The 115,343-nt window shown below is 60.3% G+C and carries 100 protein-coding genes (2 of these 100 cut by a window edge); 50 read left to right on the forward strand and 50 right to left on the reverse strand.

Annotated elements, in window-relative coordinates:
• The 8 genes from C8N43_RS16915 to C8N43_RS16945 form a co-directional block, all read left to right on the forward strand.
• On the forward strand, positions 1–121 hold the 3' end of the coding sequence (locus C8N43_RS16915; RefSeq protein ID WP_425437085.1) for a TorD/DmsD family molecular chaperone. It extends 491 nt beyond the left edge of the window; 121 of the gene's 612 nt are visible here — the last part of the coding sequence; the start codon falls outside the window, past its left edge; its stop codon occupies positions 119–121.
• Between the two features lie 56 nt (positions 122–177).
• Entirely contained in the window at positions 178–369 is a 192-nt protein-coding gene (locus tag C8N43_RS16920) for a twin-arginine translocation pathway signal protein (protein WP_107846918.1), read from the forward strand.
• Between the two features lie 107 nt (positions 370–476).
• Positions 477–3,371 carry a formate dehydrogenase subunit alpha gene (locus C8N43_RS16925; RefSeq protein ID WP_107846919.1) on the forward strand — a complete coding sequence of 965 codons (2,895 nt, stop codon included), beginning with the start codon at positions 477–479 and terminating at the stop codon, positions 3,369–3,371.
• Positions 3,372–3,383: 12 nt separating this feature from the next.
• Positions 3,384–3,977: a formate dehydrogenase FDH3 subunit beta gene (fdh3B, locus tag C8N43_RS16930; RefSeq protein WP_107846920.1), complete on the forward strand. Its 594-nt coding sequence runs from the start codon at positions 3,384–3,386 to the stop codon at positions 3,975–3,977.
• 100 nt (positions 3,978–4,077) lie between these two features.
• Positions 4,078–5,295 carry a formate dehydrogenase subunit gamma gene (locus tag C8N43_RS16935; RefSeq protein ID WP_107846921.1) on the forward strand — a complete coding sequence of 406 codons (1,218 nt, stop codon included), beginning with the start codon at positions 4,078–4,080 and terminating at the stop codon, positions 5,293–5,295.
• The gene (locus C8N43_RS16940; RefSeq protein ID WP_107846922.1) at positions 5,296–6,576 is read left to right on the forward strand and encodes a c-type cytochrome; all 1,281 of its coding nucleotides are present in this window, start codon (positions 5,296–5,298) and stop codon (positions 6,574–6,576) included.
• A 1-nt stretch (position 6,577) separates the two neighbouring features.
• Positions 6,578–6,706, forward strand: a complete 129-nt coding sequence (locus C8N43_RS19915; RefSeq protein ID WP_281257890.1) for a hypothetical protein — start codon at positions 6,578–6,580, stop codon at positions 6,704–6,706.
• Positions 6,707–6,708: 2 nt separating this feature from the next.
• Complete coding sequence (locus C8N43_RS16945) at positions 6,709–8,076, forward strand: sigma-54-dependent transcriptional regulator (protein ID WP_107846923.1); 1,368 nt, start codon at positions 6,709–6,711, stop codon at positions 8,074–8,076.
• A 118-nt stretch (positions 8,077–8,194) separates the two neighbouring features.
• On the opposite strand, the gene C8N43_RS16950 is transcribed toward C8N43_RS16945, so the two are convergent.
• The 7 genes from C8N43_RS16950 to katG all read right to left on the reverse strand — a co-directional run bounded on the left by C8N43_RS16950 (position 8,195) and on the right by katG (position 17,421).
• Positions 8,195–10,135, reverse strand: a complete 1,941-nt coding sequence (locus C8N43_RS16950) for a sensor histidine kinase (protein ID WP_107846924.1) — start codon at positions 10,133–10,135, stop codon at positions 8,195–8,197.
• Complete coding sequence (locus C8N43_RS16955; RefSeq protein ID WP_245913067.1) at positions 10,136–10,837, reverse strand: aspartate/glutamate racemase family protein; 702 nt, start codon at positions 10,835–10,837, stop codon at positions 10,136–10,138.
• Positions 10,801–12,111: a TRAP transporter large permease gene (locus C8N43_RS16960; RefSeq protein WP_107846926.1), complete on the reverse strand. Its 1,311-nt coding sequence runs from the start codon at positions 12,109–12,111 to the stop codon at positions 10,801–10,803. The genes C8N43_RS16955 and C8N43_RS16960 overlap by 37 nt, the downstream gene beginning before the upstream one ends.
• The gene (locus tag C8N43_RS16965; protein WP_107846927.1) at positions 12,108–12,821 is read right to left on the reverse strand and encodes a TRAP transporter small permease; all 714 of its coding nucleotides are present in this window, start codon (positions 12,819–12,821) and stop codon (positions 12,108–12,110) included. The genes C8N43_RS16960 and C8N43_RS16965 overlap by 4 nt, the downstream gene beginning before the upstream one ends.
• Positions 12,822–12,879: 58 nt before the next feature.
• Positions 12,880–13,854, reverse strand: coding sequence for a TRAP transporter substrate-binding protein (locus C8N43_RS16970; protein WP_107846928.1), 975 nt, complete (start codon positions 13,852–13,854; stop codon positions 12,880–12,882).
• Positions 13,855–13,875: 21 nt separating this feature from the next.
• Positions 13,876–15,126 carry an NAD(P)/FAD-dependent oxidoreductase gene (locus C8N43_RS16975; RefSeq protein ID WP_107846929.1) on the reverse strand — a complete coding sequence of 417 codons (1,251 nt, stop codon included), beginning with the start codon at positions 15,124–15,126 and terminating at the stop codon, positions 13,876–13,878.
• Positions 15,127–15,240: 114 nt separating this feature from the next.
• Positions 15,241–17,421, reverse strand: a complete 2,181-nt coding sequence (gene katG / locus C8N43_RS16980) for a catalase/peroxidase HPI (protein ID WP_107846930.1) — start codon at positions 17,419–17,421, stop codon at positions 15,241–15,243.
• Between the two features lie 110 nt (positions 17,422–17,531).
• Here katG and C8N43_RS16985 point away from each other — a divergent pair, with 110 nt between their 5' ends.
• Positions 17,532–18,422, forward strand: a complete 891-nt coding sequence (locus C8N43_RS16985) for a hydrogen peroxide-inducible genes activator (protein ID WP_107846931.1) — start codon at positions 17,532–17,534, stop codon at positions 18,420–18,422.
• Here the strand turns inward: C8N43_RS16985 and C8N43_RS16990 are convergent.
• Positions 18,415–19,734, reverse strand: a complete 1,320-nt coding sequence (locus C8N43_RS16990) for an aspartate aminotransferase family protein (protein ID WP_107847339.1) — start codon at positions 19,732–19,734, stop codon at positions 18,415–18,417. The two genes, C8N43_RS16985 and C8N43_RS16990, sit on opposite strands and share 8 nt — an antisense overlap.
• A 276-nt stretch (positions 19,735–20,010) precedes the next feature.
• Here C8N43_RS16990 and C8N43_RS16995 point away from each other — a divergent pair, with 276 nt between their 5' ends.
• From C8N43_RS16995 to C8N43_RS17005, 3 genes are all read left to right on the forward strand, one after another.
• Complete coding sequence (locus C8N43_RS16995) at positions 20,011–20,979, forward strand: TAXI family TRAP transporter solute-binding subunit (protein WP_107846932.1); 969 nt, start codon at positions 20,011–20,013, stop codon at positions 20,977–20,979.
• A gap of 94 nt (positions 20,980–21,073) precedes the next feature.
• Positions 21,074–23,686, forward strand: a complete 2,613-nt coding sequence (locus C8N43_RS17000) for a TRAP transporter permease (protein WP_107846933.1) — start codon at positions 21,074–21,076, stop codon at positions 23,684–23,686.
• Positions 23,683–24,126, forward strand: coding sequence for a universal stress protein (locus C8N43_RS17005; RefSeq protein WP_107846934.1), 444 nt, complete (start codon positions 23,683–23,685; stop codon positions 24,124–24,126). The genes C8N43_RS17000 and C8N43_RS17005 overlap by 4 nt, the downstream gene beginning before the upstream one ends.
• A gap of 234 nt (positions 24,127–24,360) precedes the next feature.
• On the opposite strand, the gene cysG is transcribed toward C8N43_RS17005, so the two are convergent.
• The 12 genes from cysG to C8N43_RS17065 form a co-directional block, all read right to left on the reverse strand.
• Entirely contained in the window at positions 24,361–25,758 is a 1,398-nt protein-coding gene (cysG, locus tag C8N43_RS17010; RefSeq protein ID WP_107846935.1) for a siroheme synthase CysG, read from the reverse strand.
• On the reverse strand, positions 25,755–26,690 hold the full coding sequence (locus C8N43_RS17015) for a glycosyl transferase family protein (protein ID WP_107846936.1): 936 nt from the start codon (positions 26,688–26,690) through the stop codon (positions 25,755–25,757). Before C8N43_RS17015 ends, cysG begins: the two co-directional genes overlap by 4 nt.
• The gene (locus C8N43_RS17020) at positions 26,687–29,263 is read right to left on the reverse strand and encodes a nitrate reductase (RefSeq protein ID WP_107846937.1); all 2,577 of its coding nucleotides are present in this window, start codon (positions 29,261–29,263) and stop codon (positions 26,687–26,689) included. The genes C8N43_RS17015 and C8N43_RS17020 overlap by 4 nt, the downstream gene beginning before the upstream one ends.
• Positions 29,260–29,595, reverse strand: coding sequence for a nitrite reductase small subunit NirD (gene nirD, locus C8N43_RS17025; protein ID WP_107846938.1), 336 nt, complete (start codon positions 29,593–29,595; stop codon positions 29,260–29,262). The genes C8N43_RS17020 and nirD overlap by 4 nt, the downstream gene beginning before the upstream one ends.
• On the reverse strand, positions 29,592–32,018 hold the full coding sequence (gene nirB, locus C8N43_RS17030; protein WP_107846939.1) for a nitrite reductase large subunit NirB: 2,427 nt from the start codon (positions 32,016–32,018) through the stop codon (positions 29,592–29,594). Before nirB ends, nirD begins: the two co-directional genes overlap by 4 nt.
• A 5-nt stretch (positions 32,019–32,023) precedes the next feature.
• Entirely contained in the window at positions 32,024–33,682 is a 1,659-nt protein-coding gene (locus tag C8N43_RS17035) for an ABC transporter ATP-binding protein (protein WP_211308619.1), read from the reverse strand.
• 5 nt (positions 33,683–33,687) lie between these two features.
• Positions 33,688–34,761: an ABC transporter permease gene (locus tag C8N43_RS17040; protein WP_107846941.1), complete on the reverse strand. Its 1,074-nt coding sequence runs from the start codon at positions 34,759–34,761 to the stop codon at positions 33,688–33,690.
• A 74-nt stretch (positions 34,762–34,835) separates the two neighbouring features.
• On the reverse strand, positions 34,836–36,206 hold the full coding sequence (locus C8N43_RS17045) for a CmpA/NrtA family ABC transporter substrate-binding protein (RefSeq protein ID WP_107846942.1): 1,371 nt from the start codon (positions 36,204–36,206) through the stop codon (positions 34,836–34,838).
• A gap of 263 nt (positions 36,207–36,469) precedes the next feature.
• On the reverse strand, positions 36,470–37,606 hold the full coding sequence (locus C8N43_RS17050; RefSeq protein WP_107846943.1) for a CmpA/NrtA family ABC transporter substrate-binding protein: 1,137 nt from the start codon (positions 37,604–37,606) through the stop codon (positions 36,470–36,472).
• Entirely contained in the window at positions 37,603–38,187 is a 585-nt protein-coding gene (locus C8N43_RS17055) for an ANTAR domain-containing response regulator (protein ID WP_107847341.1), read from the reverse strand. Before C8N43_RS17055 ends, C8N43_RS17050 begins: the two co-directional genes overlap by 4 nt.
• A gap of 414 nt (positions 38,188–38,601) precedes the next feature.
• A complete protein-coding gene (locus tag C8N43_RS17060) occupies positions 38,602–40,881 on the reverse strand; it encodes a TRAP transporter fused permease subunit (RefSeq protein ID WP_107846944.1) in 2,280 nt (759 codons plus the stop codon).
• A gap of 28 nt (positions 40,882–40,909) precedes the next feature.
• Entirely contained in the window at positions 40,910–41,965 is a 1,056-nt protein-coding gene (locus C8N43_RS17065) for a TAXI family TRAP transporter solute-binding subunit (protein ID WP_107846945.1), read from the reverse strand.
• On the opposite strand from C8N43_RS17065, the gene C8N43_RS17070 reads away from it, so the two are divergent.
• The gene (locus C8N43_RS17070; RefSeq protein WP_146174245.1) at positions 41,928–42,611 is read left to right on the forward strand and encodes a MarR family winged helix-turn-helix transcriptional regulator; all 684 of its coding nucleotides are present in this window, start codon (positions 41,928–41,930) and stop codon (positions 42,609–42,611) included. The genes C8N43_RS17065 and C8N43_RS17070 overlap by 38 nt on opposite strands.
• Positions 42,608–44,254, forward strand: coding sequence for a sulfatase-like hydrolase/transferase (locus C8N43_RS17075; protein ID WP_107846947.1), 1,647 nt, complete (start codon positions 42,608–42,610; stop codon positions 44,252–44,254). The genes C8N43_RS17070 and C8N43_RS17075 overlap by 4 nt, the downstream gene beginning before the upstream one ends.
• Positions 44,255–44,608: 354 nt before the next feature.
• Here C8N43_RS17075 and C8N43_RS17080 read toward each other — a convergent pair whose 3' ends face one another.
• Positions 44,609–45,574, reverse strand: a complete 966-nt coding sequence (locus C8N43_RS17080; RefSeq protein ID WP_245913068.1) for a VPLPA-CTERM sorting domain-containing protein — start codon at positions 45,572–45,574, stop codon at positions 44,609–44,611.
• 107 nt (positions 45,575–45,681) lie between these two features.
• Between C8N43_RS17080 and C8N43_RS17085 the strand changes: the two genes are divergently transcribed.
• The 3 genes from C8N43_RS17085 to C8N43_RS17095 all read left to right on the forward strand — a co-directional run bounded on the left by C8N43_RS17085 (position 45,682) and on the right by C8N43_RS17095 (position 48,540).
• Entirely contained in the window at positions 45,682–47,346 is a 1,665-nt protein-coding gene (locus C8N43_RS17085; protein WP_158270003.1) for a bifunctional helix-turn-helix transcriptional regulator/alpha/beta hydrolase, read from the forward strand.
• A gap of 475 nt (positions 47,347–47,821) precedes the next feature.
• Positions 47,822–48,067: a hypothetical protein gene (locus tag C8N43_RS17090; RefSeq protein WP_107846950.1), complete on the forward strand. Its 246-nt coding sequence runs from the start codon at positions 47,822–47,824 to the stop codon at positions 48,065–48,067.
• Positions 48,064–48,540: a hypothetical protein gene (locus C8N43_RS17095; RefSeq protein WP_107846951.1), complete on the forward strand. Its 477-nt coding sequence runs from the start codon at positions 48,064–48,066 to the stop codon at positions 48,538–48,540. The genes C8N43_RS17090 and C8N43_RS17095 overlap by 4 nt, the downstream gene beginning before the upstream one ends.
• Before the next feature lie 35 nt (positions 48,541–48,575).
• Here C8N43_RS17095 and C8N43_RS17100 read toward each other — a convergent pair whose 3' ends face one another.
• From C8N43_RS17100 to C8N43_RS17155, 12 genes are all read right to left on the reverse strand, one after another.
• Complete coding sequence (locus C8N43_RS17100; RefSeq protein WP_158270004.1) at positions 48,576–49,745, reverse strand: helix-turn-helix transcriptional regulator; 1,170 nt, start codon at positions 49,743–49,745, stop codon at positions 48,576–48,578.
• 69 nt (positions 49,746–49,814) lie between these two features.
• A complete protein-coding gene (locus C8N43_RS17105) occupies positions 49,815–51,053 on the reverse strand; it encodes a helix-turn-helix transcriptional regulator (RefSeq protein ID WP_107846953.1) in 1,239 nt (412 codons plus the stop codon).
• Positions 51,054–51,126: 73 nt separating this feature from the next.
• A complete protein-coding gene (locus C8N43_RS17110) occupies positions 51,127–52,824 on the reverse strand; it encodes an AMP-binding protein (RefSeq protein ID WP_107846954.1) in 1,698 nt (565 codons plus the stop codon).
• A 647-nt stretch (positions 52,825–53,471) separates the two neighbouring features.
• Entirely contained in the window at positions 53,472–54,452 is a 981-nt protein-coding gene (locus C8N43_RS17115; protein WP_107846955.1) for a type II secretion system F family protein, read from the reverse strand.
• A gap of 9 nt (positions 54,453–54,461) precedes the next feature.
• Positions 54,462–55,430 carry a type II secretion system F family protein gene (locus C8N43_RS17120; RefSeq protein WP_158270005.1) on the reverse strand — a complete coding sequence of 323 codons (969 nt, stop codon included), beginning with the start codon at positions 55,428–55,430 and terminating at the stop codon, positions 54,462–54,464.
• Entirely contained in the window at positions 55,427–56,842 is a 1,416-nt protein-coding gene (locus C8N43_RS17125) for a TadA family conjugal transfer-associated ATPase (protein ID WP_211308620.1), read from the reverse strand. The genes C8N43_RS17120 and C8N43_RS17125 overlap by 4 nt, the downstream gene beginning before the upstream one ends.
• 11 nt (positions 56,843–56,853) lie before the next feature.
• Complete coding sequence (locus C8N43_RS17130; RefSeq protein WP_107846957.1) at positions 56,854–58,158, reverse strand: CpaE/TadZ family protein; 1,305 nt, start codon at positions 58,156–58,158, stop codon at positions 56,854–56,856.
• Positions 58,159–58,172: 14 nt separating this feature from the next.
• Entirely contained in the window at positions 58,173–58,802 is a 630-nt protein-coding gene (locus C8N43_RS17135; protein WP_107846958.1) for a TadE/TadG family type IV pilus assembly protein, read from the reverse strand.
• Positions 58,799–59,296, reverse strand: a complete 498-nt coding sequence (locus C8N43_RS17140) for a TadE/TadG family type IV pilus assembly protein (protein ID WP_107846959.1) — start codon at positions 59,294–59,296, stop codon at positions 58,799–58,801. The genes C8N43_RS17135 and C8N43_RS17140 overlap by 4 nt, the downstream gene beginning before the upstream one ends.
• Entirely contained in the window at positions 59,293–60,750 is a 1,458-nt protein-coding gene (locus tag C8N43_RS17145; RefSeq protein ID WP_107846960.1) for a pilus assembly protein TadG-related protein, read from the reverse strand. The genes C8N43_RS17140 and C8N43_RS17145 overlap by 4 nt, the downstream gene beginning before the upstream one ends.
• The gene (gene cpaB / locus C8N43_RS17150; RefSeq protein ID WP_107846961.1) at positions 60,747–61,562 is read right to left on the reverse strand and encodes a Flp pilus assembly protein CpaB; all 816 of its coding nucleotides are present in this window, start codon (positions 61,560–61,562) and stop codon (positions 60,747–60,749) included. Before cpaB ends, C8N43_RS17145 begins: the two co-directional genes overlap by 4 nt.
• Before the next feature lie 117 nt (positions 61,563–61,679).
• Positions 61,680–61,946, reverse strand: a complete 267-nt coding sequence (locus C8N43_RS17155; RefSeq protein WP_158270007.1) for a Flp family type IVb pilin — start codon at positions 61,944–61,946, stop codon at positions 61,680–61,682.
• Positions 61,947–62,241: 295 nt separating this feature from the next.
• On the opposite strand from C8N43_RS17155, the gene C8N43_RS17160 reads away from it, so the two are divergent.
• The 7 genes from C8N43_RS17160 to C8N43_RS19665 all read left to right on the forward strand — a co-directional run bounded on the left by C8N43_RS17160 (position 62,242) and on the right by C8N43_RS19665 (position 69,809).
• Positions 62,242–62,898 carry a helix-turn-helix transcriptional regulator gene (locus C8N43_RS17160; RefSeq protein WP_107846963.1) on the forward strand — a complete coding sequence of 219 codons (657 nt, stop codon included), beginning with the start codon at positions 62,242–62,244 and terminating at the stop codon, positions 62,896–62,898.
• Positions 62,895–63,359, forward strand: a complete 465-nt coding sequence (locus tag C8N43_RS17165; protein ID WP_107846964.1) for an A24 family peptidase — start codon at positions 62,895–62,897, stop codon at positions 63,357–63,359. Before C8N43_RS17160 ends, C8N43_RS17165 begins: the two co-directional genes overlap by 4 nt.
• A gap of 1,483 nt (positions 63,360–64,842) precedes the next feature.
• Positions 64,843–66,105 (forward strand): tyrosine-type recombinase/integrase, encoded by a 1,263-nt coding sequence (locus tag C8N43_RS17170; RefSeq protein WP_170114438.1) that lies wholly within the window; start codon positions 64,843–64,845, stop codon positions 66,103–66,105.
• Between the two features lie 6 nt (positions 66,106–66,111).
• Positions 66,112–66,792, forward strand: a complete 681-nt coding sequence (locus C8N43_RS17175) for a hypothetical protein (protein ID WP_107846966.1) — start codon at positions 66,112–66,114, stop codon at positions 66,790–66,792.
• A 384-nt stretch (positions 66,793–67,176) separates the two neighbouring features.
• Positions 67,177–67,428: a toprim domain-containing protein gene (locus C8N43_RS17185; protein WP_245913070.1), complete on the forward strand. Its 252-nt coding sequence runs from the start codon at positions 67,177–67,179 to the stop codon at positions 67,426–67,428.
• A complete protein-coding gene (locus tag C8N43_RS17190) occupies positions 67,428–68,921 on the forward strand; it encodes a DUF3987 domain-containing protein (protein ID WP_107846969.1) in 1,494 nt (497 codons plus the stop codon). Before C8N43_RS17185 ends, C8N43_RS17190 begins: the two co-directional genes overlap by 1 nt.
• A gap of 732 nt (positions 68,922–69,653) precedes the next feature.
• Positions 69,654–69,809, forward strand: a complete 156-nt coding sequence (locus C8N43_RS19665) for a hypothetical protein (RefSeq protein WP_158270008.1) — start codon at positions 69,654–69,656, stop codon at positions 69,807–69,809.
• On the opposite strand, the gene C8N43_RS19500 is transcribed toward C8N43_RS19665, so the two are convergent.
• Together C8N43_RS19500 and C8N43_RS17195 are read right to left on the reverse strand one after the other, a co-directional pair.
• Complete coding sequence (locus C8N43_RS19500; RefSeq protein WP_146174248.1) at positions 69,801–69,989, reverse strand: hypothetical protein; 189 nt, start codon at positions 69,987–69,989, stop codon at positions 69,801–69,803. The genes C8N43_RS19665 and C8N43_RS19500 overlap by 9 nt on opposite strands.
• 71 nt (positions 69,990–70,060) lie before the next feature.
• The gene (locus tag C8N43_RS17195; protein ID WP_107846970.1) at positions 70,061–70,828 is read right to left on the reverse strand and encodes an ABC transporter permease; all 768 of its coding nucleotides are present in this window, start codon (positions 70,826–70,828) and stop codon (positions 70,061–70,063) included.
• 105 nt (positions 70,829–70,933) lie between these two features.
• On the opposite strand from C8N43_RS17195, the gene C8N43_RS17200 reads away from it, so the two are divergent.
• Both C8N43_RS17200 and C8N43_RS17205 read left to right on the forward strand, forming a co-directional pair.
• On the forward strand, positions 70,934–73,042 hold the full coding sequence (locus C8N43_RS17200) for a 4Fe-4S binding protein (RefSeq protein WP_107846971.1): 2,109 nt from the start codon (positions 70,934–70,936) through the stop codon (positions 73,040–73,042).
• Positions 73,039–73,914: an FAD:protein FMN transferase gene (locus C8N43_RS17205; protein ID WP_107846972.1), complete on the forward strand. Its 876-nt coding sequence runs from the start codon at positions 73,039–73,041 to the stop codon at positions 73,912–73,914. Before C8N43_RS17200 ends, C8N43_RS17205 begins: the two co-directional genes overlap by 4 nt.
• Positions 73,915–73,976: 62 nt before the next feature.
• Here C8N43_RS17205 and C8N43_RS17210 read toward each other — a convergent pair whose 3' ends face one another.
• From C8N43_RS17210 to pedF, 6 genes are all read right to left on the reverse strand, one after another.
• A complete protein-coding gene (locus tag C8N43_RS17210) occupies positions 73,977–74,756 on the reverse strand; it encodes an FAD binding domain-containing protein (RefSeq protein ID WP_107846973.1) in 780 nt (259 codons plus the stop codon).
• 13 nt (positions 74,757–74,769) lie between these two features.
• Positions 74,770–77,139 (reverse strand): xanthine dehydrogenase family protein molybdopterin-binding subunit, encoded by a 2,370-nt coding sequence (locus tag C8N43_RS17215; protein WP_107846974.1) that lies wholly within the window; start codon positions 77,137–77,139, stop codon positions 74,770–74,772.
• A gap of 50 nt (positions 77,140–77,189) precedes the next feature.
• Complete coding sequence (locus C8N43_RS17220) at positions 77,190–77,675, reverse strand: (2Fe-2S)-binding protein (protein WP_107846975.1); 486 nt, start codon at positions 77,673–77,675, stop codon at positions 77,190–77,192.
• Positions 77,676–77,714: 39 nt separating this feature from the next.
• Positions 77,715–78,239 carry an SRPBCC family protein gene (locus tag C8N43_RS17225; protein ID WP_107846976.1) on the reverse strand — a complete coding sequence of 175 codons (525 nt, stop codon included), beginning with the start codon at positions 78,237–78,239 and terminating at the stop codon, positions 77,715–77,717.
• A gap of 88 nt (positions 78,240–78,327) precedes the next feature.
• Positions 78,328–79,257: a substrate-binding periplasmic protein gene (locus C8N43_RS17230; protein WP_425437086.1), complete on the reverse strand. Its 930-nt coding sequence runs from the start codon at positions 79,255–79,257 to the stop codon at positions 78,328–78,330.
• Entirely contained in the window at positions 79,235–79,933 is a 699-nt protein-coding gene (gene pedF, locus C8N43_RS17235; protein WP_107846977.1) for a cytochrome c-550 PedF, read from the reverse strand. The genes C8N43_RS17230 and pedF overlap by 23 nt, the downstream gene beginning before the upstream one ends.
• A 145-nt stretch (positions 79,934–80,078) precedes the next feature.
• Between pedF and C8N43_RS17240 the strand changes: the two genes are divergently transcribed.
• Genes C8N43_RS17240 through C8N43_RS17265 form a run of 6 tightly spaced genes read left to right on the forward strand, consistent with a single transcriptional unit; the run spans position 80,079 to position 84,701 of the window.
• Positions 80,079–81,254 (forward strand): ABC transporter substrate-binding protein, encoded by a 1,176-nt coding sequence (locus tag C8N43_RS17240; protein WP_107846978.1) that lies wholly within the window; start codon positions 80,079–80,081, stop codon positions 81,252–81,254.
• Positions 81,251–82,213, forward strand: coding sequence for a YVTN family beta-propeller repeat protein (locus tag C8N43_RS17245; protein ID WP_107846979.1), 963 nt, complete (start codon positions 81,251–81,253; stop codon positions 82,211–82,213). The genes C8N43_RS17240 and C8N43_RS17245 overlap by 4 nt, the downstream gene beginning before the upstream one ends.
• Positions 82,214–82,229: 16 nt before the next feature.
• Entirely contained in the window at positions 82,230–82,658 is a 429-nt protein-coding gene (locus C8N43_RS17250) for a hypothetical protein (protein WP_107846980.1), read from the forward strand.
• Positions 82,655–83,371 carry an ABC transporter ATP-binding protein gene (locus C8N43_RS17255; protein ID WP_107846981.1) on the forward strand — a complete coding sequence of 239 codons (717 nt, stop codon included), beginning with the start codon at positions 82,655–82,657 and terminating at the stop codon, positions 83,369–83,371. The genes C8N43_RS17250 and C8N43_RS17255 overlap by 4 nt, the downstream gene beginning before the upstream one ends.
• Positions 83,368–84,159 carry an ABC transporter permease gene (locus C8N43_RS17260; protein ID WP_107846982.1) on the forward strand — a complete coding sequence of 264 codons (792 nt, stop codon included), beginning with the start codon at positions 83,368–83,370 and terminating at the stop codon, positions 84,157–84,159. The genes C8N43_RS17255 and C8N43_RS17260 overlap by 4 nt, the downstream gene beginning before the upstream one ends.
• 5 nt (positions 84,160–84,164) lie before the next feature.
• Positions 84,165–84,701 (forward strand): tetratricopeptide repeat protein, encoded by a 537-nt coding sequence (locus C8N43_RS17265; protein WP_107846983.1) that lies wholly within the window; start codon positions 84,165–84,167, stop codon positions 84,699–84,701.
• Here the strand turns inward: C8N43_RS17265 and C8N43_RS17270 are convergent.
• The 3 genes from C8N43_RS17270 to C8N43_RS17280 form a co-directional block, all read right to left on the reverse strand.
• Entirely contained in the window at positions 84,698–85,297 is a 600-nt protein-coding gene (locus C8N43_RS17270; protein ID WP_107846984.1) for an ABC transporter ATP-binding protein, read from the reverse strand. The two genes, C8N43_RS17265 and C8N43_RS17270, sit on opposite strands and share 4 nt — an antisense overlap.
• Positions 85,298–85,357: 60 nt before the next feature.
• The gene (locus C8N43_RS17275; RefSeq protein ID WP_245913094.1) at positions 85,358–86,320 is read right to left on the reverse strand and encodes an ABC transporter substrate-binding protein; all 963 of its coding nucleotides are present in this window, start codon (positions 86,318–86,320) and stop codon (positions 85,358–85,360) included.
• A gap of 73 nt (positions 86,321–86,393) precedes the next feature.
• Positions 86,394–86,894 (reverse strand): hypothetical protein, encoded by a 501-nt coding sequence (locus C8N43_RS17280; RefSeq protein WP_107846986.1) that lies wholly within the window; start codon positions 86,892–86,894, stop codon positions 86,394–86,396.
• A 234-nt stretch (positions 86,895–87,128) separates the two neighbouring features.
• Between C8N43_RS17280 and C8N43_RS17285 the strand changes: the two genes are divergently transcribed.
• The 18 genes from C8N43_RS17285 (at position 87,129) to hemN (ending at position 111,113) form a co-directional block, all read left to right on the forward strand.
• Complete coding sequence (locus C8N43_RS17285) at positions 87,129–88,901, forward strand: PQQ-dependent methanol/ethanol family dehydrogenase (RefSeq protein ID WP_107846987.1); 1,773 nt, start codon at positions 87,129–87,131, stop codon at positions 88,899–88,901.
• Positions 88,902–89,021: 120 nt separating this feature from the next.
• Positions 89,022–89,723 carry a response regulator gene (locus C8N43_RS17290; protein WP_107846988.1) on the forward strand — a complete coding sequence of 234 codons (702 nt, stop codon included), beginning with the start codon at positions 89,022–89,024 and terminating at the stop codon, positions 89,721–89,723.
• A 34-nt stretch (positions 89,724–89,757) separates the two neighbouring features.
• A complete protein-coding gene (locus C8N43_RS17295) occupies positions 89,758–90,936 on the forward strand; it encodes an FIST N-terminal domain-containing protein (RefSeq protein ID WP_107846989.1) in 1,179 nt (392 codons plus the stop codon).
• 6 nt (positions 90,937–90,942) lie between these two features.
• Positions 90,943–93,165 (forward strand): hybrid sensor histidine kinase/response regulator, encoded by a 2,223-nt coding sequence (locus C8N43_RS17300; RefSeq protein ID WP_107846990.1) that lies wholly within the window; start codon positions 90,943–90,945, stop codon positions 93,163–93,165.
• Entirely contained in the window at positions 93,158–93,895 is a 738-nt protein-coding gene (locus C8N43_RS17305) for a vWA domain-containing protein (RefSeq protein ID WP_245913072.1), read from the forward strand. The genes C8N43_RS17300 and C8N43_RS17305 overlap by 8 nt, the downstream gene beginning before the upstream one ends.
• 1,182 nt (positions 93,896–95,077) lie before the next feature.
• Entirely contained in the window at positions 95,078–95,875 is a 798-nt protein-coding gene (locus C8N43_RS17310) for a helix-turn-helix domain-containing protein (RefSeq protein WP_245913073.1), read from the forward strand.
• A gap of 115 nt (positions 95,876–95,990) precedes the next feature.
• A complete protein-coding gene (locus C8N43_RS17315; protein WP_107846992.1) occupies positions 95,991–98,975 on the forward strand; it encodes a xanthine dehydrogenase family protein molybdopterin-binding subunit in 2,985 nt (994 codons plus the stop codon).
• Positions 98,972–99,799: an FAD binding domain-containing protein gene (locus tag C8N43_RS17320; RefSeq protein ID WP_107846993.1), complete on the forward strand. Its 828-nt coding sequence runs from the start codon at positions 98,972–98,974 to the stop codon at positions 99,797–99,799. Before C8N43_RS17315 ends, C8N43_RS17320 begins: the two co-directional genes overlap by 4 nt.
• On the forward strand, positions 99,787–100,293 hold the full coding sequence (locus tag C8N43_RS17325; RefSeq protein WP_107846994.1) for a (2Fe-2S)-binding protein: 507 nt from the start codon (positions 99,787–99,789) through the stop codon (positions 100,291–100,293). The genes C8N43_RS17320 and C8N43_RS17325 overlap by 13 nt, the downstream gene beginning before the upstream one ends.
• Positions 100,286–101,815, forward strand: coding sequence for an AMP-binding protein (locus C8N43_RS17330; RefSeq protein ID WP_107846995.1), 1,530 nt, complete (start codon positions 100,286–100,288; stop codon positions 101,813–101,815). Before C8N43_RS17325 ends, C8N43_RS17330 begins: the two co-directional genes overlap by 8 nt.
• 20 nt (positions 101,816–101,835) lie before the next feature.
• Positions 101,836–102,657, forward strand: coding sequence for an enoyl-CoA hydratase/isomerase family protein (locus C8N43_RS17335; protein ID WP_245913074.1), 822 nt, complete (start codon positions 101,836–101,838; stop codon positions 102,655–102,657).
• 37 nt (positions 102,658–102,694) lie between these two features.
• On the forward strand, positions 102,695–103,954 hold the full coding sequence (locus C8N43_RS17340; protein WP_107846996.1) for a benzoate/H(+) symporter BenE family transporter: 1,260 nt from the start codon (positions 102,695–102,697) through the stop codon (positions 103,952–103,954).
• Between the two features lie 893 nt (positions 103,955–104,847).
• Complete coding sequence (locus C8N43_RS19670; RefSeq protein ID WP_158270009.1) at positions 104,848–105,102, forward strand: hypothetical protein; 255 nt, start codon at positions 104,848–104,850, stop codon at positions 105,100–105,102.
• 593 nt (positions 105,103–105,695) lie between these two features.
• Positions 105,696–106,631: a LysR family transcriptional regulator gene (locus C8N43_RS17345; RefSeq protein WP_107846997.1), complete on the forward strand. Its 936-nt coding sequence runs from the start codon at positions 105,696–105,698 to the stop codon at positions 106,629–106,631.
• Positions 106,632–106,770: 139 nt separating this feature from the next.
• Complete coding sequence (locus tag C8N43_RS17350; RefSeq protein WP_107846998.1) at positions 106,771–107,625, forward strand: DUF481 domain-containing protein; 855 nt, start codon at positions 106,771–106,773, stop codon at positions 107,623–107,625.
• 600 nt (positions 107,626–108,225) lie between these two features.
• Positions 108,226–108,561: a hypothetical protein gene (locus C8N43_RS19675; RefSeq protein ID WP_158270010.1), complete on the forward strand. Its 336-nt coding sequence runs from the start codon at positions 108,226–108,228 to the stop codon at positions 108,559–108,561.
• Positions 108,562–108,908: 347 nt separating this feature from the next.
• Entirely contained in the window at positions 108,909–109,466 is a 558-nt protein-coding gene (locus C8N43_RS17360) for a chemotaxis protein CheB (RefSeq protein ID WP_107847000.1), read from the forward strand.
• Positions 109,467–109,757: 291 nt separating this feature from the next.
• A complete protein-coding gene (gene hemN / locus C8N43_RS17365) occupies positions 109,758–111,113 on the forward strand; it encodes an oxygen-independent coproporphyrinogen III oxidase (protein WP_107847001.1) in 1,356 nt (451 codons plus the stop codon).
• 32 nt (positions 111,114–111,145) lie between these two features.
• Here the strand turns inward: hemN and C8N43_RS17370 are convergent, their stop codons facing one another.
• The 6 genes in view from C8N43_RS17370 to C8N43_RS17395 are tightly spaced (at most 1 nt apart) and all read right to left on the reverse strand, a layout consistent with a single transcriptional unit that may run on beyond the window.
• Positions 111,146–111,814, reverse strand: a complete 669-nt coding sequence (locus C8N43_RS17370; RefSeq protein WP_107847002.1) for an NnrU family protein — start codon at positions 111,812–111,814, stop codon at positions 111,146–111,148.
• On the reverse strand, positions 111,811–113,004 hold the full coding sequence (locus C8N43_RS17375) for an NnrS family protein (RefSeq protein WP_107847003.1): 1,194 nt from the start codon (positions 113,002–113,004) through the stop codon (positions 111,811–111,813). Before C8N43_RS17375 ends, C8N43_RS17370 begins: the two co-directional genes overlap by 4 nt.
• On the reverse strand, positions 113,004–113,258 hold the full coding sequence (locus C8N43_RS17380) for a DUF6522 family protein (protein WP_107847004.1): 255 nt from the start codon (positions 113,256–113,258) through the stop codon (positions 113,004–113,006). The genes C8N43_RS17375 and C8N43_RS17380 overlap by 1 nt, the downstream gene beginning before the upstream one ends.
• Positions 113,255–113,512 carry an NnrT protein gene (locus tag C8N43_RS17385; RefSeq protein ID WP_245913075.1) on the reverse strand — a complete coding sequence of 86 codons (258 nt, stop codon included), beginning with the start codon at positions 113,510–113,512 and terminating at the stop codon, positions 113,255–113,257. Before C8N43_RS17385 ends, C8N43_RS17380 begins: the two co-directional genes overlap by 4 nt.
• Complete coding sequence (locus C8N43_RS17390) at positions 113,491–113,673, reverse strand: protein NnrT (RefSeq protein WP_107847006.1); 183 nt, start codon at positions 113,671–113,673, stop codon at positions 113,491–113,493. The genes C8N43_RS17385 and C8N43_RS17390 overlap by 22 nt, the downstream gene beginning before the upstream one ends.
• 1 nt (position 113,674) lies before the next feature.
• Positions 113,675–115,343, reverse strand: the 3' portion of a protein-coding gene (locus C8N43_RS17395; protein WP_107847351.1) for a nitric oxide reductase activation protein NorD. Its footprint extends 221 nt past the window's final position; the window shows 1,669 of its 1,890 coding nt (coding positions 222–1,890); its start codon lies off the right edge, out of view; the stop codon is at positions 113,675–113,677.

Below are 115,343 nucleotides of genomic sequence, written 5' to 3' on the forward strand. Positions count from 1 at the left end.
CACGCATTTCTATTCGGATTTGGAAGCCGCGAAAAACTCGGTTCTCTATGCCTCTGTCGGCGCTGTCGGCAAAGCGTTCATGGAGATCGAGAAAGAGGGCTTTCGGATGAGCGCGGGCTAAGCCGCCCGCACCAAACGGCGGGGATGCCCGCCACAACCAAGGAAGGGAGACATCCCATGACCAAGAAGACCGAGGATGGCGCAAGCCGCCGCGATTTTCTGAAACTGGCAGGCACCGCAGCGCCTGCTGCCGTGGCCGCAGTGGCCGCCGGTGGCACCGCCGCTCAGGCCCAGCCGGTCGATCTGACATCGGAGACGATGCAGGACACCGCGCACACGCGCGCATATCTCGACAGCGCCCGCTTCTAGGACGCCGTCACCACCCCTGACGCGACTGGTTGCGTGACGCCCGACTGCCGATGGACCCGAAATCGACCCAGCCACCCTCAAGAGGTGGCGCCAAGGGAGGAACTACAATGCTTAGGAAAAAGACCAACGGGGTTGCGCGACGCCCCCAGCGGACCTCGATCCTGTCCGAAGCGGCCAACGCCGCAGTGGACCGCCGCGCGTTTCTGCGTGGCTCCGGCCTGGCCATCGGTGGCCTTGCCGCAATTGCCGCCACGGGCGGCTCTGTAACACAAGCGACGGCGCAATCCGCCGCGGCGGGTGCCGTTGAGACCGTGAAATCGGTCTGCACCCACTGCTCGGTCGGCTGCACCGTGATTGCCGAGGTGCAAGACGGCGTCTGGACGGGCCAGGAGCCCGGCTGGGACAGCCCCTTCAACCTGGGCGCCCACTGCGCCAAGGGCGCCGCGGTCCGCGAGCACGCCCATGGCGAGCGCCGCCTCAAGTACCCGATGAAGAAAGAGGGTGGTGAGTGGAAGCGCATCAGCTGGGATCAGGCGATCAACGAGATCGGCGACGGCATGATGAAGATCCGCGACGAGAGCGGGCCTGACTCGGTCTACTGGCTCGGCTCCGCCAAGCACAACAACGAGCAGGCCTACCTGTTCCGCAAGTTCGCAGGCTACTGGGGGACGAACAACGTCGACCACCAGGCGCGGATTTGTCACTCCACCACCGTGGCCGGCGTGGCGAACACATGGGGCTACGGCGCCATGACGAACAGCTACAACGATATCCACAACTCCAAGGCGATCTTCATCATCGGCGGCAACCCGGCCGAGGCGCACCCCGTCTCGCTGCTGCACCTGCTGAAGGCCAAGGAGCAGCAAAACGCCCCAGTCATCGTGTGCGACCCGCGCTTCACGCGCACCGCCGCCCACGCCGACGAGTATGTCCGGTTCCGCCCGGGCTCCGACGTGGCGCTGGTCTGGGGCATTCTCTACCACATCTTCGAGAATGGCTGGGAAGACAAAGAGTTCATCCGCACCCGCGTGTGGGGCATGGACCAGATCAAGGACGAGGTCGCCAAGTGGACGCCTGAAGAGGTCGAGCGTGTGACGGAAGTCCCCGGCTCGCAGCTCAAGCGGGTCGCCCGGACGCTGGCCAACAACCGCCCCGGCACCGTGATCTGGTGCATGGGTGGCACCCAGCACACCAACGGCAACAACAACACGCGTGCCTACTGCATCCTGCAGCTGGCCCTTGGCAACATGGGCACCGCTGGCGGCGGCACCAACATCTTCCGCGGCCACGACAACGTGCAAGGCGCCACGGACCTTGGCGTGCTGTCCCACACCCTGCCCGGCTACTACGGCCTGACAGCGGGCTCCTGGGCCCACTGGGCGCGCGTCTGGGGCGAGGACATTGATTGGCTGAAGGGCCAGTTCGCGGTCACCAAAGGCGCCGACGGCAAGGACAAGCCGCTGATGAACGAGACCGGCATCCCGGTGTCGCGCTGGATCGACGGCGTTCTGGAAGACCCGGAGAACATGGACAACCCCAACAAGGTGCGCGCCATGGTGTTCTGGGGCCACGCGCCCAACTCGCAGACCCGCATGAAAGAGATGAAGACCGCGATGGAGCAGCTGGACATGCTGGTCGTCGTCGATCCTTATCCCACCGTGTCGGCTGTGATGCAGGACCGGGAGGACGGCGTCTACCTGCTGCCCGCCTGTACCCAGTTCGAGACCCGCGGCTCCGTCACGGCCTCCAACCGCTCCATCCAGTGGCGCGACAAGGTCGTCGAACCGCTGTTCGAGAGCCTGCCGGACGAGGTCATCATGGCCAAGTTCGCCAACAAGTTCGGCTGGGCCGACCGCTTCTTCCGCAACATCGAGATGGAAGATGCCGAGACCCCGAACGTGGAAAGCATCACCCGGGAGTTCAACTCGGGCATGTGGACCGTGGGCTACACCGGCCAGTCGCCGGAGCGCATCAAGCTGCACATGGCCAACCAGCACACGTTCGACCGGACGACGCTGCAGGCCGTGGGTGGTCCCGCCGATGGCGACTACTACGGGATGCCGTGGCCCTGCTGGGGCACGCCCGAGATGAAGCACCCCGGCACGCCGAACCTCTATGACATGTCCAAGCCCGTCTCCGAGGGCGGCCTGACCTTCCGCGCCCGCTTCGGCGTGGAGCGGGATGGGGACAATCTGCTGGCCGAAGGGGTGTACTCCGCAGGCTCGGAAATTCAGGATGGCTATCCTGAGTTCACCATGCAGATGCTCATGGACCTTGGCTGGGACGGCGATCTCACCGATGACGAGCGCGCAGCGATCGACGCGGTGGCCGGTCCCAAGACCAACTGGAAGACCGACCTTTCGGGCGGCATCCAGCGGGTGGCCATCAAGCATGAGTGTGCGCCGTTTGGCAACGCCAAGGCGCGGGCCGTGGTGTGGACCTTCCCGGATCCGGTGCCGGTGCACCGCGAGCCGCTCTACACCAACCGCCGCGACCTTGTGGCCGACTACCCGACATACGAGGACCGCAAGTTCTACCGCTTGCCGACCATGTATGCCTCCATCCAGAAGAACGACTTCTCCAAGGATTATCCCATGATCCTGACGTCGGGACGCCTGGTGGAATACGAGGGTGGCGGCGACGAGACGCGCTCCAACCCGTGGCTGGCTGAGCTTCAGCAGGACATGTTCGTCGAGATCAACCCGCGGGACGCCAACAACCTTGGCGTACGGGACGGCGCACAGGTCTGGGTCGAAGGCCCGGAGGGCGGCAAGGTCAAGGTTATGGCCATGGTCACCAACCGGGTGGGCGAAGGCGTGGCCTTCATGCCCTTCCACTTCGGCGGCCACTTCGAGGGACGCGACCTGCGGGAGAACTACCCCGACGGCGCCGACCCGTATGTTCTGGGCGAGAGCACCAACACCGCTCAGACCTATGGCTACGATTCAGTAACCCAGATGCAGGAGACGAAAGCCACTCTCTGCAAAATCTGGACAGCGTGAGGAGGAACGATAATGGCAAGAGCAAAGTTCCTGGTCGACGCCGAGCGCTGCATTGAATGCAACGCCTGTGTGACGGCCTGTAAAAACGAGCATGAGGTGCCATGGGGCATCAACCGGCGCAAGGTCGTCACCATCAATGATGGTGACCCGGGCGAGCGGTCGATCTCCGTGGCCTGCATGCACTGCTCCGATGCACCTTGTATGGCGGTCTGCCCAACGGACTGCTTCTACCAGAACGAGGAAGGGGTGGTTCTGCACTCCAAGGACCTCTGCATCGGCTGCGGCTACTGCTTCTACGCGTGCCCGTTCGGCGCGCCGCAGTACCCGCAGGCTGGCAACTTCGGCTCCCGGGGCAAGATGGACAAATGTACCTTCTGCGCCGGCGGCCCGGAGGAGACCCACTCCACCGCCGAGTTCGCCAAGTATGGCCGCAACCGGATCGCTGAGGGCAAGCTGCCCATCTGCGCCGAAATGTGCGCCACCAAGGCCCTGCTGGCCGGTGACGGCGACGTGGTCTCCGGCATCTACCGCGAGCGCGTGGTGGCCCGGGGCTTCGGGTCGGGCGCCTGGGGCTGGGGTTCGGCCTATGGCAACCGCGAAGGCTAAGGCCCTGCCGTGATACGCAATTCGGGAGGGCGGCTCTGCGGGGCCGCCCTCTCGCGCTCAGACCTCGACCAACTCGGCCCGACCTAAAAGGATAGACGCCATGCTGCGCCGGTTTTTGACCCTGATCCTGACCATCCAACTTCTGGCCGTCGCCCCTGCCGCCGTCTCGGCGCAGGAGGCTGACGCCCCCGCACAACCTGTCGACCGCTCCGCCACCGGCGGCGCGCAGACGCTCGAAGACATTCTGGCCCGCCAGCGCGGCGAGGTCGTGGACGACACGTTCCGCCGCGAAGACGATGGCCGAGACGCGACCATGCCCAATGTCGGTGCCCTTGGCACGCTGGGCGGCGCCTCTGACCCCGAACTGTGGCGCGCGCTGCGCTATGACAGCGCCAACATCTCATCCACAGCCCGCGGCCCCGCCGCCACGACCCTGATGCAGGATGGCGGCATGTGGTGGCTGGAGTTCCGCCAAGGCCCGCTGCGCGAATACGGCGCGTATCTGCTGGGCGGCACCTTGCTGCTACTGGCCCTGTTCTACCTGATCCGCGGGCGCATCCGCATCGACGGCGAGAAGACCGGCCGCACGATCACGCGCTTCCAGGCCGTCGAGCGCTTCGGGCATTGGCTGCTGGCGGGCTCGTTCCTACTGCTGGCCGCGACCGGCCTGCTGACGCTGTTTGGCCGCGTGGCGATCATCCCGCTGCTGGGCCACGAGGCCTTCGCGCCGATGGCGGTGGCGTCCAAATGGGTACACAACAACGTCTCCTGGGCCTTCATGGTGGCGCTGGTGATGATCTTCGTGATGTGGGTCGTGCATAATCTGCCCGACCGCACCGACATCAACTGGCTGCTGAAAGGCGGCGGCATCTTCACCAAGGGCCACCCGCCCGCCAAGAAGTTCAACGCGGGCCAGAAGCTGATCTTCTGGTCGGTGATCGTCTTCGGCGCGTCGATCTCGGCCTCGGGCCTGTCGCTGCTGTTCCCGTTCGAGCTGCCGATGTTCGCCCTCACCTTCGAGAAGCTCAACGCCCTTGGCCTGCCGCAGCTGGTGGGGCTCGGCGAGCTGAACACCGTGCTCGCGCCCCACGAAGAGATGCAATACGCGCAGCTGTGGCACTCGATCATGAGCTTCGTGCTGATCGCGATCATCTTCGCCCATATCTATATCGGCTCCATCGGGATGGAGGGCGCATCGGACGCCATGACCTCTGGCGAAGTCGAGGAGCAGTGGGCGCGCGAGCACCACTCGCTCTGGGTCGACGAGGTGAAAGCCAAAGAAACGCAAGCGCCCAAAGGCGCGACCCCCGCCGAGTAGATGCGCGCGCTGCTTGCAGCCTGCGTGTTGGCCATGCCGGGCATGGCCCCGGCGGGCGACTTCTTCACGCTCAAGGGCCATGGCGGCCCGATCATGGATATCGCGGTCTCGCCCACGGGTCAGATCGCGACGGCAAGCTTCGACAATTCCGTCGGGGTCTGGGACGGCAAGACCCCGCGCTGGCTGGAAGGCCACCGCGCGGCGGTCAACGCGGTGCGCTTCATGGGCGGCTTCGCGGTGTCGGCAGGCGACGATTTCGCCTTGGAGCTGTGGGATCTCGCCACCGGAGACGAGACCCGGCTGGAGGGCCACAGGGGCAAGGTCATGGCGCTGGACGTGGCCCCCGATGGCACGATCGCGTCCGCCTCGTGGGACGGGACGGTGGGGCTATGGAAGGATGGCGCGCCGCGCTTTCTGGAAGGCCATGCGCAGGGCGTAAACGATGTGGTGTTCCGCGCGGATGGTCAGACGCTCTATTCCGCCTCCGCCGATGGCACGATCCGCATCTGGGACGTGGCCGAGGGCGCGGAGACGCAGCTGCTTTTGCGCCACGGCTTTGGCGTCAACGAGATGATCCTGACGGAAAGCTGGCTCGCCTATGGCGCGGTGGACGGGGTCACGCGGGTCATTGATCCGGTGACGGGCGACAAGATCGCGGATTTCTCGCTCGACCGGCGGCCCATTCTGGCGATGGCGGTCAGCCCCGACGAGAGCCGCATCGCCGTGGGCGACGGCGAAGGGTTCATCATGGTGATCGACACGACCACGTGGAAGATCGAGCGCGATTTTCGCGCCACCGCCCGCGGGCCGGTCTGGGCGCTGGCCTTCTCGCCCGATGGTGAGAATATCCATGCGGGCGGGCTGGATGATGTGATGTATTCCTGGCCCATCGAGACGATGGACCAGCACGGGCAGATGACCACGGGCGCGCGGACCTTTCTGGAAGACCCCGCGACGCTGCCCAATGGCGAGCGGCAGTTCAAACGCAAATGTTCTGTTTGCCATACGCTGACGCCGTCGAGCGCGCGGCGGGCGGGGCCGACGCTCTATAACCTGTTTGGCCGCCGCGCGGGCACGGTGGAGGATTACCGCTACTCGCCCATCCTGACGGGCTCTGATATCATCTGGGACGAGGACAGCATCGACGCGCTGTTTGACGAGGGCCCGGACCACTACATTCCCGGCTCCAACATGCCGATGCAGCGCATCGTCAAGCGCACGGACCGGGACGACCTTGTGGCCTATCTGAAAAAAGCCACCAAACCCGAAGGGGGAAATTGAGATGAAGGTGATGTTTGCGGCCTTTGCGGCCATCGCGGTGATCGCCGTTGGGGCAAATTTCGCACTGAACAACATGGGCTTCTCGGCGGAAGAAAGCACCACGAGCTCGTCCGTGCGGCTGGGCGACTAGGCATGGGCGAGCGCGCGCTCAGCGCGGTTCCGCCGCCCAGCGAGTTCGGCGAGAGCCTGGCGCAAGCGTCGATCCTGGTGGTCGATGATGAGCCCGGGATGCGCAACTTCCTGGTCAAGACGCTCGCGCCGCGGGTGCGGCGGGTGGAAGAGGCCAGCAACTCCGCCGAGGCCAGCGCGCGGCTGGATGAGGGACATTTCGATCTGGTCGTGCTCGACAACATCATGCCCGACGAGAAGGGGCTGGATTGGCTGCGCGCGCAACGCAAGATCGGGCTGTATGCCGATGCGATCCTGATCACCGCCTATGCCGATCTGGAAACCGCGATCGCCGCGCTACGGGCAGGCGCCACGGATTTCGTGCTGAAGCCGTTTCGCGCCAACCAGATCCTGAACGCCGTGGCCCGGGCGCTGGACCGCAAGAACCTGCGACGCGAGAACTATTTGCTGCGCCACGAGCTGCTGAATGAGGAAACGTCTGCGGCGCGAGGTCGACTGCTTGGCAATTCCGACGGGATCAGCCGCGTCCGCGCGATGATCGACAAGCTGGCGCCCCTGCCGACCACCGTGCTGTTCACCGGCGCGTCTGGCACGGGCAAGGAGATCGCCGCGCGCAATCTGCATGCGCAATCGGACCGGGCGGACAAACCGTTCGTGCCGATCAACTGCGCCGCGATCTCGCCCGACCGGATCGCGGAAGAGTTGTTCGGCACCGTCGAGGCGGGTGCGCCGCGCAAGGATGGGCTTTTGTTCTACGCCGATGGCGGCACGCTGTTTCTGGACGAGGTGGCGCAGCTGCCCGAGCAGGTGCAGGCGATGCTCTTGCGGGTGCTGGAAGACCGCCGGGTGCGCCCGATTGGGTCCGAGCGCGAGGTCCATGTGGACCTGCGCTTCCTATTTGCCACCAATGCGGATCTGGGCGCCGAGGTCGACGCGGGCAAGTTCCGCGCCGATCTGTACCACCGCATCAATGTGGTGAATGTGCAGATGCCTTTGCTACAGGATCGGCAGGGCGATGTGGTGGAGCTGGCCGCGATGTTCATGCGCCAGATCTCGAAAGCGCTTGGCATGCCCGCGCTGGAGCTCAACGATGCCGTGCTCTTGAAGCTCAACCGCTACGGCTGGCCCGGCAATGTGCGCGAGCTGCGCAATCTAATTGAACGCTCGGTCATTTTGGGAGCATTCCCGCCGGAGTTCTCCGGCGAGGGTCGGATGGCGGAGCAACCCGCGATGGAGACGTTGGAGATGGTCGAGCAGCGCCATATCATGCAGATGCTCGATCAAGTGGGCGGCAATCGCGCCGAGGCCGCCCGGCGGCTGGGCGTGTCGCGCAAGACCATTGATCGCAAATGCGCGGCCTGGGGCGTGTGACGTGATCCAAAAGAGCGGCTTCGCCGCGCGTGATCCATATATGCTCTTGGGAGGTTTCACCTCCCGCCGCACGGGCATCCCACCAGAGTATTTCTGACCAAATGGAGAACAAGGGCCTTCAGGCCTTTGGAAGGGAGACCGAGAATTCGGCGCCCCCTTCTGGGGCATTTCGGGCGGAGATTGTACCGCCTGCCCGTTGGATCAGGGTCTGGCTGATCGACAGGCCCAGCCCGGTGCCACCGCCGCGTTTCGTGGTGAAGAAGGGATCGAAAATCTCGGAGAGTTTATCCTCGGGAATGCCGGGGCCGCTGTCGCGGACGCGCAGGATGACCTGACCTGCCTGCTCCGACAGAGACAGATGCAGCAGGCCGGGCTGGCCTTCCATCGCCTGCAAGCCGTTCATCATCAGGTTGATGACCACCTGTTGCAGCTCGCCGGGGTTGATGCGCACGGGAGCTGTCTTGGTCAGATCCATCTCGATGCGAGCGTGATCGCGGGAGACGGCGTGGTCGACCAGCACGCGGCAATCCTCGACCACCTGCGCCACGTCCACGGCCTCTGCATCGGCGCCGAACTCGGACGGGCGCGCGAATTGCAGCAGCTTGCCGACGATGGCGTTGATGCGGGAGACCTGCTGGTCGATCAGGGTCAGCTCTGTCTCCACCTCGGCCCCCTGCCCGCCCAGCGTGGCGCGGACCACATCGACATTGCCCTGGATCACGGCGATGGGGTTGTTGATCTCATGGGCGACGCCCGCGGTGATCTCGCCGATGGAGGCGAGCTTTTCGGACAGGACCAGCTGCTGGAATGTCGCCTCGAGCTTCTTGTTGGCGTCGCGCAGCTCGGCTGTGCGGGCATCGACGCGGTCGTTGAGCTCATCCGCCGAGGCGCGCAGCTTGCGGTCGCGTTCCTGCACCTGATCGAGCAGCGTGTCGAGGTGGCGGGCGACCTCGCCGATCTCGTCGCGCGTGCCAACCCGTCCGATGCGAGCACCCAGATCGCCCTCTTCGACCTTTTGCATCGTGTCGCTCATCCGCTCGAGCGGCGCGAAGACGCCGCGAGCGAGCCAGAGGAAGAGCGGCACGGAGACCAGCAACAGCGCCAGCACCGAGGCAATGATCGTCAGATAGGCTGCGCGTTTCGAAGCGGCAAAAGGCGCCTCCAGAAAGCCGACATAGAGCATGCCCACCCGCGTGCCGAAACTGTCGGTGATCGGCAGATAGCCGGAGATGTACCAATCGTTGACCACGAAGGCGCGGTCGAGCCACGTCTGCCCCTGGTCCAGCACGGCATTGCGGACGACGGCCGAGACCCGCGTGCCAAGGGCGCGCACGTCTTCGAACAGGCGGACATTGGTGGAGATGCGCACGTCTTCGAGAAACAGCGTCGCCGTGCCTTGCCGGATATCGGTGCCGTCGCTTTGGTAGACCAGCGTGTTGATCGTGTCGATGAAGCCGAGGTTGCGGTTCAGCAGGGTTCCCCCGACCAGCGCCCCTTTCTGCCCGGCGGTGCGGACGGGCGTGGCGGAATGCACGACCATGCCGCGATCCTCGACCGTGCGGTCAGTCTGCACGGCGGCCTCTGTCGGGATCAGCTGGATCGTGGTGCGGGCGGGCAGCGCGAGGGAGAGGGCCGCCAGCGCGTCGAGGGTGAAGATATCCACCTCTGTGCGGGATAGCCCGTCGAGCGCATCGGCGATAATGGGCCACGCGTTGATCGACGCGCGCGCCGCATCGGCTGGCACAAAGCGCAGGAAGTCGAGGCCGAGACGTTCGCGCTCGCGCTCAAGGAACGCCTCCGTGCGACCGTCCTCGAGCGCGCGGCGCAGATCGTCGGAGCGAGCGACGCCGCGCAGCTCCGTCTCGGTATTGGCGAGGATGCGCTGCAGGTATTGCTCTGCGATGCGCAGGTCGGAGGCGACGTTTTCGATCAGGATCGCATCGAAGCGGGCGGACCAGCGGCTGAGCCCGACGCCAAGCATAACCGGTAGTAGGACGAGCAAAGGCAGCAACGCCAGAAACAGCAGGCGCACGCGGACGGATGTGAGGACCGCGCTCATCTAGGTCGCGCTCAGGAAGTCGGGGTGGATCGTTCCGGGCTGCGCCGCCTCGATCAGGTCGAGGATATCGCTGACGGGCAAGCCGAACGCCTGCGCGATGGCGCGCTTGTAGGGCGGCATATTGGTGCATTCGAGCAGGATATGCCGCGTACGGTCGGTGATGTGGGGGCGGAGGGTGGCGATCAGCTCAAGCTGGGCCCGGTCGGGGTCGAGATGCGCCAGATCGCCCTCTATCACTTGGCGCAGGTGGGTGCCGGGGGCGAGGCCCACGATTGAGGACGCAAAGCGCGGGTCAGGCAGGTGGGCGGCGTTGAGCTTGTCCGGGTCGAAGGTGCAGATCAGCAGCTCGTTTGGCGACAGATCGAGCGTCGGCAACGCCATCAGGGCGGAGCTGATAAAGTGGCGGTCGAGCGCGTCGGCGATGGTGCTTTGCCAATAGCTGAGAAAGCCGCAGGAGGTGGTGATCAGCTGGCCTTGCGCCGCCTGCGCGGCCTGCACGAAAGGCGCAATATCGATCCTGGCGGGGTCTGATGTGACGATCCGCGCCACCGCAGCACCTGGGATTTTGACGATCTCGGGCGCGGCGCGGTAGGTCCCGACGCAACCAATATCGCCGGGGATGCGCGGGAAGGTCGTGTCGAGCTGCAAGACCGTCAGCGCGGGGGTCATCCCGGGGATTGGCGGATGTTGTTGGGCAGCCATGTCGCAAGCTCCGGCCAGATCACCAAGATCACCACCATCAGCAGCATCAGGCCGACCATGGGAATGGCGGTTTTCGAGATATAGCTGATCTCGTGGCGGGTCATGCCCTGAAGCACGAAGAGGTTGAAGCCGATGGGCGGCGTCACCTGCGCCATTTCGACCACCACGACGATGAAGATGCCGAACCAGATCACGTCGATGCCGGCCTGACGGATCATTGGCTCGACGATGGCCATAGTCAGCACCACGGACGAGATGCCGTCGAGGAACATGCCGAGGATAATATAGAACACCGTCAGCGCCGCGATGAGCGTGATGGGGGACAGGTTCATCTCGTCGATCCATGCGGCGAGTGCGCGTGGTAATCCGGTGAAGCCCATCGACAGCGACAGGAAGGCCGCGCCCATCAGGATCAGCGCGATCATGGCAGAGGTGCGCGTGGCGCCCATAAGGCTTGCGCCGAAGGTTTCCAACGTCAGGGAGCGTTGAAACGCGGCCAGCGTCAGGGAGCCGAGCACGCCGACGGCGGCGGCCTCGGTCGCGGTAGCCCAGCCGAAATACATCGAGCCGATGACCGCGAAGACCAGCAGCAAAACCGGGATCAGGAAGCGGCTTTCGGCCAGCATCTCGCCCAGCGACATGGACGGCTCGGGCGCGGGGCGCTGACCCGGTTTGATGAAATGCCAGGCGATGATGTAGGACATGAACAGACCCGCCAGCACGAGGCCGGGGATGATGCCCGCCATGAACAGCTTGATGATGCTCTCATTGATCGAGACGCCGTAGACGATCAGCGTCAGGGATGGCGGGATCATCAGGCCCAGCGTGGCCGCCCCCGCGAGCGTGCCTACGATCATGTATTCGGGGTAGCCGCGCGCGCGCAGCTCCGGGATCGACATCTTGCCCACCGTGGTCAGCGTGGCCGCTGATGAGCCGGAGACGGCAGCGAAGATCGTGCAGCCAGCGATGTTCGTGTGCAGCAGGCCGCCGGGCAGCCAGCGCATCCACGGTGCGAGGCCGCGGAACATGTCTTGGCTCAGCCGGGTGCGGTAGAGGATTTCGCCCATCCAGATGAACAGCGGCAAGGCGGTGAGCGTCCAGCTGGAGGACGAGGTCCAGATCATGGTGATCATCGCGTCGCCTGCGGGGCGGGAGGTGAAGAGCTCCAACCCGACCCATGCCACGCCCATGAGCGCGAGACCGATCCAGATGGAGCTGCCGAGCAGCGCGAACAGGACGAAGAGGAAGACGATCGTGGCGTAGGCTTCGGTCATTCGACGGCCTCCGCTTCGATGGGATTTCTGCCGGTGATCAGCATCCGGTAGAGCGTGTCCCACAGCGCCACGGCCAGCAGTACGGTGCCGATGGACATGGCAAGCTGTGGCACCCAGACGGGGGTGTAGACCAGCTCTGACGTGCTTTCAGACATCGCCGCGCCCCATTCGCCGGGGGCGCGGGCGGGCAGGCTGAGCAGTGTGACCAGCCATTCGGGGATCTGGTCCTGGCCTTGCGTGCGGTCATTGAGCATCTCGGAGAAGATGTTGGTCTTGATGGCGTAGCGCGCGAAATAGGTCGCGATCACCGCCGCGCCGAACACGGCGAAGACGTCGAGCCAGCGGTGCAGAAACGGATGGATGTTCAACAGGATCGACACGCGGATATGCGCGCCGCGGGTCAGCGCGTGGGCCAGCGCGAAGAAGGATGTCGCGGCCATGGCGTAGCCTGCGAACTCTGTCGTGCCGGGCAAGGCGACGCTGGTCCAGCGGGCCACCATGCCCGCCACGATCAGCGCGAGGATCGTGCACATGAAGAAGGCCGCGACCATGCCGGACGCGAAATACAGCCCATCCAGCAGCCGCCACAGCGGGCGCAACACGCGCTCAAGCCGGGGGCCTGCGATCAGGCAGGCAATGGCGATTAGGCTGGGAAAGACAAACAGCCATGCCCAAAGCGGCAGGCCAAGGACCGGGGACCAGTCGCGCATCAGATCATGTCCTTAGAAAGAGGATCGGCCAGCCCCGCGTGAGGCTGGCCGCGCCAGATTAGTTGGCGTTGTAGGCGTCGAGGATCGCCTGGCCGTCAGCCCCGGCTTCCTCAAGCCACTGGGCCGTCATCTTCTCGCCGATCGTTTCGAGCTCTGCGAGGAAGTCCGGACCGGCGTCCTCAACGGTCATGCCGTTCTTGGCGAGTTCCTCGAAGTAGAAATCCGACAGCTCGGCAGATCTGGCGGCACAGCTCTCGGCCGTCTCGTCGGCGGCTTTCTGCATGCCGGCGCGCACCTCGTCAGACAGCCCTTCCCACGCTTGGGTGTTGACCATCACGTAGTTGCGCGGCAGCCAGGCGTTGACCTTGTAGTAGTGGGTCAGATGCTCCCACACCTTGCGGTCGTAACCGGTGGAGCCTGACGAGATGAAGGCCGACGCCACACCGGTGGCCAGCGCCTGAGACAGCTCGGCGGCTTCGATCTGAACGGGGATCATGCCCAGCTCTTCAGCGAAAGTGGCCGTCGCGGAGTTGTAGGAGCGGAACTTGACGCCTTGGGTGTCAGCGGAGCTGTTGACCTCTTTGGCAAAATAGAAGCCCTGACCCGGCCACGGGCAGGTGTAGAGCGCCACGAGGTTCAGATCGGCCAGCTGCGCGTTGACCTTGTCGCGGGCGGCTTCCCACAGCTTGGCATTCTCTTCGTAGCTGGTTGCGATGAACGGCAGGTTGTCCCAGCCCAGCAGCGGGGCCTCGTTGGCATGGGCAGACATGAAGCGCTCGCCGATATTGACCTGACCGGTCTGGATCGCGCGCTTGATGTCGCCGCCGCCAAACAGCGAGCCGCCGGGATGCACGGTGATGTTGATCGCGCCGTCGGTGTATTCGGCCACCTTCTCGGCAAAGATAACGCCCTGTTCAGAGTGGAAGTTGGTGGCCGCATAGGCCATCGGCATGTCCCAGTTCTGCGCGTGGCCGTCGGCGAAGGCCGCTGTGGCCGCGAGCGCGGAGGCTGCGAAAGTTGCAGTGAATTTCATGGAGTTCTCCCAGGTTGGCAGTCACCGCGCTTTGGCGGCATATTTTTGCGGGTCGAACGGGGAAAGATCCATATTGGGGGCCTCCCCCCGCACGAGGTCCGCGATGATCCGACCCGTTTTGGGCCCACCTGTCAACCCAACGTGCTGATGACCGAAGGCGGAATAACTGCGCCCCTGCGCGGTGTTGGCGCCGATCAGGGGCAAACTGTCAGCGGGCGCAGGGCGGTGGCCCATCCATTCGACGATCCGGTCATAGGTGATGCCGGGTAGCAATTTCGCCGCCTCGCGCTTCATCAGATCGAGCGGCGCGCGGCTTGCGCCTGCGTCGAGCCCGCCGAACTCGATGACGCCCGCCAGCCTGATGCGGCCCTCCATGGGCGTCATCACGAACTTGCCGGAAGCGACCATCATCGGGTTTTTTGGCATCTGGGACGGGTTCACCAGCTCGATGTGATAGCCGCGCTCGCTTTCAAAGGGGACGGTCACACCCAGCTTGTGGGCGATGGCCTTTGACCACGGCCCCAGCGCGAAAACGATGGTGTCGGCGCGCATCTCGCCCTGATCGGTCACGAGGGCCGTGATGTCGCCGCCGTCCATTTCGAGGTCCTCGATGGTTGCGAGTTTCAGCGTGCCGCCCTGATCCACAAAGTGATCGGCCAGCGCCTTCACATATGCGCCGGGGTCAGAGATGCGGCCATGGTTCTTGCAGCGCACGACCACCTCGAAGGCGTCGCCAAAGATCGGGTCGGTGGCGTGATACTCTGCGCCATCGACCACCTCGAACACGACGCCCGCGGCGCGGCGCTTGGACCAGGCGTAGGCGTCGGCCTCGAACATCGCGCGGGTCTGGTAGCCGAAGCAGTAATCCTCCAGCCCGATGAACTTTTCCGCGCCTGTGCCCTTTGCCAGGGCAAGATGCTGATCGACGCTGTCATGCAACAGCGAGCCCATAGCGCGCCCGTAGAGGTCCACATGCGCGTCCGTGGCATAGGACATGTACCGGCGCAGAAAGGGCAGAAGCTTCGGCAGGTACGACCAGCGCAGGAAAAGCGGCGCATTGCGATCGAACAGCATGCCCGGCGCCTTGCGCAGAAGCCCCGGAACGGTGACCGGCACCACCGCCCCCGCGGCCAGCACGCCCGCATTGCCGTGGCTGGTGCCAGAGGCCGGGCCCGCCCGGTCCACGATAGTGACGTCAAACCCCGCGCGCTGCAGCCAGATGGCGCAGGACACGCCGACGATCCCTGCGCCCGCCACGATGACCTTTTTCATGCGCTCCCCCTTCAGATGCGGCCAACCCTCGTGAATCGCGCGCGCTCATTCAACCACGAAAAAGGGCGCCCCACTTGAAGTGGGGCGCCCTTCTTTGTTCTTGTAAGAGACGACTTACTCCAGATCGAAGCGGTCGTTCTCCATCACCTTGACCCAGGCGGCCACGAAGTCCGTGACGAACTTCTCTTCCGCATCAGAAGCCGCGTACACTTCCGTCAACGCGCGCAGCTGCGAGTTGGAGCCGAAGATCAGGTCCACGCCGGTGGCGGTGTACTTGGTCTCGCCGGTGGCGCGGTCGGTGCCCTCGTAGGCGTTGTCGCCCGTGGGCGCCCACTTGATGCGCAGGTCCAGCAGGGTCTTGAAGAAGTCCCGGTTCAGCGTGCCCGGCGCGTCGGTAAAGATGCCGTTCTGCGAGCCGTCGGCATTGGTACCGATGGAGCGCAGACCACCGACCAGCACCGTCATTTCAGGCGCGGACAGTCCAAGGAAGTTGGCCCGCTCGACCAGAAGCTCGGGCGCCTCCCGCAGATGCGGGCCTTTGAGGTAGTTGCGGAAGCCGTCAAAGGTCGGCTCCAGCGGCGCGAAGCTGTCGGCATCGGTCATCTCGTCCGTCGCGTCGCCCCGGCCCGGGGTGAACGGCACGGTGATGTCATGCCCGGTCTCCTTGGCCGCAAGCTCGACGCCTACGCCACCGGCCAGAACGATCACATCCGCGAGCGACACGGGCTTGCCGAAGTCGCCGCGCACCTGCTCGAGCTTGTCGAGGATGCCTGCCAGCTCTGCCGGGCGGTTGACCTCCCAGTCCTTTTGCGGTGCGAGGCGGATGCGGGCGCCGTTGGCCCCGCCGCGCATATCGGTCTGGCGGTAGGTCGCGGCAGAGGCCCAAGCGGTCTGCACCATGTCCGCCACCGAGATACCGGAGGCCGCGATGTGGTTCTTCAGCTCGGCCACATCCGCATCCGACAGGGTGTAATCGGGCGTGGGGATCGGGTCCTGCCACAACTCGGGCTCGGCCGGAACTTCCTTGCCCAGACCACGCACGTAGGGGCCCATGTCGCGGTGGCACAGCTTGTACCAGGCGCGGGCGAAGGCGCGGCCGAACTCCTCGGGGTTCTCATGGAAGCGCTTTGATATCTTGTTGTAGGCCGGGTCCTCGCGCAGGGCGAGGTCGGTGGTGAACATCACCGGCGCGTGGCTTTTGTCGGGGTTGTGGGCGTCCGGCACGGTGCCTTTGGCCTCCGGGTTCTTTGGGGTCCACTGATGCGCGCCCGCGGGGCTTTTGGTCAGCTCCCAATCGTAGTTGAACAGGTTGTCGAAGTAGCTGTTGTCCCACGCAATCGGATTGTTGGTCCACGCACCTTCAAGGCCGGACGAGATCGTGTCCTCGCCGTTGCCGATCCCGTGCTTGGAGATCCAGCCCATACCCATCGCTTCCATCGGGGCGCCCTCTGGCTCCGGCCCGACATTGCTGTCCGGGGCCGCGCCATGGGCCTTTCCGAAGGTGTGACCACCGGCGATCAGCGCGACGGTCTCTTCGTCGTTCATCGCCATCCGGCCAAAGGTCTCGCGAATGTCGCGGGCAGAAGCGCGCGGGTCCGGGTTGCCGTTGGGGCCTTCAGGGTTGACGTAGATCAGACCCATCTGCACGGCGCCCAGATGGCCTTCCAGCTCGCGGTCGCCACTGTAGCGCTCGTCGGCGAGCCACTCGCCCTCGGGGCCCCAGTAGATGTCCTCTTCCGGCTCCCAGATATCGGCACGGCCCCCGGCGAAACCGAACGTCTCCAGCCCCATGCTCTCGATCGCGACATTGCCGGTCAGGATCATCAGGTCGGCCCAGGACAGATTCTGGCCGTACTTCTCCTTGATCGGCCAAAGCAGCTGGCGCGCCTTGTCGAGGTTGACGTTGTCGGGCCAGCTGTTGAGCGGCGCAAAGCGCTGCGATCCGGCCCCCGCGCCGCCGCGACCATCACCGATGCGGTAGGTGCCGGCGGAGTGCCATGCCATGCGAATGAAGAACGGGCCGTAGTGGCCGTAATCGGCGGGCCACCATTCCTGACTGTCGGTCATCAGGGCGCGCAGGTCCTCTTTCACTGCGTCGAGATCAAGCTCCAGAAATGCTTCGCGGTAGTCGAAATCGTTGCCCAGCGGGTTGCCGCGCGGATTATTCTGGTGCAGCGGCTTCAGGCTCAGCTGGTTCGGCCACCAGCGGTGGTTCGCGGTTGTGCCGACGCTGCTGTGCTTGTGCGCGCCACCCATGACTGGGCATTTGCCTACCTTTTCGACGGGTCCGTCCATGGTGATCTCCGATCCTGATTGGGTGAATGTGGAATGGTTCTAAGGTGACATACCAACCGCGCCCCATTAGATGAAGTTGTATTTTCTGATGATGTCGATAGGAAAAACCTATGGCGCAGGTGACACTCAAACAATTGCGATACTTCGAAGCCCTCGCTTTGCAGGGCCATTTCGGGCGCGCGGCGGATATCTGCTCGATCTCGCAGCCCGCCTTGTCGGTGCAGATCAAGGACTTGGAGCACGCGCTTGGCGCGCAGCTGTTCGAGCGTGGCCCGCGTGAAGTGCGCCTGACCAGTCTGGGAGAGCAGATGGCCGGGCGCATCGGCGACATTCTGCGCGCCGTTGACGAGCTGGGCGACGTGGCACGGGCCGCATCGCACGGCCTCGCCGGGCGGCTGCGCATCGGGGTGATTCCCACGGTCGCGCCCTATCTGCTGCCGCGGGTCATCCAGACCCTGTCTAAGGCCCACCCGGAGGTCGATCTGCATATCCGCGAGACCATGACGCCGCGGCTGATCAAGGAGCTGAGCGAGGGGCGCATCGACACCGCCATCGTCGCCCTGCCCGTCTCGGAGCCCGCATTTTCCGAAGTCGAGCTGTTCACGGAACGCTTCGTGCTCGTGCGCCCCGGTGCGGACCGCGACAAGCCCGTGCCGTCGCCCGAGGCGCTGCGCGAGATGCGGCTCTTGCTGCTTGAGGAAGGCCACTGCTTCCGCGATCAGGCCTTGTCCTTTTGCAACCTGACGACGGCGGCCCCACCGCGCGAGATGCTCGATGGCAGCTCCTTGTCGACATTGGTGCAGATGGTGAATGTGGGCGTCGGCGTCACCCTGATCCCGGAGATGGCGCTGGAGATCGAGACGCAATCGGCGCAGGTCTCCGTCGCCCGCTTCCCGGAGCCGCAGCCACGGCGCAGCATCGGAATGATCTGGCGCAAGACCAGCCCGATGGCGGCCCAACTGGCGCAGCTGTCAGAAATCGTGCGCGAGGCGGCTAGATAACCTGAGCGATGGATTTCGACAGCTTGCCCACCAGCTCGTCGATCTGCGCCTCGGAGATGATGAAGGGCGGCGCCAGCAGGACGTGGTCGCCCTGCCGCCCGTCAATTGTGCCACTCATCGGGTAGCAGATGAGGCCATTCTCGAACGCGGCCTTTTTGAGCTTGCCCGCCACCCCGCGCGCCGGGTCAAACACCGCCTTGCTGTCGCGATCCTCCACCAACTCCACCCCGCGGAACATGCCACGTCCCCGGATATCGCCCACATGGGGGTGCTGGCCGAACTCGGCCAGAAGCCGCTCTTGCAGCACCTCTCCCATCTGCGCCGCCCGGGCGGTCATGCCGCCGTCGGTCAGCTTCGTGACGACCGCATTGGCCGCGGCGCAGGCGATGGGGTGACCGAGGTAGGTGTGCCCGTGCTGGAAGAAACCGGAGCCTTGCGCGATCGCGTCGTAGATCGTGGCCGTGCACAGCATCGCCCCGATCGGTTGGTAGCCGCCGCCCAGCCCCTTGGCGATGGTCACGATGTCGGGCGAGATGCCGTCCTGTTCGCAGGCGAAGAAGGTCCCCGTCCGCCCTATGCCGCACATCACCTCGTCGAGGATCAGCAGCACGCCGAATTGATCGCAGATCTCGCGGATGCGTTTGAAATAACCCTCCACCGCCGGAACCGCGCCGGACGTGGCGCCGACCACGGGCTCTGCCAGAAAACCGATCACGTTGTCCGGGCCAAGGCGCAGGATCTCGGCCTCCAGCTCGTTCGCGGCGCGCAGGCCGTATTCGACGGCGCTCTCGCCGTCCTTACGCAGGCGGTATTCGTAGCAGGGCGAGATGTGGCTAGCCGACACCATTACTGGGTCGAACGGCTCCCGCCGCCACATATTGCCGCCGGTGCCAAGGGCGCCCAGCGTATTGCCGTGATAGCTTTGCTTGCGGGCGATGAACTTGGTGCGCTGCGGCTGGCCGATTTCGATGACGTATTGCCGCGCGAGCTTCATGGCGGCCTCGACCGCCTCCGATCCGCCGGAAACCAGGTAGACCCGGTCGATGCCCGCAGGCGCGTGGGCAATCAGGCGGTCTGCGAGCGCCTCTGCGGGCTCGGACGACAAAAAGCCGGTATGGGCGAAGGCCAGCGTGTCTGCCTGCGCCTTGATCGCGGCGGTGACGTCCGGGTCGCCATGGCCAAGACAGGACACCGCCGCGCCACCGGAGCCGTCGAGATACTGCTTGCCGCTGGCATCATAGAGGTAGACCCCCTCGCCACGGGTGGCCACGGGCGGGCTGGAACGGCTGTGCCGGGGGAAGACATGTGACATCTCAAAATCCAATCGCAGCGATTGCAGGGGCCGTGCCACGATCCTATGCCACCCGCGCCGTGATCGGGAAGTGGCAAAGCGCGCGGCGCGCGCCGACCATCAGTCTAGCCATTGAAAAATGTGGGTTTTCCCTTGCCACCTGTTGCGCCCCGCTCCTAGGCTCGTGAAATTGAGACTCACCGCCGGCGCGACCCGCGGTACAAAAACGATCGCTGGCCGCCCTGTCGGACCGGAGACGCTCACCTCACAAGACGACAAACCAAATGGGAGAAACCAATGTTTGCTAAACTGAAACTTGCGGCCGCGGGGCTTGCGACGGCCGCCGTGATGGCGCCGGCCGCGATGGCCGAAGAGTTCATCACCATCGGCACCGGCGGCGTGACCGGGGTGTATTATCCCACCGGCGGCGCGATCTGCCGACTGGTCAACAAAGGCCGCCGCGACCACGGCGTGCGCTGCTCGGTCGAGAGCACCGGCGGCTCGGTCTACAACATCAACACCATCCGCGAGGGCGAGTTGGAATTCGGCGTCGCCCAGTCCGACTGGCAGTACCACGCCTATAATGGCTCGTCGCGCTTCGAAGAGGCCGGCCCGTTCGAAGGGCTGCGCGCAGTCTTTTCCGTGCACCCGGAGCCGTTCACCGTGGTGGCCCGCGCCGATAGCGGCATCTCCACCTTTGCGGACCTCAAGGGCAAGCGCGTCAACATCGGCAACCCCGGCTCCGGCCAGCGCGGCACGATGGAAGTGCTGATGGAGGCCATGGGCTGGACCACCGATGACTTCGCCCTCGCAACCGAGCTGAAGGCCGCGGAGCAGTCTGCCGCGCTCTGCGACAACCAGATCGACGCGATGGTCTACACGGTCGGTCACCCCTCCGGCTCGATCCAGGAAGCCACCACGGCCTGCGATTCCGTGCTGGTCGAAGTGTCCGGTGAGGCCGTCGACAAGCTGATCGCGGACAATTCCTTCTACCGCTCTGCCACCATCCCGGGCGGCATGTATCGCGGCAATGACGGCGACACGGCCACTTTCGGGGTGGGCGCGACCTTCGTCAGCTCCGCGGACGTGTCCGAGGATGTGGTCTACACGCTGGTGAAGTCGGTGTTCGAGAACATGGAAGACTTCAAGGGCCTGCACCCCGCCTTCGCCAACCTTGAGCCTGCGGAAATGGCCTCTGCCGGTCTGTCCGCCCCGCTGCACGATGGCGCGGCCAAGTACTACAAGGAAGCGGGCCTGATCGAGTAATCGACCGCCTGCTTGCGACATGTCCGGGGGCGGCTTTCGCCCCCGGATGCCCAGAACAAAAAGCCCGACAGAACGTGGGCCACAGGGGGACATCATGGCGAAATCCGAGAAACGTGCGCTGACCGAAGAAGAGCTCCAGGAGCTCGTCGCCGCGAGCGACAGCGGCGCCCGCAGCCCAACCGGGGCCGTCGGCCGCATGATCGCGGCCACAGCCCTGATCTGGTCGATCTTCCAGGTCCTGCTCGCCTCCCCCGCCGCGCCCTACCTGCTGCCCGGCGACCTGATCAACAACTCCCGCCAGATCCACCTCGCCTTCGCCATCTTCCTGTCCGCGATGGCCTATCCCCTGTTCAAAGCCAGCCCGCGCGACCGCATCCCGTGGTATGACTGGATCCTTGGCATCGGCGGCGCGTTTCTGGCGCTTTACGGCTATTTCTTCTACGACAAGATCGTCAGCAATGGCGGCCTCGCCGACGCCAGCGACGCCTATTTCGGCCTGGCCGGTCTGATCTTCCTGTTCATCGCCGCCTACCGGACCCTTGGCCCGGTCATGGTGCTTCTGGCAGTGATCTTTCTGGGCTACGTCTTCTTCGGCGCGTCCGAGGTCGTCCCCGACCAAATCCGCTGGGCGGGCGCGAGCCTGCGCAAGGCGATGAGCCACATGTGGATCACGTCCGAGGGGGTCTTTGGCATCGCCCTTGGCGTGTCGACCAAATTCGTGTTCCTCTTCGTGCTGTTCGGCGCACTTTTGGACAAGGCGGGCGCGGGCAATTACTTCATCAAGATGGCCTTTGGTGCGCTTGGACACCTGCGTGGCGGCCCTGCGAAGGCAGCCGTTGTGGGCTCTGCCGCGACGGGCCTGATCTCGGGTTCCTCCATCGCCAATGTGGTTACCACCGGCACGTTCACGATCCCGCTGATGAAGCGCGTGGGCTTCTCCGCGGAGAAGGCCGGGTCGGTCGAGGTCGCCTCGTCGGTCAACGGCCAGATCATGCCGCCCGTGATGGGCGCCGCGGCCTTCCTGATGGTCGAATATGTCGGGATTTCCTACGTCGAGGTCATCACCCACGCCTTCCTGCCCGCAATCATCAGCTACATCGCGCTGGTCTACATCGTGCATCTGGAAGCGGTGAAGAACAACATGCCGACGATCGGCAACAAGGTTGTATCCATGGGCCGCACCATCGGTGGGATGTTCGCCTTCTTCGCGGGCTTTGCGGTGCTGTGCTATGCCACCCAGTTCCCGGTGAAGGCCATCGTGTCGCTCTTCCCCGCGGGCTCCGGCTGGATCCTGTCGGCCCTGCTTGGGCTGATCTATGTCGGATTGGTCTACCTTGCCGCCCAGACCGACGATCTGGAGCCCGACGACCCCAACGCCGAGGTGGTCGAGCTGCCGGATTTGGCCAAGATCTACAAATCCGGCCTGTACTACCTTTTGCCGATCATCGTGCTGGTCTACTTTTTGATGATCGAGCGCAAGTCGCCGGGACTGTCGGCCTTCTGGGCGACGATGCTGCTGTTCGGGATCCTGCTGACACAGAAGACGCTCAAGGCCATGTTCCGTGGTGAGGTCAATGCGATGAGCCGCCTGCGCGACGGCTTGATCGACCTGGTGGTCGGCATGATCGACGGCGCGCGCAACATGATCGGCATCGGCCTTGCGACCGCCACGGCGGGCATCATCGTGGGCACCGTGTCATTGACCGGCATCGGTCAGGTGATGGCCGATTTCGTCGAGTTCCTGTCCGGCGGCAACCTGATCCTGATGCTGATCTTCGTGGCGATCCTGTCGCTGATCCTTGGCATGGGACTGCCGACCACGGCCAACTACATCGTGGTGTCGTCCCTGATGGTCGCCGTCGTGGTTGAGCTGGGCGCGCAGTCCGGCCTGGTCGTGCCGCTGATCGCCGTGCACCTGTTCGTGTTCTACTTCGGGATCATGGCGGATGTGACGCCGCCCGTGGGGCTTGCGAGCTTCGCCGCGGCGGCCGTGTCCGGCGGTGACGCCATCCGCACCGGCTTCATCGCCTTCTTCTACTCGCTCCGGACTGTGGCGTTGCCGTTCGTGTTCATCTTCAACACCGACCTGCTGCTGATCGACGTGACCTGGACGCAGGGCATTATTGTCTTCATCGTCTCGACCATCGGCATCCTCGTTTTTACGGCCGCCACGATGGGCTGGTTCCTGACCAAGTCGCGCTTCTACGAGACCGCCGCGCTGCTGCTGGTGGCCTTTGCGCTGTTCCGCCCGGGCGTCTTCATGAACCAGATCCAGCCCCCGTTCGAGCAGATCGCCCCCGCAGAGTTCAGCGCAGCGCTCGAGAGCGCCGCCCCCGGCAGCTCGCTGCGCACGGTGATCTCCGGCCCGGATTTCGACACGCTGGAGATGAAAGACGTCACCGTGCCGCTCACGGTCCCCGATGCCGACGGCGCGCAGGCGCGGCTCGATGCGCTCGGCCTGATCATCGTGCCGGAGGGCGAAACCCAGCGGCTCGAAGAGCCCGCCTTCGGGACCGAGCTTGCCGACGCGCTGTCCTCCTTCGACTTCTACGGCGACGAGCCGGTCGCGATCACCTCGGTGCAGGCAACAGCCGATCAGTTGCCCAAGGAGCTGATCTTCATCCCTGCCCTGCTGCTGCTCGCCCTCATTGCCCTGTTGCAAAGCCGCCGGGCCACGCCCGCGGTCCGTGAAGGAGAATTGGCATGATCAAGACCGTTCTGTGTGCCGTCGACATCAACCGCCCTGCCGAGGAGGCAGAAGTCCTGCGCATGGCCGCACGCCTCGCCGATCTGGATGGGGCGCAGCTTGACGTGATCTCCGTCCTTCCTGATTTCGGCGCGTCCGTCGTCGGAGCCTACCTGCAGGATCACCATGTCAAAACGGCGCAGGATGACGCGAGCGCCAAGCTCGACGCGCTGGTGAACGATACGCTCGGGCCAGAGCGCAACAAGGCTGTCCGGCACATCGTGGCCGTCGGCAGCGTCTACCAGGAGGTCCTGCACGCCGCAGAAGTGAGCAACACGGACCTGATCGTCCTCGGCGCCCACGACCCGGACCTCAAGGACTACCTCCTCGGCCCCAACGCCGCCCGCATCGTCCGCCACGGCACCTGCTCCGTCTTTGTGGTGCGCAGCGGGCACAGCTAGCGCTCTTGAAAGACTTTTATGGCGGAGACGGGGCCTGTCTACAATTTTGTCTAATGGTCTGACGAGTGCAGATCATTTACTGGGTCACCAAACAGCATCCCACGCTGCAGCCAGATGTCTCTGGCACACACGAGCTGAGAACTGAAGTTGCAACCTATCGGATCTGTACGGGCATTTGCTGGCCTTCGCTCTCGGCGAGTTGCCGATCTCGTCGGTTTTGTCTGACGCAAAACCTCAGGAAGCAGCACTCAGAACGGTCGTTCGGTCTTCTGATTTTGCGGCACTGCGGGCCCATGTGATGGTGAGCATCGCTTCACCCCTAATGCCGTGGGCGTTCAATGTTTCCGCAAGTTCTTCAAGGGCACATTTGAGCAGGATTTGACCCTTTCGCTGGGCCTTCGCGACTATCTGCACCTCGAATGCTGCGTGCGGATGCTTGGTCTTGAGACTGTTCATGATCTGGTGCGCCGCGCCGACTGCCATGTAGAGGGCAACGCATGTTCCGGGTCGAATATCGTTGATTGGATCAGGGACGGCGTAGCCGTTCTCGCGGTGGCCTGTGGTCAGGACCAAGGTGTCGACGCGGCCGCGATCGGTGAGGCTTTGGCCGGCGCTGGCAGCGGCGGCGCACGCCGCAGTGACGCCGGGCACGATCTCTACCGGTATGCCCGCCGCTTTCAATGCATCGATTTCTTCGGTGCTGCGTCCGAACACGCCCGGATCGCCGCATTTGAGGCGGACGACGCGCTGTCCTCGTTTGGCGGCTGACACCAGCGTCTGCGTGATTTTTTCTTGCGGCCAACTGTGACAGCCCGGTGCTTTGCCGACGTACACACGCTCTGCATCACGCCGGGCAAGTTCGAGGATTTCGGGATCAAGCAGGCGGTCGTAATAGATCACATCGGCCTCTTGCAGACGCTGAACGCCGCGCAGGGTAATGAGGTCTTTCGCGCCGGGGCCCGCGCCAACGAGGCTCACGCTTCCGCCCTGTGACACGCCAAAATCGCCTGTGGTGATCGCCGACTTGATCAGTTTGGCGGCCTCCCGTTCAGACCCGCTGGTGAACAGCTGGCGAGGCGTGTCGTTGAACACCCAACGCCACAGATCGCGTCGCATCCGGGGCGCAAGCCGCGCCGCGGCGGCCGACCGCATCCGACCTGCTAGGGCCGCGAGATCCCCAAGTCGCGGCTCCAGGCTTTCTTCCAGCTTGGTCTTTATCTGACGCGCCAGCACCGGGGCCGTGCCTTCGGTTCCGATCGCCACGACCACCGGATCACGGTCCACGATCGACGGTGTGATCGCGTCGCACAGGCCCGGTTGATCTACCACATTGACGGTCGCGCCCGCCGCCTTGGCCAGTGCATGCAGCGCCATGTCCATGCCGGGGCAGCCGGTCGCGATAAAGACCAGCGCAGTTTCTGCAAAGCTTTCCGGCGTAATCGGACCCGCCTGATGCGTCACACAGCCTGCCACTGCGAGGTCCGACAATTCCGGATCCAAATCTTGGGCCAGGACTACGATCTTGGCTTGTGTCTTCAGGATCAGACGCGCTTTCTGCGCGGCCTGTTCGCCGCCGCCCACGATGACCACGCGGCGACCCGCCATTTGCAAAAACATTGGAAAGGTTTTCATGCGGAAAGGCTTTCTGTCTGGTGGCGTGCATCCCAAAGGCCGCGGGCCATGTGATCGACATCGGTCAGGGTCGGTGCGGCCTTGAGCGCCCAAAGCGCGAGGGCGGCAGTTCCGGTCACTGTTGCTGTGGCGAACTCATCCTTTACGGACCCGTGCCAGAGACCACGCAGATCAACGGTCTTTCCCGCGTCATGCAAACGACGAACGTCGTGCAGAAGAGCATCTGCCGTTTCCTTGATATGGTCGCCGTCGCGCAGGCCATAGATGGCGATGTCCTTGGAGGGATGGCGCTCAAACTCGCCCCCGCCACCTTTGATGATCGCCAGGTCGCGTTGTCCCAGAAGATCGGCGGCCTGGGCCTGCAAACTGCGATAGGACGGGTGGAACACTCCTTGCACGCTGACCGGCGCCTGCGATGGGTTCCACAAACGCAGAACTGTGTTGATGCAGGACCTCAGCCCGAACGTGTCGCGCAGCCTCAGCAATTTGAAAGCCGCAGGGCTGAGCGTCTCTAGCGGCGTGTACATCACGCCCGCACCGGCCCGACCCAAGGCCTCGCGCACCGATGCGCTGGCCGACTGATGTGAGTTCCAGCCATGCATCGACACGCGATATCCGGCCTGCGTCACCAGCCGCGCCGCTAGCAAAAACACCGGCGCCCCCCGGCTGCGCCCGGCGGCATAGCTCGGCCAGTCGAGATCGGCTTTCGGCAGAGTTCCCGAAGCGTGGGCTCGAAGAGCCGCCGTGAACCCTGCGATTTCCTCGACAGTCTCGCCGCGCAAGCGCAGGACCATCAGAAGCGCGCCGACGGCTTCCGGCGCGGCGTCACCACGCAAGATCAGCGTCATGGCCTCTTGCGCCTCATGCAACGTAAGTGGACGAGCCCGCCCGGCGCCGCGGGCGACGATGCGAACGAACGGAGCGAGGCTCATTCGGCAGCCATCGGCATTGATGCCTCCGCGATAAGGGATTTGAGCTCGGGCCTGCAGGAGCCGCAATTTGTCCCCGCGCAGGTCGCGTCCCCGAGTGCGGTCACGGAATGGGCTCCGGCGGCGATTGCGGATATCAGCGTGTTGCGCCCCACGTTGAAACAGGCACAGATGGTCGCCCCCGGATCGCAGAGGTTTGCGGCGTTGCGCCCAGCAAGTGCCGCAAGCGGGGGTGTGTCGGTGCCGATCAAGCCGATGACGGCGTTGCGCGCCACAACAACCGGACGGGGCGCAACAAACATCAGCGCCTCGATCGTTCCGCCCTGCACCAGGGCAATTCGCGTGGTTCCGCTGGCTATATCGGTCTGAACGGAGATGTCGGCGTCCGGCACTCCAACCAGCCGCTGAGTTTGATCGGCCCAATCATCGTGCTCTCTTGCCCCTGCCAGTTCCGCTTGCCACCCGGTCGCCGTGCGCGCGATCGCCGCGTAAGCTGTTTGCGGCTTGGGCTGGCGGCGGCAGGCGAGGAAGCCGTACCACGCCGCGCGGTACACCCGCGCCGTCACGGGACCGGATTTCAGCGCGGGCTGTCCAGAGACGGGATCGACGACCGGAGCCGTCAAGCTGTTGATTGCACCTGCCTTGGTGCGTTGGCGTGTCCAGTGCATCGGTGCGAACAAGTGGCCCGGTGCGCCGCGATCAGTGACCATGGCCCGCAACAGCGCCTTGCCATAGATGCTTTCAACTTCGATCACAGCGCCCGGATCGACGTTCAGATCAGTCGCGTCGTCCGGGTGGATCGCCACATAGGGTTCAGCCAGATGCGCTCCCAGCCGTGGGGATTTTCCTGTGCGCGTCATGGTGTGCCACTGGTCCCGGTTTCTGCCCGTATTCAGGGCGAAGCGCGGCTTGGAGAGCTTGGGCGCAGTGACAGCGACCATCTGCGCTTTGCCATCCGCGTGATAAAACTGTCCGTCGGCAAAGAAGCGGTGACCGTTGCGTGGCCATTGGGTCGGCACCAAGGCGGCATAATCGGCATCGGCGAAGATGCTCAGATCGAGGTCGCGCGGGAAGTGCGACGTAGCCGCATCCAGGGCGACATATTCAGCGAAGATATCTCTCGGAGAGTTGTAGTTAAAGGCCTGACCGTGGCCCATGCGTCGGGCCACATCGCTGATGATGTCCCAGTCGGCGCGGGCTTGTCCCGGCGCGGGCAAGAACGCCCGCTGGCGCGAGATGCGCCGCTCGGAATTGGTGACTGTGCCGTCCTTTTCGCCCCAGCCCAGAGCGGGCAGAAGCACCTGTGACAGGTCGCAGGTGTCGGTGCGCGCCATGATGTCGGAAGTGACGACAAACGGGACTCTCTTTATGGCGTCGGCAACGCCATCGGCATCCGGCAGGGACACCGCAGGGTTCGTGGACATGACCCACAGCGCCTTGATTTTTCCGTCCGCGCAGGCCTGGAACAGGTCGACGGCCTTCAAGCCGGGGCGGGAGCAGATCGTGGGGCTTTGCCAGAAATTCTGAACCGCGACGCGGTGGTCTGCATCCGCGATCTCAAGATGGTTGGCCAGCATGTTGGCCAAACCGCCAACCTCGCGCCCCCCCATGGCATTGGGCTGCCCTGTGGCCGAAAACGGCCCCATGCCGGGCTTGCCGATCCGCCCCGTCGCAAGGTGGCAGTTCAGGATCGCGTTGACCTTGTCGGTGCCGACCTTCGATTGATTCACGCCTTGGGAGTAGACCGTCACGACCTTGTCGGTTCCGCCCCAAAGACGGAAGAAAGTGGCAAGCTCCTGTTCTGTGAGGCCGGTATCCCTGAGGTCAGACGTTTGCGCTGACGCAATGGCTTCTGCCACGCCGTTTACATGCGCGGACGTATACGTCGCATCGATCTTGCCGGTCTGTGCCAGATGCGCCAACAGGCCGTTGAACAGCGCGACATCCCCGTCCGGTGCGATGGACAAGTGCAAGTCCGCCAGATCGCTTGTGGCTGTCCGGCGTGGGTCAATGTTGACGACGCGCAAGCCGGGACGTGCCTCTTTTGCCGCCGCGATGCGCTGATAGAGCACCGGATGGCACCACGCGAGATTTGATCCGACCAGCACAACCAGGTCGGCCTGCTCCAGATCCTCATAGGTTCCCGGCACCGTGTCCGTTCCAAACGCGCGCTTGTGGCCTGCCACGGAGGACGCCATGCAAAGACGCGAATTCGTGTCGATATTGGCCGAGCCGATAAAGCCCTTCATCAGCTTGTTGGCGACGTAGTAGTCCTCGGTCAGCAACTGGCCTGAGGCATAGAAGGCGACGCTATCGGGCCCGTGTTCTGCGATGGCCGCGCTGAATGTCCCGGCGACAAGATCAAGCGCCGTGTCCCAATCGCTGCGCGCGCCATTCACCGTGGGGTGCAGCAACCGGCCCTCAAGATCGATCGTCTCACCGAGGGCGGCGCCCTTGGAACACAGCCGCCCAAAGTTTGCCGGATGATCCGGGTCTCCCTTGATGGTGCCGTCTGCGTTCGTCAGAACGCCGCAGCCAACCCCGCAATAGGGACAGGTTGTGCGGGTCAGGCTCATGCGGCAGTCCTTGCCCGCAGGAAGGTGCGGTCCAGCAGAATGCGCCCGCCCTCGACCCGGGCAGGGTAAGTGGTGACGCGGCCCTCGTCGGCGCCCTGCGCCTCGCCGGTCTCCAGCGAAATGACCCAATTGTGCAACGGGCAGGTCACCGACTTGCCATGCACGATCCCCTCGGCCAGCGGCCCCGCCTTGTGCGGGCAGGCATTGTTCAACGCGAACACCTCGTCTTGCGCTGTGCGAAAGACGGCCACGCACCCGAGCGCGGTCTTGACCATTCGTGCGCCGCGCTTGGGGATGTCGCTGAGGGGGGCGATGTCGATCCAGTTGCTCATTCGGCGGCCTCCAGAGACAGGTTGGCAAGAGGCTGATAGCTTTGCGCCTTGTCGCGGGCGTGTTCGGCCCACGGGTCGCGGCGGTAGATGGACTGGCTCAGCTCAAAGCGATCCACCAACGCGGCGCGCTCGGTCTCGATGCGCTCCTTGATCCAGTCGAGCCCGACCTTGTTCATCCATTTGTAGATACGGTCGAGATACTTTGCGTTCTCGCGGTAAAGCTGGGTCACGGCCTTGATCGTGTCGATGGCCTCCTGCTCTGACGCGACCTGAACCAGCAGCTCCGTCTCCTTGACATCCATGCCAGCGGCACCGCCGATGCTGACCTGATAGCCGCTATCGACGCACACCACGCCGATGTCCTTGCAGGTCGCCTCGGCGCAGTTGCGCGGGCAGCCGGAGACCGCGAGCTTGAGCTTGTGTGGCGTCCATGAGCCCCAAAGCTCCTTTTCGAGCTTGATGCCCAAGCCGGTGCTGTCCTGGGTGCCGAAACGGCAGTGGTCGGTGCCAACGCAGGTTTTCACGGTGCGCAGACCCTTGGAATAGGCATGGCCGGAGACCATTCCAGCCGCGTTCAGATCGGCCCAGATGTCCGGCAGGTCTTCGCCGCGAACACCCAGCAGATCAATACGCTGGCCGCCGGTGACCTTGACCGTTGGCACTGCATATTTGTCGGCCGCGTCGGCGATGGCGCGCAGCTCGTTGGGGGTGGTGATGCCGCCCCACATGCGCGGGACCACGGAGAACGTGCCATCCTTTTGGATGTTGGCGTGCTTGCGTTCATTGATGAAGCGCGATTGCGGATCGTCCTGGTATTCGAGGGGCCAATCCGCCAGCAAATAGAAGTTCAGCGCCGGGCGGCAGACATGACAGCCATCGACGGTCTTCCAGGCGCATTCCTGCCAAACCGCGGGCATCGAGGTCAGCCTTTGTGATTTGATCATGCGGCGCACGTCCTCATGGGTCATGTCTGTGCAGCCACAGATGCTTGCCGCAGCGGGCAGGACGAAATCGTCGCCCAGCGTCACCGCCAACACCTGCTCTACCAGCCCGGTGCAGGTCCCGCAGGACGCGCTGGCCTTGGTGGTGGCCTTGATTGCGCCCAGATCAGAGGCGCCCGCAGCAATCGCGTCTTCGATTTGCCCTTTGCAGATTCCGTTGCAGCCACAGATCTCCGCGTCACGCGGTAAGGCTGCAACAGCTGCTAAAGGGTCCAGGGGGGTCCCCCCTTGATAGGCGGGGCCAAAGATCAGCGTGTCGCGCATGTCGGAAATGTCGGTCTTGTCGCGGATCAGGCCGAAGAACCAGTTGCTGTCGGCAGTGTCGCCATACATGACCACGCCGATCACGACGTTGTCGGTGATCACGAGCCTTCGGTAAACCCCGCGCGCCGGGTCTCGGAACACGATGTCCTCGCGGCCCTCGCCATCTGCGAAATCGCCCGCGCTGAACAGATCGCACCCGGTGACCTTCAGCTTGGTCGACAGCTCCTTTTGAACGAACTGCGCGTCCTCGCCCATCAGCGTCGCGGCGGCCACCTTGGCTTGGTCATAAAGCGGAGCGACGAGGCCGAAGATCGCGCCGTCATGCTCCACGCATTCGCCCACGGCGAGGATGTTGGCGTCGGATGTCACCATCTGGTCGTCCACATGGATGCCCCGACCCACGGCCAACCCGCTGTCCTGCGCAAGCGACACGTTGGGGCGGATGCCGACGGCCATGACCAGCAGATCGCATGGCAGCTCGGTTCCGTCATCGAGCAGCAAGGCGCGGACATGGCCGTCCTTGCCCAGTATCTCTTTAGAGTTGGCGGAGCATTTGACCGTGATGCCCTTGTCGACAAGGGCTTTGCGCAACAGGTAGCCCGCCGCCTCGTCAAGCTGGCGCTCCATCAGGTGGCCCATGATGTGAACGACGGTGACGTCCACGCCGCGCGCGGCCATGCCGGCGGCGGCCTCGAGCCCCAGCAACCCGCCGCCGATCACGACGCATTTGTGCTCTGGGCCAAGGCCCATCATGCGCTCCGTGTCCTCCAGGTCGCGGTAGGCGATGACGCCGTCCAAATGGGCGCCTGGCAGTGGAATCATGAACGGATTGGAGCCGGTCCCAAAGACCAGCTTGTCGTAGACCAGCACCTCGCCCGTCGCCAGAGTGACGGTCCGGGCTTTGCGGTCAATGGCTTGTACGAAGCAGCCAAAGCGGGTGCTGATGCCGTGTTGTGCGTACCAGTCGTCATCATGGGTGACGATCTCGGCATATGTCTTCTCGCCGGACAGTACGGGGGAGAGCATGATGCGGTTATAGTTGCCGCGCGGCTCGCCGTTGATCAGGGTGATATCGTAGTCGGCATTGGCGTCGACCAAGGTCTCCAACATCCTGCCCGTCGCCATGCCTGCGCCGATGACGATCAGTTTCTGGGTCATGTCAGTCACTCCGCTGCAATGGCTTTGGGTTTCGGCGTGGCGCCGTGCTCGTATTCCTCAAGGAAGTCGAGCACCTCTTGGCGGTAGGTGTAGTAGTCGGGATGCTCCAGCAGCGCCTTACGGGTGCGGGGGCGGGGCAGGTTCACGTCTGTGATCTTGCCGATGGTGGCCTGCGGGCCGTTGGTCATCATCACGACCCGATCGGCCAGCAAGATTGCCTCGTCGACATCATGGGTGACGCAGATGGCAGTGACCTTGGTGCGCGACCAGACCTCCATCAGCACCTCTTGCAGCTCCCAGCGGGTGAGGCTGTCGAGCATGCCAAACGGCTCGTCGAGGAGCAGCAGCTTGGGAGACAGGGCGAAGGCCCGGGCGATGCCGACGCGTTGCTTCATGCCGTTGGACAGCGATGCCGCGCCTTTGTTCATGCTGTCGGCAAGGCCGACGCGTTCGAGGTAGTATTCGACCACGTCCTGCCGCTCCGCCTGGCTGGCCTTGGGGTAGACCTTGTCCACGCCGATGGCGACGTTTTCCTTGGCGGTGAGCCATGGGAACAGGTTGGGTGACTGGAACACCACGGCGCGTTCCGGGTCGGCCCCTTCGACATTCCAGCCATCGAGCCGGATCGCGCCCTTGGAGATCGGGTTCAGCCCGGCGGCCATGGTCAGCACGGTTGACTTGCCACAGCCGGAATGGCCGATGAGCGAAATGAACTCGCCCTTTTTAATCTTGAGGTCGAAGTTCTCGACCACGGTCAGCGGTCCCTTCGGGGTTGGGTAGACCTTGTCGAGCTGCGAGAAGTTGAGGAATCGCTCTTCGATGGCGCTTTCCTGCGCCTTGGCCACTGCCGCGGGCACGCTGTGGATCGGTGTCACATTTGGAAGTATGCGCGAGCCCTCGACCTTGGAGGCAATGCCCACATCCATGAGATAACTCGTGACCTGCGCGCGCAGAGACTTGAACGCGGCGTTGCTATTCATGGCGATGCGGTCGCGGGAGCGGGGGATGGAGACCTTGAACTCGTCGCCAAGCGTGCCGTTGGGGTTCAGGGCGATGATGCGGTCGGCGAGGATGATCGCCTCGTCCACGTCATTGGTGATCAGCACGCAGGTCTTCTTGTCGGCTTCCCAGATCGCCTCGATCTCGTCTGCGAGGTTGGCGCGGGTGAGCGCATCGAGTGCCGACAGCGGCTCATCCAGCAGCAGCATCTCCGGGTCCATCGCCAAGGCGCGGGCGACGTTGACCCGCTGACGCATGCCGCCCGATAGCTCTGCCGGACGGCGGGTGGCGGCATGGCTCAGCCCCACCATGGCAACGTAATGGTCCACCTTGGCCGCCCGCTCGGACGCGCTGAGATCAGGGAACATCGTATCCACCGCCAGCGCGACATTGCCGTTGACCGTCAGCCAAGGCATCAGCGAATAGCTTTGGAAAATGACGCCGCGCTCGCGGCCGGGCTCCAGGATGGGCGCGTCTTTGAAGGTGACCGTGCCACTGGTCGGCTGCTCCAGCCCCGCCATCAGATTGATCAGCGTCGTCTTGCCGGTGCCCGAGAAGCCAAGGATGACGACGAATTCCCCTTCCTCGACGCTGAGGTTGATGTCCTTCAGGACGGGTGTGTCGCCGTAGCTTTGGCAGACGTTCTTGAACTCTAGGATGCTCATCTGGGTCACCGGTTGTTCGAGAAGGTGAACATGGATTGCAGCGCGTACATCACCCGATCCAGAAGGAAGCCGATCAGGCCGATGGTGAACACCGCGACCATGATGCGGGCGAGCGATTGCGAGCTGCCGTTTTGGAATTCGTCCCACACGAATTTTCCAAGGCCGGGGTTCTGCGCCAGCATTTCCGCGGCGATCAACACCATCCAACCGACGCCCAGTGACAGCCGCAGCCCGGTGAAGATCAACGGCAGCGCGGAGGGCAGCACCAGCTTGGTGATCTTGGTGTAGGTGTTCATCTTCAACACGCGGCTGACCGAAACGAGGTCCTTGTCGATCGAGCTGACGCCAAGGGCGGTGTTTATCAGTGTGGGCCAAAGCGAGCACAGCGTCACCGTGATGGCCGACACAAGGAACGACTTGGAGAACATCCCGTCATTGGTGGTGTAGACTGCTGACACAATCATGGTGACGATCGGCAGCCATGCCAGCGGCGATACCGGTTTGAAAATCTGGATCAGAGGGTTCAGCGCCGCGTTGGCCGTGGCCGACAGGCCCGCCGCGATGCCCAAGGGAATGGCGACAATGGACGCGATCAGGAAGCCGAAGAACACCGTCAGGATCGAGGTCCAGATCTGGTCGTAATAGGTGGGCTTGCCGGTGTAGACGCGCTCGCGGACGCGGTCCTCGCGACGGCTCGCGATAAGGTCGGCATTGCGTTTTTCCTGACGCTCGTAGAACGCGGTCTCGCGGCCTTTCTCGCGCAGGTAATCCGCATGAAGTGACCCGACCTGCTCCCAAACCTGCACGGGTCCGGGCACAGCGCCGAGCGACGTTTGCACTTTGGGCGCAAGGGTGCCCCAGGCCACCAAGAACAGTGATATTGCGAGCAGCGGCACCCCCAGAAGGCGCCAGATCTCGCCCGCCTGCGCGCGTGGGTTGTCGCCTGCGGCGGCTTTCAGGATCGGGGTCAGCCACGCCAGCCCCAGAACCTTGAACCAGGCGTCCGCCTTGTTGATACGGGCGAAGCGCCGCGTGCGGCGCGCCTCTGTGTCGAGCGTTTGTGGGTCAATCGCGGTCATGTCTGATGTCCAACTGCTTCTGTGTGGAAAGGCTGGGAAGGGCGCCCGGCTTGCGGGGCGCCCTTGGGTGTCGCTTAGCCGTCGACCCGGCCATTGGTGACCGTCTGGCCGGATTTCAGACCAATGGGCAGGCTGTCGATATAGGCGTTGGGGGTGCGGCCATCATAGGGAATGCCGTCGATGATATCGGCAGCGGGCGTCGCCACCTTGAAGCCATCGCTGTCCCACGGGAAGTCCGCCTCGTTTGCCATGCCGTCATCGACGAGCATCCGTGCTGCCTGAAGGTAGATGTCCGGGCGATAGACGTCAGCAGCCACGTCGAAATACCACTGATCGGGCTTGGTCTCGTCGATCTGGCCCCAGCGGCGCATCTGGGTCAGATACCAGATCGCGTCGGAGTAGAACGGGTAGGTCGCGTTGTAGCGAAAGAACACGTTGAAGTCCGGCGCGGGGCGCACGTCGCCTTTTTCGAACTCGAAGAAGCCGGTCATCGAGTTGGCGATCACCTCGGCATCGGCACCGACATATTCAGGGCGCGACAGCATCTGCACCGCTTCTTCGCGATTGGCGTTGTCATTTTCATCCAGCCAGATCGCGGCGCGGATCAGCGCCTTGGTCAGTGCCAGTGTCGTGTTCGGGTTTTCCTCGGCGAACTCCTTGGTGATGCCGAACACCTTTTCGGGGTTGTTCTTCCACATGTCGTAGTCGGTGATGACCGGCACGCCGATGCCCTTGAACACCGCCTGCTGGTTCCAAGGCTCGCCCACGGCATAGCCAAAGATCGTGCCAGCCTCCATCGTGGCTGGCATTTGCGGTGGCGGCGTCACTGAAAGAAGCACGTCGGCGCCGATCTGGCCGGAGATGTCTTGCGGGCTGTAATAGCCGGGCTCCAGCCCGCCCGCGGCAAGCCAGTAGCGAATTTCGTAGTTGTGGGTCGAGACGGGGAAAACCATGCCCATGTTGAAGGGCTCCCCGCGGTCCTTGTAATCCTCGACGACCGGGGCGAGTGCCGCGGCGCTGATCGGGTGCTGCGGGCGGCCGTCCTCCATCAATGGCACATTGGGTTTCATCTGTGCCCAGATGTCGTTGGATACCGTGATGCCGTTGCCGTTCAGGTCCATCGAAAAGGGCGTGATGATCGGTGCTTCGGTCCCGTAGCCAATCGTGGCCGCCAAAGGCTGGCCCGCCAGCATATGTGCCCCGTCCAGCTCGCCACTTATCACACCGTCAAGCAGCACTTTCCAGTTCGCCTGCGCTTCGAGGGTGACAAACAAGCCTTCGTCCTCGAAATAGCCAAGCTCGTAGGCCACCGCCAAGGGCGCCATGTCCGTCAGCTTGATGAACCCAAGGGTCAGGTCCTCTTTCTCAAGGTCGAGAATGTCTGCGAAGGCCGGTGACGCGAGGATCGTCGAGGCAGTCAGTAGAGTAGCAATGGTAGTTTTCATCAGATCGTCCTTTGCAATGGCCCGAGAAAAAGGCCGAAAACGAAAAAAGCCGCGCGTAGGGTTCACGGGGGAGGAGGTCCGTGATCCATACGAGCGGCTTTGCTCTTGGGAGGGCAGAAACCAACACTGGTCGCTGCGATCGTTTGGGCGTCGTTGCCCTTTGAGCCAGTGAAGTCTTAGGCGGGCGAATTGCGCAATGGCTTTTCTGCGTTGCCGCGCAATTTCATGCCGCGATGCAGAAACTGCCTACGAATTCGGCACACTCACCCGGCGAAGTCGAAGGTTTTGCCGTCAAAAAAGGCATCCGGAGCAAGAATCATATGGCCACGCGTCGAGGCTACGGCGGTTTCGAACTTCAGCGCACCTTCGACCTTTTCGGACGCGCCGGGCATATCCACCCCGACGCCGCTGAGATTCTGCCGATACAAGTCCGACCGGAAACAGGCCTTGGCCTTCTCGATGCCTACCGCATCCGCGCCAAGGTGGTGCGCGATCCATGCAGCCTGACTGCGCCACGGAAACGATGCGGCATGTCTATTGAAGCCCACGAAACGTTCGACAGTCCGTGGGGCGGCGTGCAGCCGAGGCACGATCTGGCCCGACAGCGCGGGGTCAATGAGGTCCGGCGACATGCTGAGATGTTCGCTGCGCGCCAATATCTCGACGGCCAGGGTTCGGTTCTTGGATGAGTCCAACCAAGATGATGCATGATAAACGGCCCGCATCAATCTCCGCACGGAGTCTGTGTTGTTCTCGACCCAATCGTGGCGGGCGGCCAGCACCTTTTCGGGGGCAAACTTCCAGACATCGCCGCCTGTCATCATGACCTGACCGACATTTCTCTGGACGGCGACGCTTCCCCAAGGCTCACCGACCCAGAAAGCGTCGACGAACTCCTCCGCAACGGCGTCCGCCATGCGCGGTGGCGGCACCGTGACTTCCTCAACGGCGAAACCCTCGTCAGCCGACGTCCAATAGGACAAGAGAAGTCGGTGCATCGAATAATGGAAAGGAACGCCAATGCGCAGCGGCCCGCTACTATGCGCACGGAGCGCAGACAAGAGCGCATCCGCATCCCCGAACGGAACATCGCCCAACTTTGCCGCGACAGCGTTGGAGACACCAAAAACCGTGCCATTCACCGACAATACCATCAAAGTGTCGACCCGCGCTGGCAGTCCGCCCAATCCCATCGACATGGCGACAGGCATAGGGGAAAGCATCTGCGCCGCCTCTAGATGACCCAGAGCCAACATATCGCGCAGCGCAGACCAGGAAGGCTGCCGCACAAGATTGAGGGCGAGCCCCTCTTCGGCCGCAAACCCAAGTTCTTTTGCGATCACCAAGGGCGCGCAGTCCACCAGGGGAACGTAGCCGCAGTTCAGGACGGTCCCGTTCATGATAACAGATCCGCTGCGGTGACCAGCGCCTGCGCAACGTCGATGACCTTGCGGTTCTGGTCCATCGCGGTCTTGCGCAAAAGGCTGTACGCCTCGTCTTCGGACATATCGCGCTGACGCATCAAGATGCCCTTTGCCCGGTCGATGGTCTTGCGGTCTTCCAAGGCCTGTTTCGCCGCGTCCAGTTCCGATTGCATCTGCCGCATGACCTTGAACCGCGCGATTGCTGTCTCAAGAACGGATTTGATCCTTTCCATCTTGAGGCCATCCACAACATACGCGCTGACCCCGGCGTTTAGGGCTGCTTGTGTAAGATCTTCGTCGGTGTGATCCACAAACAGCGCGACGGGGCGTTTCGACGATTCCGTCGCATCAGAAATATGCTCGAGAGTGTCGCGGTCCGGGTTGGTCAGGTCGATCAGAACGATATCTGGAACGAACTCCTTGACTGTCCGGTTCAGCCCCGAAATGCGCGCCAAGGCTTTCACATCCGACCAACCCGCGTCGGTCAATGCATTGATGATGCCGAGAACGCGCTCGGGATCGGGTTCAACGACAAGAATGCGCAAGTCACGGTCCATGCCGCGTGCATCAATCCGGGTCGAGCGAACGTCAACCGCGCGCGCCGAGGGCACGCGGTTCTTCCCTGTGCGTCTGCACCAAAAGCGAGCAACTCCGGTGCCGCTGCCTATCCTTTGCGCGCCTTGCGAGCCAAACGGCCCCCGAAACTCGTCGATGCTTTGAAAGCCACATCGGTCTGGTGATCTAAGCGCAGTTTACTTTCACCCCCGAAATGCCAGTGACGGTGTGTCCCCGGTTACACGGACTCTTTCGAAACAGGGCCTCTCAACTGCCGCAACGAATGGCGGCTCCGGGGAAGGTGCACTGCAGCGAGGCTATGCTGACATCTGAATGGCGCGGATTAGGCGCATCTCATTCCATCAAATACTGGTGTGGCCTGAGCCATATTTTCGATCGAGCACCGGTGCTTCGCTCTACGCTCGATTGCGCAAAAGATGTGACAAGAGCAACAGGCAGGCCAGCGCACCGCCGGCCATTATCACCAATGGCGACTTCCAAAGTATCAACACCGCTGCAAGAATGCGCAGCGAGGATACCCAACCAGACAACGCTGCTTGATCGTAGCTGGCCAGAGCGGAAGCCAGTAAGTACAGCGCTGCTACAAGCCTGCAAAGGAGCAGGATAAGCGAGCCATAATCTGGCTCGCCCGAATATCCATCCATGAGCACGCGCCGTCCGGACTCGTCGGTGATCGTGACGGCCTCGGGGATCAGCAGCAATTCGGGGTACCAGGCGAACACAAAGGGGATCGTGAACATCACGATGCCAACCCGCACTGCCGAGAATGCCGTGCGCATGGGCTCGGCCCCCGTGATCGACGACGCCGCAAATGCTGCAACCGCAACGGGTGGCGTGATGGCCGAGGCCACGGCGAAGTAGAAGACGAACATATTGGCGGTGAAAAAGCTGACGCCGAGCTGCGCCAGAAGCGGCCCAAGTAACAAGGCGACGTTCACATAGGCCGGAACGGTTGGCATCCCCATGCCCAAGAGGATCGCGCAAAACATGGCACAGACGAGTGCGAGCATTAGATAGACGCCACCGGAAATCGGGATGTCGTAGCCCAGAATGCGGATTGACGTGACCTGCTCCAACCATGTTGTGACCGCACGGGTCAGCTCACCCGTCAGGCCACTTTCGTTCAGGAAGGCGGCGATGATCGACACTGCAAAGAGTAAAAGAAACAAGCGCGAGATAAGGATGCCCCCTTCGCCGAGGGCCGTGGCAATCCTGCTGGGTTCTGCGCGAGTATCTGGGTCCAAAAGCATCAGGGGAAGCAAGATCGCGACGGCCCACCAGCCAGCCGAAACGGCGTCGCCGGTTGCGTTGACGATGGTCTGAACGACCGCGTTAGGCAGCATGACCGCAATCCAACTTTCGCCGATCGCATCCTTGTTTCCCAAAAGCAAAAACAGGATCACAAGTATAGGCAGAAAGATGATCCAAAGGTTCCGCCAGTCCTGCCGCTCCATGATCAGATCGTCGGGAATGGTCCGCATCGGCTCGACCTTTTCGCGTCTGGCTTGGAACATGACGGCCAGAAAAATCGAGAAGAAGAACGCAATGGCCGGGATGAAGGCCGCCGTTATCACCTTGGTGTAGGGCACCGCGGTCAGCGCGACCAAGACGAAGGCGGCAATGCCCATGACCGGAGGCATGATCTGCCCGCCCGAAGACGCAGCCGCCTCGACCCCGCCTGCAAATTGCGGCGAAAAGCCATTGCGCCGCATCATCGGAATGGTGAGCCGCCCGGTCGACAGCACATTCGTGACCGGCCCGCCCGTGATTGTGCCAAACATGGCTGAGGAGACAATGGCGGCATGGGCCGGCCCACCGCGCAGGTTCCGCGTCAGCCGCACGGCCAGTTTGATCAGCGACGTGCCGCCCGCCGATGATCCGAAAAGCGCCCCCAAGACAACGTAGGGGAAGACCTGATTGATGATGATGTCCATGAACCGGCCCATGAAGCCATCGGGTGTAATGAAGACATTCGTTGCCTTCTGGATCGCTGAGGCCAAGGCGTCCCCTCCATCCGCGCCCAGTTTGGTCAGAAGGAAGTTGTTGTCGCTCAGCTCAAAGACCCAGATCAGGGCCGTCGAAACTGTGTAGAGGACGACGATGCTCGCCACGACCACCAAGGGCAGTCCCCAGACGCGTACGTTGTACAGAAAGAACAACAAGATGATGGTGAACAGCAGTGGCAGCACCCAAATGCCCAGACGGGCCTGACAGGCAGGCACTTCCGCCTCAAGGGTCAGTCCAGGGATCAAATTGGCCGACCGCGCAAGCGCGTCTTCGATCAGGCGAGCGCGTTCGCCCGTGATCTGGTCGATAAGGCAAACGGAGTCGATTTCGATCCAGAAGCCAACCGCTCCAGCCAAGGCCGCTAGAACCAACCCCATATCAAGGGCGAGACCCAACCAAGCGCGATCGGGTCGTGTCTTGCGCCATGCGCGGTAGAGGCTCGCGTCTAAAGCGACGATCGCCATCATCAGAACGAAGATCGGTGGAAAGAAGATTTCAGGCGGAAAACCGGAAATGCGAAAGAACCGGATGCCTGTTATGTCGCGTGCCCAATCCTGTAGCCCGGGGATTTCGGGCAGCGTGTTGAGCATGCCGATACAGACAAGAAAAAACGCAAGGAACAGCGCGATGCGCTGTCCCTTTGGTTTCACGGTTTGTGCTTTGGCCATGTTGTAGCACCGGCAGCGCTGCTACCCTCTAGGGCCGCGCGCAATCGGCTACGGTATGCCCGGCCTCCTCGTAGGCGCGGATCGCACCGGGGTGCATCGTCAGAGTGACGGCACCACAGATGCCCTGAGCAGACCCGTTAATGTCGCCAAAACTCAGGAACAGGTAAGGACCGCGGGGCGATCCGGTCAGGAACCGCTCTTGCCCGGCCAGATAGGCGCGTGTGATCTGATAGGCCAGTTCTTCGTCCATGGACGCAGGCACGATCTGTGCAAAGGCCAAAGCGAACGTATCGAAGCTGTCGTCATCCGTGACAATCGTGATGTCATTGCCGGCGTATGCCGCGCGATATTCCTCGACCGGGATGGAATAGGCGACGTTGCCGGGGGCGTTCACGATCTGCTGCCCAAGCTCACTGTTCAGGATGTCCGACGGGATATCATAGAGCGTGGTGCCGCCTGCCGCGGCAATGGCGATCTGGCGGCCCGACGGCAGGCCTTCGGGGAGGGTCCAGCCATCGACAGCGCCACCGGTGATCGTGCCAACCGTATCCGGCCAAGGTGTTTGCACGCCTTCGTAGCCTTCGCCGTCCTTCAGTCCGCTGAGCAGCTGGATGGCCGCGCGACCGGTCGTCAGTGCTGCGCCGCGTGGGGGGCCGTTATAGATGCGCTTGCCCTCGATGTCGTCGGGGCTTTGGATCGCCCCGCTGTTATAATGGCCAAAGAGTTGGGCAGAGGGGGCGGAGAAGAACAGCGCGCGCAGGTTTCCGGCCAGCTCGCCCCCGCGTTCTGCCCCGAGGCCGGAATAGGGCCCAACGCCGCGCGACAGCAGAAATGGCAGGATCAGTGGCGCAGGGGCGATGTCCAACTGGCCTTCGGCAACGGCCTGCACCGAATTCGTAAGCGTGGCGCCTTCGGTGATTTGCATGGTGGCGACGCCCGCTGCGTCCAAGACAGCCGCCAAAGTCGTGTCGATGTAATGCGGCGTGGACCCCGGCGACGTCGTTTCGGCTGTAAGTGTCGCTTGTGCGAAACCGGCGGTTGGCAACATGGCCAAAATCGCCCCGGCGATGGTTTTTCTGATCATGGCTTCCTCCCAATGCAGCGCTGTCGCGCAGGCAAATGACCCGCTTGTTGCGGGTTTCCCAAATGCAACGTTACAAAGATTATGTGACTTGTCACGTAAAAATTTTGCTGATCTTATTGCTCTCTATGGAGACCAAATGACCAAGCAGCCCAGAACCAACCTCGACAGGGTCAACGCGCGCCAGCTTGAACAGAACCGCAATCTGTTCGGGCGCTTGTCTGCGGCGTCCTTGGCATCACGCGTGCAGGCGCAACGCATGCTGAAATCTGCCGGAGAGCTGTCGATCACCGAATGGCGGGTCCTCTGGGATCTGGCTGAGGCCGGCCCGCTGACCGTCACCGAAATGGCGGCAATACAGCGAACCGATCACGCGCTGATCAGCCGTGCGGTCCCCGGCATGGTGCGAAAAGGATATGTGACAACCAGCATCAGCGAAGCAGACCGCCGGCAATCGCTGATCGCGCTGACAGGCTATGGACATCAGGTTTTCGAGCGGACGTCGCTAGTCATGTCAGCCCGCCGCGCGGCACTTTCCCGAACGTTTTCGGAAAAAGAGCTCAATACCTTCATCGAGCTCATCGACCGTTTCGAAGCCTTCGTCGAGGCACCGCTGTCCGAAAATCTAAGTATAGAGGTTGCGCAATGACCGACCGCCCGAATGTGCTTTGGATCATGGCCGATCAACTCAGGTTTGACTACCTGAGTTGCTATGGCCACCCGCATCTTCACACGCCGCATATCGACGCGCTGGCGGCGCGCGGTGTACGCTTTGATCGGGCTTATGTGCAATCGCCGGTGTGCGGCCCGTCGCGAATGTCAGCCTACACGGGCCGCTATGTGCGCAGCCATGGCTCCACCTGGAACGGAATGCCGTTGCGGGTAGGCGAGCCGACCTTGGGCGATCATCTGCGCGAGGCTGGCGCGCGCGCGGTGCTGGTCGGCAAGACACACATGATCGCAGACCGCGAGGGCATGGCGTGGCTTGGCATTGATCCCAAAAGCGAGATTGGCGTGCGTCGCTCCGAGTGCGGTTTTGAGCCGTTCGAGCGCGACGATGGCCTGCACCCCGACAGCCCACGTCAGCAATGGTCGGCCTATGACGATTATCTGGTTGCTCATGGGTACGACAGTGAAAATCCATGGGAGGATTTTGCCAATTCCGGCCTCGATGACGACGGTGAATTGCTCTCGGCCTGGCTTTTGAAGAACTCGCGCCTGCCAGCCAATGTGCCCGAAGAACACTCTGAAACGGCCTATATGACCGACCGCGCCATGGATTTCATGCGAGACGCCAAGGCCGATGGCAGGCCATGGATGTGTCACCTGAGCTACATCAAGCCACATTGGCCCTACATCGTTCCAGCGCCGTATCACGACATGTATAACGAGACGCATATCGTTGATCCGGTCCGCTCCGACGCCGAACGCAAGACCGATCACCCATTGCTGCGCGCGTATCTGGACGCCCGTGTTTGCCGCAGTTTCTCACGCGATCACGTGCGCACACACGTCATCCCAGCCTATATGGGGCTGATCAAACAGCTCGACGACAACCTTGGCCGGTTGTTCGCGTGGATGGATGAAAGGGGTCTTGGCGACAATACCATCATCGCCTTCACCTCGGACCATGGGGATTACATGGGTGATCACTGGATGGGCGACAAGGATTTCTATCATGAGATGGCGGTGAAGGTTCCGCTCATCATCAGCGATCCAAGATCGCAGGCCGACGCAACCCGTGGAACCGTATCCGATCAATTGGTCGAGATGATCGACCTTGCGCCAACCTTCATGAACGCCTTGGGCTGTGAGGCAAAACCGCATATCATTGAGGGTCGTGATCTAACGCCAATCCTGCACGGTTCTGAGGGCTTTTCGCGCAAGTACATCATCAGCGAGCATGATTATCACTGGTCCGAAATGGCGAGAGCGCTTGATGTGCCGCAAGAGGATGCTCATACGACGATGATCTTCGATGGCCGCTGGAAATACATTCGCTGCGAGGGGTTCGAACCGGTCATGTTCGATCTGGAAACGGACCCAAGTGAGCTCCAGAACATCGGCCAATCCGACCGCCCCGAACACATCAGCACTCGCACGCGGATGGAAGCCGCGCTGCTACGCTGGGCGACGCGTCACCACACAAGGATTACCGCAACGCCAACAGTCCTCGCCCGCCAGAAGCGCGCCGCGCAGGATGGTATCCTTATCGGGTTCTGGGACGAAATTGAATATGAGGACACCACTGGTCAGGCCTTCGCCGCACTCCAGCCTGTCGGAAAGGTTTGATGTTGAACAGCACCTTTCCCACGCGCCAGATGTGAGCAACGCGCTTGCGAACGGTTTTCAAAAGAGACTTTGTGCAAGGCTATATTCTCGCAGTGACTCTCAGACGCGACCAATGGATCAGCGACTTCGTCCTCCCGACGACCTCGCTTCCACCCCCAATCCTTCGAAGTACGCCCAATTGCAAAGTCAGACGGTGCATCGGCAGATGGCAACGATGTGGACCGCGGACGCCGTATTTTGGCTAGGTCCTGAAGGTCCGACATGGGCCTTCATCGACGAAGAGCTGAGGTTTAGTTCTTCGTGAGTTGCGCTAGCTCCAACGCCGACGGAGAGCCCAATCTGGACGTTTGCTGCTCATTTCGCGTGTGCGAGCATTGTCGCCTCTTGGTCGGTTTGCGTTTTTCTGCGTAGTACGAAGCCAAGTGCTCCGAGACCCGCCAAAAGCAGAGGTAGCCCTGCCGGCAAAGGTACCGGCGCGACTTCTGGTATCCGGGGGTCGATCCAGCGATTGTCGACGATGTTCAATTCTGGGGCGTTGACCGTAAAGCCATCCGGCAGGATAAAAGCCGGCCCCACTTTGGAAAAGCTCAAAGAGTTGAAGGCATCCAAAGTGCCCGTCGCTTGGTTAGCACCAAAGGCTGACGCGGAAGTGTTCGTGTCCATATTGAAAATAACGCTGAACGGTTGGCGCCAATCATGCCTGATCAAAGGCATCATCGCGGAGGAAAAATCATCGTAATCTGAAAGCAAGTTGACCCAGTCGGCACCAGCACCACCTCGGACGACTGCGCTATTGGAAGAGAAATTGCCTGGGCTGGGACTCCCGCTGAGTGACACGGTTGCCGTTATGCCCGCGCCCCCACCCGCCTGTCCCGTGTCATTTGCAACCGCGCCGGTGGCCGTGCCCTCCAAGGACGCATTCAGCTGCAGGTCAATTGTGAAATCGGTATTGAACGGAATGTCGGGGTCATCGACATCAAATAACGGTGTCAGGAAAATGTCGCTCATGACGCTGCGCGCGCCACCCTGTATGCGCACACTGCCAGCCGGGCCAAGAGAACGATCAAACGTCGCCGTCGCGCGATAGGCAATGACGCCTCCGCCTGCAACCGAATCTCCCGCCACGGTGCAATTCACCCCGCCATCGTTCAATGTCACAGCAACATCAGAATTCGAGCTGGTGGATTGCGGGGCGGTGCTGCCACACCGGCCAGTACCACCTCCGCCATTAATAATTGAAACAGAATTGCTGATTGTCGCGGCTTGCGCCGAAATCGACAGCCCAAGGAAAGCAACACAAATTGTCAGAATTGTCTTCATTTCAATGATCCCCTCATAAATCCGCTCAAATCTTAAAGGTGAAGTTCCCGCTCCGCATACGACGTTTGTTGTATGCGCTAACGCAGCCACCGTTTATTCTGATCCTCATGTCTGTGCGTAAATCTGATGAAAAGCTCCGGGATGTTTTGCGGCACGGCGCAACCGATCCATTTGCATTTGAAGCCTTCGTTGACGCGTGGAATTCGTTCTTTGAAGTGCCATCCGCGAGCTCTGGTGAACTCGAGAATGAGGCAGGAGTTGCGCTTGAGCAGATCGAAGAGAGTCTGAACACTGATATCGTCGCCCCTCAGATAAGGCGTATGCTGAATGCCTTTTCCAATCCGGCATTCGTTGTTCGGCGTGACGGGATCGTTTTGGCTCAGAACCTCACGGCAATGGGGCGGCTGAAGGTTGATCCGGGCGACAGGATTGATGCGCTGCCAATTGGATTAATTGGCGGTGCGACCTTTGGGGATTATCTGGGTGAGCTGTTCAGCCGCAACGAGAAAGACCGCGACGTAGAGTTCTGCCGTGCTGTTGTGGCCCCTGACGACAAGGCTGTCACTATTGCAACCTTCGTTCCCGGATCAGCTAATGCGGCGCCAAAAAGCGCGATTGTGTTTGCGATTGACCCAAGCTGGCCTGCTGGTCTTGTTGTTCTATTGAAGGAGGCATTTGGCCTGACCGATGCCGAAGCCGCGGTCTTGCAAGCCTTCATGCAAGGTGACGATCTGGTGACAATTGCCAAAGCACGAGATCGGTCTTGGGCGACCATCAAGACGCAGCTTCATACAATCATGACAAAAGTCGGGGTCACAACTCAGGCAGATCTCATGCGAAATGCTTTGGCGCTGTCACAATTCCAAACCGACATCGGTGACATGGCAAGTCTGGCGCGGCATCCCCATCGCAAACGCGTCAATTTGCTCCGCGATGCGGGACGTAGCGTCGAAGTCGTTCTTGCCGGCGACCTCCGGGGGAAACTCGTGGTTTTCCTTCCAGATGCAACTCTGTTTACGTTCACGGCAGAGGCCGAAGAGCAATTCAGGACTGCCGGCCTATGCGTCGCAAGTATTGCACGCCCCGGCTATGGCGGATCTGACCCAACGTCCAATCCGGACTACGTCGCGGCCATGGGCGAAGACATTATGGCATTGCTCGATCAGCTCGGAACCAAGCGCGCAGTCCTGATGGCTCATAGCACAAGTACCGGTTACGCCTATCGCTTGGGTGGATTAATTGCGGAGCGGCTTGAGAAGATGGTGCTTCTTTCGACGCTGGTCCCTGTTCCATATTACGGATCTGCGGGGATTAACTCGCCTTGGGCTGGGGCGTTGCTCCGCGGCGCACAAGCTTCTCCGCGTCTGTTTAAAGTAATGGTCTCCGCCGGATTGAAAACCTGGAAAGTGATCGGTAGCCGCCGGTTCGCGACGATGCAGCTGCGCGCAAATCCCGAAGACGTTACTCTTGCCACGAATCCACAATATCTCGAGGAACAGGATGCGGCTGTCGCGTCGATTTCGGCGCAAGGGATCGAACACGCCATTCCAGATTTGATGATCGCGACACGGGACTGGGCCGATTGGGCAAGGGCGTGCAAAACACCCGTAACCTTGTTTCACGGTGCCAAGAATCCGGTTGCGCCGATTGACCCGGTTCGCGCATTTGCGGCGGACTACCCAGATTTGATCGATTTAGTTGAGGTTTCCGAGGGCGGTTTCATGGTTGCGGTTTCGCACGCACAGCAGTTGATGGACATCTTGGCCTCCTGAATGTGCAACAAATGACCTGCTCGACTACGAGGTTGGTCTTTTCTAATGAACCTGATCAAATTCTGCAGTACCTTCCGTTCGCACTTTATCTCTCGAGGTCGGATTTACCCCGCAGACTGTAGCCCAAACACTTCCAGATCTTACGCTCGAAGCCAATGACAGCAACGCAGGTTGCGACCGCAGATTTGAGATGCAGGCGCTCAGAGGCAGCTCTGGGCCGTCTCCATAGACGCGGACCGGCCATAGCCCCAAGACGCCAATGCCGCGCTGAGCTTGAATTTACTGAACGCGTCTTCATTCATGCGTTGCTTATGAGCCTGCTCGTTAAAGCCGAGCGCTGACAGCGGGTCTCAGCCGAGCGGCTTCCCTCGACCTATTTGACAGTTTCTCAGAATTTTTAGGCAAACTTGCCCAATCCTGAAATACGAAACTTCCCTAACGTCAAGTTATCGACAACTCGACAGGGAAAAAGCACATGACTTACTTCAGCACAATCAAGCTCCGCATCGCTGGGACGGCTCTCGTACTGGCTACATCCGCAATGGCCACAACGGCTTCCGCACAAGGGCTTGGCATTCCGATCATGCCGAACCTCGACTTCCCGCAGGAGGGCGCCTTTGAGAGCAAATCCGGCAAGTGCTTTCTTTTGATCTGCTCGGCCAAGCCGCAGGTCACACAGGACGCAGCCGACATCGCCACCAAGGTCGGAGAGAAATCATGAAGCGCATCTCTCTCACTGCCGCCGCTCTCGCCATTTCTGCAAGCACCGCTTTCGCGGGCAGCACATTCGACATGAGCGCCACGCTCAACGGCACGACCGAGCGTCAGATGACCGTGATGAGCGAAGGCCACATGGCCGGACTGCTGATCAGCCAATACGCGCCGGTTGAGGGGGCAGCGGGCAACCCGATGAACGGCATGACGGGATCGTGCACCGGTCATATGGTGATCGCGGCACCGGCAGCTTCGGGCGGTGGCCTTTGCGATTTCAACAATGCGGCTGGCGACAAGATGGTGATCTCTTACGAGGTGATCGGCCTGAACCGCGATGGCGGCATCTCCGGCTCATGGACCGCCCATGGCGGCGCGGGCAAAACCGCGTGCGTTCAGGGAGGTGGCAGCTTCGTCAATTCGGCCATCACAGATGCCGGAACATTCGAGCAAAAAGTCACGGGAGCCATCACGCTTCCCTGAGCAGAGGTCGCGACCTTTGCGGAATTGCCGGGCCTTCAGGGGCTCGGCAATTTTTGTGCGCCGAACAGATGCGGGTCGTTGCTGTCGAACATCGCACCGACGGTGCGAAAGACCGACAGGGCCTCGGCCAACTCGCGTGTCGAGGTCACGCCGATCTTGTCATGCACGGACTGGATCTGGTTGCGAATGGTCTTTTCGGCGCGACCCTGGGTTTCGGCGATTTGCGCAGGTGACTGCCCGGCGACCAACGCGCTGCACACGTCCGCCTCTCGCCTTGTCAGCTGGAAGACGTCCTGCAAAAGGTCCGAATTGATCGGGGAATTACCTTTCGTTCCGAAGAAGACGGCGAAAAGCTGGCTTTGGCCAAACACGTCCATCTCTGTCTTGAGATTGGTCATCATAGTTGGATGGAAGGGGGCCACGCAGATGGACGCCGGATGGTTGCCGTAATCAACAACCAGGCCACGCGGGTCGCTTTCGGTTTTCGCTTCGCGCAAAGCCCTGCGAAACAGCCCGTTGTCAGTGTCATCGACCAGCGAAATCAAACCGGACGGCGCGTGGTGCATCAAGACGCTGCGATCGATCAGTTTCTGCCCGGCGGCATTAGCCACCTGTAAAAGCCCTTCCGCATCGACGATGATCAAAGGCAAGGCGATCCCGTCAAGAAAGCCTTTGTAGGTCTCTGCTGCCTCTTTCGCCATATAGAGCGCTCGCGCAATTCGCGCCCCACGCACGACATGGGGCGAGATCAGCTCCAAAATGTGCTTCAGCCTGAGCTGATCCGGGTGAGCATCTTCGGAGTCTACCTCCGAGAAAGTCAGCACGGCAGTCCTGTTTCCATTCACCGCAAAGCAAAGCGTCGTCCAATGCCCGAATCCTGCTGGCTCGAAAAACGTCTTGTAGGCCGGCGTTTCGCGATACTCAGCATCGCCATACCATTCTCGAGAACTGGCGATATTCCCCAGTCTTTCGCTGACGGGGACGTGCTTTACGCTGGACACGTGTCTGTCGCTCTGAACGTCGTCTCGAATGTGTCCGTCCGGGGCCAAGGCGTCATAATGAAGTTGAGCTTGCGCGGTCACAAAACCTGAGGGCGAATACGTGCCCATGACGCGCGGGCCATCAAACGTCGTTGTGACACTCCCGAAACCCGGACACATTTCACAGATACGCTTGCGCAAGGCGAGCCACTGCTCCGGTTCCAACGCGCTGTCATAGACCAGACCAATGAGGTCGCTGAGGTCTTCGGGTGATAGGTCGTTGCTGATGGTTTGTTACTCCAAAGCAGGTGCGTACATCGGCCCGAACAGATGCGGGTCGTTGCTGTCGAACATCGCGCCGACGGTGCGAAAGACCGACAGGGCCTCGGCCAACTCGCGGGTCGAGGTCACACCGATCTTGTCATGCACGGACTGTATCTGGTTGCGAATGGTCTTTTCGGCGCGGCCTTGGATTTCAGCGATTTGTGCGGGCGATCGCCCGGCGACCAATGCACTGCACACATCCGCCTCTCGCCTTGTCAGTTGGAAGACGTCCTGCAACAGCCCGGTATTGACCGCTGCGCCGCCTTTTGTGCCGACGAAAACAGCGTAGAGCTGACCGCGGTCGAAGACGTCCTTTTCGCTCTTGAGATTGGTCATCATCGTGGGGCTGAACGGAGTGATACATAAGGACACCGGCTCGTCATCCAGATCGACAAGCAGGCCATGCGGCTCGCCCTCACGTTGAGCGCCACGGAGTGCCCTTCTGAAGCCCGCATCATTGTGCTCATCGATCAAAGCGATGCGGTTCTCTGACGATGATGCCAAGAGTGCGCCGCGATCAAGCAGCCTTTGCCCTGCCGCATTTGTCATCTGCAATACACCGCCCGCGTCGATGATGATCAGTGGCAAAGCAATTGCATCAAGGAACCCTTTGTAGGTCTCCGCGACCTCTTTGGCCATGTAAAGCGCTCGCGCGATACGTGCACCACGCACGATATGGGGCGACAGCAATCTGAGCAGTTTTGTGAGCCCGTCATAGTCAGGGACAGGGTTCGCGTCTTCGATTTCGAGGAAATTGAGTGCGGCGTAGCGATTGCCACTGACCGCAAAAATCACTCCGGTCCAGTGGCCACAGCCAAGATGCCTAAGGCCGTTCTTATAGAGTGCCGAATTTCGCAATTCTTCGTCCGTCATGACATTGCGAGAGATGCGTGGGGCGCCGGGGGCCGGCGTGTCGTTTCGTGTAATTCCGCGCAGGGTATCGGTAATGCCGTCAGTGGCGACATAACGTCCTTCATCGGTCGTCGTTTCGTAGAAGTCTTGCAAAGGCTGTTCGACAAAATTGCCAGGATTGTAGATCCCCATGACTTTTGGCCCGTCAAGTGTCTGGCACATACTTAGAAAGCCAGGGAAGAGCTCATGGATCCGGCGCTGAAAACTGGACCATTGTTCCGGCTCCAGCGCGCTGTCATAGACCAGACCGATGAGATCGCTCAGGTCTTGCGGCCCGATGTCATTCACAGTTTGCATACATCGTTTCCTCGCAGCCTTTTCGCCTTGCGCCTTTCAATTCTCTCTTCATGGATTTGCGGCCCCAAGGTCACTAATGCAGGTAAGTTTCGCGCAACTCCCGTCGCAAAACCTTGCCCGACAGGGTCACCGGAACCTCGTCCACGAACCTGATAATCTTGGGGATCTTGTAGTTGGTCAGACCCTTCCTGCAGGCCGCGAGGATGGCGTCTTCGGTCAGGCTGTCCTCTGAGCGCACGATGAAGGCCGCCGGCGCCTCGCCGGTCGCGTCGTCGGGAATGCCCACAACGCCGACCTGAGCCACGCCCGGCAGCTGCGAAATCGTGTCCTCGATTTCGTTCGGGGCGATGTTGAAGCCGGACACAAGGATCATGTCCTTCTTGCGGTCCACGATCTCGATGAAACCATCCGCGTCCATAACGCCAATATCACCGGAATAAAGCCAGCCGTCTCTGATCGTCGCTGCGGTGGCGTCGGGCTGGTTCAGGTAGCCCGACATCAAGGTCGGGCCGCGCCCGATGATTTCGCCGGGCTGGCCCTGCGCGACGTCCTGGCCGTCATCATCGACGATACGCACCTGCGATCCGGGAACCGGCACGCCGACAGACCCAAACCTGTTCTGGTCGATCGGATTAAATGTCAGGATCCCGGCGCATTCGGTCATGCCGTAGCCCTGACAGATCTCGATGCCGGTCAGGTCCTTGAACTTTTGCGCCACACCCGTGGTTTGCGCGGCCCCTCCGGACGCACAAAGGCGTATATCTTGCGCCATCTCCTTTTTAAACCAATCGGCCGTCAGCAATGCTGCATAAAGCGTGTTGATCCCGGCAAGCCACGTGACATCGTGCTTTTCGAACGCCGTCTTCAGATTTGAAATTGGTCTGGGACTGGGCACAAGGACGCAATGCAATCCGTTGCGCAGACCCGCGATGAACGACAGTGTATAGGCGGTGATGTGATAGAGCGGCAGGACAACCAGTGCGGTGTCGCCCTCCGGCCGCAACAGGCTCTTGGTCATAAGTTCTGCCTGATAGGCGTTGCCCAGCACGGCCTGATGGCTCAGTTCAACGCCTTTGCTACGCCCGGTTGTCCCGCTTGTATACTGATAGAGCGCCGTGTCGGTGGGTTTGACCTCGGCCGTGAAGGCCGTAATATCCACCGTGGCAGACTTGGCCCGCCCTGCATCCAGTGCAGCGGCGAGGGTCACGTGATCGCTACGCATCGGCGGGATTGCCCGTTTCACCCGTTTGAGGACGAAGCCTAGCAGGGCGCGTTTAAACGGCGCAAAGAACTCCAGCAGGGACAGCTTTACAACATGACGGACCGCGGTGTTTCGGATCACCTGATCTACCTTGTCGCCAAACAGGTCGATGATCACCAGAACCTGCGCGTTGCTGTCGCTGAGCTGATGCTGCATTTCCGGCGCGGTGTAGAGCGGGTTGATATTGGTCGCGATGCACCCCGCCTTAGCAATACCCAGCGAAGCCACCCCGAACCCGATACAATTTGCTGTCATCAGGGCGACCGTGTCGCCCGCCCTGAGGTTCAGCACCTCGCGCAAATAGATCGCGAAGTATTCAGCCTGTGTGCGGAGTTCTGAATATGTGACCGAGGTTTCGGCCCCGGTCGGCAAGATCGTTGTGAGGGCCTTTCTTGCCCCGTATTCCTTGGCCGAGACATCCAACATCTTTGCAATGGTTTGTGCCTCCATGTTTGCCAGATCGAAATTCTGCGCCTCGGGCGAATAGTGAGTCGTCCAACGTTGTTCCATAAAAATGTCCCCCTTAATCAAACATGCACACCGCGGGACCCATAAATGTGAGTCCCGTTAAATCACCTACCAACAAGCGTATAGCACATTGGATGACAAAATTCCGGATTAGCGGATGTGAATGAGTGCAGACGTGTTCTCCCGGGCTTCGGTTGAGAGTCAGTCGCGCAACTTCGTGTTCCGGCAGGTGCCTGATTTCGGGTGCAGGGTTACTTTGGAATTCTCAGAAGAACGAAAGGGGACATCGGCACGGTTGCAGCGCTATCTCGCATTGTGTCGCGAAGTGTAAACTCGACAATTCTCCGCTCTTGCGGCGATCGGCAGCAATGCAGGCCGCACCTCCAGCATTCTAATGCCCAATCTAGCGACCGCTTTAGGTCGCCCGTGTGAGCGACCCAGAGTCTTTAAATTTCAACGACTCAGGCATCCTTTAGTTCGAAACCAAGATATCTGACCTCGCCGTCCATCTTTGCGTGACACAACAGACGCAAACGGCGCGCAGGTTGCCGGTGCTCGACGGGCGAACTGGAGCCGGAGATTTGGCAAACGAGATAGCCATAAAGCGGAGCGACGTGTCGGCTGATAGCCTACTCCGACGAGCATCCCGTTTTTGACGGAAAGTCCTATGTGTGGATCGCGGGCACCGACTATTTGTACAGGTCCATATAGCGGATAATCGTCGGCCCGAGTGTGATCAGGAATAGTGCTGGCAGCATGAGCGACGCCATGACCCCGGACATCTGCACCGGCAGTTTGTTTGCCTTTTCCTGCGCTTTGAGCTCGCGCGTTTCGCGCATCTCCAACGCATAGGCGATCAGCGCATCCGAGATGCTTGTTCCGTATTCCATGGACTGAATGATGAGCGCTACAAAGGCGTTCACTTCCTCGATGCCCATCCGCTCGGCCATGTCCGACAAGGCTTGCTCGCGGTGACGACCGGCCAGAACCTCCGCCTGACACATCAGAAATTCCTCGCTGATGGCCGGGCAAATATTTGCCAGGTTTTGCGCCACGCGGGTCATAGCCGTGTCAAATGCCAAGCCCGCCTCGGACGAGATCTGCAGCAAATCCAAGGCGTTCGGAAACCCCTGTTCGATCTCCAGCTGCCGCGCCTTGATTTGACGGTGGAGCCAATAGGTCGGGCCATAAAACCCAAGGGCAACGGATACCGCCAGAATCTGCATGACCTGAATTTTCGTGAACGTATTCAAGTAGGCGTCAATTGATGTCGGCACGTTGATAATCTCACGCACCGAGAAGAACAGCAGCGCAAGGAACGGCACGATCATTGCTGTCACAAGGCGGAATACGAAGAAGTTGCGCACCGAATCCGGCCCGTCAAATCCCGCCTGGCGCAAGCGAAAGCGGATTTGGGTCCGCTCAGATCTGTCTTCGGGGATCAGGGCCTTCAAAATGCCCTCTGGCACCTTGTCCATCGTCTTCATCAAGGCCTTGCGGTCGGACGTTTTGGTGTAGCCTTGCGCGGTCGCTCGCATGCGATCTGCCACAGGGTCCCGCATCACAGATCCGAGGTAGAGCCCCATGAACACCAGCAACACGCCAAGACCGATCCCGAGATAAAGAACCGTGTTTGCGTCAATCGCAAAGCCTGCGAAGTTATAGATCATCGCGCCACCCTAGAACCGAAACGTCACGAGTTTGCGGAGCACCAGCGCATTACTGACCACCAAGATAACTACGGCCGCTGCCATCCAGATGAACTTCGGGTCGTCGCTGACACTGGTATAGTAGTCCGGCGCGGTAACGGTCGTGGCACCGTACATCAGGAAGGGCATGGCTGACAGAAGCAGCGCGGAAATTCGGCCCTCTGACGAGATCGCTTTGATCCGGCGACGCATGGCGAACCGCTTGCGGATTACATTCGCCAAAGTTCCGAACATGCCACCCAGATTGCCGCCGGAGCCGTGCTGGATGCCAATGCTTGCGGCGAGATAGTGCATATCCTCCTGGTCGATCCGCCTGGCAAGGTCATTGAAGGCCTCGGGCAGATCCTCGCCGTAGGCGATCTGATCCGACACCAGGCCGAACTCGGTTGCGATCGGATCCTTCATCGTCTTTGCGACATTGGAGATCGTGACGTTGAGCGGATGCCCCACGGACAACCCGCGCTTCATGAGGTCCAGTGCCTCCGGCAATTGCAGCGAGAAGGTTTCGACACGGCGACGGCGGACGATATTGATGACGTTGAGCGGGATCACGAGACCAGCGGTCACGGCACAGGCCAGCGCGGGCCAGACACCCAGCTTGATCTGCCCGAACAGGAAGATGACAACGCTGACGCCAAAACAGATCAGCAAGAACGGCAACGGCTTCATCGTAAAGTCAGCCTGCTGCATCTTGGCCGGGATAGAGCCGAAAATCGGGATCTTCTGCCACCGGCTGTTGGTGATCGGTCTGCGCAAAGACTCAAGAACATCTTCGGTCGACATGCCCTTGGACAGCATTTTGAGCCGCTTCGTCTTGCGGTAATTGTCGCCATCCGCAGACCAAACGCTTTGGCGGATACCTTCGGCCAGAACCAGGACCCCGATGCAAACACCGATATATACAAAGTAAACTGGGTCTAGCGCCGAGAACTGGTTCATTTCGCGACCTGCTGCGCGGTAAACGTGCCAACGGGGAGCTTGATGCCTGCGGCCTCCAAGGTCTCGGCACATCGGGGGCGCACACCGGTTGACCCAAAATGTCCAATGACATTTCCGTCCGCGTCGATGCCGCTTTTCGTGAACTTGAAGATGTCCTGCATCAGGATGGTGGATTCCTCCATCCCTGCGATCTCGGAAATGCTCATCACGCGGCGGGACCCATCTGCGAGACGGTTCAACTGCACGACCACATTGATACCGGACGAGATTTGCTGGCGGACGGCCGACAAGGGAAAGTCGTTGCCCACCATCACCACCATCTGCTCAAGCCGCGCGATGGAATCGCGTGCGGTGTTGGCGTGAATTGTGGTCATGGATCCGTCATGGCCGGTGTTCATCGCCTGCAACATGTCAAACGCCTCGTTGCCGCGCACCTCGCCGATTATGATGCGGTCAGGGCGCATCCGCAGAGCATTCTTGACCAACTCGCGTTGAGATATCTCACCACTGCCTTCCACATTCGATGGTCGCGTCTCGAGGCGCACAACGTGGTCTTGCTGCAACTGAAGCTCTGCTGCATCTTCGATGGTCACAATGCGTTGGCGGTGGTCCACATGGGACGACATGGCGTTGAGCATGGTGGTCTTGCCCGATCCGGTCCCACCCGAAATCAGCACGTTCATACGTGCCTTCACGATGGCCTCAAGAAACGTGGCAGCGGCGCTATTCAGCGCGCCAAATTCCACCAGCCTTTCGAGGGTCAGCTTGTCGGCGGAAAATTTGCGGATCGACAGCGACGGGCCGTCAATGGCGCACGGGCGGATGATCGCGTTGACCCGGCTGCCATCCTCGAGCCGCGCGTCGACCCAAGGCTGGCTTTCGTCGATGCGTCGGCCCACCCGGCTGACTATCTTGTCGATGACACGCAGCAAGTGCCGCTCGTCGCTGAAATGCACGTCGGATTTCTCGAGGATGCCGCGGCGTTCGACGAAGATCTTGTTGTGACCGTTCACCAGGATATCCGACACGGTTTCGTCGGCCATCAACGGCTCCAACGGACCAAGGCCAAGGACCTCGTCCATCAGCTCGGTCACAAGGGTTTTGAAGCGGTCCGCTCCTAGTTGCGGGCCGTATTGCTGAAGGTCCTGCGCCACCAAGGTGCCGATTTCCCGGCGCAATTCATCATGACCCACTTTTTCGATTGCAGCGAGGTTCATGCTTTCCAGCACCATCTGGTGCATCCGCTGCTTCAGCTCAAGCCAGGCCGCTGCCACTGCATCCACTTGCGGCCCGCGCGCCGCCGTGGCGTTTGGAACCGCAGGTTTCTTCTGCAGCACGGCCATCGCATCGATGTTCACTGGGGTCGCCGTGGCTTGGGTTTCGGCTTGATGGCCTTGAAATGACTTGAACATGCGCCTGCCCCCTAAGCCTGACGCCGCTGATCGGCGGTAAAGTAGCTCTTCAGGCTCACAACCATCGGAGCCATGGCCTTTTGCACGATCGAGCGCGGCTTGGCCGTCACCAATGGTTGCCCTCGGTCGGCTGCGAGTTTGGCAGAGCGATCATCACGCGGCACCCAATGGGTGAACTTGCGATCAAGAAACTTCTCGGCCTCCCTCACCGCAGAGCTCGTCGAAAACGGTTTGCGCTCGAGCATGACGACCACCTCCAGCGGCAAGGAGACGTGGTCCTCGCAGTAGAAATCGATCATGCGGCGGGCTTGGCGGACCGAATGCACCGAGGTGTCTGACAGCAGGAACATCTTGTCCGCGCGGGCCAGAACCGGGTCGAGCCAATCGACCATCGTGCGTGGCATGTCGATGACGACGTAGTCATAGGACATGCGCAACTCATCCAGCAGAGATGCCATCATGTCAGGGCGCATCGCGGTCAGTGGTGCGAATTCCACCGGCGCGGCCAGCACGTCGATGCCGGACGGGTGGGACACCATGGCCTTCGTGAGGAAGGTCATGTCGGCGATCGAGCCGCTGCGCAGCATCTCGATCAGCGCGCCGTTGCTCTCGACATCGATGCTGGCCCCCAAGGTGCCGTTCTGCAAATCCAGATCGACCACCGCCACACGTGGGGCTTCGACCTCTTTTGCCTTGCGCGAACGCTTCGGCTTTAAAGCCAGCATCGCGGCGAGGTTCAGGGCAAATGTTGTCGCACCAATCCCGCCGCGGGTCTGGGCCACACCAATGACCATGCCGTTATGCAGCGTGCCGCCCCGCGCGGCGATCACGTCTTCGGTTGCGGGCGCGAGGGCGGCAGCATGGCTAAGCTGCGGGCTGATAGATCCGAGCGGGACAACTTCGTCCACCCCGGCATCCATAAGGTTGCGTGCCGTGGCCAGTGTCAGCACTTCGGACGTCACCCCCAGGAACTTGACCCGGCCTTCGCCCATCTCGCGCAAGCTGCGCAGAGCGGCGATCTGGGCGTCATCGCCTTGCACCACTTCGAACATGCACACGGACACTTCTGTCATCGACAGATCCGGCATTGTCACCAAATCCGTGAGCGACATGGTCAACGGGGTCGCCTCGATGTCACCTTCTTTGTTCAGTCCTTGCGCGACCATCTCGGCGATGCCGGGTGTCTGGCTCAAGATCAGGGCGCGCGGCTTGAGCTGTTGCTCCGGCGCAGCCTTTTGGGTCGCGGTCAAATTCGGCACGGCGACCGGGCGGGTCCGAGACGATGTGAACGTCGCTTCTTTTTCAACGAGGGTCATGCTGAACGCTCCAATTACAAACGACCGAGCGCTTCGGAAGGTAGCGACGCGCTCATGCTGGGGAAGCTGAAGTCGGCCCCGACCGCACCGGCGTTGGCGGCACCGGCAAGTGCGGCCAACCCTCCAAGCGGGGTGACAAACTCGAACTCCAGATTGACGATTTCCACTGTGACCAGCGGGGTGTACGGCCCGCCGAGGAACCCCAGATTGGGGTCAAAGCGGTAGGTAAACCTCAAGTTTTCTCGCTGCGCATTGGTCGGCAGCAACGGGGACACTTCCGCCCAGATCAAATCGGCGGTTGGCGATGCGGTGGCGGCAGAGCAGCTTTGCACGCCCCCATCCGAGCACAGGTTGTCATCGATGCTGCACGCCGCGCCGAACTCCAACTCCTCGGTCGCGCCCTCCAGAATGCCGCGTGTATTCGTCTTCGGCAAACCGGGACAGATTGCGGGCAGCACCGCTGCTTGCCGCACGGCCCGCTCGGTGGCTTTTTGCGACATAACGTAGGACATGCCCAACCGACTGAAGTCGATCAGCCCAAAAATCAGAAACAAAAACAAACCCATGATTATCCCGAACTCGACCAGGGTCGAGCCGTCATCCTCGGAGGTAAAGCGTTTGATATGGGCGCGAAACGGGCTCATGCGCCAAATATCCGGCTGCTGTCGGCCACTGTGGTGGTCGCTGTCGGAAGGCTGACGCCTGCAAAGGTAAACAGGCCCTGAAACGGGTAGGTGATTTCCAGGATGGCCGTCACTGTCGCGATCGGTGTCGCGGTCAGGCGGAAGTCACCTGCGACACATTCCAGCGTCGCGTTCACAGAGGTCACCTTGATCGTCGTCGGGAACAGCTCTGATCCATCGGAGCTTTCGCGGACAATGTCCTCCAACGTGGCTGACCAATCAGACAGAGTGCCACCGGTGTTGCAAATATCGGTTTGCACGGACCGGCCCACATAGCGTGCCGCGTCACGCACACCCGCAATGGTGGCCTGATAGGACCAGAACAGGCGGCTGCCCTCGATCACCACGCCGAAGATGACCAGTGCCATTGGCAAGATCAGGGCGAACTCGACCAAGGCCGCCCCGCCTTCGTCGCGCCGCAAGCGACGGAACGTGGAAAAAACGGAGCCGGTCATTTGTATAGCTGCACGACTTCGCGGAAGCGCGCCTCCGCCTTGCTGCCGCCAGAGCCACCGCCAACTCCGCCGATAATCTCAACCCAGATATCCTTGGACCCGTCGAGCCCAATGGGCGCGATCATGAACAGCTCGACAAACTCGATCACCGGGATATCCGAAGCACCGCCTTGTAGTTCGAACGAGGTGCAATCAATTGACGCAGCGACCAAAACACGTCGGTTCGCATCGGCGCTGGTATTGCTGGAGCATTGCGGAAGGATGCCGTCCTTCAATGTCTTCAGAAGATTGCCCGGCAGACCAAGGTTCTGATTTGCCGCTAACGCCTCGATCTCTGCAAGATAGACCTCGTAGCGAGTCTGCGCCTCGGGGAATGGGTCGGTGCCGTTGTAATTGACGTCAATATAGGCTTGGCGCCCGGTGCTCCAATCGCCATCACCGAACCGGTCGCACAGACCGGTCGCGTGGCAATCATCCGGGCTGAGACCGAGTTTAGTCGTCGACAGAACGCCATTTTGGCCGATGCAGTTGCCTGTCGCGGGCTCCCAGTTGCTCATCACATTTGGTGCCGGCGGGTAGTTGGCATTGTTGCGAAGATTGTTCGTAGAGGAGTGGTATATATCGAAGCGAATATTGAGCGCGGCTTCGAAGTTGCCGACACGCTGCCCGCCCGCGACGTTCACACCGTTTTGCGAAAAGCACGCATTGCGGTTGCCTGAGGCTGCGATCAGGCAGATATCCAGCTTCGCACCGCTCAATCCGGCGCAGATCCCGTCCTCGTCTGCCTCGATGGATTCGGATGGATCCAGGAACCCAAAGGCGCCAGGACCCCATGCCGCATTCGGCCCACCAGCGCGCAGCAAAACGGTGCTGCCCGCATGCTCGTCCGCGCGGTAGTCCGCATTCGGTGCGCAAAACATCAATGGGGTCACGTCACAGGCGTATTGGGTGTAGCCCGCCACCGCCGTTGCGTTGGCATTGGTCGTGTCGATCGAGGCATCCGTCAAAGCCGAAAAGGCCGCGCCAAAGACGGGCGACACGGACTGGCTGACAGAGGTGACTTCGACATAGCCTGCCTTTGTCGGGTCCGAGGTCGGAGACCCGGGCGACGTCGCGGTCGGCGGCTCCTGAAAGAACTCGATGTCGTAATCGGCGTCGTTGGACAGCGCATTGTCCCCGTCGCCAAAGGTCTGCGTGTCAGAAATAAATGTCTCGGCAGCGCTGAGCGCCCGCGTGATCGAGTCAGATTTGCCGTTAAGCTCGCCCGCCGCGGCAAGGGCCACGTTATCGGCATAGGATTGCAGCTCCGATTGGGTGGAAGCCAACCGCCCGAAATCAAAGCTAAGCGCAACGAGGCCCAGAAAAGCGGCGAAAGTCACGGCCCAAAAGCTCAGAACCGACCCGGTTTCGTGGCGTATAAAACAGTGTAGCGCTGATGAAACTTGGGGCTTCATTCAAGCACCACATCCTGACGGTCCACGCCCCGCCGCACGCGCACCGTGCGCTCTTCGGGCTCCAGCACCATCGGCAGAGGCGCCGGGGTCGCTTCGCCCCAGACGTCCTGCATTGTGATCTGCTCCAGCTGCACCTCGGCGGAATTGCTGGCGTCGTTGCGCAAGGTCAGGCTCAGGATGCCCGCCTGCTGGCTCAACGCCAGAACCTGCCCGCCCCGGGGTGTCACTTCGACGGTGATCGTGCGTGCCTCGCGGGCGCCGCGGCTGCTCTCGTCGGCGTTTTGGTCAATTCCCAGCACGCGAATGTCTTGCAAAATGGTACCCGTGCGCAGCGTCTCGCCGCGCCCTTGGGTCAAAACGACGTCGACCCGGTCGCCGGGCGACACGAAGCCGCCCACCGCTGTCTCGGCAGACACCTTGATAGCCATGGCGCGGGTCACGTCCTTTAAAGCGGTCGAGATCGTGACGCTGGCGCCAAAGAAGGTCACCTTGTCGCTAAGGATCAAATCGCCTTGGCTGAAAGCCTGTTTGGCCCGGCGGGGTGCTGTTCCCTCGGCGCCAAGCAATGCGGTCAGGTCCTCGTACGCGCCTTCCGGCACGGAGCCCGCTGGCCACTCCTGGGTCCACAGCTTGTCTCGGGTAATTTCGGAGCCGAAGGGAATGTCGACGGCAGCTGCGATCAGCTTGACCGTATCGGCCTCAAGCTGCGTTGCTTCGGAATTTTGCTGAGAAAACATGCCTTGCGAAAAGAGGATTGAGCCAACCACAAGCAACAAGCCGAAAACAGCAAATAGAACTGGTTGAATACGCATTACTACCTCAGATCATGCAAACTGCTTTTGCCATCGAGACCGTCTGTAGCCGCGGTCTTTGAACGGCGAGCTTGCGCCGCACAATGAAGTGCGGCGCAAGTAGTCGTCTTGATCAGCTTACGGCGAAGCAGGAGAAGGAGCCGTCGGCAGTGCGCCGCTTGCGGCGGTGTAGGTATTGCCAACGTCTGTTGCCAGAACGGCCAGTGCGCCGCCACCCAGTGCGATGGCCAAGCCAAGTGCGATACCATACTCGACCAGAGTTGCACCCTCGTCGCTGTGGCGAAGACGGATGACGGTCGCAAGAAAAGCATTGTACATAGTTAAGTCCTTTAAGGTGTTACGATGCCCAAACAAGTCGTGGACTGATGCGTAGAAGATGCGCAAATCGGCGACTTTTCGCGTCGTCCAAATGGATGAGAAATCGCCCGCTCGCCCCAATCGCAATGGCGCAGAAAACAAATGTGGCGAACTCGACAAAGTATTGCCGCATGACCGACAAACGCATGCCGCGAGATAACCTTGATGTTTGATTTCAGCGAAAAAAGGGGCAGCATCGCCCCATTTTCAGCGCAATCTGGCAAATCAAGAGTTCTTAAAAAACCTTAATGATTCCTTAAAATTTGTTGGGTTTCTCGCCTATCCATTTGCATGAACAAATGGAAACAGGCGTGAGCGCGTAATGAGTGTTTCGATACAAAGCGAAGGTATCCCGGCGTTGATCCAATTCAGCGCAATGGTGTTTGGAGCAACAGAACCGGATCGCGCACTCCAAGCCTTGGCCGACAGTATCGGCGTCTCCAGTGTCGCGATATACCGTGAAGTGTCGGAAAGCGCCTCAATGCAGCTTATTGCCCAAAACAAAAGCGGCTCGATGAGACGCGAAACCGCCGAGCGCGTACAAAACACCCGTAAGACCCAAATCGTTTTGTTGGAAGAACGCGATGACGGAAGCGATTTTCTTGTCCTTAATTCCAGGATCGCGCGACTGCTTCCAAGCCAGATCGAAATGCTCCAGCAGTCTGTCGCCTTCCTGTCGGGGGCATGGCAGGCGCGCAGCGCAAAGTTCGAGCAACGCCTCGCCATGTCCGACCGCGTTCCGACAAGCAGCATCCTGCACCCAAGCAACCCGTTTGGTCTAACCCGGACCGAACTGCGCATTTGCAATCTGATCAGCGAGGGCGGGCGCCCCAAGACAATCGCCGATACGCTCCAGATCTCCATGCCGACGGTTCGCACACACCTGCGCCATATATACTCAAAGACAGGTTTCGACGGGATGTTGGGCGTGCTCCACAATCTTCAGTCCTTCGCGGTAGCGAAGGATCAAGCGGCATGAACAGTTTGCCGCTCATGGTTGCTCTCCCGCTCGGAGCATTGTGCGGCGCAATCGTCCTGTGCGACCTCAGGATGTTGCGTATACCAGACTGGATCACCCTGTCGCTTCTCGCGCTGTTTGCCGCATGGATCGCAGCAGATTTCGGCGCAATCCAGATTTTGCCTCGGCTCGTTGTGGCCAGCATCGCGTTTTGTGTGTGTTTCGGCCTGTTCGCGGCGCGGCTCATGGGTGGCGGCGACACCAAGGTCATTCCCGCACTTGCACTGTTCATCCCACCGGAACACCTATCGTCGATTATGCTGCTATTCTCGGCAAGCTTGCTCGCCAGTATTTTGGCGATCCTTTCTGTTCGACAGTGGATCGTAGACACACGAATAGGTTGGCCCGTTGTCCGCAGCCAAAAAATTCCCATGGGTCTCGCGATCGGAATGACTGGAATTTTTGCGATTGGTTTGGGGTGAATCCATATTCTCACATCTGTCATTTTGGTCATGAATTATGGTCCAGTTAGGGTCAGACGCCTGAATAGAAAACTCTAGATGAGCGAATTTCGATAAAGACCAATGACGGAAATCTCCCCTAAGTAACTCTTTTCCTTGGCAACTTTCAGAGGCGTTCACTCGATACGGGAGCCCATTTTGGGTAGATTTTCCTGGGGCCTCGTCCACAGCATTGAACGCCATATCGGATTGCACCAATGCATGTCACGTCCTTGATAATGCAGGATTAGGACACTTCAGGACCATACTTTTGGCCGTTTCTAATTTTGGTGTCGCTGGAAGCAATTCATTCTCATGGTATCTCAGCACGAGTGCGATACTTCGATAGGATCAATGTTTCACTATCGACTGCCTGGGAGACTTCTGAGACCCAATCTCCAGTAGTGTTTTCGTAGTACCGCTGCGTAACTTCCTCGTTCTCTCGACCCATAGTCTCCAACGAAGCCTTCGCTTCCTCAAGCGAGAAAGGACCCTCAAACCAGACTATCGGATGAATTGCTTTTTTAAGTCCGGGGAAAAGATCTTCCCAATCGAGCGCGGAGATCTGCGAAAAACTAAAGACACTGCATTTACCAAAGAATTTACAAAAACCTGATTCGATTGCGATTTGTTAATATTGCCTAATAGGTGTCTCTTAACGAGGAATTAGGTCAGACGGCCCGCATGCCCTCTCGACGTCCGTCACGGCCCTACTCGCAAGTATCACTTCCGCCACTTTTCGCAACGTATTGGCAACTTCAGAAGCCCAATCGCGATACGTCGAGCGCAGACTGCCAACTGTTGCATCCCAATTCGTCATACAGCGCAGCAACATATACATCGACATGTTGGACTAGGGCCTATGCCGCTTCTCCCCTTCGAACACACATTCCGAGTTCATCGCGCGCAATCCGAAAATGGCCTCTTTTTCAGGCCTGAACGCCACCCTATGCACAGATCAGGTTTTCATTCGCCCGGCCCGACACGTCCAAACGCGATCCTTGGATTTCAACTCTTCTCAGCGCATATGAAGAAACTGTGATTACAAGGCCCAGAAAGCGCATTAAAAATCAGTGTCTTTGCAGCCATGTCCTTGCGGTCGAGGGTTCTCCACTAGCCCGTTTATCTTTCGACCGGACAGTGCTCTCGCAATTCAAGCAATCCGTACCGCTCAAGGACCGAACCTAGACATCACCGAAAGAACTCATCGCGAACCGTAAAACCCACGTAAGTAACAAAACATAGAAAAAAGGTCGCCAAAGGCGACCCGATCAAGTTCACAGAAATAGTATAGTGGCGGAGACGAAGCCCGCCATAGTAAAGATTCAATATGTCGCATGTGTATGTAATTTATGCATAAATATCAAAGTATTACTCTTAAGTACTGCATCTTTGGGCAGCAATACGTTGTAATCAAATGGCAATAAGTGCACTACATTTAGGCGGGTATTATGGAGGTGATCGCTTGCCACGTGTTGCGAAGGAACTCTCTGCGTTGGAAGTGAAGCGGCTAAAGCATCCTGGGACGGGTGGAAGCGTTAGCTTTGCGGTAGGCGGGGTTGCGGGTCTACTAATGCAAACGACACGAACGGGAGGACGAACGTGGATCCTGCGAGTTTCTATAGGCGGAAAACGGCGTGAGATTGGCCTAGGTGGCTTTCCGGAAGTCACTCTTGCACAGGCGCGGGAACGGGCTCGGGAAACCAAAGACAAGATTCGGCGCGGCATCGACCCTGTTGAAGAACGAAAAGCAGCCCATTCTTCTTTGATGGCCGCCGCCGGTCGGGGCATGACGTTTAAGGACGCGACCAAACATTACCTTGATGCCAAACTCGACGCTTTCAAGAATGCAAAGCACCGTCAACAATGGACGAACACGCTCAAGACCTATGCTGAACCAACCCTTGGTGAAATGCTGGTGGATGACATCACTGTGCAGGACGTGCTGCGGGCGCTGGAGCCTATTTGGCGGAGCAAGACCGAAACCGCCTCTAGAGTCCGCGGGCGCATTGAATCGGTGCTATCCTGGGCCACCGTAGCGGGGCACCGTACAGGCGACAACCCGGCGCGCTGGACAGGCAATCTAAAGGAACTACTGCCTGCCGCTTCGAAGGTCGCGAGACAAGACAATCAACCGGCGGTGCAAATTGACGACGCTCCGCGCTGGATGGTGGCTGTGCGAGCGCGCGGCGGCTTAGGGGCGCGGGCCCTCGAATTCACCGCCTTAACCGCGGCCCGCTCGCAGGAGGTGCGCGGTGCAGTCTGGGATGAGATAGACTTGAATGCCGCGCTCTGGATCGTCCCTGCCACTCGGATGAAGATGGACCGAGAGCATCGCGTGCCACTTGCGCCGCACGCAGTGAAATTGCTTAAAGCTCTGCCGCGCTTTGAGAGCTCGGCGCTGGTGTTCCCCGCCCCGCGCGGAGGCGAAATGTCTGACATGACCCTCAGCGCAACAATGAGGCGCATCCACTTGGCGGATATAGAAACAGGTCGGCAAGGGTTCGTGGACCGTTTGAACAAGCGTCCGGCGGTGCCGCACGGCCTACGCAGTACTTTCCGCGACTGGGCCGCAGAGCGGACGCAATTTCCCGGCGACATGGCAGAAGTGGCGCTGGCTCACAAAGTCGGCAACGCTGTCGAAGCGTCCTACCGGCGCGGTGACATGTTGGAAAAACGCCGCGCTTTGATGACGGCGTGGGCGAAACACCTAGCTGCCAGAGAATGATCACTGATGACCGAACTCACTAAACCCGATTTTGATGGCGCCGTTGCCCACTCCGTTCGGGCCTTGGGCCCGTTTGTACAAGATGGCCAACTAAAGACCGATGTGTATGAGCCTTCTGAATTTCGGCTTCGCTTCGAGCTCCAAATCAAGCAGGGCCATGACGATCAGGGAGCGTTCTACTGTTTCCCGGAAGATGCGGATCAAGCGCTTTTTGAGCTATCAGCCATGGACCGAGGCGCATTCGACCTGTACTGCAAGATCGTCGCAAGTCGGCTATTCCGCGGGCAACCTCTAAACTTTCAGATGAGCGTTTTCGCAGGGCTCATGGTCTTGCAGGGGATTTCACCCCCTCGGGCTTCAAAGAAGAAGTCTGCTCTCTTTGTTGCCCACTCCTACATCTACTGGGTTGCTCTGTGCTTAGTTCAGAAGTTTAACATCAGCGCTACCAGCAACGATCAAGGCCCCGGATTATCTGCCTGCAACGCAATTTCTTTAGCCCTTGGCGAACTCGGGCACGCAAAATCTCCAAGGGCGATCAAAGAAATTCTGGTAGGCAAATCATCGGCCCAACTCCGCAAAGAAGCTCACGATATCTGGTTTCTTGCAAGCGACTGGCGCAAAGACGATCCAGAACAAGCCGCTGAGTGGGACCGAATCCATATCGAACTGTTTGGGGTACGGCCGTGACGGAGATCTCTTGAGCATCTCCGTCATGCGTGTCGTCAGCGGTTGTACGAGAGTGCCCTCCATGGACAACAATGCATATGGAGAGCCAAATGTCTCACACTTACCTTTCCGACACTCAGGTAGCGGCGCGCTATAGCGTTCACCGCACAACACCCTGGCGCTGGGGGAAGTCCGATCCAAGCTTCCCCAAGCCCGTTTCACTTACGCGAGGGTGCACGCGGTGGAAACTCGCTGATCTCGAAGCCTGGGAAGCCGCCAAGAGCCGCAACGCCCTTTAAAAAACCGCCACCCATCCGGTAAATGGGCGGCGGCGCAATTCTTCGGTCGTTAAAGTACTGAAAATAGCGTGGTCAGCCCGTGCCGACAATGCACGGAATCAACAAGATGAAAATCATCTCCATAACAGCGTTGATTGCAGCGCTGCCCAAGAACAGCAACCAGGAACTAAAGGTCAAGAGTGCGCTTCCACTTCGCACAGGCTTACTCACCATTGCAATGGACGGTGAATTTGCGGGGCGCAAAGCTGGCCTGGCTCTCGCCAAGCGCGCGGATGCGATCGGCTGGAAGGCCTCACTTCTCGAGGCAACTGACGGGCGGGACTGGAACGACATACTTTTTGAAGGGGGGCTTATCTGATGCCAACACTCATTCCCCTTCCTTTCACCCCTAATTGGCCTGACCCGGACCCCCGTTTTCTGAACGAGGAACAGGCATCACCTCCAGTTCTAGTGGTCCACGATTTTCTCACGCCCCGCCTCGCTAATCTGCTCATAAGCGCAGCCGATGCTAAGGCAGCCCCGGTCGACTACGTTTTCGTAGGGCTCCTTGTGACTGCGAGCTCGCTAATTGGAAACTCGCGCTGGGCGAGCCCTTGGGTCGGCTGGAAAGAACCACCCGTTCTTTGGGCTGCCCTAATTGGCAAGCCATCAATGAACAAGTCGCCTGGCCTCGACGCTGTCCTTGAACCCCTCAAACATGTCGAGGCCAACCTTCGCGTAACGGCGAAGAAAAAAATCGCAGAATGGGACCAAAAGGCCGAAATCGCCAAAGTGGTCGAATTTGCTTGGAAAGAGGGGGCTAAGGAAGCCGCAAAGTCGAATAAGCCAATCAAGCCCAAACCGGAAGGAGCTGACCCGGGTCCCAAACCCGACCTTCCGCGTCTCGCTCTCTCTGACGCGACCATTGAGAAGCTAGCGTCGATACTTCAATTCCAGCCCAAGGGCACTCTTTTGCTGCGCGACGAACTTGCTGGCTGGCTCACGGGCATGACCCGTTATTCCGGCGGTGGGACCGACCGTCCATTCTGGCTCGAAGGATACGGAGGGCGGCCATACACAGTTGAGCGAGTGGGGCGTCCGCCTGTGAATGTCGAGCACCTCGCGATCGCCGTGATTGGAAACATCCAACCTGACCGTTTGAACACGCTCTTCATGCGCTCAGACGATGACGGCCTTCTTGCACGCATCATTCCGGTTTGGCCCAACCCCGCGCCAGTCAGCCGCCCTAAACATGTACATGACGATAGAGACCTGTGCTCTATCTTCGAGCGGCTCATTTCGCTCGAGATGGAAACGGATGACGTCGGACTGCCGCGGCCGGCGATCGTTGGCTTTACGGAGGAAGCAAAGAATGTAGTCGATGAATTCCGACAGAAAGTGCGGGACTGGGAAGCCGAGGTGGATGGCCTCCTCTTGTCATTCATCGGAAAGCTTCCTGGCCTCACAATTCGGCTTTCGCTTGTAATGATGATGCTTGAATGGGCCTGTGGTTCCCACGATGAGCCGCGTGAAATCTCAGCAGAGGCGTATCGCAAAGCTACAATACTCGCAGAGAACTATTTCCTGCAAATGGCGAAAAGAACTTATGGCAGCACCTCTGTCAGTCAGAAAGAGCGCGCAGGTCGTCGCCTCGTCGAACTGCTACGCAAGAAGGCTTGGAAGCAGTTCTCGAGCCGGGAAGTACGACGTGCCCAGCGCACAGGGCTGGCGACACAAGAGGAGATTGACATGGGCATCGCAGCCCTTGAGCGAGCGGACATCATCAAGGCGATCAAGCCCGAGCCATCTCCCAAAGGGGGGCGCCCTCAGCGCCTGTTTGCCGTCAATCCGGTGATTCACCTTATAGAATGACGTCTTCAACCGACTTTAGGCCTCGCTGACCAAACTGACTTAACCTATTCGTGCATAGCGCTTTTTCGAGCTTCGGCGCATTGCGTCGCATTCGCCTCAATCTAGAACTGCTGACATCACCCGCGAATTCACTCCTCATGCGTTAGTTCTGTCTGTTCTGTCAGTTTGGTCAACGCAACTGTAGCCACTGGAAAATACCCTCGCGAGACAATCGAGATTCGATTTCCGATTATGTGGCGCTGCGTGCTAGCCGCCGTTGGGCCAAGTAGATTTTGGCTAATACCTGTTTATATTTGCTAACATTTGCTAACATTCCAAGAATTTTTTTTGGCGAAGAGATATAGAAGACCTCGCAATATACCGGCAGCAATCACGATCCGAAACCGACGTATATCGAAAAGCTAAACGTCAAGTATCGTGACAAAATACACGACTATTTCCTCAGAAGAGCTGAGCGTATCACTGGCAGACCGCCTGAACGAAATGGTGAAGTCCACCGAACTTATTGAGGTAAAGGTTTTGACAAAGTTGACATTGGCAGACCGCCTGTTGTGCAATGTTCTGCTACGACATTCCTTTGGTCCCGATCTTGCGCCAGAGAACCGGCGCTTTTAAATCCCCCTCGCTGATCTGCGAGAAACCCATGATAGCAACGACCGGCTTGTTCAGTCGATTGAAGCCATCATAACCACCGTGGTGACGATCCAGCGCCCTGAAGGATCGACTGACCGTATGCAGCTTCTGGTCTGGAAAAACCTGCCAGCCCCGAGGCCCAAGCGCGATAACCTAAAATACTCGATCCCGCCCGAGTTGGCGTTGTTGATCACGGATTCCACCGTCTTTGCCAAGCTGGAGCTAGAAGTACTGCGGGCCTTCACCTCAAAATAAGCCCTTGCCCTCCTTGAAGCCGTGGCGCGGCGTGTGCGGCTCAATCATGTGTTCACCGAACGGTACGCCTTGGATTACTTCCGGTAACTCTTTGGCGTCGAACCGGACAGGCTGAATGGGCGGGAAGCCGTCATTCGCTGCTAACGCATAAAACTCGCTTCGATTCACTAAAGCTGCCATTAGTGAAGTGTCATGCCGAGAAACTCGGGACCGACGATAGGCTTGGGAAATCGCAAACGCGCCTCGGGGATCTAGACAGTTTGTCTCCAAGCAATCGCACGGGTCTCTGCGGCGCTGATTAACCCGTATTCGACAATCAGCATAAGGGCGACGAAGCTCAAAGCGTAGGCTAGGACGTAGCCGGTCTCGAACAGTTGGAAATATAGGTGGATCTGAAATCCAACACCGTCGCTTCGGCCAAGAAACTCCACCACCAGAACAATCTTCCAGATTATCGCCAGCCCGTTGCGGGTGCTCGACGCAATGAAAGGCCAGAGCTGCGGCAGGATCACGTGGCGCAGTCTGGCCATTGGTGACATGCGAAAGCTGGTCGCCATGTCGCGCAATTTGGGATCGAGCGCGTGCACACCCTCGCGGATTGTCACGGCGACCATCGCGGTCTTGTTCAGGGCGACGGCGGTAATGGCAGCGACCTCGTTGAGGCCAATCCACAGGTAGCACAACACAATGACCACAAGGGCGGGGATGTTCAGCAACACGACCAGCCACGCGCCAAACCACTTGTTCAGACCCGCACGCAGCCCCATGGCGATGCCGATGATCAGGCCGAACCCCATCGCGAGCGTGAAGGCGAACAGAACCCGTCTGAGGGTTGCCAGCATGTGGCGGGGCAACTCACCGGACGCGGTTTCCGAGACCACCAGAGACCAGACCTCGCCGGGGCCGGGCAGGATGGTCGGATCCGCCCCCAGCTTTGCGGCCAGTGCCCACAAGATGATGAGCCCGACAAGCGAGATCAGGACGGCAGGCGCATGAGATGTGGAGGGAGCAGTGCTCATGGCGCGTAAGGTGTCACAGTTTTCGACGTAAGCCCAAGGCGAAATGGACGCGGTTATACCTTAGTCGAATACTTTGGCGACCCGCAGACGCATAGGCTTTCGCCCATGTTGGGAGGCACTTCTTTACGCGCTTGCGCCGCCGCTTATGTTCTGTGGCTGAGTTGCGTTTGGGCGGCCATAGCAGAACCGTTGCCTCGTGACGTGCTGGAGCCCTACATCGTGCCGCCCATGTCCTTGGGTGAACAGTTGAACGATCAGGGCGTGTGGCAATTGCTCAATTCTGGTGGTGCGGAGGCCGGATTTGTCTTTGAAACGGAGCCGATGGCGCCGTTGCCCGGTTTCTCAGGTGCCGCGATCAACATGCTGGTGGTGCTGGATCTGGAGGGGCGGTTTCTGGATGTTCAGCTGATCTCCCATAACGAGCCGATTTTTGTCTCGGGCCTGCCGGAGAAACTGTTCTTCGACTTTTTCAAACAATATCGCGGGCATTCGATCTCGGACACGCTGGTGGTTGGCTCGCCCTATGGTGCGGGAGGGAACGGGTCCGCCCTGGTCTATCTGGACGGAGTGACCAAAGGCACGGCCTCGATCCGAATTGCCCATGAGAGCATTCTGGCCGCGACCCTGAAAGTTGCCCGCGAGAAGATGGGCGGCATCTCGACCGGCCCGCCAGCCTATCCTGATCTGGACTACGTGGAAGAGCTGACCTGGGACGATCTGGTCGCCCAAGGGATCGTGACCCGCAAGACGGTGTTGAACCGCGAAATCGACGCTGCCTTCGACGGAACCCTATGGGAGGATGACGACCCTGAGGCAAAGGACAACCCTGACGACCCTTACATGGACTTATGGGTCGTGGATATCGGCGCGCCGTCGGTGGCCAGAGCCGTGCTCAGCAAAAGCGGCTTTAAGGAGTTGCAGGATTTCATGGAAATCTCCACCACGGACGAGCCGGTTCTGGTGGTGGAAACCGCGCGTCACGGTTTGGTGACCGAAGAATTCGTCCGCAACACGTCGCCCGATCTGATCAGTGCGGAACAGGGCGGCTTTCCCATCGCGTTTCGCGACTCGGACATCTACATCGACCTCAACGAAAATGTTCCGGAGGCCTTGCATGACGCGGTCGATTTCGGGGCGGCTCTAATCCTGCGCACGGACCGACGCTTGGGCTTTGATCCCACGGCGGACTGGACGTTGCGGATCAAGGCTTTGCGCGCGCATGGGTCATTTCAGCCGGAGCTTGGCTCGGTCAGTCTGGAGGTCCAGCACGTCACGCCGGATCGCTTTTACGCCAGGGTCGAGGCCGTCAATCCGACACCGCCCTGGGTGGATGCGCTGCGCAATCGGCAGGTCGATCTGATTGTGTTGGGGGTCTTTCTGGTCGGGCTGGTCGGACTTCTTGGCTTGCGGCTGAACAGGCTGGCGGGGCACCGGCACTTTACACCGATCCGTCTGGGCATTCTGGCTTTTGTCACCGCATTCATCGGCTGGTGGGGGCAGGGGCAATTGTCGATTGCCACACCCTTGGCCGTAGCGCGTACTGCGATTGAAGGAGGCTCATATGCGTTCCTGCTTTATGATCCGTTTTCGCTGGCGATCTGGGCGGTGACGATCCTTGGCTTTGTGCTATGGGGCAGGGGCTTGTTCTGTGGCTGGCTTTGCCCATTTGGCGCGTTGCAGGAGTTCGCGCATCATATCGGCCGCCTGCTGCGCTTGCCGCAGATCGAGCCGTCGGCGGTATGGGATGACCGGCTGAAATGGATCAAATACGCGGTGCTCTTTGGTATGGTGGCCTTGCTGTTCACCGCACCGGCGCGGCTGGACAAGGCCATCGAGGTTGAGCCCTTCAAGACCGCGATCACCACCCTCTTCGTCCGCGAATGGTATTACGTGGCCTATGCGGTCGGCTTGCTTTTATCCTCCATGGTGCTCTTCAAAGGCTTCTGCCGCTATGTCTGCCCGCTGGGTGCCGTCATGGCGATCGGCGGACTGCTGCGCGGGCGCAAATGGATCGAGCGGCGCGCGGAATGCGGCTCCCCCTGTCAGTTGTGTAAGGTGAAATGCAGCTATGGCGCGATTAAGAAAACGGGCGAGATACAGTATTCTGAGTGTTTTCAATGTCTCGACTGCGTCACCATTCACGACGATCAGACACAATGCGTGCCGCTGATATTGGCTGGCAAAGGTCGGTCCTTGGGGGTAGCCGCAGAATGACCTTCTCCCGCCGCCGCTTCCTGACGATTTCCGCTGCCGTTGCGCTGACACCGCGTTCTGCGTTTGCAGAACGCTGGCAGGGCCATGCGTTTGGCGCGGAGGTCTCATTGACCATTCGAGGTCCGAAGGAGGTCGCCGGGCCCGCATTGCAGGACGCTTTATCGGCCCTTCGGGATGTCGAAAGGCTGTTCAGCCTGTATGATCCGGCATCGGACCTGTCGCGATTGAATGCGTACGGACGCTTGCACAATCCTGACGCGCGGTTCCTGGAATTGATGCATGGGGCGCAAGCGGCGTTTGATTTGACGAACGGCTTGTTTGATCCGACAGTTCAGCCGCTTTGGAAAGCGTTGGCCAAGGGCCAAGACGCCGATGCAGTGCGCGGCTTGGTGGGGTGGGAGCGCATCCAGTTTGATGCGGCATGGGTCCAGTTGGGACCGGGCCAAGCGCTGACTTTCAATGGGATTGCGCAAGGCTTTGCGACAGATATCGTGGCCGAGATTTTGGCCTCGCATGGCCTGCAGGACGTGTTGATCAATATTGGTGAATACCGGGCGCGGGGCGGTCCATGGAAGCTCGCGTTGCGGGACCCAACTTACGGTGAAATGGGAACGCGCACGCTCGGCACAGGGGCCATCGCGACGTCAAGTCCGCTGGCGACAACACTTGGGGCACAAGGGCATATCCTACACCGCTCGGCGCAGCCACTATGGTCAACGGTGTCGGTCGAGGCCCCATCGGCTACGCTTGCCGATAGTCTGTCGACGGCGATGGTATTGGCGACGCGCGACGAGATTGACACGATCCGTGATAAGGCGGACCTCACCCGGGTGACACTTGTCGATCATAGCGGTGACCTGATCACTCTCTAATTTACGCCAATGAAAAAAGGGCCCGGTCAACAACCGAGCCCTTTTGCATGAGTGGCGTTTTTTCAGGATGCTGCTGTCACAGCACGCCCGGTCAAAACCTTCACCAGATGCGCGCGATAGTCCGGCGATCCGTGCAAGTCCGAGATCAGGTTGTCTGCGGGCACCGACAGTCCGTCCAAAGCGGAGGCTGAGAAGTTGGCGTTCAATGCCTCTTCTGCCGCCCCCCAACGATGCACACCTTCATTCGAGGCACCTGTCACGGCCACGCGGACACCACTCGCGGATTTGGAGACGAAGACTCCGACCAAGGCGAAGCGCGATGCGGGTTGGACGAATTTCTGGTAATTCGCTTTCTCCGGGATTGGGAACTTCACGCCCGTAATGATCTCGCCCTCGTTAAGGGCCGTGTCGAACATGCCTTGGAAAAAGTCATCCGCTGCAATTTCGCGCGAGTTGGTGACGATGGTCGCGCCAGAACCCAGGGCCGCTGCCGGGTAGCACGCAGCGGGGTCATTGTTGGCGAGCGAGCCGCCAATGGTGCCGCGATTGCGCACCGCCGGGTCCCCGATATGGGAGGCCAGCTCCGACAGTGCCTTGTAGGTGCCATCCGATGCCACATCGGCGTGTGTGGTGGCGCCGCCGATGGTCAGAACACCGCCAGCGGATGAGATTCCCTCCATCTCGGACACGCCGGACAGTGAGACCAGCTTGTCAGGGCTGGCCAGCCGGGCTTTCAGGGTCGGGATCAGGGTTTGTCCGCCGCCCAAGGCTTGCGCTTCGCCGCCCAAGGCGCTGACGGCCTCGGCGACAGTTGATGGGCGCTCTATGTCAAATGCATACATCTGCTTTCCTCCCTCAAGCGGTGTTCATGGCCGACCACACGCGATGTGGGGTCACAGGCATGTCGATATGGGTGACGTTCTTGCCGCCTGACTGCATCGCGTCGATTACCGCGTTGACCACCGTTGGGGGTGAGCCAATCGCGCCCGCCTCGCCGCAGCCTTTGACACCGAGCGGATTGTGCGTGCACGGATTTCCCTGAGAATGATCGACCGTGTAGAACGGCAAATCATCGGCGCGTGGCATGGTGTAGTCCATGTAGGATGCGCTCAGCAGTTGACCGTTTTCGTCATAGGTCGTGTTCTCGACCAATGCCTGCCCAATGCCTTGCGCCAATCCGCCATGCACCTGGCCGGTGACGATCATCGGGTTGATAACGTTGCCGAAGTCATCGACAGCGGTGAAGCGATCCACGCGCACCTTGCCGGTTTCGGGGTCCAGCTCGACTTCACAGCAATAGGCCCCGGAAGGGTAGGTGAAGTTGGCGGGGTCGTAGAACGCCGTTTCCTCAAGTCCCGGTTCAATGTCTTCCAGCGGGAACTCATGCGGGATATAGGCCTTTAACGCGACCTCCCCGAAGCTGACGGACTTGTCGGTGCCGGAGACGGAGAAAACGCCGTCTTTCAACTCGATATCGGTGTCAGAGGCCTCAAGCATATGGCCTGCGATCTTCTTGGCCTTGTTGATGACTTTCTCGGTTGCGCGCACAACGGCAGAGCCACAGACAGCAAGCGAGCGAGACCCGTAGGTTCCCATCCCGAATGGAATTTTCGAGGTGTCGCCATGCACGATGTCGATGGTTGACGCGTCAATGCCCAGCATTTCCGCCACAACTTGCGGGAAGGCGGTTTCATGGCCTTGGCCGTGGGAATGCGCCCCCACCATGACCGACAGGTTCCCGGTGGCGTTGACCCGCACGGTGGCGGCGTCATAAAGCCCAACGCGCGATCCAAGGACGCCCACAAGGTTCGAGGGCGCGATACCGCAGGCCTCGATATAGGCGTTGACGCCGAAGCCGCGCAGCAGGCCCTTGGCCTCGCTTGCTTTCCGACGCGCGGCGAAGCCTGCCACGTCCGCAACCTCTTCCATCTTGTCCATCAGCGCGTCGTAATTGCCGCTATCGTATTCGAGGCCGGCGGCTGAAGCGAATGGATATTGATCGGGTTTGACGAAGTTCTTGCGGCGCAATTCAATCGGGTCCATCCCCATCTCGCGCGCGGCCTTGTCGATGACACGTTCGATGGAATAGGTGGCCTCTGGCCGACCCGCGCCACGATATGCGTCAACGGGGGCGGTGTTGGTGAACACGGCCTTCACGTTCACATAGACATTGGGAACGGTGTAGTTGCCCGCCATCAACGTGCCATGCAGGAAGGTCGGTGTCGCGGTCGAGAAGTTCGACAGATAGGCGCCTACATTGGCCATGGTCTCGGTGCGGAAGGCAAGAAAGTTGCCCTCGGCATCTAGCGCCAGTTCGATCTTGGTGACGTGGTCGCGGCCATGGGCATCGGTGAGGAATGCCTCGGTGCGATCAGCGGTCCATTTGACAGGACGGCCCAGCTTTTTGGCAGCCGCCAAGACCAGAGCCTCTTCACCATAGTGGTAGATCTTTGAGCCAAACCCACCGCCCACGTCAGGGGCGATCACGGTCAGCTTGTTCTCAGGGATGCCAAGTACAAAGGCCGAGATCAGCAGACGCGTCAGGTGCGGGTTCTGCGAGGTAGTGTGCAGCGTATATTCGTCTGTCGATTTGTTGTACTGCGCCATCGAGCAGCGCGGCTCCATCGCGTTCGGCACAAGGCGGTTGTTCACCAGTTCCAGCGTAGTGACGTGATGCGCGCCTTTGATGGCGGCATCTGTGGCTGCGCGGTTGTCTTCGATCCAGCCCCAGTCGAAACACTGATTGGTGCCAATCTCGTCATGCACAAAATTGCTGCCCGCCAGAGCGTCTGCCATGTCGATGACTGCATCCAGCTCCTCGATATCGGCCTCGATGGCCTCTGCTGCGTTGCGGGCTTGCTCCACCGTTTCGGCAATCACAGCCGCGTAAGCGTCGCCGACATGGCGAACTTTTCCATGGGCCAGAACCGGGCGTTTGGGTTCCTTCATGGGCTCGCCATCGCGCGAATTGATCAGCCAGCCCGCGGGGTTGCCCCCCACTTCGGCGAAGTCCTCTCCGGTGAAGATCGCAAGCACGCCGGGCATTGTCTCGGCGGCGCTGGTGTTGATGCTTTTGATCACACCATTGGCCACCGTCGAGCGCGCAAAGACCGCCGCCGCCTGACCAAACAGATTGATATCGTCGGTATATTGACCATCGCCGGTCAGAAACCGGACGTCCTCGCGGCGCAGCGTTGCGGCACCGATGCCTCCATCCTTTGGCATGTCTTGTCCTCCTATCGGTGCGTGCAAGCAAACACCCTACAATTTCAAAATTATTCGGCGGCGATTGCGCTGACGTCTTGACCTGACGCCGCCATGATTGCCTTGACGATATTGTGGTAGCCCGTGCAGCGGCAGATGTTGCCTTCAAGGTATTCGCGCACGTCTGCTTCGCTCGGCTTCGGGTTGTCCTTCAAGAGCGCCGCTGCGGACATCACCATGCCGGGCGTGCAGAAGCCGCATTGCAATCCGTGGTGGTCCTGAAACGCCTGCTGGATCACGTTGAGTGAGCCGTCGGCGTTGGCCTGACCTTCAATTGTAGCAACATCAGCGCCATCGACCTCGACCGCGAACATAGTGCAGGACTTCACGGCCTTGCCATTCACATGCACGACGCAGGCACCGCATTGCGATGTGTCGCACCCGATGTGCGTGCCCGTCAGGTGAAGGTCTTCGCGCAGGAAGGTGGACAGCAAAGTGTTCCCCTCCGCACTGCCCGAAACGGCCTTTCCGTTGATGGTCATTGATAGTTTGGTCATTGGCATCCTCCCTCGTGGATCGCAGGTCTTGGGGGTGGCTTAGCTGACAAGGCTTTTGAACCATCCCTTCTTCTTCTTTGTTGTGTCGAGATCGTTCGTCTGGGTTTCAGCCTCGGCATCTGTTGCCGGGCCGACGGCGTCCGCGAAGTTCTCAAAGAACTGGTCGGCCATCTTTTTCGCGAACCCGTCAATAATGCGGGACCCTAGCTGCGCGAGCTTGCCGCCCACTTTGGCCTCAACGTCGTAGTGCAAAATCGTGGTGTCGTCTGCAGGCTCCAGCCGCACGTCTGCGCCGCCCTTCGCAAAACCGGCAGCGCCGCCTTTGCCTTCGCCCGATATAGTCAGGGCTTGTTTCTCCACCATGTTGCTGATCTCGACTGCGCCCTTGAACGTGGCCTTTACCGGGCCAACTTTCTGGACAACCGTAGCTTCAAATCCGTCCGTGGGGGAGCCGCTCATCTCGGTACAACCGGGGACACACGTTTGCAGGACATCGGCGTCCAGCAAAGCAGCCCAAACCGTCGCGATGTCTGCTTCGATTGTGCGGCTATCAGACAACTTCATGATAAGAATAGTCTCCCCTTTGCGCATACCCTACGGAGTGCATCACAGAGCGACTATTCGACCAAATGTGTACTACCAAAGTCGTGGATCAGCGTTCGGGCTGTTGAAATGTCAGGCCGTAGTTTTCGTAGATCTTCGCGATACGCCCGTCCTGAAGCGCGTAGTTGATTGCGTCATCGACTGCATAGGACAGAGGCCGGTAGCTGAAGTTAACGGCCACGCCGAGGGTCCATTTGCTGACCGCGAAGCCCGCCAGCGGGGGCTGATGCACGTCGGTTTTCTTGGTCAGCCCATGCTCCAGCTGGCCCAATGGCCCCATCGCTGCTTTGGTCTCGCCCGCATTCAAAGCGGCCATGGCCTCCACCATGTTGGGGAAGCGCTGCACCTTGCCCGAAAGCTGCCCGCCCGCAAAAGACGAAAGGTAGAAATCGGCAATTGAGTCATTCTCCACCGCCACGGTGTCAAACCGGAAATAGGCGGGAACAGGTTTCTCGTCCGGGTAGCTCGCCTTGTCATAGGCGATTGCCACGGATTCGGCAGCATACTGGCCGGTGAACACAACCTGTTCTACGCGGCACTTGAATGCGCTGTCATAAGGAATGCGCATCATCACATTGGAGATGCGGCCACCGATGATGGCGCCTTTCCAAATGTTGTTGCGCAGATCGGACTCGAGGTTTTCGCCCGCTGAGACGAAGTTGAACCGCGCTTCAACACCAAGATCCTCGGCGATGATGCGCGCGATCTCGATATCGACGCCGCGCGGTTTGCCGGCCTCTTCCCAGCTATAGGGCGGGTAGTCCTCGTAGACCGCAAAGAGCATGTGGCCCTGATCCTGCAGAACATCCATCTCCTGCCCGACGATGTCGCGGCTGGTGTTTTGCGGCTTTTCCTGCGGGATATGGTCGGCGCACGGATCGGCGGCATAGGCTGCCCCCGTGAAAAGCAGACCAAGTGCTGCGCAAGATGTCAGGAAAAACCGCAGATCTGTGCTCCTATTGTGCGGCGGACAGGCCAATCGTCAGTGTTTCAGCCGCCGATTTGAACGCCTCTGGTGTGCCGTCGATCAGATTGGCCGCACGAAACGCAACCGAGTCCGCAACAGGAGCGCCCGAGGCCGTTTCAATCGAGCTGGCGATCTCGCTCAGCCGCGTCTTCAGGGCGTCCGTGTCGGCCCCGCTGGCGTCCTCAGTATAGGTTTGAAGCTCGTCGCGAAGTGCTTTTAATTCATCGGCCACGTCTTCCATTGCGTCTTCATCCGGGCGGGTCTCAATATAGGTCCGGATGGCCCAGGCTGCGTCCTGGCCAAGCAACTCGCCGAAGGCGGGCATCTTGGTGACACCGTTTTGGGTCCTACCGGAGCGGTACAGCTCTATGAACCACTCGTCGCCATATTCCTCGGCCTCAAGAAAGCGCAAGTCTGGGGCAAGCCCACCAGACACGACTTCAAGCCCGTGGCACCGCGCGCAGTTCTGATTGTAGCCAGACGCCCCGATCTCGATGGCTTTCAGCCAGACCTCTTCACCAGCCGTAGCTGCGCGATAGGGGTTCTCGGTCAGCCATTCTTCTCCCGTTGCAGGCAGACCAGCCGTATCGACAGGCTGTGGTTTCACATCGCCATGGGCGTAGACCATGTTGCACGCGGCCAACACGATGCCGCCAGCCAAAATGCTCTTGAGTGGTGCCCGTTTCATGCTTGCCCTCCTTTGACACTGCGTCCGTTTTGGCAGTTGTAGTCCAGTCGCCAGAGCTTTCGGTATTGGACTTTGGTTGTGGTCGTTTAGTCTCGCGACCAAAGTCCTATTCGACGCCTCATTTGGCACTTGGTAGCCTGACGTAATGATCCACCGAATTTCAACCCGAATTCTGACGCTAATCGCGGCGGTGATGGTCGCGCAGATGGCAGAGGCCAAGACGGAGTTGATGATCGGTTATCTGCGGGTCAAGCAACCGCGCCCGCCGACCTTGTCGAACCTTGATCCGTTGCCTGAGAACAACGGGTTGGCAGGCGCGCAGACCGGTTTGCAGGACAATCAAACTACCGGGAAATTCCTTGGCCAGAGCTACGCGTTGAATGAGAAGACCGTTGCGCCGGAAGATGACCCGCTTGCCTCCGCGCAAACTCTGCTGCGTGCCTCGCCCTATCTGGTGCTGGACGCTCCCGCTGAAGTCTTGACCCGGGTTGCGGATTTGCCCGAGGCGAAAGACGCGATCCTGTTCAACAGCGCGTCCGGGACGTTGAGCCTGCGCGATACAGAATGCCGCGCGAACCTGTTGCACACCATGCCCTCGGATGCCATGCGGACGGACGCTTTGGCGCAGGTTTTTGTGCAAAAGCGCTGGACGGATCTGGTGATGATCGCAGGCACGTTCCCGCAAGATCTCAGCTACGCCGAAGCCATGCGCCGCTCACTGACGAAATTCGGGTTGAAGCTGCAAGACGAGAAGACATGGGATGTGGGCGCGGATATGCGCCGCACGGCCAGTCAGGAAATCCCGCTGTTCACGCAGGACTTCGGGGATTACGACGCAATGATCCTCGCCGATGAGGTCCATGATTTCGGGCGTTACGTTCTTTACAACACATGGGCAGCGCGTCCTGTCACAGGGTCTGAAGGTCTTTCTGCCGTCACGTGGTCGCCGGTGATTGAACAATGGGGTGCAGCCCAGCTTCAAAGCCGGTTCGAGGAGCAGCATGGCCGCGATATGACCGCACAAGACTATGCCGCATGGGCTGCGGTCCGCACCTTGGGCGAGGCCGTGACCCGCACAAACAGTGACGACGCGCAGACCTTACGCGACTACATTACGTCTGATGCGTTTGAGCTGGCCGGGTTCAAGGGACGTCCCTTGACCTATCGCGATTGGAACGGGCAGTTGCGCCAGCCCATCGCGATCGTTCATCCCCGCGCTTTGGTCGCGCAAGCCCCGCTGGAGGGGTTTCTGCACCAAACAAACGAAATGGACAGTCTTGGATTGGACCGTCCCGAAAGCAAGTGTGAGGCATTCCAATGAAGCGCTGTTTTGCATCCGTCCTCGCGATGTGTTTGTCGACGACCGTTGCCTCGGCAGGTGAGATTTGGGTGACCAATGAAAAAGACGATACGGTCTCGGTGATCGACACCGAAACGCTGGAAGTGATCAAGACCTACGAGACCGGCGAGCGTCCGCGCGGGATCACGTTTTCCAAAGATTACACGCGCCTCTATATTTGCGCCTCTGACAGCGATGCGGTGCAAGTGATGGACCCTGAGACGGGCAAGATCCTGCATGATCTGCCCTCCGGCGAGGACCCCGAGCAGTTCGTGTTGCACCCCGATGACATCCATCTTTATATCGCCAACGAGGACGACGCGATCACCACGGTCGTCAACACGCAGACCCGCAAAGTCGTGGCGCAGATTGACGTGGGTGTGGAGCCCGAGGGCATGGCCGTCAGCCCTGACGGTAAAATCGCCATCACGACCTCTGAGACGACCAATATGGCGCATTGGATCGACACCGAGACGCAAGAGCTCTTTGCCAACACGCTTGTCGACAGCCGTCCGCGCCATGCAGAGTTTGTCAAAGACGGCACGCAGATGTGGGTCAGCTCCGAGATCGGCGGCACGCTGACCGTGTTCGACACGGCCACGCAAACCGAGCAGGCCAAGATCAGCTTCGAAGTGCAGGGCGTGCATCCTGACCGCGTACAACCCGTGGGCTTTGAGTTCACCAAGGGCGACACCCACGCTTTTGTCGCCCTGGGTCCCTCGAACCATGTCGCCGTCGTGAATGCCGAAACCTACGAGGTGGAGAAGTATATCCTTGTCGGTCGCCGCGTCTGGCACATGGCCTTCGACGCGGACAGATCGCAGCTTTTTACCACCAATGGTGTGTCGGGGGATGTGACGGTCATTGACGTGGCCTCCCGAAAAGCGCTGAAATCCATCAAAGTCGGTCGCTTCCCGTGGGGGGCTGCGTTCCGGCCCTGATCCACGAGGGACATTCATGACCAAGTTTTTGACAATCGCGGCGGCGTTCGTGTTGGCCACGCCTTGTTCGGCCGAGGGCTTCGGTGCTGCTGGGCTTCTGTCTGGCAAGAACAAGCGGGATCTTCCGCCCATCTCGCTATCAGCCGGGGAGCCGATCTCAGAAGGGCCGTGGGTCCTGAAATCCGGCACGTATTACGAGTTCGAGATCATCGGCGACGGATCGCAGGAATTGGCGCTGATCGGCCCGGAATTCTTCCGCGCCATCTGGATTGACGAGATTGTTGTGGAAGGCCTGGAAATCCGGCCTTTGGGGCTCGACAGTATTGAATTCGATGAGGCGGGCGAGATGGAAATTGGCTTTATCGCGATCAAACCGGGCCGCTATTACATGAAAATCCCGGGCTCAACCGGGGAGACGCAACGCGTCGAAATCACGATTGAATGAGCGGCGTTGAGGTCTCCAATCTGAGCTATAGCTACGGTGCCAAGCAGGCTTTGGACGACGTCAGTTTTCGTGTTGAGGCAGGCAAGTTTTGCGCTCTTTTGGGCCCGAACGGGGCGGGGAAATCTACGCTGTTCAATCTGCTGACCCGGCTGTTCACCTCGCCAAATGGCCGGATCACCATTGCTGGCCACGACCTGAATTCCGCCCCGCGCGCGGCCTTGGCTCAACTAGGGATCGTGTTTCAGCAGACGACCCTGGACCTTGATCTGACCGTTCGCCAAAACCTCAGCTACTTCGCCGCCCTTCATGGCATTGCCGGGCGGGACGCCGCCATAAGAATTGAGGCCTCGCTCGACAAGCTCGATATGCTGGAGCGGGCGGGGGAGAAGGCTCGTACGCTGAACGGGGGCCACAGGCGACGCGCCGAGATCGCCCGTGCGTTGATCCATGACCCGGTCGTCCTGTTGCTCGATGAGCCGACCGTGGGGCTTGATGCCGCCGCGCGCGCCTCCATCACCGAGCATGTGCACCGGCTGACCGATGACGGCACGACGGTCCTGTGGGCCACGCATTTGACCGACGAGGTGCACGAGGACGACCGGCTCGTGATCTTGCACCAAGCGCGCGTTCTGGCCGATGGCATCACTAAGGAGGTCAGCGGTGACGGGTCATTGCAGGAGACATTCCTCACCCTTACGACGACGCCCGCATGAGCCCCTATCTGACGTCACTCAGCGCCATCGTCAAACGCGAGGCATTGCGGTTCATACACCAGCGGGAACGCTTCGTTGCAGCCCTCGTGCGCCCGCTCGTGTGGTTGCTGGTCTTTGCCGCCGGGTTCCGGGCGGCCTTGGGTCTCAGCATCATTCCGCCCTACCAGACCTACATCACCTACGAGACCTATATCGTCCCCGGTCTGTGCGGGATGATCCTGCTGTTCAACGGCATGCAATCCTCGCTCAGCCTTGTCTATGATCGCGAAATGGGGTCGATGAAGCTGCTGCTGACAAGCCCGTTGCCGCGCTGGTGGCTGCTGTTTTGCAAGCTGATGGGGTCCACGGCGATCTCGATCCTGCAGGTCTATGCCTTCCTCGCAATTGCTGCGGTGTTTGACATCACTATGCCCGGCATCGGCTATGTCTCCGTCTTGCCCGCGCTGATCGTCGCGGGCGTTATGCTGGGCGCGTTGGGGCTGCTCTTGTCGAGCTTTATCAAGCAGTTGGAGAACTTCGCAGGCGTGATGAACTTCGTGATTTTCCCGATGTTCTTTCTGTCTTCGGCGCTCTACCCGTTGTGGAAAATGGCCGAAAGCTCGGAGCTGCTTTATACTATCTGCGCCCTGAACCCGTTCACCTACGCGGTCGAGCTGATCCGTTTTGCGCTCTATGCGGATTTCAACGGGATGGCACTGCTCTGGACGCTTGTTGCCGCTGCGGTTTTTACAAGTGCTGCACTTTGGGGCTATAATCCGGCCCGAACCGGCTTGGCGAAGCGAGGATAGGCGGCATGAAATACCTGAGTGTGATTGCAGTTCTGGCCACGACTCCGGTGGGAGCCGAGAACATTCAGGACCTCGGCACGACCAACCCCGAGGAAATGACCTGGGGGTCCAACATCGCCCGCGTGGAGCGCGGTGAAGTGGATATGAACATCTGCGCCAGCGGCTACATGATGACGAAATCCGGCGATCATGCCTCCGCGCGTGCGATTTTCGAGGCCTGTGCGGCGGCGGGCTATACCGGTGCGATGACGTGGATGAGCCAGCTGGACGACAATGGCCTTGGCGGTGAATACGATCCTGATGCGGCCGCGAACTGGGACAGACGCGCGGCGGAGGCGGGTGATCCGGTGGGCAAGTTCAACTATGGGCTCGACCTGATGCGCGGTCGCGGCGTGGCGCGCAACGAGGCCTTGGGTCGACGCTACGTCGATGAGGCTGCAAAGGACGGACTGCAAATCGCCAAACGCCTGCAAGGGGCGGACTATGATCTGGACGAGGTCACGCCGGATGCAGATAACTGGAAATACGCGCCGCTCTTCTAGGCTGTGTTCGCCACATCGCCTGTGATTGCGCCGGGCGTGCCGCCAAGCGTCACAATGCGCGTGGCCAGTTGCTTGGCCTCCTCGGCGACATGGGTCACTAGAATAGTTGTGACGTTGTGGGCCGTGCGCAGCTTTACAAACAGCGCCATCATCTCGCGGGCCAGGTCCTGATCCAGTGAGACAAACGGCTCGTCCATCAACAGCAGGTCGGGTTTCACCGCGAAGGCGCGAGCGAGCGACAAGCGCCGCTGCTGGCCAAGGGACAGAGTGTTGGGGTAGTCATCGCCACGCCCCGCAAGCCCTACTTCCGCAAGGGCTGCCGTCGCCTCCGCTTTGGAGATGCCCGTGGGAATGCATAAATTGTCAGTGAGGTTGCGCCAGGGCAGCAGCGTCGGTTCCTGAAAGATCATCGCGACTTGGCCCGCGGCGTCACAGCGTCCCTGATGGCGCGTCTCCAACCCGGCGATAATGCGCAGAAGCGATGTTTTTCCGACCCCGGAGGGACCGACAAGCGCCAGAGTTTCTGACCGCGCCACACGCAAGCTGATAGCCCCAAGAATGGCGGTCGCACCAATGCTAAGCCCGTCCAGGTGCAAATCCAGAGCCGGGTCTGGATTGCCCTGCGGGACCGTGCGTGTTTGCGCGTGTCGCAGACGCTAGCTCCCGTTTTGCAGGAACGTCCCGTCCGGTAGCTCCGTCGCTTTGCCGAGCAGCTCTTCGCCGCCAAGCTCCACCATCAATTCCAACATACGACCCGCCGCCGCTTCATCAATGGGGCCGGGGGCCGGGATGCCCGCGCGAAACCCTGCTTTCAGCCCTTCGAATTGCGCGTCAGTCTTTGCGTTCATCTTGGGGCGCAGGCGGTCCCATTCGCTGTCGTCAACCGCCAGCATCTCCTTTGCCGCGCGCGAGGCTGCGGCAAGCCCGTTGACCAGATCAGGATTGTCGCGCAACATTTCGCCTTTGACGACGTAGCCCAAGAGTGGCGTATTCGGATCCAGCCCCAAATCGCTGGCGGCTTCCGACACATCTACAAGTTTGCGCATGCCGGAGGCCTCCATTTTGGCCATAAAGTGCCAGAAGTTGATCGCAGCGCCCACGTCTCCGGAAAGCGCGGATTTGAAGATCAGCGGCGGCGCGCCGTAGACCTGTTCGGTCTCACCGGCCAGATCCATGCCGTAGTTTTTCTCGGCATAGGCCTGCAGGATCAACCAGCTTTTGTCCAAAGGCCCGCCCGCGATTCCGATCTTTGCGCCTTTGAGGTCTTTGAGTGATTGCGCGGTGCTGTCCTTGCCCACCAGAACGCCGCCTACGGCTTTGGAGTAGGGGATGAACACGTAGTCCTTGCCCGCCGCCCGTTGCCGCGCGACCCAGAGCCAGTCTGACACGATCACATCTGCCTCGCCGCCCTGAAACGCCACTTTCGCCGCAGATCCACCGGCCATGCCCTGCACGTCCAATTTGAACCCGTTGGCTGCGTCCAGTGCGTGGTGTTTGATGGTGTTCAGCTCCCAATTGACGGTGCCAAATTTCAGGACCGCCGCGCGCAAAGTCGGCGCGTCTGCCCAAGCTGATGTCGCCAAGATCGCGGCAATCGCCGCGCTCGCAATGGATTTCATGAACGTCATGTGTGCCTCCCTGTTGGGTTTCAGACTAAACAATTCAAACTGCCGGAAAATACGACCAAAGGCGCTATTCGATTATCAGCCTCGGCAACCAATGGCTGTCCGGATCGCTTTCATGCAAATGCTTGGCCTGTAGCGGGCGGAGGTCTCCTGCGTCGGGTGGGGCCGATAGGACATCCATATCCATCTCGTGGGCCCTGCCGACAAATCCATCTCCGGCGTCTTCCAGCTTGTAGTAAATCCCGTTCCACATGTTGATCCCGTACTCGGTCGCATCCTTCCAGACAAAGAGGAAGTCATACTCCAGATCCGTCAGGTCCGACGAGACATTGCGCGCGATCTCGTAAGGATAGGGGACGTGGCACCAGTGCTTTTTGGGTCCGGCAAGGCATTTGAACGGACGCATGGACAGGAAATGGTCACTGAACGGCGTCTCGTTCATTGTCAGCGCGTAGGAGCCATCTTCGGTGACCTCCAAGCTCGCGATCTCGATGCGCGCACCGTCGCTGTCTTCAACGAAGACAGTCCGGACCTCGGCAAACGCGCTGGTGCTTATGGTCAGCGCCAAGACGCAGAATACCACTTTCCTCCCCCCGGTCAGCTTAGCCGGAGTCGTGAATGACTCGCATCACGACAAAGGTTGTAGGTCGCATGTCAAGGGTGTCGGGGTCTTACGACCAATGTTCAATATCTAGAAACAATCTTTGGTCGAATAATGAACCTAGGGCGAAATGCGCAAACTTAGGTGAGCGCAGCTCGAATGATACGCCCGTCGAACGGGCATTGGGAGGAGACCAAAATTATGAACAGGTTCATTATCGCTGTGACAGCCAGCATTCTGGCGACCGCAGCCTTTGCGGACGGCCATGGCGGTGTCACAGAAGAGATGCTTGCCAACGATACCGCATCCACCGGCGACGTATTGACCAACGGAATGGGGCGGCACTTGCAGCGCTATTCTCCGCTGGACACGCTGAACAAGGACAACGTGAAAAACCTGCTGCCTGCCTGGGCCTTCAGCCTTGGTGGTGAAAAGCAGCGCGGTCAGGAAACCCAGCCGATCGTGCATGAGGGTGTGATGTATATCACCGGCTCCTACAGCCGGATGTATGCGATTGACGTCAAGACCGGCAAAGAGATCTGGCAATATGATGCGCGCTTGCCCGAGGGCATCCTGCCTTGCTGTGACGTGGTTAACCGTGGTGCAGCGATTTATGGCGACAAGATCTATTTCGGCACGCTCGATGCGCGCATCGTGGCGCTCGACCAGAAGACCGGCGACGTGGTCTGGAACAAGAAAATTGCCGATTACAAGGCGGGCTACAGCTACACGGCGGCTCCGCTGATCGTCGATGGGTTGATCATCACCGGCAACTCGGGCGGTGAGTTCGGGATTGTTGGCGCAGTCGAGGCGCGCGATGCGGACACCGGCGATGTGGTTTGGACACGTCCGGTGATTGAAGGTCACATGGGCACACTGAACGGTGAAGAAAGCACCATGACCGGCACGCTGAACGCGACCTGGCCGGGCGATATGTGGAAAACCGGTGGCGGGGCCACGTGGCTCGGCGGCTCTTATGATGCCGACACCGACACGCTGGTCTTTGGCACCGGCAACCCTGCACCTTGGAACAGCCACTTGCGCAACGCAGGTCAGCCAACTGAAGGCAATGCGGGCGATAACCTCTATGCCGCCTCACGCATCGGGATTGATCCAAAAACCGGCGAGATCAAGTGGCACTACCAGACCACCCCTCGCGAGGGTTGGGATTATGACGGTGTGAACGAGGTCGTGGCCTATACCGACCGCTCCGGCAACAAGCGCTTTGCAACAGCTGACCGGAACGGGTTCTTTTACGTGCTCAACCGTGAAGACGGCGCGTTCGTGTCGGCCACCCCATTCGTCAAGGACATCAGCTGGGCCGAAGGGATCGACGACGAAGGTCGTCCGATCTTCATCGAGAACAACCGTCCGGGCGACCCGGCAGCAGCGGCTGACGGCAAGAAAGGGGAGGTCGTGTTCGCGTCCCCATCCTTCCTTGGCGGCAAAAACTGGATGCCTATGTCGCATTCTCCCAAGACCGGCCTGTTCTATGTGCCCTCCAACGAGTGGGGCATGGACATCTGGAACGAGCCGATCACCTACAAGAAGGGTGCCGCGTATCTTGGCTCGGGCTTCACCATCAAGCCGAACTACGATGACCATATCGGCAGTCTGAAAGCGATTGACCCTGACACGGGCGAGCTGAAGTGGGAGTTCAAGAACAACGCGCCACTGTGGGGCGGTGTCATGACCACGGCAGGTGGTCTGGTCTTCACAGGCACGCCAGAGGGTGAGTTCATTGCCTTCGACGACGAGACCGGCGAGAAGCTTTGGTCCTTCCAAACCGGTTCTGGTGTGATCGGCCAGCCGGTCACATGGGAGCAAGATGGCGAGCAATACGTCACCGTGATCTCGGGCTGGGGCGGCGCTGTTCCTCTGTGGGGCGGCGAGGTGGCCAAGAAGGTCAACTACCTCAACCAGGGTGGCCTTCTGTGGACATTCCGTCTGCCAACGGAGCTGGCCTCCAAGTAATTTCCCCGAAGCCAAAGAGGCGCGTGTCAGAAATGATGCGCGCCTTTTTCTATGCCGAAATGTGCGTCTTAAGACCTTTTGCTAAGTGACGCGGGCGCAGCACTCGGTCTATCAATTTGTATGACCTCCTTTCAAACGGACAGCGCCCCTTCCAATTCCTCGCAGGCAATGCAGGGCTGGGCGCTCGTTGTGGATGACCACCCTCTGTTTTGTGACGCGCTTGAACTGACGCTTAGATCGATCGCAGATTTCAGCGCAATCAGGACGGCGGATTGTCTGGAGGACGCGCTGAAACAGCTGGAAGAAGACAACGCGCCATCAATCATTCTGCTCGACCTCAATCTGCCGGATGTCAGCGGGCTGGACGGGTTGATCCGGCTGAAACGCCAAGCGGCGCAAACGCCGGTGATCATTGTGTCTTCGATGACCGACAACTCCATCATCAGCGGCGCAATCGTGGCGGGCGCCTCGGGCTTTGTTCCAAAACACAGCCCGCGCGCCGTGTTCAAGGAGGCGATTGAGCGGATTGAACGGGGCGAGATATTCAAGCCCGCGGGCTACGTCGAAAGCAGCACAACCAGCGAGCGGGACGAGACAATGTCGCGCCTGTCTTCGCTGACAAATCAGCAGGCGCGTATTCTTGATCTGATCTGTGAGGGCAAGCTGAACAAGCAAATCGCGTTTGATCTGACGATTGCTGAGACGACCGTGAAAGCTCATGTAACAGCGATCATGCGCAAACTTGGGGTCCAGAGCCGCACGCAAGCCGTTTTGGTGGCTCAGGATGCTCGATTTTCAAAAGTCTTGCCAAGCTCGGAGTGAGCGCAATATCTTCTCCTGAGGGAGACAATCTGAAATGCTAGCAAATGGCGGTGTCGAGGAATTGACGGCTGTAGCGAGCTCGATGCACTCTGGCATCTTGCGCACCACGCGTGTGTCGTGGTCGCACACCTCGCCCGTGTCGGAGATCAAAGCGCAGATCGGGGCGGAGGACTTGTGCCTTGTGGCGCTGTTCGTCTCCCCCAAAGCGGATTTTGCGGGCGTCGTGGCGGAGGCTGAGGCGCATTTCCCGGACACTGATGTCATAGCCTGCACCACGGCCGGTGAAATCACGCAATCGGGCTATGATGAAGGGCAGATTGTCGCCATCGGGTTTCCAAGCACAGGCTTTGCGACAACTTCCCTGCTGATCGAAGAGATCGACAACTTAAAGCCGCAACCGCTGATTGACAGCATCGCGCTGGAACGTGTGGGGCTTCAGGAACGCAATCTCGACAAGAGCGACGCGTTTGCCTTTCTGGTCGTCGATGGGCTTTCACTGAGTGAGGACGCCCTGACCGCGACCATCTCACCTGCACTGCGGGACATGCCGATCTTTGGCGGCTCTGCCGGTGACGGCACGGATTTCCGCGAAACACTGGTCGCGCTGAACGGACAGGTTGCCCATACGGCCGCGGTGCTGACCATGGTCCGCAGCCACTACAAAACTAAGGTCTTCAGCCTCGATCACCTGATGCCATCCGATCAGCAAATGGTGGTCACCGAAGCTGATCCGGACCAGCGGATCGTGAAGTCCATCAACGCTGAACCGGCGGCGCGCGAATATGCCCGGATCGTTGGCAAGGACCCGGAGCAGCTCGACCGCTTCACCTTTGCATCGCACCCCGTTGTGGTCCGAATTGGCGGCTCTCATCACGTGCGCGCGATCCAGCAGGTCAATGACGCCGGAGAGCTCGTGTTTTTCTCGGCCATTGACGAAGGCATGGTGCTGACCGTTGCGAAACCCCAGAACATGGTGGATCACCTGCGCCGAAAAATGGCGGAGCTGTCGGACGAGGGCAGACCCGCCCATATTCTGGGCTGCGACTGCATCTTGCGCCGCATTGAGGCGGAGCAAACCCAGATGAGCCGCGAGCTGTCGGAGATCCTGTCGGACCACAACGTCACCGGGTTCTCGACCTATGGCGAGCAGATTGGACCGCTTCACGTCAATCACACAATGAGCGGCGTCGCGATTTACGCGGAAAAAGAGTAGCCGCCCGTGTCGCTGATCAACCCTAACGATACCGTCGAGCGACAGAACGAAAAGCTGCTTCAGATCGCCCATTCCCTGATGCGGCGGGTCGAGCAGAAGAACGAGCAATCAGGCCTTGCCTATCAGCAATTCGAACGCGCGGCCCTGCTTGAGACCGAAGTTCGTGAACGCACCCATGATCTGGAACGCGCACTGGATCTTTTGCAGGAATCCAATGCGCGCCTTGAGATTGCCAATGACGAGACGGAAAAGGCGCGCTCGAACCTCACCGAAGCGATTGAGACGATCAATGAGGGTTTTGCGCTTTTTGAGGAAGACGATGGCCTGGTTCTGTCCAATAGCCGGTTTTGTCGCGATCTCATTGATATCGAGGGGGGCCTCGTCGCGGGACTGAGTTTTGAGGGCTATGTGTGGCTGGTGTCTGAAAGCGAATTTCTCGCCTTGCCTGATAATCAGTCGCCGCAAGACTGGGCTACGCAAAGGCTAAGCCGTCACCGCGAAGACCATGTCGTTTTCAATGTCAGGCTCAAATGGGATCGCTGGTTACAAGTCAGCGAACATCGCACATCGCGTGGTGGCACTGTGATCCTGCAAACCGATGTGACCTCCATCATTCGCCGGGAGCGCCAAGAACGCGACCGTATGCGCGACAAGCAGGCGGAGATATTGCAAGCAACGCTGGACCACCTCAATCAGGGTGTCTGCATCTTTGACAATGGTCTCAGTCTGGTCGGTCTGAATTCCAAGATGGAAGAACTGATGGCCGGAACGCCGGTGCAGGCGGGTCTGGGCATGACCTTCTCGGATCTGTTTGATCAGCTAAAGGATGAGCTAGGATTCGAGGGTGAATTTGACGCTACTGCCCTGCGACGGTGGGCGCATAGCCGCTCGAAGCGCCAGCCCATCGCGTTTGAGGTCAGCCGGTCCAACAAACGGCACTACAATGTCTTCGCGCAGGAAATTCCTGACCGCGGATTTGTGATCAGCTTTACCGATGTCACCGCTGAACGCGCGGCCGCGCGCACGCTGTCAGACATGAACGAGCTGCTTGAGCGCCGCGTTCAGGACCGCACCAATGAGCTTGGTCTTGCGCTCGCCGAAGCGGAGCGAGCGAACGCCTCCAAGTCACGTTTTGTGGCCGCCGCCAGCCATGATTTACTGCAACCCTTGTCCGCCGCGAAGCTTTTTGTGTCATCGCTGTCGGAAGAGATCGACACCTCCGCCGCGTACGATGTGATGCAAAAGACCGAGATGGCTCTCAACAGTGTCGAGCAATTCATTTCCGCACTGCTCGACATCTCAAAGCTTGATGCCGATAGGGTTGAGTTTGATGTTCAGCCGCTGCAATTGTCCCAGATATTAACGCCGCTGCGCAGTGAATTGACACCTGTCGCCGACCAAAATGGCAATCGCCTCACCGTCGTGGACAGCAGTTTAACGGTTCTGAGCGATCCCGGATATCTTCGACGAATTGTACAAAACCTATTGGTGAACGCCATTCGCTACACTGATAAGGGCCGTATCCTTGTTGGCGTACGGCGCCGGGGACTCTTCGCGCGAATTGAGGTCTGGGATACGGGGCATGGTATCGCCCAAGAGGATCAGTTGACGATTTTTCGTGAATTCGAAAGGTTGTCTCCGACAAAGTCAGACATGGGGCTTGGACTTGGACTGGCAATTGTCGAAAGAGCCTGCAAAGGGCTGGAGCATGACTTCAACCTGTGGTCCGAGCCAGGCGTCGGGAGCTGCTTTTCAGTCGACATTCGTATTGCCCAGAAAACAAGAATCGAGACCGATGCAGCCGCTTCTTCCTTGGATAGCGCGCTAGAGCACTCCGACAGCAAACTGTCGATGTTGATTGGGAGTGATCCGTCTCAAGTGCCTATCTTGACCGAAATGATCGAGGCGTTCGGGTGCACCGTGATCCACGCGAACGATGGGCTTGAAGCGCTCGCTATTCTCGAGGAAATCCAGTTGGTACCTGACGCATTGGTCATAGATCAGGTGCCCAAACAAAGCCGCGACGGGCTGGACGTCTATCGCATGTTGAAAGGCAAACATGGCCTCATTCCATGCGCCATATTGGCTGGCGGGCACGACGCCTCAGATGCCGCGCATCAAACACCTGCCGAGGTCAGTTATCTGGCAAACCCGACAAAGCCGGATCAACTCGACCACTTTCTGAAAAGGAGTTTCTGTGGTGAGGTTCGGCGAAAGACCTATGACTGAATTACTTGTCGATAGAGCTGCAAACCGAAGCACCTGCGGGCATATGACCATGCGTGTGCTGTTTCCGACCATTTTGGCTGCATTCTGCGCCACTCATGCGGTGGCCACGGATAAGTGCACTGCTGACGCCATGATTGTATTTGATGGCTCGGGCTCGATGGCTGAAATGGGATTCAATGATATCAGCGAGCCTCGAATATTTGAAGCGCGACGTGCGGTTGCAGAAGCCGTGCCCGAAATTGCCCAGACCCGGAGACTGGGTTTGGTTGTGTATGGTCCGAACGGAGAAGACGAATGCACTGGCTTGGATTTGCGTTTTCCGCCAACCGCAAATGCAGCAGGTGCGGTTATTGACGCGGTAAACGCGTTAGAGCCCAGCGGCAGTACGCCCTTAACACAAGCAGTTAGGATTGCCGCGGATGAATTGCAGTACAAAACAAAACCAGCGGCTATTGTTCTCGTAACGGATGGAAAGGAAACATGCGGAGGACTGCCCTGCGCATTGGCGAATGAGCTTCATAACGAGGGCGCCGACACAACGGTGCACGTGATTGGGTTCAAGGTCAGAAGTCAGTTCTTTTCGTGGAATAGTCAAAGCGACCGCGGTGCTCCGGAAAGTGTTGCGCGTTGTTTGTCGGACCAGACTGGAGGCACGTATACGAACGCAGAAACACTGGATCAACTAACTGCGGCTCTTCGTGCAACGCTCGGATGTAAGTTATTGTTTTGATAGAAAATGAGCAACCGAGCGCTTTTACTACATCAATCTAGTCGGCTCACGCGTGATGCGAAGTACCTTTTTTCAACGGCGGCTTTCGGAAAGCGGTATTGAGGCATCAATCAGACCGCTGAAACTTTCTTATGGGCCGCGATCTGTGTCTAATCACATTTTCGCTTTGCGCTTCCAGCGAATGTCCAGAAGGGGACTCATGCCGTCGCATCGCGGAAGTAAGGCCAAGGTTGGCGTTGAGCCGCTCTCAAAAAGCGACCCTTGCTTCGCGTCGCAATCACATTGCCGCGTCCTTTAGCCTATGCTGGGCTGCGCCAGGGCGGCCTCACATTCGGAAAGCCTGATTTTGACGGTCTGCATAAATATTGAGTTGATGTTACAATGAAACACTTTTGCCCCACGGAAAACAGACACTGGCACAGCCGCAGCGAAGGTTCACTTCGTCCGCACAATGCTAGTTTGCAGTCTGCTCGACTTTGCACCCGAGGCGAATGGCGGGAATGGGGGCTGCAAGCGCGGCATAACGAACTGTTGCCAGATGTCGGCTTTGGGCCGATTTGGCGATGGTCAATTGCAGCAATACGCGGTTCGCCCCGTTAATACAGAGCGCAATATCGGTATTATGGGCTCTCCACCGCCATCGTAGCAAAAGCAGCATCTTGCCATTAGGCATTGATCACAGCGATGAGGTCGGCCATTCATGGAGGGAGCGGCCAAGGTCCGGAAGCAACCCTCTTTCTTTCTTATCGACCATTCGGTGCCTAAAAGTCGCATCTGTGAACCACACGGAGGACGTAAGGCTTTGCTCCGCGCATACGCCTGAGATCTGAAAAGTTCACGCTTAGGTCCGATTGAAAGGAAATGGCTTCTTCGTTGCAGAAGGGGCTTCAGCATGGCGAAGCACATCTGCGCTTAAACAGAGCGATTCCCTCCGCAACGATACATCTATTTCGGGCCGATCGGAGTGCGATTCATCACGATCAAGTTTGCTATCCGGCATCCGCGCGAAACCCTTGATATCACACATTATCAAGAACCGCCGGCAATGTCCTGCAAGGAGCAGCCGTCATGAAGCCTGCAGCCGGCCGAGATTGACCCGATCTTGAAAACTGGTAACCATTTCGGATGTCGTCTGCTCTGAGAATTGCTATAGGGCCTTTCGGGCGGGTCGCTCTACTTGATATGGACCGGCCTCTGGTTAAGCACGCCCATGCGCAATGCCACGTTCTTCTGAAGGTCGAAGGTGCCGATACCGAGTTCGATGTGGGCGGGCGCCGCGTGGCGTTAACCGATGAAAGCGCGGTTCTGATCAATGCGTGGGAGCATCACAGCTACGTGCACCGCGCAGATCAACCGCCAACCATCATCCTGGCAATGTACATAGAACCGGCTTGGCTTGGCGCGTTTCGGGGCAATTGGGAGGCAAGCGCCGGTCCGGACTTTTTCCCGCATCCGGGCGGTGCCATCACGCCGCAGATCCGAAGACAGGTCGGCGAGACGGCAGAGGCGATGGTGCAGGCACCCGGAGATGCCGCGACGCATGAGCGGCTGATCGGGCGGCTGATGGTCTCAATTATCGAGAGGCTGGTACCCTGGCGTAGCGTGCAACCCTCGCTCCGGGACCGGGCCAAAGCGACGCGCGCGCCCGACCGTCGGATCGCGCGGGCCTTGACCCTGCTCCGGCAGGATCCAGCCGGCGTTGTCTCGATGGATTGGCTCGCCCGCGAATGCGGCCTGTCGCGTGCGCATTTCTTCCGGCTCTTCGAGGCCGATACCGGGATCTCGCCCCGGGTCTACCTGAACACCCAGCGGGTGGAACGTGCGGTGCGGGCCGTGGCCAACGAAACGCGCAGTTTCTCGGCCATCTCCGACGAGCTGGGATTTTCTGTCCCGGCGCATTTTTCGCGGTTCTTCCACGACCATGCCGGCTCCTCGCCCAGCGTCTTCCGCGATGTCTCTGCCCTGCGCGATACCGCCTGACCCCGCTTTTTGAGACTCCTCGGTAAGGTCCGAGACCTGGCGGAGTCGCAAGGCCAGCATATCCGCGCCTAACGTCCTCTCCCAAGAGCTTGCCCATGCCAAGCCGGGAGGAGACATGAAAGATACCGTTACAGAAAAGCTGCTCGGCCAGTCCGCACTGCGCGTCGAGGATCCGGTGCTGCTGTCGGGGCGCGGGTGCTATATCGACGACCTGCCGGTTGCCGCGGGCACCCTGGCGCTGGCCTTTGTCCGTTCGCCCCACGGCCATGCGACGATCCGGTCTGTCGACACTGCCGAGGCCGCGCAGGCGACGGGCGTTGTTGCCGTGATCTCCGGGGAAGATGTTGCGGCGCGCACCCGGTCCATGACCGTCGGCGTAAAGGCTGATGTCGAATGCTGGCCCATGGCGGTGGACCGCGTTCGTTATGTGGGCGAGCCGGTGGCGATGATCGTCGCGACCGACCGCTACCTTGCAGAGGATGCCGCCGATCTTGTCGTGGTCGACTACGTTCCGCTTGACGCAGTTGTGGAGCCCGTGGCGGCGCTGGCTGCGGGCGCGCCAGTGCTGCATCCCAGCCTCGGCAGCAACCTCATCAATGAACGCAGCTTCCGCTACGGAGAGCCCGAAGCGGCGTTCGACGCGGCGGCGCACCGGATCGGCATTGACGTGACCTATCCGCGCAGCGCCTGCACGCCCATCGAGACCTACGGCGTCGTCGCCAGTTACGAGCCGGGCGAAGATGCCTATGACGTTACCGCGAATTTCCAAGGCCCCTTTTCGATCCACGCGGTAGTGGCCCGGTCGCTGAACGTGCCGGGCAACCGGCTGCGGCTGCGCACACCGCCTGAATCAGGCGGCTCCTTCGGGATCAAGCAGGGCGTCTTTCCCTACATGATCCTCGCGGGCATCGCCGCGCGCATCGCGGGTGCGCCGGTCAAGTGGATCGAGGACCGCCTGGAGCATCTGTCGGCCAGCGTCTCGGCCACCAATCGACAGACCCGGATAGAGGCGGCGGTGACGGCGGACGGACGGATCACCGCGCTCGACTGGGACCAGATCGAGGATTGCGGCGCTCATCTGCGCGCGCCGGAGCCTGCCACGCTCTACCGGATGCACGGTAACATGACCGGTGCTTACGACATCCCGAACATGGCGATCCGTAACCGCGTTGTGCTGACCAATAAAACCCCGACGGGCCTCAATCGCGGCTTCGGCGGCCCGCAGATCTATTTCGCGCTGGAGCGTTTGATGGATACCATCGCCCGGCATCTCGGACTGGACCGGCTCGAGGTCATTCGCCGCAATCTCATCCCCGCCAAGGCCTTTCCCTACCGTACGGCCAGCGGCGCACTTTATGACTCGGGCGACTATGCCACGGCGCTGGACCGCGCGGTCGCGGAAGGCGGCCTCGCCGAGCTTTACGCCCGCCGCGACAAGGCCCGCGCCGAGGGCCGCCGCTACGGCATCGGCTTTGCTTGCGTAGTGGAACCTTCCGTGTCCAACATGGGCTACATAACCACCGTTCTGACGCCCGAAGAGCGCGCTAAGGCTGGGCCGAAAAACGGCGCGCAGGCCACGGCAACCATCTCAATCGACCCTCTGGGCTCGGTCACGGTCAAGGTCGCCTCGGTTCCGCAGGGTCAGGGCCACCGTACGGTGCTGGCGCAGGTCGTGGCCGACAAGTTCGGCCTGCCGCTGGAGGCGGTGCGCGTTCTGGCCGATGTGGACACGATGCGCGACGCGTGGTCCATCGCCTCGGGCAATTACGCCTCGCGCTTTGCCCCCGCCGTCGCCGGTGCGACTGAGATCGCGGCTGCGCGTTTGCGCGACAAGCTGGCGAAAGTCGCGGCCACGCAGCTGAACATCTCTGCAAGCGATGTGCTCTTCGAGGCGGGCCGTATCCGTTCTGCAGGCAATCCCGACAACAGCCTGTCCTTCGCACGGGTGGCCGCCACAGCGCATTGGTCGCCGGGCACCCTGCCCGAAAGCGTAGACCAGACCATGCGCGAGACCGCCTACTGGACCCCGCCCGAGCTGGAGGCACCGACGGCGGAGGACGGGGTGAATTCCTCGCTCTGTCACGGCTTCATCTTCGATTTCTGCGGGATCGAAATCGACCCTGAGACCGCCGAGCCGCGGATCGACCGCTACGTGACCATGCATGATTGCGGGCGCATCCTGCATCCCGCCATGGTCGACGGTCAGGTGCGGGGCGGCTTTGCCCAGGCGGTCGGCGCGGCCTTCCTCGAGGAATACGCATACGGGTCCGACGGGTCTTTCCGCTCGGGCACGCTTGCCGACTACCTGCTGCCCACCGTGATGGAGGTTCCCGAGCCGGTGATCCTGCATCACGAGACCCCGTCGCCCTTCACACCGCTCGGGGCCAAGGGCGTGGGCGAAGGCAATTGCATGTCCACGCCCGTGTGCATCGCCAACGCCGTGGCCGATGCGCTCGCACCCGAGGGCGATGCACCCGAGATCGTGCTGCCGGTGACTGCGGCCAAGCTCGCCCCCCTAATTTTCGGCGACGAACCCGCCCCGAAAGAGCCCGTGTCCGAGACGAAAACCGAGGACACGGCAGGTGGGCGCAAGCTTACCGGCGAAGGCCGCGCCGTGGTGCAGGCCAGCCGCGAGGATGTCTGGCGGATGCTGCTCGACCCCGCGACGCTCGACGCGATCATCCCCGGCTCACATGGCGTCCGGAAGGTCGGCGAGACGCGCTTCAAGGCGGATGTGACGCTGGGCGTCGGGCCTGTGCGGGGGCGCTACAAGGCCGATATCGACCTGTCGGACCTCGACCCGCCCAACGCGGTCACGATCTCGGGGCAGGCCGTAGGCGCGCTCGGTACGGGCGGTGGACAAGGCCGCATCACGCTAACCGACACCGAAGACGGCACCGAGATCGCCTATCGCTACGAGGCCCAGATCGGCGGCAAGGTCGCCTCGGTTGGCGGACGGCTTCTGGACGGCGCGGCGAAGGTCGTGATCGGCGAGTTTTTCCGCGCCCTCGCCCGCCATTGCGGCGGCGGCGCGTCCAGCGGTGCCGTGGCTCGCCTGCGGGGGCTTGTTGATCGCATCATTAAGGGAGGCCGGTCATGAAACCCGCCACGTTCGATCTCGTAACGGCCAACGACATGAGTGAGGCGCTGGAGGCGCTGCACCAGGGCGGCACCGAGGCCCGCGTCATCGCTGGCGGTCAGTCGCTGGTGCCCATGCTCAACATGCGCCTCGCGCGTCCCACCACGCTTGTCGACATCACCCGCATCCCGGAACTGTCGCGGATCGAAGCCAAGAGCAACCGGATTACCATCGGTGCCGCCGTGCGCCAGAGCACGCTGGAGCGCTGGCCCGAGCTGGCAGATCGCCTGCCCTTGGTACACGCGGCACTGCCTTGGATCGCCCATACGCAGCTGCGCAATCGCGGCACGATCTGCGGCTCCGTCGCCCATGCCGATCCCAGCGCCGAGCTGCCGCTGTGCCTGATCGCGCTCGGCGGCACAGTGACTCTGCGCCGCCGCCGCAAGACGCGTGATGTTGCGGCGCGTGATTTCTTTCAGGGCATGATGTCCACCGACCTCGCCCCCGGTGAGATGATCCTCTCAGTCTCGTTCCCGACCCGCAAGCCGAACACCGGATATGCCTTCCGCGAAGTGGCGCGCCGACACGGCGATTTCGCGATCGTCGCCTGTGCTGCGATCGCCCGGCCCGATGGCACCGCCACGCTTGCCGTGGGCGGCGTCGCCGACACACCACGTGCACTCGAGCTGCCGGCAGACAGAGCCGATCTCGACGACCGGCTGAACGAGTTCGCCTGGCACCTGCAGGCCCGAGACGACCTGCACGCCACCGCCCGCTACCGCCGCGACCTGGTCCGGCACCTCGGGCTCGCAACGCTGGAGGAGGCCCTGTCATGCCGCGACTGACTAAAGACGAGACGCACCCGGTGCGCTTCACCCTGAACGGACGGCTTGTATCCGTCCGGGTATCTCCGCGCACGCTGCTGACGGATGCTCTTCGCCACGAGATCGGCGCGACCGGCACCCATGTGGGCTGCGAGCACGGCGTCTGCGGGGCCTGCACGGTGCAGGTGGACGGAGAACCCGTACGTGCATGCCTGATACTCGCCCAGCAGGCTGAGGATTGCGAGATCCGCACGGTCGAGGGGCTTGCGAAAACTGATACGCTGACCCCGCTGCAAGAGGCCTTCCGCGAACATTTCGCGCTGCAATGCGGCTTCTGCACCGCGGGCATCCTCATGTCGCTCGACGCGCTGTTTTCGCGCCAACCGGACGCGGGGGAAGACGCGATCCGCGAGGCGCTCTCGGGCCACCTGTGCCGCTGCACCGGCTATGCGCCCATTGTTCAGGCGGCGCTGGCCGCCCGTAACCGCATCAAGGGAGGACCAATCGATGCTTGACCTCGGAACCAGCTTTATCGCGTCCGTGGAACGAGACCCCGGCGCGATGGCAATCGCCGAAGGAGACCGGACGATCACCTATTCCGACTGGTATGGCCGGATCAGCGCGCTTGTCGATGCGATCGGCCAAATCGGGCTTCGCAAGGGCGACACACTGGTCACGGCGATGCAGAACCGGTGGGAGAACGCCTCGCTGCATTGGGCCTGCCAGATCGCCGGGATCGTCATCACGCCCGTGAACTGGCGCGTCACCGCCGACGAGTTGGACCATGCGCTGCACGACAGTGCGGCCCGCGTTCTGGTGCATGACGATGCCGCGTCCGAGGCGGTGGCCGGATCGGCACTTGCCCCGAACCTCAACGTGCTGCCGCTCGGCGGTGATCATGGCCTCGCCGCGATGCTGGCGGGGCGCGCCACCGATGCGGTGCCGCAGGCCGGCGCCGACGATCTGTCGGTCATGCTCTACACATCCGGCACGACCTCGAAGCCCAAGGGCGTGCCGCGCCGCCACCGGGCCGAACGGGCCGCGGCCATCGCCCATGTGGCGCAGAACATGTACGGCCATGGCGAGCGCACGCTTGGCGTCATGCCGCTCTATCACACGATGGGCATCCGCTCGCTCCTGTCGGCCAGCGTGATCGGAGGTAGCTTCGTCTGCCTGCCGCGCTTTGACGTGCCGCAGGCTCTCGATGCGATCGAGCAGCATGCCGTCAACAACCTCTATCTCGTGCCGACGCTCTATCACGACATTGTCCACCACGCAGGTTTCAGGCCGGATCGGGTCGCCAGCGTGCGAAAGCTGGGCTTTGCCGGCGCGTCCATGACCGACGGTCTGTTGCAGAAATTGGCGGAGGCCTTCCAGCCCGAGCTTTTCGTGAACCATTACGGCTCTTCCGAGATCTACACGTTCTCCATCTGCCAGGACGCTGCGGCCAAGCCCGGATCCGCAGGCCGCGCTGCGATCAACCAGAGACTGCGCGTGGTGCCGCTGGGCACGACTGATATCAGCCAGACATGCGCACCGGGGGAAGAAGGCGAAATCGTCGCCTCCATGCAGGGAGACGAAGCTTTCGAGGGCTACTGGAACCGCCCCGAAGCGGACAAGAAGGCAATTCGCGACGGCTGGTACTTCACCGGTGATTGCGGGCACTTCGACGAGGACGGCGATCTGTTCGTCACCGGCCGGGCCGATGACATGATCATCACGGGCGGCGAGAATGTCTCGCCGGTCGAGGTCGAAAGCTGCCTGTCGCTGCACCCCGCCGTGGCCGAGGTCGCGGTTGTCGGCCTGCCGGATCCACGCTGGGGCAAGGTGGTGACCGCCTTCGTCAAGCGCGGTGACAAGGTCACCGAAGACGAACTCGACGCCCATTGCCGCGGCTCGGACCTGTCCAATTTCCGCCGACCGCGCCGCTACGTCTTCGTGCGCGAAATCCCGAAATCCCCTGTCGGAAAACTCCTCCGCCGCCTGCTTGTTGCGGGCGAATACGAGGTCGAACCGGCCGAGACCACAACTGCGTAACTCCAGAGAAAGACATCCAGATGCAAGAGACTCTGATGACCGAGACAATGACCTTCACCGATCCGCGCCTTGCCGAACTCGACGGTTTCCACGTTAGGCTCGATGAAGCCAGCGAACGCGCGGACATCATCCTCGCACGACCGCCCTACAACGTGATCTCGATGGGAGCCCGCGATCAGCTCCGCCTCGTCTTCGAGGCACTCGACGAAGATGACCGCGTGCGTATCATCGTCGTCTCCGGCGAGGGCGAGCATTTTTCCTCGGGCGGCAATATCAAGGGCTTCCTCGAGGCCAGCCCCGAGCATGTCTCGCACCTCGCCTGGAACGTGGCGGCACCTGCGCGTTGCTCCAAGCCGGTGATCGCCGCCAATCGCGGCTACACCTTCGGCGTCGGCTTCGAGCTGTCGCTGGCCTGCGACTTCCGCATCGTGTCCGAGACCTGCCGCTACGCCCTGCCCGAACAGAAACTGGGCCAAATCCCTGGATCGGGTGGCTCCGCCCGGCTGCAGAAAATTGTCGGCGTGACGCGCACGAAGGACATCGTCATGCGCTCGAAGCGCATCAAGGGCCAGCAGGCGCTGGACTGGGGCATCGCCACCGAATGCGTGCCCGATAGCGATCTCGAACAGGCGGTGACCGACCTTGTCAACGAACTCCGTGAATTTTCACCAATTGCGCAACGCACCGCAAAGAAGCTGCTGAACGACACTGACGATGCGCTTCTCAGCACCGCGATCGAGATGGAGGGCCTGAACTACAGCCGCTTGCGTCAATCGGAAGATTTCCGCGAGGGGGTCGAGGCCTTTCACGCCAAGCGCAAGCCCGAATTCACCGGCCGCTGAGACGGCGAGCAACCAAAATCAAGGGAGGAAAACCTAAATGGAACAGACAGAAAAGAGAAACTGGATCGAGAAAGGACCGGGCTTTGGCGCGGGCTTTTCGGGCCTGCGCGAGGCGCTGGGCATCAAAACGGCGAGCGCGGGACTGGTCGCGGCCATCTTCGGATGCTCGGGGCCTGCCCTGATCGTGATCGGTGCGGCCAATAATGGCGGTCTGACCGAGGGGCAGACCGTGGCCTGGCTTCTGGCGATCTACGGCCTCGGCGGGCTGATCAGCCTGATCATGGCGCTCTACTACAAGCTTCCGGTGACAGGGGCCTATTCCATCCCCGGCGCGGCGCTCGTCGCCGGCGCGCTCGGCACCTTCCCCTTCGAACAGGCGGTCGGCGCCTTCCTGATGGCCGGCGGGATGGTCTTCGTGCTCGGCATCACCGGGCTCATCGGCAAGGTGATGCGCTGGCTTCCGATGCCCATTGTCATGGCGATGATCGCGGGCGCGCTCATCCGCTTCGGCATCGGCGCGGTCACCTCGATCGAGAAGTTGCCCATCGTGGTCGGTGCGGCGACCATCGCCTTCTTCCTGTCGATGCGGTTCTTGCGGGCCGTTCCGCCGGTTCTGACCGCACTGATCGTGGGCCTCGTGGCCGTGACCCTGACCGGAGGCTTCCAGGGGGGCGAGGCGGCAATCAGCTTTGTCGCACCGGAATTCACCGCACCGGTCTTCACGGTCGACGCATTCCTTGCCATTGCAGTGCCGCTGGCCGTGCTCGTGATCGGGGCCGAGAACGCCCAGGCCATCGGGGTTCTCTACGCCGAGGGCTACCGTCCGCCGATCAACGCCATGACCGTGATCTCGGGCATCGGCGGCATGCTGGCAGGGGTCATCGGCGGGCATAACGCCAATATCGCTGGGCCCATGACGGCGATCTGTTCCTCTGATCAGGCGGGCGAGAACCCCGAGGGACGCTATGCGGCGACGGTGCTGAACGGCGTGCTCTTCGCCGCCTTCGGGATCTTCGCCGGTGTTGCGGTGCCGCTCATCATGGCGCTGCCCGGGCCCCTGATCGGCGCGGTGGCGGGCCTGGCGATGATCACCGTCCTGCTGAGTGCATTCCAATCCGCCTTCGACCGGAATGCGGGCCATCAGATCGGAGCCTTCGTCGCCCTGATCGTGGCGATGTCGAACGTGTCGTTCCTGAGCATCAGCGCGCCCTTCTGGGCCTTGGTCGCGGGCGCTGCGGTATCCGTGCTGAACGAGCGGGCGGTCAGATCCAAGCCCGTGGCCACCTCGGCGTCCTGAAGACCGGCGTTTAGTCGCACGAGTGATCAAATGGGGGCGTCAGTCAAAGCGCTGCGCCCCCTACGATTGTTCTGTTTGTCGTCGGTGTGATCCGTTGAACTGGCGAAACGGAAACATGTGATTATATTAGGTCACTGCGCTGGCTTTCCGAGAACTTGGCAAGTTGGCGTGTCTCGCCTGTTCGCCATTATTTGTTATACGTTCCCTGCGCATGACCGTGGTCCGATTCAGATGCGGCGACTCAAAGTTGTGGGCAAAATTGGTCAAGAGAGCCGAGGGACGTTGCCGGCGTACTCAGTGGGTTTAAAGGCTGGCTTGAAATTCTTTAAGAGTTTTTCGATTTTTTGAATTTACAATAAACAAGGCTTGCCACTCTCTTTCCTGAACGGATCGGCATGGTAAGCGCAAATCCAGCAGTCGTTTCGAAGAGTCGGCCGGTCCGTTTTGCTGACATTCGAGCCGGGTGCTGCGAATGACGGTTCTCAGCCGTTCCTTTCGAAAAGCGATGTCATGAAGCGTAGACAGCAACCATTTGAGCCGAAGCAGCGAACTGGCGCTTTGTCCTGCGGTCTTCTAGTTCGCAGAGCGCTCGAATTCGCGCTCGCAGCGAAAGTCGGCTCTGACGGGCCGCAGCGCAGCGGAGGCAGCTATTGGCCAATGTCCGCAAAGGGCCGCAAACAACCAGTTCAATGCATCCGAGATGTTGCACATGCAGCGAATGGCCGGTTTGACGGGCCGCGCCGCAGCATCTCGACTCTTCGGCCAACGGCAGGAATGGGCCGACCTTACAGTGCGGAGTCTACCAGCAGGCGAGCATGCTGCGACCGACCTAAGGGCGGCTTTGAGCCCAAATTGGACACTTGCCAACACCAGTTTCCCATTCTACCACCTCAATGATGATGACGGATGTTCTATTGCTGGCAGGAAGGATACGTGAGGAATTTCGGGTCGAACACTTGGCTGATTTCGCTCATGAAATGGTATCGTTCTTAAAGAACAGGGATGCCGATAGCTTGGGTACCAACAATCTCCTGTTTGAAAAAAACGTGCTTTCAAATTCTATAACAGTAACTGATGATCTCGATCCGAATGCGGAATGGGTGTTAACGAACACTCAAATAGAAGAGATGGTTCGCTTATTGGCTTAATACTTTGTCGGACCAAACCATCCGGCAGATTTTCTGTTTGGATGTCAAAGTCCGCTTCGTCCGCTTTGTCCGCGAAAGAGACCTCGCTCGACACCGGAATGTTGCAGGAGCAGCGAATGGCCGGTTTGGGGAAGGCTGCGCTGCAGCTGGAGATGGGTAGACCAAGGTCCGGATTGGGCCGTGACTTGCCTTGAAGAATGATTAGTCGAACGGCGAGGATGGTCCTCGCTCATGACCTCAGACGGCCTTCGAGTTATGCAGTCGCGGTCAGTGTCTGATCTACCGAACTGCGCCGTAGATCCGATGTCCAAGGGCTAAGGCCAGCAATGAATAGAAGAGCGGAGTAGATGGTCGATCGCCGATTTTTTTTTCGAGGTCACCGTCATTCATTTGCAAGGTCATTGCTGTGGGGTAACACAGTGAAGCCGAGTGGCAGGGATTGTCGCCGTTGGGAGCGACAGGTCCCTGAAACACGCGAGGTCACAGAGCGCGCTCTCTTCCACTCGACTTCTTTGACGCGTCTATACGCCAACGTCATCAGAGCGTAACGAATAAAAATTGCCGATGATCGCAGTTTTTCTTATGTATCTCGTATGGATATCACTCTTGTAAAGACTTTCCTTGAAGTAGCCGCCACCGGATCGTTTGTCTCTGCTTCGGAGCGGCTTTTTGTAACCCAATCCGCGGTGAGCCTGCGTATCCAACGGCTCGAAGACAGTTTGGGGAGACCGCTATTTACACGTTCTAAGGCCGGGGCGGAAATGACGCCGGCGGGCAAAGAGTTTGAGCGCTATGCCTTGGGCCTAATCAAGCTCTGGGAAGAAGCGCGTCAGCAAGTTGCGATTCCAGATGGCTTCACTAGAAGCTTGACCATCGGGGCGCAGTATTCCCTGTGGCCGCGACTGGGCTTTCGATGGATCGATGCACTGCGGGAAGAAATGCCCACGCTCAGTATTCGTACTGAACTGGGGATGCCGGACAGACTCACGCGCTTCTTAATCGAAGGCGTTGTTCAAGCTTGCCTGATGTACAACCCGCAGCTGCGCTCTGGCTTGTCGGTGTCCAAGATCAGCGATGAAGAACTGGTGCTGGTCGCATCCTGGCCCGAGCCGACGCTGGATTTGGCAGGGCGATATGTCTTCATCGACTGGGGACCTGAGTTCGTGCAGGCCCACGCGCTAGAGCTGCCGGATCTGGTTAATCCGGGGCTAACTTTTTCTCTTGGGGCGCTTGCAGCAGAGTTTATCGTCAAACGTCAATACGCGGCCTACCTTCCCGCGCGCTACATCAAGCAATATCTTGACGCGGGGCAGCTTCACCTCGTCCCGGGTGCGCCGCGCTTCCCATATCCGGCCTACGCTGTATGGCGCGACGATCTAGATTCAGAAGTCTCAGAAGTAGCAAAGCGAACACTTCGACAGACCGTCGAGATGGCCGGTCAGGCCCAAGAGGCGGTAATTGAGCGTCTCAAGACGATCAGCAACAACAGCCAGATTCCCGTTTTGGGCAGTTCTCACGACATACCGTGAGCAATACTCTGTTTATACAATAATATTTTGAATTTCTCTTATGTGATGCCTTTGCCTATATCCGGATGCAGCAGAGATGCTCCCGATCCTCGGCACTGTTTCCGACGGACGGGTCACCTTGTTGGGAAAGGACTGACCCATGACACTGATTTCGAAACTGGCCACCGTATCCGTGGTTGCTCTGATTGCTGCGACGCCTGCTTTTGCACAAGATGCCCTCGTCGGCACTAAAGTTCTGGACGAGCGCATCGACGACATCACGGATGACGTGAACGAAGATATTGCACGCGGTGATGATGATGAACGCTTCGGCCCGAACGGCGTTGCCCAAGGCTTCCGCGGCTCCATCGCACTGACCGCCTCTGGCACCTCAGGTAACACCGACACCGGCGAAGTGTCCGGTGCGGGTCGCCTGACCTATGGCATCGGTGAGTGGAACCATCTGGCTGGCTTTGCGATCGAGTACGGCGAAGCCAACGGTACGCAGAACGAAGAGAAGTTCTTTGCGACCTATGAGGCGCAGCGATACTTCTCGCCCGAGTTCTACCTCTTCGGTATCGGTCGCTACGAGTATGACGGCTTTGGTGTCGACGAAAACGGCGTCGAAGTTGAAGGCAATGCGACTGACGCGTTCCTTGGCTTTGGTCCCGGCTACCGCGTGCTCAACACCGCTGAGCAGACCTGGCGTGTGCAGGCGGGCATCGGTGCTCGCTACACGAAAGATTTCGCTGGCGTGTCCGAGACCGAAGAGGCCGTGATCGCATCATCGCGTTACTACCTGTCCCTTACCGAGACCATGTCGCTGACCAATGACACGGACATCCTGTCCTCTTCGGCCAACACGGTTGTAACCAACGACCTCGGCGTGAACTTCAAGATGTCGGACAACCTGTCGACCCGCGTATCGTACCGCACCGACTACAACTCCGACCCGGCTCCAGGCCGCAAGTCGACCGACAACACCGTGGGCCTGTCTCTGGTTCTAGGTTTCTAAGGGAGGCGATAGCGTTCTTATGACCTGATCTTCTCTCTCAGGAAGGACGCAATCGGACTGGGAGGGGCGAAGCAATTCGCCCCTTTCCTCCTTTGAACGCAAAACTGCGACGAGTTGTCATGAAGAAGAGAGACGACCTCAAAATGAAGACTGCAAAAGCGCAAGAGTACCGCTTTGTTTGGATAACTTGAATTCGTTGAGCCTTCGATCAATCAGCCGCAGCGAGTGGCGGTTTCGGCGGGCTGCGCGGCAAACTCCAACTAAAGAAATCGACGGCTGGTATGGGGTCGATGCCGTTATTGTTCCCGTTCGCCCAAGCCTTCCGATCCAAAGATGTACCTGATCAACTTTACTCGCGCGGCAACCTGCCGATTGCAGAATATCGGCAAGGGACATGCGTGATAGAGCTAAAGTTCTGCGCGGATTCGGGAGAAATACGCTTTGGATAGCGGTAGTCTGAGATGACGCAACCTGTTTGGTCAAGATCAAACACTTAGATGGAAAGCAAATGACGAGAGGATTGGAGATTCCTGCAGAATGGTGCATGACCTAACGTAAGCTCCTCACAGAGAGGGTCTTGGTTAACTTCTCGTTAACTCAATGCGGGAATCTATATGGCGTGCTGAAGAGTGGAAGATAAAAGACATGGACGGAAGACATGACTGGATGATTGGCGTACTCGCTGATCTAGAAGACTATGCGCTAAAGAACGATTTGGTGCCACTTGGGCTAAAGCTTAAGGGCAGCAGATTAGACGCAGCTCGAGCGCTGCTGCGCGAAGACAGGAGCGGCTTGCCCAAGTTGAACTATTTTGAAGTTGATCAACTCGGCTTCTGTTGTGCTGGTCTTGCTGAGGAGAATTCTCTCGACACTATCCGGGCGGAGCAGGTAGCAGCAAATTCGAGGCTCAAGCCGTCGAAGCTTGGGGCGCGATAAGCACGAGGGTTACTAGTGCAATCGCTTAATGGAGTGGGATAAGCTTCTCTCACAGCGCTTTTTGTCGAGCTCGTAGAGGCTTATGTCGAGAAGATCCGCAAGCTCTGCCATACCTTGCCTCAGAGCATAGTCGGCAGCGACCTGCGTCCTCTGTATCAGCTCGTCGAGATCCATCTCTTACTCTTCAACTTGTTGTGCTGATACAAGTTTCAAAGTGATCCGTTAAGAAAGCGTAAACGCGCATCTAAATCTTCAAAATTTACTCGATTGATGATCTGGAAATACTGGCTCTCCACCTTAGTTATCCTTCACAAATTTGCTGAGCGTGAAGATATTCGGACCTGACGATGGACATCAATTACGGCTGTGTGTCGATCGGTGCATCCGCAGGAGGAATTCAGGCGATCCGAAGGATTATCAACGGTTTGCCGTATCAGCTACGCGCACCACTCGTGATCACTATACATGCGCCTGCGACTTCTCGTTTAGAACGTGTCCTAAGGTTTGAAAGCAATCTCAATATCCAACGCGCGATGCACGGGATGATCTTGCGTCCGGGTGTGATTTACACCGTGCCGGGCGAAACTGACGCGAAGATTCACGGTGACCGCTTTGTGCTAAACGAAGCATTGCGTCACGATGGTCAATTTGCTTCGATCGACTCCCTTATGAGCTCAATAGCATTCACATTCCAAGCTGCTGCCACAGGGATCATTCTGTCGGGAAAGTTGCGGGATGGTGCGGCAGGCATGCGCATGATTGAGGAGTTTGGAGGGCGCACAATCGTTCAAGATCCTCACGAGGCAGAGTTCGCTGACCTTCCCATCTCCGTGCTAGAACGATGTGCTGATGCCGAAGTTCAAACGACTGCTGAAATCTCAAATTGGCTTCTGGAACATTACTGAACCGGTCAGGATCTGCATGTACAAGCGGTTAACGAGCCCGGGAGGGTCCAAAACGACCACATCGGTGTGGTGCGCCTCAAATATCGGTGCCAGGACAACACCGCATGGCGGATGCAGAGATTCTATCATGGGCTTGTAGACCAATGTCTGTTTCCGGGGAGTCCCGCCGCAACGTTCTTGTAAGCGATGAACGGCAGGAATGGGCCGCCTGTACCGTCATCAAAATCAAAAAACCCCAAGACTTTGACTTAGTGCAATTTCAGCGCCGGTTTCATATGGCAGGAAGCTTGCATGGAACATACGGAACACCTCAAAGCCTTGGGCCTCTTCGACGCGCGCGTGCCGCGCTATACGTCCTATCCAACCGCTGCGGTCTTCTCCCCGCAGATCGGATCGGCATTCCAGGATGCTTCGTTTCGGCGGCTGGACCCGGAGGACCCGGTTTCGGTCTACATACATATCCCGTTTTGCGAGCGCCTCTGCTGGTTCTGTGCCTGCCACACGCAGGGTACGCGCACCCTTGGACCGCTCGAAAGCTACATCGAAACACTTGAACAAGAGCTTGAGTTGCTGCGTGGCGCGCTACCGGACGGTATGCGAATGGGTCGGTTGCACTGGGGCGGCGGCACACCCACGATCCTGCCGCCACCCCTCATTCACCGACTGTCGCAAGCAATCCGCAGTGTTTTTTCACCAACGGACGACTTCGAGTTCTCGGTGGAGATCGATCCGACCATGGTCGATCGTCCGAAAATCGACGCATTGGCAGCGGAGGGCATGACGCGCGCCTCCATCGGCATTCAGGACTTCGACCCAATCGTTCAGAAGGCCATCGGCCGGTTGCAACCGTTTGAGGTCACCCAGACATGCGTGGCCGATCTTCGTGCGGCAGGCATCACTTCTCTGAACGCCGATCTGGTATATGGGCTTCCGCATCAGACCGTTGCACGCATCGACGACACGATTGACAAGGTTCTGACGTTCGAGCCGGACCGTGTCGCGCTTTTCGGCTACGCGCATGTGCCTTGGGTCTCCAAACGGCAAAAGTTGATCGACGAGGGCGCTCTACCGGATGACACGGCGCGGTATACGCTTGCAGCGCTGGCGGCAAAGAAATTCAACGGCGCTGAAATGACGCCGGTCGGAATTGACCACTTCGCGCGCCCGGATGACGACCTTGCACTGGCCGCCAAAAACGGCTTCCTGAGACGCAATTTTCAGGGCTACACCACCGACACCTGCGAGACTCTGATCGGTCTTGGCGCGTCGTCGATATCGCGCTTTCCGGAGGGGTATGTGCAGAACGCGCCCGCCACGGCGGCCTATAAACAGCGGATTGCCAGCGGATGCCTACCCGGTGCACGTGGGTTTCAGCTTACGCAGGCAGATCGCCTTCATGCTCGCGCGATCGAGAGACTGATGTGCACCTTCGCTCTTGATCTGGAGGATTTGAGGCCTGAATTCGGGCATCGTGTAGAGACCCTGAAACCCCGACTTGTTGAGCTTGCAGGCCGCTTCGCCCCTTTCGTTCAGCGGGACGGATCACGCATCCTGATACTGCCCGAGGGCCGGACGCTCACCCGCATTATTGCTTCTGTATTTGATCAACATATGCCAGAGGGCGTGCGCTATTCACGCGCGTCCTGAGCGACCGGACTAGGTGATCATTGCTGCAGAGTTCAAAGTGCTGGCACACCTATCACAACCGGATGCAGGGCGATCAGGGCAGCGAACAGCACGGCCCCAAGGACAAGCCGGGCCACAGCGCCCAACCAGGACGTCGGCTTTCCGAGAACCGGAGCCTCTCCAACGGTTGCGCTCAACCGATCCCACTGGTCGGATCCCATCTCCCGTTTCTTGCGGCGGTTGATCAGCGTTCGGCCTCCCAGGGCGAACCCACCCAGAACGCCGAACAGTAAGACATGGGCGAGGTCACCATTGGGCAGTATGTGAAAGGCCGCCCAAAGCGCCAGAGCCGCCAGCACCGGGTGCCGGACCAGCCGCACGATGCCGGGGCGCGTAGGGTCAAACATGTTGTTGCGCGCACCGCCAAAGGAAAATGGATTGGGGCGACCGATAGAGAAGACAAGGATCAGGCAGACCACCAGCATACCTGCATGCGCCGCGTGTCGGTGCCAGGAAAGCTGGGGCCAAAGCTCGACGTAAGGTGCCGCGCCCGCCGCCCAGATGAGCAGAGCCAGCATAGCGAGCGACAGCATCGAATAGCCGATTGCAAACCCGCACGGACCGACCTGTGCCACGATGCGTGACTTTATCCCGGGTCGGACCGGGATCGAGTGCGTTGCAAAGAACAGGGCAAAGATGCCGATGAAACCCGCCCAGGTCATGTGCCGCGCTCTGCCTTTGGCCGCAGAAGCATCGGACCATACACCACGACAAACCCTCCGAAGGCCAGCAGCCAGAACACGCCGGAAAGGGTGCTCAGGCCCAGATGGAGCGGGGTCAGGAACCGCATTAGCGCCGCTGCAAAGACGCATACAAAAATCGCAATAGTGGCCCTGCCCGCTGTCAATTCGCGGCCCGTGTGCCCAAGTGTTGCGCGGCTCATGACAGCGAGGGTCATCGCCCCGATGGCGCCCGCCATCCACAGATGCTGTGCCCCCGCCGTGCCCGGATTGCCCAGGATCTGGTCCAGCCCAAGCGCGAAAGCACCCAGCGGAAAAAACGCATAGGACGCATGCAGGACAAACACTAAAGGTTCGCTCAGCGTGTGGTGCCCCTGCCACCGGGTCAGCCGGATCAGATGCAAGACGCCGAACACCAGCAGGCAGAACCCGGTGGTGACCGTAAAGGGCTGAAGCGTCCAGATCGCCAGGATCGGCGGGCTCAGCAACAAGGTGGCCTTGTCAAAACGCTGCATCGGCGGTGCAGGACGTGCCGCATGCTGTTCGCGCACCAGCCAGTTGCGGGTAAAGGACGGGATGATCCGCCCACCGATAACGGCGATCATCATCACCGCTGTCGCCAGGCCCAGCCGCAGCCCATAGCCCTGCGCGGCGTATTCACCGGCAAGTGCCTCGTAGTGAAACAGCGCATTGGCCAACGTGAATACGGCAAGCAGGGCCAGCACGATCAGGTTGCGCCAGTTTTTGCCCGCAATGATTTCGCGCAGGATCAGACCGCCCAACGCAATGGGAAAGGCAAGGTCAATGGCCGGAGCCACAAATGAGGGAAGCGAATTGGAGAACAGAATAGCCGCGCGCCCGGCGCACCAAAGCGCAAAAAGCCCCGCCAACCGCCAACCGACGATTGGCAAACGCCCGGTCCAGTTGGGCACAGCCGTCAGCAGGAAACCGGCAAGCACCGCGCCAAGATAGCCGAACAGAAACTCATGCGCGTGCCATGACCCACGGTCAAAGCGGGTGGGCAGGTCGACACCGCCCATCAACACCGCCAGCCAAAGGCCCATTGAAAAAAGGACCCAGACTGCACCGAAAAGGAAAAAGGGGCGGAAGCCAAAGCTGAAAATCGCCGGGCCGTTCCAGCTGCGTATCTGCTCGGCGGATGAATGCGCCATCATGGTCGCTCCGTTGTTACGCGGGTCGTGCTCAAAACGGTCCCGTCTTTGCTACATGTCAGGCGCACCCTGCGACCGCGATGGAAAAAGGTCAGCCTAACCTTGCCTGCGTCTTCGTCCTCACCCGTTTCGAAACGCGATGTGATTTCGCCTGCGCGCATGAGGTTTTGTACTTCGTCCGGGGGCAGGTCCAGCAGTTGACCAAGATCGCGCGCGTCAATGGTGGGCTGGTCACCGCTCATGTCGATCTTCACTTCGCCGCTCCCTTGTCGGCCACGTCCATCAGGTGACGAATGTGTTTGGCAAAATACCATGTTGCGGGAATGCCAAGAAGCGCGCCGATCAGGATCGAAAGCCCAGTGGACAGGATCGGGCCACCGATCCAGCTGAAGATCAGGGCGGCAAAGAATACGTTGACCGCTGCCGCACCCGCACCGAATGGGTAGAGCACCAGAGCGATCTTGCCTGTGGACCACCCCGCCCGTGTCATCTGCGCGACACCAGCCATTGTACAGCCACCATGCTTGCCACAAGCGTGATGCAGGCCAGGGCGTACCAGAATTCCGCCGTTGCGGATTGTGCCTGTGGGATTGGCCGGTCGAAGCCATCGGCAAAAAGGCGCGAGCCTGCGAGGACGAAGACGCCGGTGAGGGGAAGAAAGAAGCGCATGTCAGGTCTCCTGAGTCAGTGTTCTGTAAATGTCGGGCAGCGCGCGCAGCAGGCGTTCGGGGGTCGGCAAGAGGGCAAACCCACCGCGCCCGAAGATACGGGCGAACCAGTCCTGCCCATCTTCGTCGATCACCACGCCGTGCAGGCTTTGGCCCGCCGCGCGGGCTTCGCGCACGGCCATGTGACTGTCTTCGATCCCGTGCTGGCCTTCGTAGTGGTCCAGATCGTTGGGCTTGCCGTCGGTCAGCACGATCAGCAGCTTGCGAACACTAGGTTCCTCGCCCAATTGTGCGCTGACATGTCGGATCGCGGCACCGAGGCGGGTGTAGTGACCGGGTTTCAGCGCGCCGATATTGGCGGTGATCGCCGGTGACATCGGGTCTTCAAAGCTCTTGCACCGGGTCAGGAACACCCGGTCACGGCGCAGTGACGAGAACCCCCAGATACCGCAGCGGTCGCCCGCCGCGTCGATCCCTGCGGCCAATGCTGCCATCGTGTCGCGGGCCACGTCGATGACGCATGTATCGCCGATCGCCGCTTCGGTCGACCGCGACGTGTCGATCAGGAACGCGACCGATACATCGCGATCCATCTGCCGCGCGGCTTGCCAGATACGATCCGATCCGCGCCCGGTCGCCACCATGTCAGCGCGTGCGGTCAGGACCGCGTCCAGGTCCAGCTCTGTCCCGTCGATCTGACGCGGTTGCAACACGCGGCGCGGGCGCAAGGCCTCGAACTGGCGGCGCACCTCGCGCACATAACGTTCATTCGGCGCATATGGCGCTCCATCGGCCACGGCGGGCGCATCAAGCACGCGGCAGTGATCTTCCATATAGGTGCGCGACCGGTGGTTCCATTCTGGATAGGTATGCTTGCCCGCCAGAGCCTCGTGATCGGCATCGGCGGGCGACAGGTCGAGATGCAGCCGCAGCCGTGTGGCGACCTTGCGATTCTGTTTCGACAGCGTGACCCGGTCCTGATCATCGGCGGCCTTTTGAGCATTTTCGTCATCGTCGTCATCGACGCTGCGGTTGATGTTCATGGATTCGACCCATGACAGGATCGATTCAAAGCGGTGAATGATAAAGCTGTCCTTACGGTTCTGCTGGTCCTGATCCTTGCGCTCTCCTAGCTTGCGATTGCTCAAGGCGGCATTGGGTGCCGGTGCGGCGGGATCGGCTTCGGCATCGTCGGCAGCCTGCCCGCCCGTGCCGGTACGTTCAAAGCGCAACCAGATCGGAACAGGGGCGCATGGCATGTAGCTGCGCGCTTCTGCACCTGCGGCATCAAGCGCGGGAGCTTGGCCACACAGCTGATCGCGGATCGCTTGTTCCATCGCGGCCTCTTGTGCGGGGCGGTGCATGTCTGTCCGGGCCTCTGCACAAAACGCGGCCATGGCGAGATAGCGACCTCGCAATCCGGGGCAGGCCAGATAGGCCTTGTCCGCAGCCGCTGCATTCGCGCGAATATGCGCGCAATCTCGTGCGGGACCGGTGCCGCCCGCATTGAATGCACCGGCATCAGTGACAGCCGCCAGCGCCGTCAGCCAGAAAAACGCAGCGCGGTTCAGGTCCGGGTCGGGGAACGCAACCATGACGGGTGGCAATGCCAGCCGTTCGCCATCGAAGCGCGCGACCCATTCCCGATCCCGTTCAGCCCCGAGTTTGCGG

This window comes from Litoreibacter ponti, from assembly GCF_003054285.1.
Lineage (GTDB): Bacteria > Pseudomonadota > Alphaproteobacteria > Rhodobacterales > Rhodobacteraceae > Litoreibacter > Litoreibacter ponti.

Coding starts and splice junctions, on each gene's coding strand:
- C8N43_RS19670 (WP_158270009.1), top strand. CDS start 104,848: ATGATGATGACGGATGTTCTATTGCTGGCAGGAAGGATACGTGAGGAA.
- C8N43_RS17130 (WP_107846957.1), bottom strand. CDS start 58,158: ATGACCCTCGTTGAAAAAGAAGCGACGTTCACATCGTCTCGGACCCGC.
- C8N43_RS17245 (WP_107846979.1), top strand. CDS start 81,251: ATGAAGCGCTGTTTTGCATCCGTCCTCGCGATGTGTTTGTCGACGACC.
- C8N43_RS17175 (WP_107846966.1), top strand. CDS start 66,112: ATGACCGAACTCACTAAACCCGATTTTGATGGCGCCGTTGCCCACTCC.
- C8N43_RS17295 (WP_107846989.1), top strand. CDS start 89,758: ATGCTAGCAAATGGCGGTGTCGAGGAATTGACGGCTGTAGCGAGCTCG.
- C8N43_RS19500 (WP_146174248.1), bottom strand. CDS start 69,989: ATGGCAGCTTTAGTGAATCGAAGCGAGTTTTATGCGTTAGCAGCGAAT.
- C8N43_RS17075 (WP_107846947.1), top strand. CDS start 42,608: ATGACCGACCGCCCGAATGTGCTTTGGATCATGGCCGATCAACTCAGG.
- C8N43_RS17240 (WP_107846978.1), top strand. CDS start 80,079: ATGATCCACCGAATTTCAACCCGAATTCTGACGCTAATCGCGGCGGTG.
- C8N43_RS17035 (WP_211308619.1), bottom strand. CDS start 33,682: ATGAGCATCCTAGAGTTCAAGAACGTCTGCCAAAGCTACGGCGACACA.
- cpaB (WP_107846961.1), bottom strand. CDS start 61,562: ATGCGTATTCAACCAGTTCTATTTGCTGTTTTCGGCTTGTTGCTTGTG.
- C8N43_RS17190 (WP_107846969.1), top strand. CDS start 67,428: ATGCCAACACTCATTCCCCTTCCTTTCACCCCTAATTGGCCTGACCCG.
- C8N43_RS16960 (WP_107846926.1), bottom strand. CDS start 12,111: ATGACCGAAGCCTACGCCACGATCGTCTTCCTCTTCGTCCTGTTCGCG.
- hemN (WP_107847001.1), top strand. CDS start 109,758: ATGGAACATACGGAACACCTCAAAGCCTTGGGCCTCTTCGACGCGCGC.
- C8N43_RS17160 (WP_107846963.1), top strand. CDS start 62,242: ATGAGTGTTTCGATACAAAGCGAAGGTATCCCGGCGTTGATCCAATTC.
- C8N43_RS17320 (WP_107846993.1), top strand. CDS start 98,972: ATGAAACCCGCCACGTTCGATCTCGTAACGGCCAACGACATGAGTGAG.
- C8N43_RS17200 (WP_107846971.1), top strand. CDS start 70,934: ATGTTGGGAGGCACTTCTTTACGCGCTTGCGCCGCCGCTTATGTTCTG.
- C8N43_RS17260 (WP_107846982.1), top strand. CDS start 83,368: ATGAGCCCCTATCTGACGTCACTCAGCGCCATCGTCAAACGCGAGGCA.
- cysG (WP_107846935.1), bottom strand. CDS start 25,758: ATGAAAACCTTTCCAATGTTTTTGCAAATGGCGGGTCGCCGCGTGGTC.
- C8N43_RS17195 (WP_107846970.1), bottom strand. CDS start 70,828: ATGAGCACTGCTCCCTCCACATCTCATGCGCCTGCCGTCCTGATCTCG.
- C8N43_RS16920 (WP_107846918.1), top strand. CDS start 178: ATGACCAAGAAGACCGAGGATGGCGCAAGCCGCCGCGATTTTCTGAAA.
- C8N43_RS17060 (WP_107846944.1), bottom strand. CDS start 40,881: ATGGCCAAAGCACAAACCGTGAAACCAAAGGGACAGCGCATCGCGCTG.
- C8N43_RS17210 (WP_107846973.1), bottom strand. CDS start 74,756: ATGTATGCATTTGACATAGAGCGCCCATCAACTGTCGCCGAGGCCGTC.
- nirB (WP_107846939.1), bottom strand. CDS start 32,018: ATGACCCAGAAACTGATCGTCATCGGCGCAGGCATGGCGACGGGCAGG.
- C8N43_RS17390 (WP_107847006.1), bottom strand. CDS start 113,673: ATGCGCTTCTTTCTTCCCCTCACCGGCGTCTTCGTCCTCGCAGGCTCG.
- C8N43_RS16955 (WP_245913067.1), bottom strand. CDS start 10,837: ATGGCTGCCCAACAACATCCGCCAATCCCCGGGATGACCCCCGCGCTG.
- C8N43_RS16975 (WP_107846929.1), bottom strand. CDS start 15,126: ATGAAAAAGGTCATCGTGGCGGGCGCAGGGATCGTCGGCGTGTCCTGC.
- C8N43_RS17360 (WP_107847000.1), top strand. CDS start 108,909: ATGGACATCAATTACGGCTGTGTGTCGATCGGTGCATCCGCAGGAGGA.
- pedF (WP_107846977.1), bottom strand. CDS start 79,933: ATGAAACGGGCACCACTCAAGAGCATTTTGGCTGGCGGCATCGTGTTG.
- C8N43_RS16950 (WP_107846924.1), bottom strand. CDS start 10,135: ATGAGCGCGGTCCTCACATCCGTCCGCGTGCGCCTGCTGTTTCTGGCG.
- C8N43_RS17105 (WP_107846953.1), bottom strand. CDS start 51,053: ATGCAAACTGTGAATGACATCGGGCCGCAAGACCTGAGCGATCTCATC.
- C8N43_RS16925 (WP_107846919.1), top strand. CDS start 477: ATGCTTAGGAAAAAGACCAACGGGGTTGCGCGACGCCCCCAGCGGACC.
- C8N43_RS17085 (WP_158270003.1), top strand. CDS start 45,682: ATGTCTGTGCGTAAATCTGATGAAAAGCTCCGGGATGTTTTGCGGCAC.
- C8N43_RS17250 (WP_107846980.1), top strand. CDS start 82,230: ATGACCAAGTTTTTGACAATCGCGGCGGCGTTCGTGTTGGCCACGCCT.
- C8N43_RS17005 (WP_107846934.1), top strand. CDS start 23,683: ATGATCAAGACCGTTCTGTGTGCCGTCGACATCAACCGCCCTGCCGAG.
- C8N43_RS17215 (WP_107846974.1), bottom strand. CDS start 77,139: ATGCCAAAGGATGGAGGCATCGGTGCCGCAACGCTGCGCCGCGAGGAC.
- C8N43_RS17070 (WP_146174245.1), top strand. CDS start 41,928: ATGGCCAAAATCGCCCCGGCGATGGTTTTTCTGATCATGGCTTCCTCC.
- C8N43_RS16940 (WP_107846922.1), top strand. CDS start 5,296: ATGCGCGCGCTGCTTGCAGCCTGCGTGTTGGCCATGCCGGGCATGGCC.
- C8N43_RS17310 (WP_245913073.1), top strand. CDS start 95,078: ATGGACCGGCCTCTGGTTAAGCACGCCCATGCGCAATGCCACGTTCTT.
- C8N43_RS17335 (WP_245913074.1), top strand. CDS start 101,836: ATGCAAGAGACTCTGATGACCGAGACAATGACCTTCACCGATCCGCGC.
- C8N43_RS16935 (WP_107846921.1), top strand. CDS start 4,078: ATGCTGCGCCGGTTTTTGACCCTGATCCTGACCATCCAACTTCTGGCC.
- C8N43_RS16985 (WP_107846931.1), top strand. CDS start 17,532: ATGGCGCAGGTGACACTCAAACAATTGCGATACTTCGAAGCCCTCGCT.
- C8N43_RS17110 (WP_107846954.1), bottom strand. CDS start 52,824: ATGGAACAACGTTGGACGACTCACTATTCGCCCGAGGCGCAGAATTTC.
- C8N43_RS17165 (WP_107846964.1), top strand. CDS start 62,895: ATGAACAGTTTGCCGCTCATGGTTGCTCTCCCGCTCGGAGCATTGTGC.
- C8N43_RS17040 (WP_107846941.1), bottom strand. CDS start 34,761: ATGACCGCGATTGACCCACAAACGCTCGACACAGAGGCGCGCCGCACG.
- C8N43_RS17340 (WP_107846996.1), top strand. CDS start 102,695: ATGGAACAGACAGAAAAGAGAAACTGGATCGAGAAAGGACCGGGCTTT.
- C8N43_RS19675 (WP_158270010.1), top strand. CDS start 108,226: ATGCGGGAATCTATATGGCGTGCTGAAGAGTGGAAGATAAAAGACATG.
- katG (WP_107846930.1), bottom strand. CDS start 17,421: ATGGACGGACCCGTCGAAAAGGTAGGCAAATGCCCAGTCATGGGTGGC.
- C8N43_RS17185 (WP_245913070.1), top strand. CDS start 67,177: ATGAAAATCATCTCCATAACAGCGTTGATTGCAGCGCTGCCCAAGAAC.
- C8N43_RS17080 (WP_245913068.1), bottom strand. CDS start 45,574: ATGAAGACAATTCTGACAATTTGTGTTGCTTTCCTTGGGCTGTCGATT.
- C8N43_RS19665 (WP_158270008.1), top strand. CDS start 69,654: ATGCAGCTTCTGGTCTGGAAAAACCTGCCAGCCCCGAGGCCCAAGCGC.
- C8N43_RS17050 (WP_107846943.1), bottom strand. CDS start 37,606: ATGAACGGGACCGTCCTGAACTGCGGCTACGTTCCCCTGGTGGACTGC.
- C8N43_RS17375 (WP_107847003.1), bottom strand. CDS start 113,004: ATGGCGCATTCATCCGCCGAGCAGATACGCAGCTGGAACGGCCCGGCG.
- C8N43_RS16990 (WP_107847339.1), bottom strand. CDS start 19,734: ATGTCACATGTCTTCCCCCGGCACAGCCGTTCCAGCCCGCCCGTGGCC.
- C8N43_RS17120 (WP_158270005.1), bottom strand. CDS start 55,430: ATGAACCAGTTCTCGGCGCTAGACCCAGTTTACTTTGTATATATCGGT.
- C8N43_RS17125 (WP_211308620.1), bottom strand. CDS start 56,842: ATGTTCAAGTCATTTCAAGGCCATCAAGCCGAAACCCAAGCCACGGCG.
- C8N43_RS17000 (WP_107846933.1), top strand. CDS start 21,074: ATGGCGAAATCCGAGAAACGTGCGCTGACCGAAGAAGAGCTCCAGGAG.
- C8N43_RS17255 (WP_107846981.1), top strand. CDS start 82,655: ATGAGCGGCGTTGAGGTCTCCAATCTGAGCTATAGCTACGGTGCCAAG.
- C8N43_RS17285 (WP_107846987.1), top strand. CDS start 87,129: ATGAACAGGTTCATTATCGCTGTGACAGCCAGCATTCTGGCGACCGCA.
- C8N43_RS17385 (WP_245913075.1), bottom strand. CDS start 113,512: ATGGCTGGTGTCGCGCAGATGACACGGGCGGGGTGGTCCACAGGCAAG.
- C8N43_RS17370 (WP_107847002.1), bottom strand. CDS start 111,814: ATGACCTGGGCGGGTTTCATCGGCATCTTTGCCCTGTTCTTTGCAACG.
- fdh3B (WP_107846920.1), top strand. CDS start 3,384: ATGGCAAGAGCAAAGTTCCTGGTCGACGCCGAGCGCTGCATTGAATGC.
- C8N43_RS17220 (WP_107846975.1), bottom strand. CDS start 77,675: ATGACCAAACTATCAATGACCATCAACGGAAAGGCCGTTTCGGGCAGT.
- C8N43_RS17205 (WP_107846972.1), top strand. CDS start 73,039: ATGACCTTCTCCCGCCGCCGCTTCCTGACGATTTCCGCTGCCGTTGCG.
- C8N43_RS17090 (WP_107846950.1), top strand. CDS start 47,822: ATGACTTACTTCAGCACAATCAAGCTCCGCATCGCTGGGACGGCTCTC.
- C8N43_RS17350 (WP_107846998.1), top strand. CDS start 106,771: ATGACACTGATTTCGAAACTGGCCACCGTATCCGTGGTTGCTCTGATT.
- C8N43_RS17265 (WP_107846983.1), top strand. CDS start 84,165: ATGAAATACCTGAGTGTGATTGCAGTTCTGGCCACGACTCCGGTGGGA.
- C8N43_RS17015 (WP_107846936.1), bottom strand. CDS start 26,690: ATGAGCCTCGCTCCGTTCGTTCGCATCGTCGCCCGCGGCGCCGGGCGG.
- C8N43_RS16965 (WP_107846927.1), bottom strand. CDS start 12,821: ATGCGCGACTGGTCCCCGGTCCTTGGCCTGCCGCTTTGGGCATGGCTG.
- C8N43_RS17330 (WP_107846995.1), top strand. CDS start 100,286: ATGCTTGACCTCGGAACCAGCTTTATCGCGTCCGTGGAACGAGACCCC.
- C8N43_RS17065 (WP_107846945.1), bottom strand. CDS start 41,965: ATGATCAGAAAAACCATCGCCGGGGCGATTTTGGCCATGTTGCCAACC.
- C8N43_RS17055 (WP_107847341.1), bottom strand. CDS start 38,187: ATGGACCGTGACTTGCGCATTCTTGTCGTTGAACCCGATCCCGAGCGC.
- C8N43_RS16970 (WP_107846928.1), bottom strand. CDS start 13,854: ATGAAATTCACTGCAACTTTCGCAGCCTCCGCGCTCGCGGCCACAGCG.
- C8N43_RS16945 (WP_107846923.1), top strand. CDS start 6,709: ATGGGCGAGCGCGCGCTCAGCGCGGTTCCGCCGCCCAGCGAGTTCGGC.
- C8N43_RS17095 (WP_107846951.1), top strand. CDS start 48,064: ATGAAGCGCATCTCTCTCACTGCCGCCGCTCTCGCCATTTCTGCAAGC.
- C8N43_RS19915 (WP_281257890.1), top strand. CDS start 6,578: ATGAAGGTGATGTTTGCGGCCTTTGCGGCCATCGCGGTGATCGCCGTT.
- nirD (WP_107846938.1), bottom strand. CDS start 29,595: ATGAGCAACTGGATCGACATCGCCCCCCTCAGCGACATCCCCAAGCGC.
- C8N43_RS17135 (WP_107846958.1), bottom strand. CDS start 58,802: ATGAGCCCGTTTCGCGCCCATATCAAACGCTTTACCTCCGAGGATGAC.
- C8N43_RS17045 (WP_107846942.1), bottom strand. CDS start 36,206: ATGAAAACTACCATTGCTACTCTACTGACTGCCTCGACGATCCTCGCG.
- C8N43_RS17140 (WP_107846959.1), bottom strand. CDS start 59,296: ATGACCGGCTCCGTTTTTTCCACGTTCCGTCGCTTGCGGCGCGACGAA.
- C8N43_RS17225 (WP_107846976.1), bottom strand. CDS start 78,239: ATGAAGTTGTCTGATAGCCGCACAATCGAAGCAGACATCGCGACGGTT.
- C8N43_RS17305 (WP_245913072.1), top strand. CDS start 93,158: ATGACTGAATTACTTGTCGATAGAGCTGCAAACCGAAGCACCTGCGGG.
- C8N43_RS17020 (WP_107846937.1), bottom strand. CDS start 29,263: ATGAGCCTGACCCGCACAACCTGTCCCTATTGCGGGGTTGGCTGCGGC.
- C8N43_RS16995 (WP_107846932.1), top strand. CDS start 20,011: ATGTTTGCTAAACTGAAACTTGCGGCCGCGGGGCTTGCGACGGCCGCC.
- C8N43_RS17275 (WP_245913094.1), bottom strand. CDS start 86,320: ATGAAATCCATTGCGAGCGCGGCGATTGCCGCGATCTTGGCGACATCA.
- C8N43_RS17290 (WP_107846988.1), top strand. CDS start 89,022: ATGACCTCCTTTCAAACGGACAGCGCCCCTTCCAATTCCTCGCAGGCA.
- C8N43_RS17325 (WP_107846994.1), top strand. CDS start 99,787: ATGCCGCGACTGACTAAAGACGAGACGCACCCGGTGCGCTTCACCCTG.
- C8N43_RS17345 (WP_107846997.1), top strand. CDS start 105,696: ATGGATATCACTCTTGTAAAGACTTTCCTTGAAGTAGCCGCCACCGGA.
- C8N43_RS17115 (WP_107846955.1), bottom strand. CDS start 54,452: ATGATCTATAACTTCGCAGGCTTTGCGATTGACGCAAACACGGTTCTT.
- C8N43_RS17145 (WP_107846960.1), bottom strand. CDS start 60,750: ATGAAGCCCCAAGTTTCATCAGCGCTACACTGTTTTATACGCCACGAA.
- C8N43_RS17315 (WP_107846992.1), top strand. CDS start 95,991: ATGAAAGATACCGTTACAGAAAAGCTGCTCGGCCAGTCCGCACTGCGC.